The organism is Saccharopolyspora shandongensis (assembly GCF_900106995.1).
In the GTDB taxonomy this organism is placed as follows: Bacteria; Actinomycetota; Actinomycetes; order Mycobacteriales; family Pseudonocardiaceae; genus Saccharopolyspora; species Saccharopolyspora shandongensis.
Map to the genome: position 1 here is coordinate 1 of NZ_FNOK01000026.1, position 113,451 is coordinate 113,451.

The 113,451-nt window shown below is 70.8% G+C and carries 106 protein-coding genes, 1 pseudogene and 1 riboswitch (1 of these 108 only partly in view); of the genes and pseudogenes, 54 read left to right on the forward strand and 53 right to left on the reverse strand.

Going from position 1 to position 113,451, the window contains the following annotated elements:
* Window positions 1–2,640 (forward strand): SDR family NAD(P)-dependent oxidoreductase (locus tag BLW84_RS25065; protein WP_143061097.1); only part of this gene is annotated, 2,640 nt, incomplete at its 5' end.
* A 16-nt stretch (window positions 2,641–2,656) separates the two neighbouring features.
* On the forward strand, window positions 2,657–3,994 hold the full coding sequence (locus BLW84_RS25070) for an aminotransferase class III-fold pyridoxal phosphate-dependent enzyme (protein ID WP_093269606.1): 1,338 nt from the start codon (window positions 2,657–2,659) through the stop codon (window positions 3,992–3,994).
* 49 nt (window positions 3,995–4,043) lie between these two features.
* Here the strand turns inward: BLW84_RS25070 and BLW84_RS25075 are convergent, their stop codons facing one another.
* The gene (locus BLW84_RS25075) at window positions 4,044–5,279 is read right to left on the reverse strand and encodes a cytochrome P450 family protein (RefSeq protein ID WP_177226676.1); all 1,236 of its coding nucleotides are present in this window, start codon (window positions 5,277–5,279) and stop codon (window positions 4,044–4,046) included.
* A 350-nt stretch (window positions 5,280–5,629) separates the two neighbouring features.
* Here BLW84_RS25075 and BLW84_RS25080 point away from each other — a divergent pair, with 350 nt between their 5' ends.
* Complete coding sequence (locus BLW84_RS25080) at window positions 5,630–6,460, forward strand: class I SAM-dependent methyltransferase (RefSeq protein WP_093269611.1); 831 nt, start codon at window positions 5,630–5,632, stop codon at window positions 6,458–6,460.
* A gap of 7 nt (window positions 6,461–6,467) precedes the next feature.
* Here the strand turns inward: BLW84_RS25080 and BLW84_RS49955 are convergent, their stop codons facing one another.
* The 3 genes from BLW84_RS49955 to BLW84_RS25090 all read right to left on the reverse strand — a co-directional run bounded on the left by BLW84_RS49955 (window position 6,468) and on the right by BLW84_RS25090 (window position 8,701).
* On the reverse strand, window positions 6,468–6,590 hold the full coding sequence (locus BLW84_RS49955) for a hypothetical protein (RefSeq protein WP_281247440.1): 123 nt from the start codon (window positions 6,588–6,590) through the stop codon (window positions 6,468–6,470).
* A gap of 60 nt (window positions 6,591–6,650) precedes the next feature.
* Window positions 6,651–6,815: a hypothetical protein gene (locus BLW84_RS47645; RefSeq protein ID WP_177226677.1), complete on the reverse strand. Its 165-nt coding sequence runs from the start codon at window positions 6,813–6,815 to the stop codon at window positions 6,651–6,653.
* A 65-nt stretch (window positions 6,816–6,880) separates the two neighbouring features.
* Window positions 6,881–8,701 carry a xanthine dehydrogenase family protein molybdopterin-binding subunit gene (locus BLW84_RS25090; protein ID WP_093269841.1) on the reverse strand — a complete coding sequence of 607 codons (1,821 nt, stop codon included), beginning with the start codon at window positions 8,699–8,701 and terminating at the stop codon, window positions 6,881–6,883.
* A gap of 150 nt (window positions 8,702–8,851) precedes the next feature.
* Between BLW84_RS25090 and BLW84_RS25095 the strand changes: the two genes are divergently transcribed.
* The gene (locus BLW84_RS25095; protein WP_093269617.1) at window positions 8,852–9,574 is read left to right on the forward strand and encodes an SDR family oxidoreductase; all 723 of its coding nucleotides are present in this window, start codon (window positions 8,852–8,854) and stop codon (window positions 9,572–9,574) included.
* Between the two features lie 6 nt (window positions 9,575–9,580).
* Here BLW84_RS25095 and BLW84_RS25100 read toward each other — a convergent pair whose 3' ends face one another.
* Complete coding sequence (locus BLW84_RS25100) at window positions 9,581–10,531, reverse strand: aldo/keto reductase (RefSeq protein WP_245761361.1); 951 nt, start codon at window positions 10,529–10,531, stop codon at window positions 9,581–9,583.
* Between the two features lie 129 nt (window positions 10,532–10,660).
* The gene (locus BLW84_RS25105; RefSeq protein WP_093269619.1) at window positions 10,661–11,704 is read right to left on the reverse strand and encodes a YbhB/YbcL family Raf kinase inhibitor-like protein; all 1,044 of its coding nucleotides are present in this window, start codon (window positions 11,702–11,704) and stop codon (window positions 10,661–10,663) included.
* Between the two features lie 170 nt (window positions 11,705–11,874).
* On the opposite strand from BLW84_RS25105, the gene BLW84_RS25110 reads away from it, so the two are divergent.
* Both BLW84_RS25110 and BLW84_RS25115 read left to right on the forward strand, forming a co-directional pair.
* Window positions 11,875–12,537, forward strand: coding sequence for a GntR family transcriptional regulator (locus BLW84_RS25110; protein ID WP_177226685.1), 663 nt, complete (start codon window positions 11,875–11,877; stop codon window positions 12,535–12,537).
* A 267-nt stretch (window positions 12,538–12,804) separates the two neighbouring features.
* Window positions 12,805–13,863 (forward strand): 2,3-butanediol dehydrogenase, encoded by a 1,059-nt coding sequence (locus BLW84_RS25115; RefSeq protein ID WP_093269622.1) that lies wholly within the window; start codon window positions 12,805–12,807, stop codon window positions 13,861–13,863.
* A 6-nt stretch (window positions 13,864–13,869) separates the two neighbouring features.
* Here BLW84_RS25115 and BLW84_RS25120 read toward each other — a convergent pair whose 3' ends face one another.
* On the reverse strand, window positions 13,870–14,550 hold the full coding sequence (locus BLW84_RS25120; protein ID WP_093269625.1) for a DUF899 family protein: 681 nt from the start codon (window positions 14,548–14,550) through the stop codon (window positions 13,870–13,872).
* Window positions 14,551–14,828: 278 nt separating this feature from the next.
* On the opposite strand from BLW84_RS25120, the gene BLW84_RS25125 reads away from it, so the two are divergent.
* Together BLW84_RS25125 and BLW84_RS25130 are read left to right on the forward strand one after the other, a co-directional pair.
* Window positions 14,829–15,308, forward strand: a complete 480-nt coding sequence (locus BLW84_RS25125; RefSeq protein WP_245761362.1) for a GtrA family protein — start codon at window positions 14,829–14,831, stop codon at window positions 15,306–15,308.
* 27 nt (window positions 15,309–15,335) lie between these two features.
* A complete protein-coding gene (locus tag BLW84_RS25130) occupies window positions 15,336–15,731 on the forward strand; it encodes a hypothetical protein (RefSeq protein ID WP_093269630.1) in 396 nt (131 codons plus the stop codon).
* Between the two features lie 157 nt (window positions 15,732–15,888).
* On the opposite strand, the gene BLW84_RS25135 is transcribed toward BLW84_RS25130, so the two are convergent.
* The 9 genes from BLW84_RS25135 to BLW84_RS25175 all read right to left on the reverse strand — a co-directional run bounded on the left by BLW84_RS25135 (window position 15,889) and on the right by BLW84_RS25175 (window position 25,452).
* A complete protein-coding gene (locus BLW84_RS25135; RefSeq protein WP_093269633.1) occupies window positions 15,889–17,076 on the reverse strand; it encodes an MFS transporter in 1,188 nt (395 codons plus the stop codon).
* A 135-nt stretch (window positions 17,077–17,211) separates the two neighbouring features.
* Entirely contained in the window at window positions 17,212–18,345 is a 1,134-nt protein-coding gene (locus BLW84_RS25140; RefSeq protein WP_093269635.1) for an acyl-CoA dehydrogenase family protein, read from the reverse strand.
* Window positions 18,332–19,501 carry an MFS transporter gene (locus BLW84_RS25145; RefSeq protein WP_093269638.1) on the reverse strand — a complete coding sequence of 390 codons (1,170 nt, stop codon included), beginning with the start codon at window positions 19,499–19,501 and terminating at the stop codon, window positions 18,332–18,334. The genes BLW84_RS25140 and BLW84_RS25145 overlap by 14 nt, the downstream gene beginning before the upstream one ends.
* A gap of 1 nt (window position 19,502) precedes the next feature.
* Complete coding sequence (locus BLW84_RS25150; RefSeq protein ID WP_093269640.1) at window positions 19,503–20,720, reverse strand: ATP-grasp domain-containing protein; 1,218 nt, start codon at window positions 20,718–20,720, stop codon at window positions 19,503–19,505.
* Window positions 20,717–21,763, reverse strand: a complete 1,047-nt coding sequence (locus BLW84_RS25155) for a pyridoxal-phosphate dependent enzyme (protein ID WP_093269642.1) — start codon at window positions 21,761–21,763, stop codon at window positions 20,717–20,719. Before BLW84_RS25155 ends, BLW84_RS25150 begins: the two co-directional genes overlap by 4 nt.
* Window positions 21,764–21,767: 4 nt before the next feature.
* The gene (locus tag BLW84_RS25160) at window positions 21,768–22,766 is read right to left on the reverse strand and encodes an ABC transporter substrate-binding protein (RefSeq protein ID WP_093269644.1); all 999 of its coding nucleotides are present in this window, start codon (window positions 22,764–22,766) and stop codon (window positions 21,768–21,770) included.
* Window positions 22,763–23,551, reverse strand: coding sequence for an ABC transporter ATP-binding protein (locus tag BLW84_RS25165; protein WP_093269646.1), 789 nt, complete (start codon window positions 23,549–23,551; stop codon window positions 22,763–22,765). The genes BLW84_RS25160 and BLW84_RS25165 overlap by 4 nt, the downstream gene beginning before the upstream one ends.
* A complete protein-coding gene (locus tag BLW84_RS25170; RefSeq protein ID WP_093269648.1) occupies window positions 23,552–24,643 on the reverse strand; it encodes a FecCD family ABC transporter permease in 1,092 nt (363 codons plus the stop codon). It abuts the gene before it with no gap.
* 68 nt (window positions 24,644–24,711) lie between these two features.
* Window positions 24,712–25,452, reverse strand: a complete 741-nt coding sequence (locus tag BLW84_RS25175; RefSeq protein WP_093269649.1) for a class I SAM-dependent methyltransferase — start codon at window positions 25,450–25,452, stop codon at window positions 24,712–24,714.
* Window positions 25,453–25,640: 188 nt separating this feature from the next.
* Between BLW84_RS25175 and BLW84_RS25180 the strand changes: the two genes are divergently transcribed.
* The 3 genes from BLW84_RS25180 to BLW84_RS47650 are packed head-to-tail and all read left to right on the forward strand — an operon-like array spanning window position 25,641 to window position 27,160.
* The gene (locus BLW84_RS25180; protein WP_093269652.1) at window positions 25,641–26,204 is read left to right on the forward strand and encodes a sigma-70 family RNA polymerase sigma factor; all 564 of its coding nucleotides are present in this window, start codon (window positions 25,641–25,643) and stop codon (window positions 26,202–26,204) included.
* A 50-nt stretch (window positions 26,205–26,254) separates the two neighbouring features.
* A complete protein-coding gene (locus tag BLW84_RS25185) occupies window positions 26,255–26,989 on the forward strand; it encodes a zf-HC2 domain-containing protein (RefSeq protein ID WP_177226678.1) in 735 nt (244 codons plus the stop codon).
* Window positions 26,990–26,998: 9 nt separating this feature from the next.
* Window positions 26,999–27,160 carry a hypothetical protein gene (locus BLW84_RS47650; protein ID WP_177226679.1) on the forward strand — a complete coding sequence of 54 codons (162 nt, stop codon included), beginning with the start codon at window positions 26,999–27,001 and terminating at the stop codon, window positions 27,158–27,160.
* A gap of 190 nt (window positions 27,161–27,350) precedes the next feature.
* On the opposite strand, the gene BLW84_RS25190 is transcribed toward BLW84_RS47650, so the two are convergent.
* Window positions 27,351–28,439 carry a Zn-dependent alcohol dehydrogenase gene (locus BLW84_RS25190; protein WP_093269657.1) on the reverse strand — a complete coding sequence of 363 codons (1,089 nt, stop codon included), beginning with the start codon at window positions 28,437–28,439 and terminating at the stop codon, window positions 27,351–27,353.
* 259 nt (window positions 28,440–28,698) lie between these two features.
* On the opposite strand from BLW84_RS25190, the gene BLW84_RS25195 reads away from it, so the two are divergent.
* A complete protein-coding gene (locus BLW84_RS25195; protein ID WP_093269659.1) occupies window positions 28,699–29,154 on the forward strand; it encodes a PPOX class F420-dependent oxidoreductase in 456 nt (151 codons plus the stop codon).
* A 431-nt stretch (window positions 29,155–29,585) separates the two neighbouring features.
* Here BLW84_RS25195 and BLW84_RS25200 read toward each other — a convergent pair whose 3' ends face one another.
* From BLW84_RS25200 to BLW84_RS25215, 4 genes are all read right to left on the reverse strand, one after another.
* Window positions 29,586–30,614, reverse strand: coding sequence for a cation diffusion facilitator family transporter (locus BLW84_RS25200; protein WP_093269662.1), 1,029 nt, complete (start codon window positions 30,612–30,614; stop codon window positions 29,586–29,588).
* Window positions 30,615–30,764: 150 nt separating this feature from the next.
* Window positions 30,765–31,907, reverse strand: a complete 1,143-nt coding sequence (locus BLW84_RS25205) for a DUF6923 family protein (protein WP_093269664.1) — start codon at window positions 31,905–31,907, stop codon at window positions 30,765–30,767.
* Between the two features lie 20 nt (window positions 31,908–31,927).
* Complete coding sequence (locus tag BLW84_RS25210; protein WP_093269667.1) at window positions 31,928–32,695, reverse strand: bestrophin-like domain; 768 nt, start codon at window positions 32,693–32,695, stop codon at window positions 31,928–31,930.
* Window positions 32,692–32,952: a helix-turn-helix domain-containing protein gene (locus tag BLW84_RS25215; protein ID WP_093269669.1), complete on the reverse strand. Its 261-nt coding sequence runs from the start codon at window positions 32,950–32,952 to the stop codon at window positions 32,692–32,694. Before BLW84_RS25215 ends, BLW84_RS25210 begins: the two co-directional genes overlap by 4 nt.
* Window positions 32,953–33,559: 607 nt before the next feature.
* On the opposite strand from BLW84_RS25215, the gene BLW84_RS25220 reads away from it, so the two are divergent.
* The 4 genes from BLW84_RS25220 (at window position 33,560) to ispH (ending at window position 38,865) form a co-directional block, all read left to right on the forward strand.
* On the forward strand, window positions 33,560–34,972 hold the full coding sequence (locus tag BLW84_RS25220; protein WP_245761363.1) for a family 2B encapsulin nanocompartment shell protein: 1,413 nt from the start codon (window positions 33,560–33,562) through the stop codon (window positions 34,970–34,972).
* 94 nt (window positions 34,973–35,066) lie between these two features.
* Window positions 35,067–36,464: a family 2B encapsulin nanocompartment shell protein gene (locus BLW84_RS25225; protein WP_093269674.1), complete on the forward strand. Its 1,398-nt coding sequence runs from the start codon at window positions 35,067–35,069 to the stop codon at window positions 36,462–36,464.
* A 147-nt stretch (window positions 36,465–36,611) separates the two neighbouring features.
* The gene (locus tag BLW84_RS25230; protein WP_093269677.1) at window positions 36,612–37,655 is read left to right on the forward strand and encodes a family 2 encapsulin nanocompartment cargo protein polyprenyl transferase; all 1,044 of its coding nucleotides are present in this window, start codon (window positions 36,612–36,614) and stop codon (window positions 37,653–37,655) included.
* A 283-nt stretch (window positions 37,656–37,938) separates the two neighbouring features.
* Window positions 37,939–38,865 (forward strand): 4-hydroxy-3-methylbut-2-enyl diphosphate reductase, encoded by a 927-nt coding sequence (gene ispH, locus BLW84_RS25235; protein WP_093269679.1) that lies wholly within the window; start codon window positions 37,939–37,941, stop codon window positions 38,863–38,865.
* 1 nt (window position 38,866) lies between these two features.
* Here ispH and BLW84_RS25240 read toward each other — a convergent pair whose 3' ends face one another.
* Window positions 38,867–40,282, reverse strand: a complete 1,416-nt coding sequence (locus BLW84_RS25240) for a carboxylesterase/lipase family protein (protein ID WP_245761364.1) — start codon at window positions 40,280–40,282, stop codon at window positions 38,867–38,869.
* Between the two features lie 20 nt (window positions 40,283–40,302).
* The gene (locus tag BLW84_RS25245; RefSeq protein WP_093269685.1) at window positions 40,303–41,199 is read right to left on the reverse strand and encodes an MBL fold metallo-hydrolase; all 897 of its coding nucleotides are present in this window, start codon (window positions 41,197–41,199) and stop codon (window positions 40,303–40,305) included.
* Window positions 41,200–41,327: 128 nt separating this feature from the next.
* Between BLW84_RS25245 and BLW84_RS25250 the strand changes: the two genes are divergently transcribed.
* Window positions 41,328–42,176, forward strand: coding sequence for a helix-turn-helix transcriptional regulator (locus tag BLW84_RS25250; RefSeq protein ID WP_093269686.1), 849 nt, complete (start codon window positions 41,328–41,330; stop codon window positions 42,174–42,176).
* On the opposite strand, the gene BLW84_RS25255 is transcribed toward BLW84_RS25250, so the two are convergent.
* Window positions 42,173–43,498: a purine-cytosine permease family protein gene (locus BLW84_RS25255; protein WP_093269689.1), complete on the reverse strand. Its 1,326-nt coding sequence runs from the start codon at window positions 43,496–43,498 to the stop codon at window positions 42,173–42,175. The genes BLW84_RS25250 and BLW84_RS25255 overlap by 4 nt on opposite strands.
* Window positions 43,489–43,602, reverse strand: a riboswitch (TPP riboswitch). Its footprint overlaps the gene before it by 10 nt.
* A gap of 43 nt (window positions 43,603–43,645) precedes the next feature.
* Window positions 43,646–43,901 (reverse strand): annotated as a pseudogene (locus tag BLW84_RS50375) (helicase HerA-like domain-containing protein); the annotation flags it as partial.
* 180 nt (window positions 43,902–44,081) lie between these two features.
* On the opposite strand from BLW84_RS50375, the gene BLW84_RS25260 reads away from it, so the two are divergent.
* From BLW84_RS25260 to BLW84_RS25290, 7 genes are all read left to right on the forward strand, one after another.
* The gene (locus BLW84_RS25260) at window positions 44,082–44,465 is read left to right on the forward strand and encodes a VOC family protein (protein ID WP_093269691.1); all 384 of its coding nucleotides are present in this window, start codon (window positions 44,082–44,084) and stop codon (window positions 44,463–44,465) included.
* Window positions 44,466–44,649: 184 nt separating this feature from the next.
* Window positions 44,650–45,474: an ATP-dependent sacrificial sulfur transferase LarE gene (larE, locus tag BLW84_RS25265; RefSeq protein ID WP_218157457.1), complete on the forward strand. Its 825-nt coding sequence runs from the start codon at window positions 44,650–44,652 to the stop codon at window positions 45,472–45,474.
* On the forward strand, window positions 45,471–46,139 hold the full coding sequence (larB, locus tag BLW84_RS25270; protein ID WP_093269694.1) for a nickel pincer cofactor biosynthesis protein LarB: 669 nt from the start codon (window positions 45,471–45,473) through the stop codon (window positions 46,137–46,139). The genes larE and larB overlap by 4 nt, the downstream gene beginning before the upstream one ends.
* Window positions 46,136–47,284 carry a nickel pincer cofactor biosynthesis protein LarC gene (gene larC, locus BLW84_RS25275; RefSeq protein ID WP_093269696.1) on the forward strand — a complete coding sequence of 383 codons (1,149 nt, stop codon included), beginning with the start codon at window positions 46,136–46,138 and terminating at the stop codon, window positions 47,282–47,284. Before larB ends, larC begins: the two co-directional genes overlap by 4 nt.
* Before the next feature lie 118 nt (window positions 47,285–47,402).
* The gene (locus BLW84_RS25280) at window positions 47,403–47,789 is read left to right on the forward strand and encodes a YybH family protein (RefSeq protein ID WP_093269699.1); all 387 of its coding nucleotides are present in this window, start codon (window positions 47,403–47,405) and stop codon (window positions 47,787–47,789) included.
* An 82-nt stretch (window positions 47,790–47,871) separates the two neighbouring features.
* Window positions 47,872–48,738, forward strand: a complete 867-nt coding sequence (locus tag BLW84_RS25285) for a GDSL-type esterase/lipase family protein (RefSeq protein ID WP_245761365.1) — start codon at window positions 47,872–47,874, stop codon at window positions 48,736–48,738.
* Window positions 48,739–48,770: 32 nt separating this feature from the next.
* Complete coding sequence (locus BLW84_RS25290; RefSeq protein WP_093269700.1) at window positions 48,771–49,319, forward strand: GNAT family N-acetyltransferase; 549 nt, start codon at window positions 48,771–48,773, stop codon at window positions 49,317–49,319.
* 255 nt (window positions 49,320–49,574) lie between these two features.
* Here the strand turns inward: BLW84_RS25290 and BLW84_RS25295 are convergent, their stop codons facing one another.
* Both BLW84_RS25295 and BLW84_RS25300 read right to left on the reverse strand, forming a co-directional pair.
* Window positions 49,575–51,308 (reverse strand): hypothetical protein, encoded by a 1,734-nt coding sequence (locus BLW84_RS25295; RefSeq protein ID WP_245761366.1) that lies wholly within the window; start codon window positions 51,306–51,308, stop codon window positions 49,575–49,577.
* Window positions 51,308–53,131, reverse strand: a complete 1,824-nt coding sequence (locus BLW84_RS25300; RefSeq protein ID WP_093269705.1) for an alpha-L-fucosidase — start codon at window positions 53,129–53,131, stop codon at window positions 51,308–51,310. The genes BLW84_RS25295 and BLW84_RS25300 overlap by 1 nt, the downstream gene beginning before the upstream one ends.
* Window positions 53,132–53,157: 26 nt before the next feature.
* Here BLW84_RS25300 and BLW84_RS46490 point away from each other — a divergent pair, with 26 nt between their 5' ends.
* From BLW84_RS46490 to BLW84_RS25305, 3 genes are read left to right on the forward strand one after another with little or no spacing between them, the layout of a single operon-like run.
* On the forward strand, window positions 53,158–53,439 hold the full coding sequence (locus BLW84_RS46490) for a hypothetical protein (RefSeq protein WP_143061099.1): 282 nt from the start codon (window positions 53,158–53,160) through the stop codon (window positions 53,437–53,439).
* A gap of 42 nt (window positions 53,440–53,481) precedes the next feature.
* A complete protein-coding gene (locus BLW84_RS47655; RefSeq protein ID WP_177226680.1) occupies window positions 53,482–53,865 on the forward strand; it encodes an effector-associated constant component EACC1 in 384 nt (127 codons plus the stop codon).
* Between the two features lie 32 nt (window positions 53,866–53,897).
* Window positions 53,898–58,523, forward strand: coding sequence for a caspase, EACC1-associated type (locus BLW84_RS25305; protein ID WP_177226681.1), 4,626 nt, complete (start codon window positions 53,898–53,900; stop codon window positions 58,521–58,523).
* A gap of 20 nt (window positions 58,524–58,543) precedes the next feature.
* On the opposite strand, the gene BLW84_RS25310 is transcribed toward BLW84_RS25305, so the two are convergent.
* The 4 genes from BLW84_RS25310 to ligD form a co-directional block, all read right to left on the reverse strand.
* Entirely contained in the window at window positions 58,544–60,631 is a 2,088-nt protein-coding gene (locus tag BLW84_RS25310) for a xanthine dehydrogenase family protein molybdopterin-binding subunit (protein ID WP_093269710.1), read from the reverse strand.
* Complete coding sequence (locus BLW84_RS25315; RefSeq protein ID WP_093269713.1) at window positions 60,628–61,614, reverse strand: FAD binding domain-containing protein; 987 nt, start codon at window positions 61,612–61,614, stop codon at window positions 60,628–60,630. Before BLW84_RS25315 ends, BLW84_RS25310 begins: the two co-directional genes overlap by 4 nt.
* Window positions 61,611–62,102, reverse strand: a complete 492-nt coding sequence (locus BLW84_RS25320; protein ID WP_093269716.1) for a 2Fe-2S iron-sulfur cluster-binding protein — start codon at window positions 62,100–62,102, stop codon at window positions 61,611–61,613. Before BLW84_RS25320 ends, BLW84_RS25315 begins: the two co-directional genes overlap by 4 nt.
* A 75-nt stretch (window positions 62,103–62,177) precedes the next feature.
* Window positions 62,178–63,080 (reverse strand): non-homologous end-joining DNA ligase, encoded by a 903-nt coding sequence (gene ligD / locus BLW84_RS25325; protein WP_245761367.1) that lies wholly within the window; start codon window positions 63,078–63,080, stop codon window positions 62,178–62,180.
* Window positions 63,081–63,328: 248 nt separating this feature from the next.
* On the opposite strand from ligD, the gene BLW84_RS25330 reads away from it, so the two are divergent.
* From BLW84_RS25330 to BLW84_RS25345, 4 genes are all read left to right on the forward strand, one after another.
* Window positions 63,329–64,123 carry an acyl-CoA dehydrogenase family protein gene (locus tag BLW84_RS25330; protein ID WP_218157458.1) on the forward strand — a complete coding sequence of 265 codons (795 nt, stop codon included), beginning with the start codon at window positions 63,329–63,331 and terminating at the stop codon, window positions 64,121–64,123.
* 181 nt (window positions 64,124–64,304) lie between these two features.
* Window positions 64,305–64,520 (forward strand): hypothetical protein, encoded by a 216-nt coding sequence (locus BLW84_RS25335; protein WP_093269721.1) that lies wholly within the window; start codon window positions 64,305–64,307, stop codon window positions 64,518–64,520.
* 148 nt (window positions 64,521–64,668) lie between these two features.
* Window positions 64,669–66,150: a CoA transferase gene (locus tag BLW84_RS25340; protein WP_093269724.1), complete on the forward strand. Its 1,482-nt coding sequence runs from the start codon at window positions 64,669–64,671 to the stop codon at window positions 66,148–66,150.
* 326 nt (window positions 66,151–66,476) lie between these two features.
* Window positions 66,477–67,274, forward strand: coding sequence for an exodeoxyribonuclease III (locus BLW84_RS25345; protein ID WP_093269727.1), 798 nt, complete (start codon window positions 66,477–66,479; stop codon window positions 67,272–67,274).
* A gap of 30 nt (window positions 67,275–67,304) precedes the next feature.
* On the opposite strand, the gene BLW84_RS25350 is transcribed toward BLW84_RS25345, so the two are convergent.
* Window positions 67,305–67,802, reverse strand: coding sequence for an Lrp/AsnC family transcriptional regulator (locus BLW84_RS25350; RefSeq protein WP_093269729.1), 498 nt, complete (start codon window positions 67,800–67,802; stop codon window positions 67,305–67,307).
* Window positions 67,803–67,907: 105 nt separating this feature from the next.
* On the opposite strand from BLW84_RS25350, the gene BLW84_RS25355 reads away from it, so the two are divergent.
* The 3 genes from BLW84_RS25355 (at window position 67,908) to BLW84_RS25365 (ending at window position 71,425) form a co-directional block, all read left to right on the forward strand.
* Window positions 67,908–68,960, forward strand: coding sequence for a thiamine pyrophosphate-dependent enzyme (locus tag BLW84_RS25355; protein ID WP_093269732.1), 1,053 nt, complete (start codon window positions 67,908–67,910; stop codon window positions 68,958–68,960).
* A gap of 201 nt (window positions 68,961–69,161) precedes the next feature.
* Complete coding sequence (locus tag BLW84_RS25360; RefSeq protein ID WP_093269735.1) at window positions 69,162–70,190, forward strand: alpha-ketoacid dehydrogenase subunit beta; 1,029 nt, start codon at window positions 69,162–69,164, stop codon at window positions 70,188–70,190.
* Window positions 70,187–71,425 carry a dihydrolipoamide acetyltransferase family protein gene (locus BLW84_RS25365; RefSeq protein ID WP_093269738.1) on the forward strand — a complete coding sequence of 413 codons (1,239 nt, stop codon included), beginning with the start codon at window positions 70,187–70,189 and terminating at the stop codon, window positions 71,423–71,425. Before BLW84_RS25360 ends, BLW84_RS25365 begins: the two co-directional genes overlap by 4 nt.
* Before the next feature lie 109 nt (window positions 71,426–71,534).
* Here BLW84_RS25365 and BLW84_RS25370 read toward each other — a convergent pair whose 3' ends face one another.
* The 3 genes from BLW84_RS25370 to BLW84_RS25380 all read right to left on the reverse strand — a co-directional run bounded on the left by BLW84_RS25370 (window position 71,535) and on the right by BLW84_RS25380 (window position 74,054).
* On the reverse strand, window positions 71,535–72,452 hold the full coding sequence (locus BLW84_RS25370) for an NADP-dependent oxidoreductase (RefSeq protein WP_093269742.1): 918 nt from the start codon (window positions 72,450–72,452) through the stop codon (window positions 71,535–71,537).
* A 203-nt stretch (window positions 72,453–72,655) separates the two neighbouring features.
* On the reverse strand, window positions 72,656–73,318 hold the full coding sequence (locus BLW84_RS25375; RefSeq protein WP_093269745.1) for a hypothetical protein: 663 nt from the start codon (window positions 73,316–73,318) through the stop codon (window positions 72,656–72,658).
* Between the two features lie 52 nt (window positions 73,319–73,370).
* A complete protein-coding gene (locus tag BLW84_RS25380) occupies window positions 73,371–74,054 on the reverse strand; it encodes an SMI1/KNR4 family protein (RefSeq protein WP_218157459.1) in 684 nt (227 codons plus the stop codon).
* A gap of 300 nt (window positions 74,055–74,354) precedes the next feature.
* Between BLW84_RS25380 and BLW84_RS25385 the strand changes: the two genes are divergently transcribed.
* The 5 genes from BLW84_RS25385 (at window position 74,355) to BLW84_RS25405 (ending at window position 79,341) form a co-directional block, all read left to right on the forward strand.
* Window positions 74,355–75,311, forward strand: coding sequence for an ATP-binding cassette domain-containing protein (locus BLW84_RS25385; RefSeq protein WP_093269748.1), 957 nt, complete (start codon window positions 74,355–74,357; stop codon window positions 75,309–75,311).
* Window positions 75,312–75,337: 26 nt separating this feature from the next.
* Window positions 75,338–76,087: an ABC transporter permease gene (locus tag BLW84_RS25390; RefSeq protein ID WP_093269750.1), complete on the forward strand. Its 750-nt coding sequence runs from the start codon at window positions 75,338–75,340 to the stop codon at window positions 76,085–76,087.
* 47 nt (window positions 76,088–76,134) lie between these two features.
* Window positions 76,135–76,794, forward strand: a complete 660-nt coding sequence (locus tag BLW84_RS25395; RefSeq protein WP_093269752.1) for a GntR family transcriptional regulator — start codon at window positions 76,135–76,137, stop codon at window positions 76,792–76,794.
* A 325-nt stretch (window positions 76,795–77,119) separates the two neighbouring features.
* Entirely contained in the window at window positions 77,120–78,601 is a 1,482-nt protein-coding gene (locus tag BLW84_RS25400; protein ID WP_093269755.1) for an NCS1 family nucleobase:cation symporter-1, read from the forward strand.
* A gap of 23 nt (window positions 78,602–78,624) precedes the next feature.
* Window positions 78,625–79,341, forward strand: a complete 717-nt coding sequence (locus BLW84_RS25405) for an aspartate/glutamate racemase family protein (protein WP_093269758.1) — start codon at window positions 78,625–78,627, stop codon at window positions 79,339–79,341.
* Between the two features lie 28 nt (window positions 79,342–79,369).
* Here BLW84_RS25405 and BLW84_RS25410 read toward each other — a convergent pair whose 3' ends face one another.
* Entirely contained in the window at window positions 79,370–80,569 is a 1,200-nt protein-coding gene (locus BLW84_RS25410; protein ID WP_093269761.1) for a sigma-54-dependent transcriptional regulator family protein, read from the reverse strand.
* 161 nt (window positions 80,570–80,730) lie between these two features.
* Between BLW84_RS25410 and BLW84_RS25415 the strand changes: the two genes are divergently transcribed.
* On the forward strand, window positions 80,731–82,548 hold the full coding sequence (locus BLW84_RS25415) for a flavin-containing monooxygenase (protein ID WP_093269764.1): 1,818 nt from the start codon (window positions 80,731–80,733) through the stop codon (window positions 82,546–82,548).
* A 114-nt stretch (window positions 82,549–82,662) separates the two neighbouring features.
* Here the strand turns inward: BLW84_RS25415 and BLW84_RS25420 are convergent, their stop codons facing one another.
* Window positions 82,663–83,820 (reverse strand): LLM class flavin-dependent oxidoreductase, encoded by a 1,158-nt coding sequence (locus BLW84_RS25420; RefSeq protein ID WP_093269766.1) that lies wholly within the window; start codon window positions 83,818–83,820, stop codon window positions 82,663–82,665.
* Between the two features lie 213 nt (window positions 83,821–84,033).
* Here BLW84_RS25420 and BLW84_RS25425 point away from each other — a divergent pair, with 213 nt between their 5' ends.
* Window positions 84,034–85,506, forward strand: a complete 1,473-nt coding sequence (locus BLW84_RS25425) for an AMP-binding protein (protein ID WP_177226682.1) — start codon at window positions 84,034–84,036, stop codon at window positions 85,504–85,506.
* 14 nt (window positions 85,507–85,520) lie between these two features.
* Here BLW84_RS25425 and BLW84_RS25430 read toward each other — a convergent pair whose 3' ends face one another.
* Entirely contained in the window at window positions 85,521–85,949 is a 429-nt protein-coding gene (locus BLW84_RS25430; protein ID WP_093269769.1) for a pyridoxamine 5'-phosphate oxidase family protein, read from the reverse strand.
* Between the two features lie 82 nt (window positions 85,950–86,031).
* On the opposite strand from BLW84_RS25430, the gene BLW84_RS25435 reads away from it, so the two are divergent.
* Window positions 86,032–86,991, forward strand: a complete 960-nt coding sequence (locus tag BLW84_RS25435; protein ID WP_093269770.1) for an AraC family transcriptional regulator — start codon at window positions 86,032–86,034, stop codon at window positions 86,989–86,991.
* 36 nt (window positions 86,992–87,027) lie between these two features.
* On the opposite strand, the gene BLW84_RS25440 is transcribed toward BLW84_RS25435, so the two are convergent.
* On the reverse strand, window positions 87,028–88,146 hold the full coding sequence (locus BLW84_RS25440; RefSeq protein WP_093269773.1) for an NAD(P)H-dependent flavin oxidoreductase: 1,119 nt from the start codon (window positions 88,144–88,146) through the stop codon (window positions 87,028–87,030).
* A 253-nt stretch (window positions 88,147–88,399) separates the two neighbouring features.
* Between BLW84_RS25440 and BLW84_RS25445 the strand changes: the two genes are divergently transcribed.
* Together BLW84_RS25445 and BLW84_RS25450 are read left to right on the forward strand one after the other, a co-directional pair.
* Entirely contained in the window at window positions 88,400–89,845 is a 1,446-nt protein-coding gene (locus tag BLW84_RS25445) for an MFS transporter (RefSeq protein ID WP_093269776.1), read from the forward strand.
* Between the two features lie 10 nt (window positions 89,846–89,855).
* Window positions 89,856–90,443, forward strand: a complete 588-nt coding sequence (locus BLW84_RS25450; protein WP_093269778.1) for a TetR/AcrR family transcriptional regulator — start codon at window positions 89,856–89,858, stop codon at window positions 90,441–90,443.
* A gap of 21 nt (window positions 90,444–90,464) precedes the next feature.
* On the opposite strand, the gene BLW84_RS25455 is transcribed toward BLW84_RS25450, so the two are convergent.
* On the reverse strand, window positions 90,465–90,932 hold the full coding sequence (locus tag BLW84_RS25455; protein WP_093269781.1) for an SRPBCC family protein: 468 nt from the start codon (window positions 90,930–90,932) through the stop codon (window positions 90,465–90,467).
* 185 nt (window positions 90,933–91,117) lie between these two features.
* On the opposite strand from BLW84_RS25455, the gene BLW84_RS47660 reads away from it, so the two are divergent.
* Complete coding sequence (locus BLW84_RS47660; RefSeq protein WP_177226683.1) at window positions 91,118–91,486, forward strand: hypothetical protein; 369 nt, start codon at window positions 91,118–91,120, stop codon at window positions 91,484–91,486.
* Between the two features lie 117 nt (window positions 91,487–91,603).
* Here the strand turns inward: BLW84_RS47660 and BLW84_RS25465 are convergent, their stop codons facing one another.
* Window positions 91,604–91,777: a DUF397 domain-containing protein gene (locus tag BLW84_RS25465; RefSeq protein ID WP_093269783.1), complete on the reverse strand. Its 174-nt coding sequence runs from the start codon at window positions 91,775–91,777 to the stop codon at window positions 91,604–91,606.
* A gap of 3 nt (window positions 91,778–91,780) precedes the next feature.
* A complete protein-coding gene (locus BLW84_RS25470; RefSeq protein WP_093269786.1) occupies window positions 91,781–92,629 on the reverse strand; it encodes a helix-turn-helix domain-containing protein in 849 nt (282 codons plus the stop codon).
* A 128-nt stretch (window positions 92,630–92,757) separates the two neighbouring features.
* Here BLW84_RS25470 and BLW84_RS46495 point away from each other — a divergent pair, with 128 nt between their 5' ends.
* A complete protein-coding gene (locus tag BLW84_RS46495; protein ID WP_143061100.1) occupies window positions 92,758–93,291 on the forward strand; it encodes a hypothetical protein in 534 nt (177 codons plus the stop codon).
* Here BLW84_RS46495 and BLW84_RS25480 read toward each other — a convergent pair.
* Window positions 93,278–93,889: an HAD family hydrolase gene (locus tag BLW84_RS25480; RefSeq protein ID WP_093269863.1), complete on the reverse strand. Its 612-nt coding sequence runs from the start codon at window positions 93,887–93,889 to the stop codon at window positions 93,278–93,280. The two genes, BLW84_RS46495 and BLW84_RS25480, sit on opposite strands and share 14 nt — an antisense overlap.
* A 413-nt stretch (window positions 93,890–94,302) precedes the next feature.
* Between BLW84_RS25480 and BLW84_RS25485 the strand changes: the two genes are divergently transcribed.
* Window positions 94,303–95,625, forward strand: a complete 1,323-nt coding sequence (locus tag BLW84_RS25485; RefSeq protein ID WP_093269792.1) for a cytochrome P450 — start codon at window positions 94,303–94,305, stop codon at window positions 95,623–95,625.
* A gap of 13 nt (window positions 95,626–95,638) precedes the next feature.
* On the opposite strand, the gene BLW84_RS25490 is transcribed toward BLW84_RS25485, so the two are convergent.
* From BLW84_RS25490 to BLW84_RS25510, 5 genes are all read right to left on the reverse strand, one after another.
* Entirely contained in the window at window positions 95,639–96,244 is a 606-nt protein-coding gene (locus BLW84_RS25490; RefSeq protein WP_093269795.1) for a TetR/AcrR family transcriptional regulator, read from the reverse strand.
* Complete coding sequence (locus BLW84_RS25495) at window positions 96,228–97,634, reverse strand: phenylacetate--CoA ligase family protein (protein ID WP_245761368.1); 1,407 nt, start codon at window positions 97,632–97,634, stop codon at window positions 96,228–96,230. Before BLW84_RS25495 ends, BLW84_RS25490 begins: the two co-directional genes overlap by 17 nt.
* Before the next feature lie 122 nt (window positions 97,635–97,756).
* A complete protein-coding gene (locus BLW84_RS25500; protein ID WP_093269798.1) occupies window positions 97,757–98,374 on the reverse strand; it encodes a class I SAM-dependent DNA methyltransferase in 618 nt (205 codons plus the stop codon).
* 66 nt (window positions 98,375–98,440) lie between these two features.
* Window positions 98,441–99,193, reverse strand: a complete 753-nt coding sequence (locus BLW84_RS25505; protein ID WP_093269800.1) for an amino acid ABC transporter ATP-binding protein — start codon at window positions 99,191–99,193, stop codon at window positions 98,441–98,443.
* Window positions 99,193–100,110 carry an amino acid ABC transporter permease gene (locus tag BLW84_RS25510; protein ID WP_093269803.1) on the reverse strand — a complete coding sequence of 306 codons (918 nt, stop codon included), beginning with the start codon at window positions 100,108–100,110 and terminating at the stop codon, window positions 99,193–99,195. Before BLW84_RS25510 ends, BLW84_RS25505 begins: the two co-directional genes overlap by 1 nt.
* A 679-nt stretch (window positions 100,111–100,789) precedes the next feature.
* Here BLW84_RS25510 and BLW84_RS25515 point away from each other — a divergent pair.
* Entirely contained in the window at window positions 100,790–101,707 is a 918-nt protein-coding gene (locus BLW84_RS25515) for an ABC transporter substrate-binding protein (RefSeq protein WP_093269804.1), read from the forward strand.
* 161 nt (window positions 101,708–101,868) lie between these two features.
* Here BLW84_RS25515 and BLW84_RS47665 read toward each other — a convergent pair whose 3' ends face one another.
* Entirely contained in the window at window positions 101,869–102,012 is a 144-nt protein-coding gene (locus BLW84_RS47665; protein WP_177226684.1) for a hypothetical protein, read from the reverse strand.
* Window positions 102,013–102,163: 151 nt separating this feature from the next.
* On the opposite strand from BLW84_RS47665, the gene BLW84_RS25520 reads away from it, so the two are divergent.
* Complete coding sequence (locus BLW84_RS25520) at window positions 102,164–103,369, forward strand: NsdA family TPR-like regulatory protein (RefSeq protein ID WP_143061101.1); 1,206 nt, start codon at window positions 102,164–102,166, stop codon at window positions 103,367–103,369.
* A 104-nt stretch (window positions 103,370–103,473) separates the two neighbouring features.
* On the opposite strand, the gene ssuE is transcribed toward BLW84_RS25520, so the two are convergent.
* Together ssuE and BLW84_RS25530 are read right to left on the reverse strand one after the other, a co-directional pair.
* Complete coding sequence (ssuE, locus tag BLW84_RS25525; protein ID WP_093269809.1) at window positions 103,474–104,034, reverse strand: NADPH-dependent FMN reductase; 561 nt, start codon at window positions 104,032–104,034, stop codon at window positions 103,474–103,476.
* Window positions 104,035–104,325: 291 nt separating this feature from the next.
* Window positions 104,326–105,312, reverse strand: a complete 987-nt coding sequence (locus BLW84_RS25530) for a nitroreductase family protein (protein WP_093269811.1) — start codon at window positions 105,310–105,312, stop codon at window positions 104,326–104,328.
* 360 nt (window positions 105,313–105,672) lie between these two features.
* On the opposite strand from BLW84_RS25530, the gene BLW84_RS25535 reads away from it, so the two are divergent.
* The 4 genes from BLW84_RS25535 to BLW84_RS25550 all read left to right on the forward strand — a co-directional run bounded on the left by BLW84_RS25535 (window position 105,673) and on the right by BLW84_RS25550 (window position 110,488).
* Window positions 105,673–106,935: an aminotransferase family protein gene (locus BLW84_RS25535; protein ID WP_093269814.1), complete on the forward strand. Its 1,263-nt coding sequence runs from the start codon at window positions 105,673–105,675 to the stop codon at window positions 106,933–106,935.
* 456 nt (window positions 106,936–107,391) lie between these two features.
* Window positions 107,392–107,901 carry a histidine kinase gene (locus BLW84_RS25540; RefSeq protein WP_093269868.1) on the forward strand — a complete coding sequence of 170 codons (510 nt, stop codon included), beginning with the start codon at window positions 107,392–107,394 and terminating at the stop codon, window positions 107,899–107,901.
* Window positions 107,902–108,001: 100 nt separating this feature from the next.
* The gene (locus BLW84_RS25545) at window positions 108,002–109,867 is read left to right on the forward strand and encodes a transketolase (RefSeq protein WP_425441753.1); all 1,866 of its coding nucleotides are present in this window, start codon (window positions 108,002–108,004) and stop codon (window positions 109,865–109,867) included.
* A 423-nt stretch (window positions 109,868–110,290) separates the two neighbouring features.
* On the forward strand, window positions 110,291–110,488 hold the full coding sequence (locus BLW84_RS25550) for a DUF2795 domain-containing protein (protein ID WP_093269873.1): 198 nt from the start codon (window positions 110,291–110,293) through the stop codon (window positions 110,486–110,488).
* A 26-nt stretch (window positions 110,489–110,514) separates the two neighbouring features.
* Here BLW84_RS25550 and BLW84_RS25555 read toward each other — a convergent pair whose 3' ends face one another.
* Together BLW84_RS25555 and BLW84_RS25560 are read right to left on the reverse strand one after the other, a co-directional pair.
* On the reverse strand, window positions 110,515–110,793 hold the full coding sequence (locus tag BLW84_RS25555) for a DUF3040 domain-containing protein (RefSeq protein WP_093269817.1): 279 nt from the start codon (window positions 110,791–110,793) through the stop codon (window positions 110,515–110,517).
* 226 nt (window positions 110,794–111,019) lie between these two features.
* A complete protein-coding gene (locus BLW84_RS25560; protein ID WP_093269819.1) occupies window positions 111,020–112,885 on the reverse strand; it encodes a collagenase in 1,866 nt (621 codons plus the stop codon).
* Window positions 112,886–113,085: 200 nt separating this feature from the next.
* On the opposite strand from BLW84_RS25560, the gene BLW84_RS25565 reads away from it, so the two are divergent.
* A protein-coding gene (locus BLW84_RS25565) for a LysR family transcriptional regulator (protein WP_093269822.1) crosses the window boundary here: on the forward strand, window positions 113,086–113,451 show its 5' end (the start). The gene runs 591 nt beyond the window's last position; the window shows 366 of its 957 coding nt (coding positions 1–366); the start codon lies at window positions 113,086–113,088; its stop codon lies beyond the right edge, outside the window.

A 113,451-nucleotide genomic window follows, 5' to 3' on the forward strand; every position in this document is an offset into this window, starting at 1 on the left:
CTGCCCGGCGCGATGGGCCCGCTCGCGATCACCGACCACCGGCTGCTCGCCCTCCTACCGGAGGACTGGACGTTCGCCCAGGCCGCCGCCACACCCGCGGTTTTCCTGACCGCCTACCACGCACTCCACCACCTCGCGCAGGTCCAACCCGGGCAGCGCGTGCTCGTGCACGCCGCCGCCGGCGGTGTCGGCATGGCCGCCATCCAGCTGCTCCAGCACTACGGCGCCGACATCTACGCCACCGCCCACCCCAGCAAATGGGAAACCCTGCGAGAACTCGGAATCCCCGACGACCACATCGCCTCGTCCCGAACCCCGGACTTCGCCACGCAGTTCCCGCCGGTCGACGTCGTCCTGAACTCGCTCACCGGAGACCTCCTCGACGCCTCGCTCGACCTCCTCACACCCGGCGGGCACTTCATCGAACTCGGCAAGACCGACCCCCGCGACCCCGCCGAACACCCCGGACTGCGCTACCACGCCTTCGACCTCACCGAGGCCGACCCGACACACCTCCAGGCCATGCTCGGCGACCTAACCACGCTGTTCGCCAGCGGCGACCTGACCCCGTTGCCGGTGACCGCCTGGGACATCCGCCAGGCCCCGGAAGCCTTCCGCCACCTCAGCAACGCCCGCCACACCGGCAAACTCGCACTCACCATCCCGACCACGCCCGATCCACACGGCACCATCCTCATCACCGGCGGCACCGGCTCACTCGGCACCGTTCTCGCCCGCCACCTCGCCGCACAACACCCCGCACACCTCCTCCTGGCCAGCCGCCAAGGTCCAGCCGCACCGGGCGCGGCACAGCTCCGCGACGAGCTGCGATCGCTCGGGGCGAAGGTCACCATCACCGCCTGCGACACCACCGACCCCCGCCAACTCAACGACCTGATCGACGGCATCCCCGCAGAGCACCCGCTGACCGGCGTCGTCCACACCGTCGGCGCACTCCGCGACAGCGCGCTCCACGCGCTGACCGCCGGCCAACTCGCCGCCGTGCTGAAATCCAAAGTGGACTCGACATGGCACCTGCACCACGCCACCCGGAACCACGACCTGGCGTTCTTCACCGCCTACTCATCCGCCGCGGGAATCCTCGGCAACCCCGGCCAGGCCAACTACGCCACCGCCAACGCCTTCCTCGACGCCTTCGCCCAACACCGCCACGCCCGCGGCCTGCCCGCTCAGTCCCTCGCCTGGGGGCCGTGGGACACCACCAGCGGCATGACCCAGCACCTCACCCACACGGACCGGGACCGCATGGCCGCCGGCGGCGTGCTTCCCTTCGGCCCCGATGACGGCATGGCCGCCTTCGACGCGGCCCGCGACCTACCCGATCCGCACATCGTGCCGCTCCGCCTCGACGGCAAGGCCCTCCGCTCCCACGGCGATGCGCTCCCGCCGCTGTTCGGCGAGGTCATCCGGCGCCGCGCCCAGGACGGTCGCCGCAACGGGCCGGAGCGCGAAGCGCTCCTCCAGCGGCTCGCGAGCCTGCCCGAGGCCGAGCAGCACCGAACCCTGCTGGAACTCGTCTGCGCCCGCGCCGCCGTCGTCCTGGGCCACGCGGACGCCGGGGCGATCACCGCGGACCGGCCGTTCCTGGAGCTCGGTTTCGACTCCCTCACCGCGGTGGAGCTGCGCAACCGGCTCGCCACCGTCACCGGCCGCCACCTGCCGACGACGCTGGTCTTCGACCACGCCACACCCGCCGAACTGGCCGAATTCCTCCGGAATTCCCTCGAAACCCAGGAAGGCCCGGTCCCGCAGCAACACTCCGGCGAAGAGTCCAGCCCGGTCGACGACGAACTCACCCGCTCCTACCGGCAGCTCTGCGACCTGGGCCGGTTCGACGAGGGCATCGAGCTGCTGAAGATCATGTCGCGGCTGCGCCCGGCCTTCGACGCGGGAGACCCGAGCGCGGCCGTGGCGCCCGTGCGGCTCACTCGCGGCGAGACCGGGCCGGGGCTGATCTGCTTCCCGTCCCTCGTCGCGCCGACCAGCCCCTACCAATTCGCCAGGTTCGCATCGGTGTTCCGCGACCGGCGGCCGGCCCAGGTGCTGCCGACTCCCGGCTACCAGAACGACGAACCGCTGCCCGCGACGCTCGCCGCCGCCATCGAGACCCAGGCCGACAAGGTCCTCGACTGCGCCGGCGGCGAAGCCGTCGTGCTCGTCGGCTACTCGTCAGGCGGCTGGTTCGCCTACGCCGTCACCGCGCTGTTGGAACGGCGAGGCGTCGCCCCGGCGGCGCTGGTACTGCTCGACAGCCCCGCGCCGGGAGGCGGCTGCTTCGCGCAGATGGCCCGGGTCGCCCACCGGCTCGACGGCACGCTGCCGAACCTGCGCACCGACCAAGCGCAGCTGACCGCGATGGGCGCGTACCTGCGGCTGTTCGAGGACTGGACGCCCGCGCCGGTGTCCACACCGCTGCTGTTCGTCCACCCGGAACGGGAAACGCCCGACTTCCCGCGGAACCTGTCCTCCGACGCCGCACCCGATGACCGGCACGTGCTCTTCGTGCCGGGAGACCACTTCACCATGATCGACCGCCACGCCGAGCAGACCGCGTCGCTCGTGGACGGCTGGATCACCACGAATTTCGAGCACCGCGACGAGTGCTCGAAAGTCCGCTGAGAGAAAAGGATCGCCGATGACTCTGACCTCCGAATCCACCACCGCGCAGCCCGCCGACAGCCGCCTCGGCCTCGCCGCCCGCGATCACCTCATGCGGGGCTACGGCGAACCGACGGACGGGCCGGTGTCCATCATGACCCGCGGTGAGGGACCCTACGTCTGGGACGAGCAGGGGCGCCGCTACCTCGACGCGGTCGCCGGCGCGTTCGTCGTGCAAGTGGGGTACGGGCGGCCGGACCTCGCCGCCACCGCGGCGCGGCAGGCCGCCGAGCTCGCCTACTTCCCGGCGATGGAGCACGCGCCCCGCCCCGCCGTGGAGCTCGCCGAACGACTCGCCGCCGCGGCGCCCGGCGACCTCAACCGCGTGTTCTTCACCTGCGGCGGCAGCGAAGCCGTCGACAGCGCGTGGAAGCTGGCCCGCCAGTACTTCGCGCTGACCGGGAGGACCGGCAAGCACAAGGTGATCAGCCGCGAGTGGTCCTTCCACGGCAGCACCTACGCGGCCGTGGCGATGGGCGGTTTCGCGCTGCTGCACCAGATCTTCGAGCCGCGCGGGCCGGTCAGCCGCAACGTCGCCGACCCGTACGACGCCGAGGAGATCAGGGCGGCCATCGAGCAGGAGGGCCCGGAGTCGGTCGCCGCGGTGATCCTGGAGCCGCTGCCCCACCCGAGCGCCTGCGTGGTGCCGCCGGCGGGCTACTTCGCCCGCGTCCGCGAGATCTGCGACCAGTACGACGTGCTGCTGATCTCCGACGACATCGTGGACTCCTTCGGCAGGCTCGGCCACCTCTTCGGCTGCGACCGCTTCGGGTTCCAGCCCGACATCATCTGCTGTGCCAAGGGGATCACCAGCGGCTATGCGCCGCTCGGCGCGACGATCGCCTCGGACCGGCTGCTGGAACCGTTCCTGCCGGAGCACGTCATGTTCGCCCACGGCTACACCTTCAGCGGCCACCCGGTGTCGACCTCCGTGGCCATGGCGAACATGGACATCCTCGAGCAGGAGCGCGTCTACGAGCACGTGCTGCGCAAGGAAGCGGTGCTGCGCAACACGTTGGAGGGCCTGCGGAACCTGCCGGTCGTCAACGACGTGCAGGGCGCCGGGTTCCTGTTCTCCCTGGAGCTGATCAAGGACAAGGCGACGCAGGAGCCGTTCTCGCCGGAGGAGTGCGAGCAGCTCATCGACCGGCGGCTGCGCCGCGAGCTGTTCGAGGCGGGCCTGCACATCCGGTGCGGGGACCACGACAAGCCCTACATCCACCTGGCGCCGCCGCTGATCTGCGACCAGCCGGAGTTCGACGAGCTCGCGGAGGTGCTGCGGTCCGTGCTGCCCCGGCTGTCGGCCTGGATCTGAGGGCCTCGTGCGCGGTGGCGGAGCGTCCGCCACCGCGCACCGGCCGGGATCAGCTGGTCCTGAGGGGGCCCAGGCGTACCGGGAGTTCCTCCACCGCGCGCATGTAGCCGGGGCGCCACCGCAACTTCTCGACCGGCACGGCCAGTTCGAGGTTCGGGTAGCGCTGGAAGAGCGAGCCGAGGCCGATCTCCATCTCGACCTTGGCCAGGGAAGCGCCGAGGCAGTAGTGCATTCCCCGCCCGAACGCGACGTGCTGGTTCTCCGCGCGGTCGAAGTCCAGCGCGTCCGGCGAGGAGAACCGCGCGGGATCGCGGTTCGCGGCGGCCAGCGAGGCCAGCACCCAGGAACCGGCGGGGATCGTGGTGTCGTCGAGCTGGATGTCCGCCGTCGTGAAGCGGAAGACCCCCGGCGTGGACGGCCCGTCGTAGCGCAGCAGTTCATCGACGTGCGCCGCCAGCGCGGTGGGATCTTCCCGCACGACGGCGAGTTCCGCCGGGTGGTCCAGCAGGGACAGCACGCCGAGCGCCAGGGAGTGCGATGTCGTCTCGTGCCCGGCGACGAACAGCAGCAGCGCCACGCCGGCGAGCTCCCGGTCGTCCACTTCGCCACCGGCACCCGTCACGAGCGCGCTCAGCAGGTCGTCCTCGGGATTCCTGCGCTTGGCGTCGAGCAATTCCTCGAAGTAGGCGTAGAAGGAGTTGACGGCGGAAACCACCTGGGGCGCCTTTTCCGGGTCGCCGACGAATCCGAGCGCCTGGTTGGTCCACTCCCGGAACTGCACGGCGTCCTCCTCCGGAATGCCGAGCAGCGCGCACAGCACGGACACCGGGAACGCATAGCTGTAAGAGCGGACGAGGTCGACCTCGTCCGCGCCGTCCAATGCATCCAGCAGCTTGTCGGCGATGGCCCGCACCTGCGTCCGCAGCGCTTCCACGCGGCGCGCGCTGAACTCGCGCACCACCAGTTTGCGCAGCCTGGTGTGGTCGGGCGGATCCATGTTGATGAACAGTCCCTGCCGGATCGACCGGAACGCCTCGGCCACCTCCGGCGCCACCTCGTCGACGCCGCTGCGCTCCGGCGAGAGGTCGCAGCTCACGTGAGGGCTGGACAGCACGTTCACGACGTCGGGATAGTGCGTCACCACCCAGCACTCGCGCCCGTCCGGCAGGACGACCGGCTGCGCCGGACCGCTCTCCCGCCAAGCCGCGAGGCACGGGTGGGGATTGGCCAGGAACTCGTCGCTCATGGACAGTTCCGCCGGGCCGACCACGTCGCTCGTGCCCATCTTTCCTCCTGTAATCCGATGCTGGAACATTCGGTGGGAATTGCGGACGACGAACCCGATGCTAGGTGTCCCGAATTGTCCCAGCAACGGCCGAGAATCGCCGACACCCGGTATTCCACCGGTTCACCCCAGCGGATTATCGAAGCCCGCACGCGACGCGACGAAACGGCTTCGCTGATCCACTTTTACCAGGTGGTTCCACGATCAGGTCGAAGTCGTTTCCTCGGTTGCAGCACCCCATTCCGCTGCAATAGCGTGCAGTGCGGTCCCCAATTCTTCCGGCCGGTGCGGCCGGATCGCGCCGAGACATTTTCCGCAATCACCGCAGCCTCGAAGGCGAGACCCACGAGATGACCAAATCACAGCAACCATCACCGGGCCCCGGCGAAATCCACGACGAGCACGGCGACGTGTTCACCGCGCTGCTGGACGGCAGCCTCCACTTCGGACTCTGGGACGACACCACCCGCAGCATGCGGGAGGCCGCCGACAACATGACCGACCTGATGATCAACGAGCTGGCGGTCAAATCGGCGCAGTCCGTGCTCGACATCGGTTGCGGCATCGGCGAACCCGCCGTCCGCCTGGCCCGCGCCAGGAACGTCGACGTGGTGGGCATCAACGTCAGCCGCCAGCAGCTCGCGGCGGCGACCGAGCGCGCGGCGGCGGAAGGCCTGCAGGACCGGGTGCGCTTCGAGTTCGCCGACGCGCTGGACCTGCCTTTCCCGCCGGAATCCTTCGACGCGGCATGGTTCTTCGAGTCCCTGCTGCACATGCCCGACCGGCTCCGCGCGCTGTCGCAGGCCGCGCGCGTGCTGCGCCCCGGCGGCAGGCTCGCCGTCGCGGACTTCATCCGGCGCGGCCCCGACCTGGACGAGCAGACCGCCGTCGAGGAACGGCTCGCCGGGTTCCACATCTCCGCCATGCCGACGCTGGAGGACTACGCCGAGACGGTCGCGGCGGCCGGCCTCGTCATGGCGGCGGCGATCGACGTCTCCGACCGCAGCTGGCGGCAGACCCTGGCGGTGGTCCAGGAGAACATCGCCCGGCTGCAGCACACCTTCACCACCCCGTCCGGCCAGGAGGACTACTGGGCCGAAGCGCGCGAAACGCTGCCCCGGATCGCCGAGGGATCGGCGCTGGGCTACGCGGTGTTCGTCGCGGCCAAGCCGCGCGGCTGACCGGGGCTCACCGCTCGGGCGCCAGCACCTCGCCGGTGCCGGCGTCCCGCACGGTGATCGCCTCGACCCCCGGCGCGGGCAGGAGGAACCCTCCACCAGCTCGAAGTGCTCGGGCGCGATCCCGACGCACAGCGCGGAGCCGATGCAGGTATCGGTGTCCACGCGAACTTGCCGACGTCAGCGGGATCCGCTACCGGGTCACGCGATCGGCGGCGCCCGGCGACCGCTCGGCGGGCACCGACTGGCAGCTGGCCGACACCGGCCGGGCGAGGGCGCTGCTGGGGTGGTCGGCGAAGCGGTCGCTCCCCGAGACCGCCCACCAGATCTGGCTTTCCGCGACCGCGGAAGCAACCACCGAGCTCGCGCGTGCAAGGCGATCGGCATGAACGGCAAGGAAAAGATCCTCGACCTGGTTCGCGACTACCACCGGACCGCGGAGCGGGACGGCACGTTCGTCCCGGGCGAGACACCGGTCCTGTCCTCCAGTGCCGTGCTCGACGAGCAGGACCGGATGGCGCTGGTCGAGGCCGCGCTCGACCTGCGGATCGCCTCCGGCTCGATGTCCTCGACCGCGGCCTCCAGCCGGGACGCCGCCAGTTCCTTCGCCCGCCGCAACACCTGTTCGCTCGCCTCGCGCACCGCGCTGCCGCCCAGTTGCAGCGACCTCGAACCGCCGGTGCCCTCGCCGCGTGGGACCGCCGCGGTGTCGGACTGCACGAAGTCGATCGACTCCATCGGGATGCCCAGCGCGTCCGCGACGATCATCGCGAACGACGTCGCGTGCCCCTGCCCGTGCGACGAGGTGCCCACCTTGATCGTGGCGCGGCCGTCGTCGTGCACCTCGACCTCGGCGTACTCCCCGTCGCCGCCGCCGGTGATCTCCACGTAGGTGCTCACGCCGATGCCCAGCAGCAGGTGCTCCCCCGCCTCGATCCGGCGGGCCTGCTCGGCGCGCAGCCCGTCGTAGTCGGCCAGCCGCAGCGCCTCGGTAAGTGGCAGGTCGTAGTCGCCGCTGTCGTATTTCGTTCCGACGACCGTCGTGTGCGGAAAGTCTTCTGGCGCGAGGAAGTTCTGCCTGCGCAGCTCGACCGGGCCCCGGTCCAGCTCGGCCGCGGCGATGTCGATCAGGCGTTCCAGCATCGCCGTCGCCTCTGGGCGCCCGGCGCCGCGGAACGCGCCGACCGGCGTCGTGTTGGTCAGCGCGGCCACCGAGTCGTAGCTGATCGCCGGAATCCGGTAGACGCCCTGCGCCATCATCCTGGTCGTCGCGATCGCCAGCAGCCCGCCGAAACCGGCGTAGGCGCCGCAGTCGCCGATGACCCGGCAGCGCAGCCCGCTGATCGTGCCGTCGCGCTTGAGCCCCAGCTCGGCGAACTGCACCTGGGCGCGGCCGTGCGGCATCGCCTGCATGTTCTCCGAGCGCGTCTCGATCCACCGCGCCGGACGCCCCAGGCGCCGCGCGATCCCGATGACCGCGGCATGTTCGGAGGTGACGCCGCCCTTCCCGCCGAATCCGCCGCCGACGTGCGGCGCGATCACCCGGATGCGCTCGGGCGCCCACCCGAAGGTGGCGGCGATGCCGTCGCGGGCGCCGTGCGGCATCTGCGTCGAGAGGTACACCGTGATGTCGAATTCCCGTTCCGCACCACCGGGAATCGCGATGATGGCGTTGCCCTCCATCGGCACCACAGCCACCCGCTGGTTCTCGAGCCTGGCCCGCACCACGACGTCCGCGCCGTCGAGCACCCCGGCGCCGAGCGGATCCCGTTCGCCTCCCGCGACGTTCGAGCCCAGCTCCGGGAACTGTTGCGGCGCATCGGGTTCCAGCGCCCGCTCCGGGTCGGCCGCCACCGGCAGCGGCTCGTAATCGACGTCGACCAGTTCGAGTGCGTCTGCGACCGCCGCGGCGGTCTCGCCGACCAGCGCCGCGACCGGCTCGCCGGCGAAGCGCACCCGGTCGGTAGCCAGCGGCGGCCGCTCGCAGAGCGGGTTGAGCACCAGGAACGGCGGCGGGATCGGCAGTTCCAGGTCGGCCGCCGCATACGCGGCGACGATGCCGGGCGCGGCCGCGGCGGCGGTGAGGTCGATCGACCGGATGAGCGCGTGCGCCACCGGCGACCGCGCGAAACCGACGTGCAGCACGCCGTTCACGTGGTGGTTCGCGACGAAGATTCCCCTGCCGCGCAACAGTTCGGGGTCCTCGATCCGCCGGACTTCGGTTCCCAGCAACGATCCCACCATGCGGCCGAACCTATCGGCCGCGACCGCCACGCGCATCGCGGCCGACCCCGGTGCCGCCGGTAGCGTGAGCGCGATTAATGGCATGCGTCGGTGTTGTCGCCTGATCTAAGCTCCGTGTCGATCATTCCGGCGAAATCCTGGAGGAAGTCCTTGGCGAGCGATGTGCTGACCGCGGTCGTCACCGGTGCCGCGAGCGGGATCGGGCGGGCGCTGGCCGAGGCGCTCCACGCCAAGGGCGCCGACCTGGTCTTGGCCGATGTCGACGCCGACGCGCTCTCCGCGACCGCGGAGCGGCTCGGCGCTACGGGTGTGACGGCCGATGTCGCCGACCCGGCCGCGATGAACGCCCTGGCGGCGCAGGCCCCGCAGGCGCGCCTGATCTGCCTCAACGCCGGTGTCGTGGGAGCGTCGCTGGGCGCGCCGTGGGAGGTGCCGCCCGACGAGTGGGATCGCGTGTTCGGCATCAACGTCGGCGGCGTCGTCAACGGGCTGCGGGCGTTCGTGCCGGGCCTGCTCGCCTCCGGTGAGCAGGCCCACGTGCTGATCACCGCATCGCTGGCCGGCCTCACGGTCTTCCCGGGCGGCGGGGCGTACGGACCGTCGAAGCACGCCGTCGTCGCCGTCGCCCAGCACGCGGCGATGGCCCTGGCCGACACGCCGGTGCGGGTCACCATGATCTGCCCCGCGCTGGTCTCCACCGGCATGTCGCCGGAGGGGACCGAGCCGGGCCTCGTCGCGCACGAGGCGCTGCAGGCCGTCGACGACGGTGTCTTCGCCGTCGTTCCCGCCGAGTGGCAGGCGGCCGTCGTCGCGCAGGTCGAGCAGATCGCGGCCGGGCACCGGCCCACGCCACCCGCCCCGCGGTCCGCGTGACCGTCGTCAGGGCAGCGCCGCGCCGCGGGCCGTGATCCAGAGCCGGTACCACTCCTCGTGCGTGAGGTCGGGTCCCCGCTGCGCCGCGTCGCGGCAGGCGCGGATCCGTGCCGGCTTCGCGCTGCCGATGACCGGCGCGATCCCCGCCGGGTGGCGTTGCAGCCACCACAGCACGATCGTCTCCGGCGTCGTGCCCTTCTCATCCGCCAGGGCCGCGACGAGCTCCGCCGTCGCCCGCTCGGTCGGCGTTTCCTGACCGCCGGTGAACCGGCCGCGCGCGAGCGGGCCCCAGGCCTGCAGGGAGATGCCGTTCGCCCGGCAGTGCTCGATCGTGCCCAGCGGGAAGCCGATCGCCGCGGCTTCGGCGGTGTTCACCAGCACCCCGGCTTCGCACCAGTCGCGCCGGTGCAGGCTCATCTCCAGCTGGTTGGCGACCAGCGGAACGCCGAGGTGCGCCTGCAGCTGCGCGATCTGGGCCGCGCTCATGTTCGACACCCCGAAGCGCCGCACGAGGCCCTGCTCGTGCAGCGACATGAGCGCCTTGGCAACGTCCTCCGGGTCGGCCAGCGGGTCGGGCCGGTGCAGCAGAAGCACGTCGATCACGTCGGTGCGCAACCGGGCGAGGCTCTCCTCCACCCGCCGGAGGATGCTGTCCCCGCGCAGGTCGTAGATCCCGGGCCGGTCGCCCTCGGCCTGCCGGATGCCGCACTTGGTCTGCAGCACGACGCGTTCGCGCAGCCCGGGCGTGCGGGCCAGCACCTCGCCGAACGCCGCCTCGGCCTTGCCGCGCCGGTAGATGTCGGCGTGGTCGAACGTCGTGATGCCGATCTCCAGCGCCGCCTGGATCGCCGCCTCGGCCGCGTCGATGTCGGCCGCGGCGAGGGGTTCGGCGTCCCAGCTCCCGCCGAGCCCCATGCACCCGTACAGCACGCGATCCGCGCTCGTCTCCGTCGTCACCGGGCCATCCTTTCACGGAGGTCACTGCGCCAGGCCGAGGCCACGAATGTCCACAGAGGACAATGAGTCCCGGAGAGTGCGGAATGCCATCCGCGCGCGGCGCCGAATCGGCTCGTCGAGCTTCCCGCCTCAGCGGGTCCCGGCGGCGTCCGGCCGGGCGGCGGTTCGCCGGCGGACGGTGCGCTCGAGGATCCCGAGGGTGGCCTTGAGGGCGGACTCGGGGACCACCGGGAAGACGAGGCGCTCCTTCCACTCCTCGTCGATCTCCGACCAGTCGTAGTAGGAGGTGACGAGGGTGCCGCCCTCGGTCGGCTCCAGCCGGTAGCCGTAGACGTGGCGGGCATGCGGCCGGATCCGGCCTTCGACGGTCCAGGCGATCTCCTCGTCCGGGATGAGGTTGGTGATGACGACCTCGACGTCGTACTTGCCCAGCGGAAGATCCCCGAGGGCGTCCCGATCCATGTGGACCAGGAACCGGTCGCCAGGCTGCTCGACCCGCTCCCCTTCGGCGTCCATGAGCATCCCCGACGCGTCGATGTCCGCGTGGCCCTTCGGGTCGGTCAGGACCGCGAAGATGTCCCCGGCGAGGGCGGGGATGAGCCGGGAAACCTCGATCCGTTCGACGACTTCGGCCGCGCCCGGCGTTTCCGCCGTGCCGATCAGGGTGGCGCGACCGAGGGTGTGCGAGGCCATGGTGAACACCAGGAAGGCCGGCGTGCTGCCGGCCGGGACCGCGATGTCTTCGACGTCCAGCGCGTGGACGGTGATGAGGTAGCGGTGCCGACCATGCCCGGCGGGCGGGGCGCCGCCCACGAAGCGGGTGACACGAGCGTCGTTGGGCAGCTGGAACGCCGGCCCGGGAAGCCCCGATCCGGCGTCGTCGCCGGCACCCTCCGGCAACGATGTCACCGTCGCGGGGATGTTGGCGACGGCCCAGTGCCAGAACCCGGACATCGTCGGCGCGTCGGGGTCGTAGACGGTGACGGCGTAGCTCTTCGTGCCCAGCGGGGCGCCGCTCCAGGACAGCTGAGGACTGACGTCCCCGCCTCCGCGCACGCCGAAGATGCCGGACAGCTGCGCGGCCTGCAGCGGCCGCTCGTCCTGCACGCTGGTGCTGGTGACGGTGAAGCTCGGCACTTCGGGCAGGCGAGCGTAGGGGTCGTTCGCGCTCATCACGTCGTCCTCTCAGGCCTTGCCGCGGGAGCGACGGAGCCCGCAGCGTCACTCGGGTCAACACCGTCGCCTCAGATCGACGATAGCAAGAATAATCGATTTTCAACTGGATCGTCTATGCTGATGCGATGCCCCGGGCGACTCCCACCTCGACCTCGTCGGGAAAGCAGATGCTCTCCGAGCAGGTCTACGCGCACCTGCGGGACGCGATCATGCGCGGGGACTTCGCCCCCGGCGAGGCCCTGAAACCGCAGGACCTCGCCGCGGAACAGGGCGTGAGCCTGGCCGTCGTGCGCGAGGCGCTCGTGCGGGTGGTCGGCGAGGGCCTCGCCGATCGGCTGCCCAACCGCGGCTTCGCCGTCCCGGCCTTCTCCGACCGCCGCTGGCAGGAGATCGCGGAGGCCCGCCGGACCATCGAACCGCTCGTGCTGCGCATGTCCATCGAGCGCGGCGACGTCGACTGGGAGGCCCGGGTACGAGCCGCCCACCACCGCCTGAGCCGCACCCCGGTGTTCGCGCCGGAGGAGGGCGAGTACGTCAGCAGCGCGTGGTCCGAGGCGCACCGGGTCTTCCACCGCACTTTGTTGGAGGGGTGCGGCAACCCCGTCCTGCTGGAGACCTTCGACCGGTTGTGGTCCGCGAGCGAGCTGGCTCGCCGCTGGTCGGCGCAGCGCACCCCCGACCGGGACCACGTCGGCGAGCACCGCCGGCTGGAGGAGGCGGCACTGGCCCGCGACGCGGACGCCGCGGCCGAGGCACTGGCCCAGCACCTCACCCTGACCTCGGCCGGGCTGACCGGCCGCACTCACCAGGAACCCGCAGCAGAAGCCTGATCCGCCTCATCGACCTGGCCCACGAGCCCGCCGGGGCGACAGCGCCGAACCTGGCGGTTTTCCCTGGGGCAGGACGAGATGCCGGGCGCACTCCGCCGGAGCCGAGGTACGCGTCATACCGCGCGATGAAGGTCGCCATCCTTCCGTTTCCGCGCCCATGGCGGCCGACGCGCGCACCTAACGCCGCGGCCGGGCTCGGCGCCCCTTCCGCACTTCGCGCATCCTCGGGATGGCGTCCCCAATCTCCCGCAGAGCGAGGAATCCGCGATGAGAGCAGCACGCTTCCACGGCCGTGGCGACATCCGCATCGACGACGTGCCGGAACCCGCGACCCGCCCCGGCACCGTCAAGGTGGCCGTCGAGTGGTGCGGGATCTGCGGCACCGACCTGCACGAATACCTCGAAGGCCCGATCTTCGCGCCGCGCGCGGGCGCCCCGCACCCGCTCACCGGCGAAACAGTGCCCCTCACGCTCGGCCACGAATTCGCCGGCGTCGTCAGCGAGCTCGGCGACGGCGTGCGCGACCTGCGGGTAGGCGACCGCGTCGCCGTCGAGCCGTACCTGGTGTGCGGGCGGTGCGATCCCTGCCTGCAGGGCCGGTACAACGTCTGCCGCAGCCTGGGCTTCGTCGGGCTTTCCGGCGGGGGCGGCGGGTTCTCGCAGTTCGTCGTCGCCGAACGCCGCTGGATCCACCCGCTCGGCGAGCTCGGCACCGACGTCGGGGCGCTCGTCGAGCCGCTGGCGGTCGCCCACCACGCGGTGCGGCTCTCCGGCGCCCGCCCTGGGCACACCGCCGCGGTCTTCGGGGCGGGCCCCATCGGCCTGATGACCACGGCCGCACTGCGGGCGGCAGGCGTCGAGCGGGTGATCGCCGTGGAACCGGCGGAGGTGCGCAAGACGAAGGCGCAAGCCGCGGGTGCCGAGCACGTACTCGATCCGTCCACAGTGGATGTCACGGCCGCCGTGCTGGAGCTGACCGGGGGCCGCGGCGCCGACGTGACGTTCGAATGCGCCGGGGTCGACGCCGTGCTGAAGTCGGCGATCCGCGCCACGCGCGCGGGCGGCACCTGCGTGAACGTCGCGATCTGGGGCCACGAGGCCGCCGTCGCGATGAACGACCTGGTGTTCGGCGAGATCAACCTCGTCGGCAGCCTCGCCTACGCCGACGACCACCCCGCGACCATCGAGATGATCGCCGCCGGCCTGGTCGACCCGTTCCAGTTCATCACCGGCCGCATCGGCCTCGACGAGATCGTGGCGAAGGGGTTCGACGAGCTCGTCGGCAACAAGGAGGCCAACGTCAAGATCCTCGTCCGGCCGGAATGACCCGGGCTAGTAGTCCAGGGCCGCGAACCAGTCGCCCCGGCCCCGGGGCGTGAGGTCGAGGAGGTGCCAGACCGGGCTGAGCAGGTCGATGCCGCGCTGGTCGATGTCGTCGGCCAGCCGCGGGTGCGCCGAGTAGAAGTGGCGGACCGCTCCGCTGCCGTCGCGGGTGAACACCGACACCGTCGAATCCTGGTTGCCGTCCGCGTCCTCGCTGCCGAGGTCGTACTTGAACGTGCTGGCCCCGGCGCTGAGCAGGCGCAGGTTCGTCCACTGCCGGTGCCGGGCGTACGCGCGCAGGTCCGACAGGCCGGCGGCGGCCACGACCGCGAAGTCGGCGTTCTGCGCGACGTGGCGGGCGACGCCGTTGAAGCCGTCGATCCACATCGTGCACATGGGGCACGGCTCGGTCTGCCGCTTGCCGTACATCAGGTGGTAGATCACCAGGTCGCGGCCGGGCCCGGTGAACAGTTCGCCCAGCCGCACGGTCCGCACGGGCTCGTCGCCCGCATCGAGGTCCGCGGGGCCTTCCTCGAACTCGTAGTCGTCGACGACCGGCCCCGGCGGCAGCGTGCGGCGCAGGTCGGCGACCCGTTCGCGCTGGCGCATCAGCTCGATCTCGGCCTGGCGCAGTTCCTCGCGGGCGCTGGTGTACTCGGCCGGTTCCGCGGCGAGGTTGGTGTGGCGCATCGCTGACTCCCGGACCATCGGCGGTAGTTGCCCCGCCATTGTCCGCTGCTCGCGGCGAGGTGGCCAAGTGCGCTCCTGCGGCGCCAAAATCCATCCAATGTGGACATTCGCGGGATCCCGGCGGTTCGGGGATGGTGGCGGAACGGATGCCGAACGAACGCTGAACACCTGGCGAAGGGATACCGCTGATGGCATGAATCCGGCGGACAACTTTGCTCCGGCGAGATCTCATAGGTTCGGGTGCGGACCCACGACGCGATCGCCGCAGCGGGATGAGGATGGACGAGCAGACCACGACGACCAGGACGAGCACCGCCGAGCGGGTCGGCGACCTGCTCACCTCGTGGGTCGACCGGCTTCCCGCCCGGCTGCGCCGGGTGCTGTCCCGCGAACTCGTCGGGTTCCTGGTGCTGGGCGGGTTCACGTTCCTGATCGACCTCGGGATCCTGGCGGCGCTGCGCGCCTGGACCGCGCTGCCGCTGCCGGCCGCCGTGACCGTGGCGTACGTGGCCGCCTTCGGGCTGAACTTCGTGCTCAACCGCACGGTCAACTTCCGGTCGCACGCCCCGGTCGGCGGCCAGGTCCTCCGCTACGCGGTGGTGATCGCCTGCGACTACCTGCTCACGATGGGCGTGACCACGGGGGTTTCGGCGCTGGGCGTCGACTTCCGGTTGTCCCGGATGGCCGCCGGGGCGTGCGTCGCGGCGTTCACCTACACCGCATCGCGGTGGTGGGTGTTCCGGGAGAGGTCCGGCTGAACCGCGCCCCTTGGCATACTGGGCGGGGTGTCCCGCAAACTGCTGATCTTGCCGGTCGTGGCAGGACTCCTCGTCGGCGCGGTGCTGTTCGGCGCGCTGGTCTTCCTCGGCCCCTCGATCACCTTGCGCGAAGCGGTGCTGCACGAGGAATCCTCCCAGGATTCCGGCGTCACCTACGAGTACTCGGGTTCCCAGTGGGCGAGCGAGCTCTACCTGGTTCGGGTCACCCGGTTGACCGGCACCGGGTACGAGCTGCGGATCGGACCGGGCGCGGCCGACCACTACTACCCGGTGCGGCTGCGGTTCGGCTCCGATGAGCCGCGGATCCGGTCCGTCGAGTGGCGACCCGACGAGGTCGCGGTGACCTTGGACTCGGGCGACTCCGTCCACGTGCCGGCGGACAACTTCCGCAGCGTCCGCTAGAGCGCCCGCTCGCGAACTTGTTCGCGCAGTGGCACGTCTGCGCTGCCTGGCGCGGAGTGAACGGACCGATCGCCCCGATAGACGAGGCGAACAGGCCGTTCGCTTCTTCTCTCGCAAAGCACAAGCCCGCGCTGCCACGCCGCATCCGGAACAGCCGCTAGCTGGCCGGTTCCGCCCGGCGCCCCAGCGCGCGCATCGCGAGCGCCCCGAGGATCGGGCCCGGCGCGAGGACGAGGAAGGCGAAGCGCCAGCCGACGAGCTCCGAGAGCACCGGCACGAGGTTGATCGTGACCACCGTCAGCAGGAAGCCGATCGCGGTCTGCGCGGTCAGCGCCGTGCCGATGTAGCGGGAGTCGGCGACCTCGCTGAGCGCCGTGGAGAACACGCCGGAGTCCGCGATCACCGCCGCGCCCCAGATCGCGAGCAGCACCAGGAGCAGCGGCCACGACGCGCCGAACACCAGCGGGGACAGCAGGCAGCACGCGCCGCTGACGACCAGCGCCGCCCCGGCCGCGGGAGCCCGCCCGAAGCGGTCGGCGGCCCAGCCGCCGAGCAGGCAGCCGACGACACCGGCGACGCCGATGGCCGCGAACGAGACCAGGCCGACGGTCGCCTCCCCGCTCCCGGTGCTCGCGGCCACGAACGACGGCAGCCACGTCCACAGCGCGTACAGCTCCCACATGTGGCCGAAGTAGCCGAGGTTGGCCAGCCTCGGCCCGCGCTCCCGGAACATCTCGAGCGCGTACCGGGGCCGGTGGCTCGCGCCGCCGCGGGACAGGTGCGGTCCCGGCCGCACGAACGCCGCCGCCAGCACCGCCGCCCCGACTCCGATGACGGCCGCGGTGATGAGCACGCCCTGCCACGGCAGGCCGTCGAGGCCCTTGATCAGGTGCGGCAGCGCGGAGCCGACGGTGAGCGCGCCGATGAGCACGCCGAGCGCGAACCCGCGCCCGGCGGCGCCGAACCACGAGGCCATCAGCTTCATGCCGACCGGGTAGACCCCGGCGAGGAAGAAGCCCGCGCACAGCCGGCAGAGCACCGCCGGGCCGAAGCCGTCGGCGAACAGCGGGACGGCGGCGGTCGCGGCCGCCGCTCCGAGCGCGGAACAGGCGGCCACCCGCTGCGGCGGGAAGCGGTCTGGCAGGTTGAAAGCGGCGGACACGACGGCCCCGGCGACGAACCCGACCTGCACCGATGCGGTCAGCCAGACGGCCTGCACGTCGCTGATGCGCCACGCCTCGCGCAGCGCGGGCACCACGGCGGAGGCGGAGAACCACATCGCCATGGCGAGGACCTGCACGGCGGCGATCAGCCCGAGCTGGACGTACCGGTTACCACTTGCCATTCAACAGCCGCTTTCCGAAAAGCTCCCGCATTACTCGGGCGCACGACCACCACACGAGTCCGGCCCGCACCTCGTTCGCGGGCCGTCGCATACTTCCACAGCCGGGTGCCCGCGGTCACGCGGATGTGAGGCCGCTCAGCTGTAGGCGGTGGGCTCGGGCGGCTCGCCGGTGAGGTAGTGGGCGCCGAGTTCACGGGCCTTGTAGACCACCGGGTCGTGCAACGTCAGGGTACGGGCATTCCGCCAGAACCGGTCGAATCCGAAGGAGCCGGCCGTGGCCCTCGCGCCGAGGAACTCGAAGATCCCGGCCGTCGTCTCGTTGGCGGTCCTGGTGGCGACGATCTTCGCCGCGGAGATCGTCGCGGCCGCCGCGCCGCGCTGCTCCGCGGTCAGCTCGGCGCCCCGATCCGCCGCGTCCTGCAGCGCGGCCGTGCCGTGGTCGGCGAGCAGCCCGGCCGCCCGGACACCCGCGACCAGCTCGCCGTAGCCCGCCAGGACGTACGGGTCTTCTGCCGCGGCGGCCGCGCCGCTGAGCAGCCAGGGCCGGGCGCGCCGGCGGGTGTAGTCGGCGGCCTCCGCGAGCGCGCCTTCGGCGATCGCCACGCAGATCTGGGCGAGGATCGCCTGGAACGCCAGCGATGTCAGGGAGATCCGGACATCGCCGCTCGGCGGCGAGCCCAGGATGTCGGCCGCGTCGATGAGCACGTCGTCGAAGACGATGCTGCCGCTGGCCGACAGGCGTTGCCCGATGTTGTCCCAGTCGTCGGGGTGGCCGATGCCGGGCGCGCGGGCGTCCACCAGGAAGGTGCGGATCTCGCCGCTGCCGTCCGGCGCGCTCGCGACCAGGCGGTCCGCGACGGCGGCACCGGTGACGAACGTCCGCCGGCCGTTGACCAGGAATCCTCCGTCCACAGTGGTCATGCTCAGCCCGGCGTCTGCCGGGTTGGGCGGGCTGCTCACGCCCGCCCAGAACAACCCCTGCTCGGCGGTTCGCCGCCGCATCCGCGCGGCCGCCTCGGGGTTCCCGAACAGCCCGGCGCGCCACAGGTGCAGATAGTGGTACCCGAGCAGGTGCCCGATGGACGGATCGGCCGCCGCCACGATCCTGGTCACCGCGTGCGTGGTCACGTGGTCGTCCGGCGGGATGACGAGCAGCCCCGCCCCGCGGAGCAGTTCGACCTCTTCGACCGGCCGCCGGTTCGCGCGGTCCCGGTCGGCGGCGTCGGCCCGCAGCCGATCGGCGACCGCCTTCGCACTAGCCAGATCCATGACTCTCCTCGGGATTCTCTCGGCGCCGCAACACGATGAACAGCAGCGGCGGCAGGAGCACGCACTGCGTCGCCACCGCCAGCCAGAACAGGTGGGCATTACCGGCCCCTTCCAACGCGCCGTAGCCGAGGCCGCCGATGATGCCGCTGGCGAAGGCGCCGATCCCGGCCGCGAGGCGCTGTTGCCCGAACACGACCGCCGATGACCGCCCGGAACGGGCGAGGGATTCGAGGTCGTTCTTCAGGAAGAGCACTACTTCGCCGAGGCAGATGGCCAGTGCGCCGGCCAGGATCGCAGCTGCACCACCGAGTGCCAGCGCGGCCGTTCCGGTCGCCATCGCGGCGAAGCCGATCAGCATCGCCCGGGAGTACGGCAGCCGCCCGATCCGGCCGGCCAGCAACGGCTGCATCACCACCAATCCCAGCGAGTGGAGCATCAATGCGATGGCGTAGAACACTGTGGACACTCGCGGAACGGCGTAGACCGCCAGGTAGTTGTAGAAGAACATGTGCAGGTACAAGGTCAAGGCGGTGATCGCGAACGGCAGCAGCGGAATTCCGGCCAGCACCCGGTCCGGCTTCCCGGCCGGGCGGTCGGCACCCCTCTCCGCGGGTAGCAGCGCGTGCCCGATCGTCACGACGGCGAACAGCGCCGCGACCGTTGCCAACAAAGCCGCCGAGTCGTCGAGCACGAACGGCGCGGCGGCGACCGGCCCGAGCGCGATTCCGCCGTTGATCGCCGAGTTCCCGGCCGACACCAGCAGCGGACGGCGGTCCTCCTCGACGCCCTGCAGCAGGTACGCCTTGTTCGCCGGGAGGTAGAGCGCCGCGCCGCAGGAGGTCAGCACCAGCGCGGCGACGGCCGCGCCCGGCCAGCGCAACCCCACGACGAACCCGGCGAACCCGGCGGTGCGGATCACCAGCGCCAGCACCATGGTTCGTTGCAGGCCGATGCGCTCGGCGACGGCCGCGCCCACGATCGCCCCGGCGAACTGCACGAGCGAGGCGACCGCGAGGACGACGCCGACGATCCCCAGGTTCAGGCCCAGGCGCTGGTGCAGCACCACCGACATGTACGGCAGCACCGCGAACCCGCCCAGCGCGATGAAGAACGAGCTGACCAGCAGGAACCACTGACGGTTGGTGAACGAGGCCACCTCAGCGCCCGGTGACGACCGGGTGCACGCCGCCGGCGGCGCTGAGCGCGCGGTGCAGCGCGAGTTCGGCCGTCGCCGCCTCGGCCAGCACGATCCCGGTGCAGGCGCGTTGATCACCGAGGCTCTCGATGCGGTTCCCGACCGTCATCGTCGGATACCACTCCGGGCCGCCGGGAAATCCGGCCAGCCGCTCGATCCCGGCCATGCCGGTGAACGTGCCGGTCCGGTCGGGGTAGACCAGCACGAACGCCACCGCGGGGCCGGATCCCGTTGTGGCGTCGAGGAGTTCCGGTTCCTTGCCCAGGGCCATGTCGACCATCGCCTCGTAGACGTTGGTGCCCAGCGACCGGCACAACGCCTCCCCCACCATCGCGCCGCCGATCCGCCCGTTGATCTCGACCAGTTCCGGCCCCTCGGCGGTGAGCACGAACTCGACGTGCGCGAATCCGCCGCGGTGACCGACGACCGTGAGCAACCGCGACACCCACTGCTCCAGTTCGGCGCGGTCCGCGTCCGGGAATGCGACGGGGAACGCCGCGGCTTCCTCCCGCACGTGCGGGTGCCGCGACAGCTGTCTGCTGTGGACGCCCAGCAGCCGGGTCCGGCCCGCCCAGGTGAGCGTTTCCGCGCTGTACAGCGGCCCGGCGAAGAACGGCTCGGCGAGCAGCCGACCGAACAGCTTCCGGTCCGCCCCTTCGTCGACGGCGCTGCGCAGCTGGTCCTCGTCGTGCACGAGCCACACGTTGCGCGAGGAGGTGCCCGCCGAATCCTTCAGGACCGCGGGCAGGCCGACCTCCCGGCGGACGAGTTCGGCCGCCGACGAACCGTCCGGCACCGCGATGGCCGTGCCGCGACTGAGGCCGTGCCGGTGCATCAGCACCCGGACCGCGAGCTTGTCGCGGATGGTGCGCGCCGCCTCGGGATCCGGGCCCGCCAGGCCGAACCGGGCCGCGAGCTCGGCGCCCGGCAGCAGCCAGGTGTCCGTGGAGTTGATCAGGCCGTCCAGCTCGGGAAGCCGTCCGAGCTCGGCGGCGCAGGCGGCCGTGTCGCGGGTGTCGACGTCGACGACGTCCAGCGCTCCCGGATCGAGCCGCGACAGCTCGTGCCGGTAGATTTCGCGGTCGCCGGTGAGCAGGCACAGCCGCTGCCCGGCGCGGTCGGCGGCGGCCACCAGGCGCCCCAGGCCGAAGGTCAGGGCTTCCAGCGCTGCGATCGTCATTCCACCGGCTCCTGTCCGCTCCACCGCCGGCGCGCCCACTCCATCGCCGACCAGGGCGGCGCGAGGTCGTCCAGCGAGGTGATCTCCTTCGGCCGCAACCCGGCGGGATCCAGCGCCTCGCGGTGGCGGGCGAAGACCCGCTCCACGTAGCGGTGCCCGGTATCCGCGCCGATGACCAGGTGCGTGCCCTCCCGGTGCCGCGCCGACTCCCAGCCGGCGACCAGGTGCGCCGCGCCGGTCGACAGGCCCGCGAACACGGCGTGTTCGCGCAGCAGGCCGACCGCGCCGGCCATCGCGTGCCGGAAGTCGACCCAGTGCACCGAGTCGTAGAGGTGGTGCCGCACGTTGTCGAACCAGATCGCGCTGCCGATCCCGGCGATGATCGCATCGGGATCGCTGTGGCCGTCGCTGCCGAACGTGACGCTGCCGAAGGGCTGCACGCCCAGCAGCCGCACCTCCCGGCCCCGCCCGCGCAGCGACTCGACGAGGCCGCCGGACGAGGCGCCGGTGCCGACGGCGGCGACCACGGTCAGCGGCCCGTCCGGCAGCCCGTCGGTGACGAAGTCGGCGAATTCCCGGTAGCCCAGGTAGTGCACGCCGTCGTGGTACTGGCGCATCCAGTGCATGCCGGGGTGCGCCTCGAGGAGCTGCCGCACGCGCTCCACGCGCCGCCGCTGGTCGAGCCGGAGGTCCTGCGAGGGCGGCATCTGATCCACGGTCGCGCCGAGGACCTCCAGCTGCGCGCGCATCGAGGAGTCCACTGTGGTCGATGCGACGATGTGGCAGCGCAGGCCGTAGCGGTGGCAGGCCATCGCCAGCGCCAGCGCGTAGATGCCGCTCGAACTGTCCACAAGAGTCTGACCCGGTCGGATCGTCCCGCGTTCCAGGAGGGTTCGCACCGCGCCGAGCGCGGCGTAGACCTTCATGGTCTCGAACCGCGCGAGGACGACGTTGTCGCCCAACCGGATCAAGGAGGGCGTCTTGAGCGCGTCGGTGATGTGCTCGTGCACCGTCGCGGCGGCGGCTGGGGCTGTCGCGGTCAACGCCTCACCGCCCGATCGAACGCAGGTAGGCGGCCAAGTCTTCCGCCCCCTTGACGTTGCGCGGCCCGCTGACGGCGTCCCCGTAGGACAGCACGAAGTAGCGCTTCTGCTGCACCGCGGGCACCGACCGCATCGCGGGCAGCGATTCGAGGAACGCCTGCTTCTCCGCCGCGGACTGCCCCGCGTAGTCGATGATGACGATCACCTCGGGTTTCGCGGCGACGACCGCCTCCCAGCCGACCGTCGTCCAGCCCTTCCCCACGTCGGCGAGCACGTTCCGCCCGCCCGCCGCGGCGATGATGTCGGTCGGCGCCGCGTGCCGGCCCGCGGTGTAGGGCTGGTCCGCGCCCGAGTCGTAGACGAAGACCGGCACGGGTTCGCCGGCGACCGGGCGGCCCTCCTGCACCTTCGAGATGCGTGCGCGCAGCTCGGAGACGAGTTCGGCGGCCCGCTGCTCGACGCCGAAGATCCGGCCCAGGTTGTGCAGGTCCGCGTAGAGCGCCTCCAGCGGCGGCACCGGCTGCTTGTCGCCGTAGTCCCAGCACGTTTCGGTGTGCACGTAGCTGCGGATGCCCAGCTGGTCGAGCAGTTGCGGGGTGATGCCGCGCTCCTCACTGAACCCCGAGCCCCAGCCGGCCAGCACCCAGTCGGCCTGGGCGTCCACCACGATCTCCCGGGTGATCCGCGAGGTCCCAAGCCTGGGCACGCGCGCGTAGTCCGCCCGCCACGGCGAACCGGCGATCGAGGGCTCGGCCTGCGCGTTCATCACGTACCCGCGCATCCGGTCGGCCAGCCCCAGAGCGAACATCTTCTCCGTGCCGCTGACGTCGTAGGACACCGGCCGCTGCGGGCGCGGATAGGGCACCGGCACACCGCAGTTGGTGACCGTGACCGGCGCCGGGCCGTTCTGCGCGGCCGGTTCCACCGACGCGCCGCAACCGGTGGCCAGCAGCGCCGCGACCAGCGGCACGGCCAGCGACCGCCGCCTCGCGGATCGGATCATGATCGGGTCCCTTCGTAGTCGGCGCTGAGGTCGTAGAGCAGTTGCGGCGCGCCGGTGCGCGGGTGGGTCACGACGGTGACCTCCACGCCGAACACCCGGCGGATCAGTTCGGTGGTGAGGACGTCGGCCGGGCTACCGGTGGCGACCAGCGAGCCACCGGAGAGCACCGCGAGGCGATCGCAGCAGCTCGCGGCGAGGTTGAGGTCGTGCAGCGCGACGAGCACGGTGAGCCCCGAGGAGCGCAGGAACGACAGCAGTTCCACCTGGTGGCGCACGTCCAGGTGGTTGGTCGGCTCGTCGAGAACCAGCACGCGCGGCTCCTGCACCAGCGCCCGCGCGATCAGCACCCGCTGCCGCTCGCCGCCGGAGAGGCCGAGCACGCCGCGGTCGGCGAGGTGCGCGATGTCGGCCCGCTCCATCGCCTGCCGGCACAGCTCGTGCTCCCGCTCGCTGAGGGCCTGGTTGCCGCGCAGGTGCGGGGTGCGGCCGAGGGCGACGACTTCCGCCACCGTGAAGTCCAGTTCGCTGCGGCTTTCCTGGGTGAGCGCGGCGATCGACCGGGCGCTCTCGCGCGGCGCCATCCCGGCCACGTCCGCGCCGTCGAGCAGCACCGCCCCTGCGGTGGGGCGCAGCGCCCGGTAGACGCAGCGCAGCGCGGTGGACTTCCCGCTGCCGTTGGGGCCGAGCAGCCCGACGATCTCTCCACTGTGGACGTCGAGGTCGAGGCCGCCGACGAGCGTCCGGCCGGCGATCGCCACCGACACCCCGTCCAAGCGCAAATCCATCTAGCGACCTCCGAACAGGTATCCGCGGCGCCGCAGCAGGGTGATGAACACCGGCACGCCCACCAGCGCGGTGATCACGCCCAGCGGGAGTTCCTCCGGGGCGAACAGGGTGCGCGAGACGAGGTCGGCCCACACCAGGAAGCACGCCCCGGCCAGCGGCGCCACCGCCAGCACCCGGCGATGGCTGGAGCCGACGACGATCCGGACCAGGTGCGGCATCACCAGCCCGACGAACGCCACCGCGCCGCTGACCGCGACGAGCAGGCCCGTGACCGCGGAGGTCAGCAGGAACAGCCGGCGGCGCAGCGCAACCGCATCGACCCCGAGGCTCGCCGCCGTCTCGTCGCCCATCGAAAGCACGTCCAGCGAGCGGCTGTTGCGGCTCAGCACCGCGACGCACACCAGCACCGCGGCCGCCGCCAACGGCAGTGATCCCCAGTTCGCCGCGCCGAGGCTGCCCAGCAGCCAGAACAGCACCGTCCGCGCGGCGTCGCCGTTGGGCGCGAGGAACACCAGCACGCTCATCACGGCCTGGAACCCGTACGCCAGCGCGACCCCGATGAGCACCAGCCGCAGCGGAGTCATCCCACCGCGACTGCTCGCGGCGGCGTAGACCAGCATCGACGCGACCAGCGCGCCGAGACATGCCGCCACCGACAGCGCGTAGACGCCGAGGCTCGCGAACACCCCGAACACCACGACCGCCGTCGCGCCCACCGACGCTCCCGACGAGATGCCCAGCACGAACGGATCGGCCAGGGCGTTGCGCACCATCGCCTGGATCGCGACCCCGACCACGCTCAGCCCGGCGCCGACCACCACCGCCAGCAGCACCCGCGGCGTGCGGACCTGCCAGACGATGCTGTAGCCGGTCACCTCGTCGGAGCGGATCGTGCCGCCGGTCAGCGCCGCATGGAGGTAGCGCACGACCTCGTCCGGCGGCACCACCGTCGGCCCCAGCGCGATGCCCGCCAGCACCGACGCGACCAGCACCACCGACAGCACGAGCACGACCGCGAACAGCCTCGCCCGGCCGCTTCGCGCGGGCGGGCGGGATGTTTCGACCGTCGACACGTCCCGGCCCTGCTGCATTCGGCATCCTCCTGGCGACTCCGTCGTCCCGTTAGTCGGGCGGTCACCGCTCGAAGTTCCCGGGAAGATCAATCGCGCCGGATCCCGCGGACCACCAACCGCTTCGCGTGGTTGTCGTAGGGTTCCGCGCCGAAGCCGCCGAAGCACTCGACGTCCGCGAAGCCCGCCGCCTCGAACAGCGCGATCAGCTCCGCCGCGCTGTAGACGAAGCAGGTGATCGACGCGTGCTTCGCCGTTTCGCCGCGCACGAGCGTCCAGTCGGTCCGGAACCGGGTCCAGCCGTCGAAAACCGTGTCGCGCATGACGACCATGCCGTCGTCGAGCTCCACCACCTTCGGCGGCCCGACCCACCCGGCGTAGATCTCCTTGCCGAGCACGTCGACCAGCAGCTGACCGCCCGGCGCCAGCGACGCGTGCGCGTTGCGCAGCACCTGGAGGTTCTGCTCCGGGTCGTCGAAGTAGCCGAACGACGTGAACAGGTTCAGCACCACGTCGAATTCGCCGGGCCGCACGTATTCCAGCACGTCCGAGCGCTCCAGCCGGGCCTGCACGCCCGCATCCGCGCACGCCTTCTCCGCCTGCGCCAGCAGCAGCGGGCTCAGGTCGACGCCCGTCACCGGATATCCGCGGCGGGCGATCGGCACCACGAACAACCCGATCCCGCAGCACTGGTCGAGAACCCGCGCCCCGGCGGGAAAGGCGAACAGCGGCGAGTCCGCCACCACCTCGGCCGCCAATGCGGCCCGCTCGGGCGAGAACATCACCGGCGAGAACACCGACCACAACTCGTCGTCCGCGTACCAGGCCATCCCGCCGGTCCTCCTCGAATCGATGCGCGCCGTCGACACACCAGTCGGACCGGAGGCACCCGCGGTTCCCGCCGCCGGACGTGAAATTTCCCGCCGGATGGGAACATCCTGCAAGGGGTGTGTGCTCCCGGGCACACCGCGCAGGCGCCTGTACTCACAGCGTCACCGGCCCACTAGCCTGCCGAGCTATGAGTCGCTCGGAGGGCGAGGACGCCCGGCTGACAAAGCTGGCCCTGGCGGCGCGATCAGGTGATCGCGGCGCGTTGGAGAAATTCATCCGGGGTACCCAGCGCGACGTGTGGCGCTTCATCGCCCACCTCGCCGGCGTCCACCTCGCCGACGATCTCGCCCAGGAGACCTACCTGCGGACGCTCAAGAGCATCCGCAGGTTCTCCGGGCGTTCGTCGGCGCGCACCTGGTTGCTGTCCATCGCCCGACGCGTGGTCGTCGACCAGGTGCGCTACGAGCGTTCCCGGCCCCGCACCGATGCCGGCGGCGACTGGGTCGGGGCGGCCGACCGCGGCGCGGGCGAGCGAGCGGGTTTCGAAGGCATCGTGGAGCTGAACATGCTGCTGGACGAGCTCGACGACGAACGCCGCGAGGCGCTGCTGCTCACCCAGGTGCTGGGTCTGTCCTACCAGGAAACCGCCGAGGTCTGCGGCTGCCCGATCGGCACCGTGCGCTCCCGGGTCGCTCGCGCGCGGGAGCAGCTGCTCGAGAAGACCGCGCAGCAGTCGGAAGGAACCGGTTGAAGCACCAACCCGCCGGGAACTCCGGCCGCCCTCCGAGCGACAGTATGGACGTGGACTGCTACACGTACCGCGAGGCGCTGTCGGCGAGGCTGGACGGCGAGCCGCCGCCAGTGCCCGATGACCGGCTGGAGGGCCACCTCGCGGAATGCGCCGATTGCCGGTCCTGGCAGCAGCGCGCGGCGGAGCTGAACCGCGCGCTGCGAGTCGGCCCGGTCGAACCGACACCGGACCTCGCGCAGTCCGTGCTCGACGCCGCCCGCAGGATGCGCGATCCCGTCCCGCGCCGGTGGCCGCGGGTGCTGCTCGCGGCCGTCGCGCTGTGCCAGGTGGCGCTGGGCATCGCGCAGGTGCTGGGCGTGACGCACTTCGCGGACCACGGCATGGGCGACGTCATGACCGGGCACCTGCTCAACGAGAGCACGGCGTGGAACCTGGCGCTCGGCCTGGGCATGCTGTGGACGGCCTGGCGGGTTCGCGCGAGCACCGGCCTGCTGCCGGTGATGGCCGCGTTCCTGTTGGTGCTGGGCGGTTTCAGCGTCTTCGACGTCATCAACAACGCGGTCCCCGCCACCCGCCTGCTCTCGCACGGCCTGCTCGTCGTGGGCCTGGTGCTGCTGCTCGTGGTGCGCCGCGACCTGTCGCGCTGGCGCCCGCGCCCGGGAGACGCGCAGAACCCGCATCCGCGCACGACGACGACCGCCGAGCCGCCCGAGGAACACGAGCCCGGCCCAAGCGCGGAGAACCACCGCTACCTGGGCCCGACGGGCTACCGCCGAGCGGGCTGAGCGATTCTCGTGTGGCGGATCGCGCCCACTGCGAAGCGGGGCGACGTACTCCGCTCGGCCGGCGGGCTGTGCGGCGACGCCCCGGTCACCGCGATTGCCACCGGCACCGGCGCTCCGGCGGTCTACATCGGACATCGCTCCGGACGCGTCGACACCCTGGCCGTCACCTGACCGCGAAACCGCGTCCCGGAGGAGACCTGCCAGGCGCGCGGCCCGAAGTCCCAGGCGTGGGCGCGGCGTTTTCGCGCGAAAACGCCGCGCCCACGCCTGCCGGATGCCGGTTTCGCGCGAAAACGCCGCCCAGCCAGGCCAAGCCGCGGGGCTCCAAGCCCGGCGGAGGCCCTCTTCCCGCCCAGTCGCCTCAGCCGAAGGTGATGAGCTGGCGGGCGACCTCGCCCCGCTTCAGGTTCTCGTAGGCCTCGTTGATGCCGGCCAGCGCGGTCGTGCCGCTGATCATCGAGTCGAGGTCGAGCTTGCCCGACAGGTACATGTCGACGTAGCGCGGCATGTCGACGCGGAAGCGGTTCGAACCCATCGTCGAGCCCTGGATCTTGCGCTCCCGGAGGAACGAGTAGCCGTCCAGCGAGATCTTCTCCCCGAACGGGATTATGCCGATGATCGTCGCCGTGCCGCCGGGCCGGAGCATCTGGAAGCTCTGCTCGGCGGCGCTGGCCAGCCCGACCGCCTCGAAGGCGTGCTCCACGCCGCCGGAGGTCAGCTCCAGCACCGCCTGCGCGGCGTCCACATCGGACGCATCGACCACGTCGGTGGCGCCGAACTTCGTCGCCAGGCGCAGCTTTCCCGGCAGGCGGTCGACCGCGATCACCCGGCCCGCGCCGGCGATCGCCGCGCCCTGGATCGCGGCGAGCCCGATCCCGCCGCAACCGATCACCGCCACGGTCTCCCCCGGCCGCACCCCGGCGGTGTTGAACACCGCACCGAGCCCGGTGGTCACCCCGCAGCCGATCAGCGCCGCCTTGTCCAGCGGCATGTCCGGCCGGATCTTCACCGCCGCGTGCTCGTGCACCAGCATGCACTCGGCGAAGCTCGACGTGTTCAGGAACTGGTGCATCGGCTCGCCGCCGCGGCTGAGCCGCTGCGGGCCGTCGGCCGGGCGCACCACGTCCTCCTTGGTGCACAGGTTCGGCCGGCCGGTGGTGCAGTACTCGCAGTGCCCGCAGAACACCGACAGGCAGGTGATGACGTGATCGCCGGGCGCCAGGCCGGTGACGGCCGACCCGACCGCCTCGATAACCCCGGCCGACTCGTGGCCGAGCACCGCGGGCAGCGGATGCGGGTACTTGGCCTCCATGAAGTGCAGGTCGGAGTGGCACACCCCGGCCGCGGCGGTGCGGATCAGGATCTCGTTCGGGCCGGGCGAATCCAGGTCGACGTCGCTGATCACGAGCGGTCCGGGGGCGGTCTCCAGCACTGCGGCCTTGCACTGCATGGCGTCTCCTGCCGTGAACGCAGAGGGCTATTCTGGAATCTCCTTCTAACCCGGGATCGCCCGGGGTGTCAACGGCCACTCGGGTGCGACGACGGGCGAGGCCCTCGCCTGGCGGCCCCGGCCGGGCGAGGCGAGGACCCCAAAACCCTTCGCGCCTGCTCGCCTCGCCCGGTACGGCTTCCGGCCCAAGACACGCCGCATCGAAACGCGCCCTAGGCTTGGTGGTGCACCTTTGCCGCCGGATGTGGGGAGCGAACCCATGGCGATCGCCCGCGCCGATCGAGTCGACCGCGAAGCCCTGCTGGAGTTCCTGCGGCCCCGGCACCGGGGCGTCCTGGTCACCACCCGCGCCGACGGCCGCCCGCAGATGTCCCCGCTGACCTGCGGGGTGGACGCCGAGGGCCGGATCGTGGTGTCGACCTACCCGGAGCGGGCGAAGACCCGCAACGCCCGCCGCGATCCGAAGGTGTCGATCTGCGTGCTCTCCGACGAGTGGAACGGCCCGTACGTGCAGGTCGACGGCCGCGCCGAGGTGCTGGACATGCCCGAGGCGCTCGACGGGCTCGTCGAGTACTTCAGGTGCATCTCCGGCGAGCACCCGGACTGGGCGGAGTACCGCGAGGCGATGGCCCGGCAGGGAAAGTCGCTGATCCGCATCCACATCGAACGCTGGGGCCCGATCGCCACCGGCGGTTTCCCGGCCCGCCTCGCCTGACTCGGCGGACGCCGGCCGAACTGCGGCACTCCGACGTGATCGGCAGTCCGAAGGACAATTTCCCTCTCGCCGCAGTTTCAATTGAGGTTCTTCCAACCTCAATTTGCGTGGCGGTGCGGGTGGCGGAACCTCAGAGGCTCCCTGGTCTGTGGGTGCCCTGACTTATGTATGTCCAATACACGGCGTCAGGGCCGTCCTCGCCGAGGGAACCCCGAAGGGGTGGGCACCGTGAACCCGCGGCGGTGCAAGTGTCGTAGGTGGGCTATGCGCCTGCGGCGCATGCGACACCCCATCGACAGTGCAGCTTTGCGACCCGCGGCTGCGGGTTGACCAGGATGAAAAACCCTCACTGAAACTGCGGACCACCGGCATGTCGTATCCCGACAAGCCGACGGCTGTGGCCAAGTCCCCGCATCTGCCACCCGGCCCGTTCAGTGGTGGTGGGCGACCAGCTCGTGGTCGGCGCCCGCCGGGTGGGCGTGGATCGTCGCGCCGCCGAGTCGCGGCAGGGCGTGCCGCAGGCGGTGCTCGGCGTCGTGCGCGACGCGATGCGCGTCGGCGAGGCTGAGGTCCGGGGCGACGTCCAGTTCGGCCTCCGCGTGCAGCTCGTGGCCGATCCAGCGCATCCGCAGCCCGCCCACCGCGCGCACCCCGGGCGCGGCGGCCAGCGCCAGCTCCGCCCGGCCGACCAGCTCCGGATCCACCGCGTCGAGCACCCGGCCGAGGACTACCTTCGCCGAACCCCAGAGCACCGCGGCGATCGCCGCCGTGATCAGCAGCCCGATCGCCGGATCCGCCCAGCGCCAGCCCAACGCGGCGCCACCGGCCGAGCCGAGCACGGCGAGGCTGGTGAAACCGTCGGTGCGCGCGTGCAGGCCGTCGGCGACCAGGGCGGCCGAGCCGATCTCCCGGCCCACCCGGATGCGGTAGCGGGCGACCAGCTCGTTGCCCGCGAAGCCCAGCAGTCCGGCGGCCGCGAGCCAGCCCAGGTGTTCGACCTGCTGCGGGTCGACCATCCGCCGGATCGCCTCCCAGCCCGCCAGCGCCGCCGACGCCGCGATCATCGCGAGCACGACGAGTCCGGCGAGGTCTTCGGCGCGGCCGAGCCCGTAGGTGAAACGGCGGGTCGCGGCGCGCCGGGCGAGCAGGAAGGCGACCGCGATCGGCACCGCGGTCAGCGCGTCGGCGAAGTTGTGCAGGGTGTCGCCGAGCAACGCGACGGAACCGGTGAAGGCCACCAGCACGGCCTGCCCGATGGCGGTGACCAGCAGCGCCGCGAAGGAGGTCCACAGCGCCCGCATGCCCTTGCGGCTGGCCGCCAGCGGCCCGTCGACGGCATCGGCGGCGTCGTGGCTGTGCGGCGTCACCGCGTGCTTCAACCCCGCCCAAGCGCTGCGGCGTCCATGTCCGTGGCCATGCCCGTGGCCGTGGCCGTGGTGCGGAGCCTTTCCGGAATCCACGTGACCTCCCCCAGTCCGGCGAGCGCGTACCCCGAACGATAGGCCGCCGACCAGGCATGCGACAACGCTGCTACTGGGAAACAGTTGCAGGAGAAGGTCTTTTGCGGAAGCCACCCAAGTCCAAAGTGGACCTCTTTTGACGCGCCTCGCTCAGCGGAGTCGGCGCACCGCGGCGCTGCCGCCGATCAGCAGGAGCAGCGCGGCGAGGGCCCAGCGGCGCTTCTCCTCGGTGTCGTGACCGACGGTCCCGCCGCCCCGTTCCGGAGTCGCCGGCGCGTAGCCGCCCGGTTCCGGCGGCGGCAAGAGCGGCGGCGGGAGCGGAACCGTTCTGCTCGGAGAAGTCGGGCGCCGGCTGGGCGGCGCCGAAGCCGGGGACGGGGTGGGTCGTGTTGTCGATGGCGTCGTGGGTGCGGTCGTGGACGGCGGCGGGGTCGTCGTGGGCGGTAGGGGCGGCGAAGGCGGGGGCGGCGGTGGGGGCGACGGGACGCTGCCCAGACATCCGCTCGCGTCCGAGCCCAGCATCGGCGGCAGGGCGGCCAGCTTCTCCACCGAACCGTCCCGGCCGACGCGGTACAGCCCACCGGCCTCGTCGGCCGTGACGTACAGGGCCCGGTCCGGGCCGATCGTCACCGATCCGTAGGTGCTCGGCGGCAAACCCGGCGCGTCGGCCAGCTCGGTGACCCGCCCGCCGACCCGGTCCAGCCGCGCGATCGCCGCCGTGCCCCGGTGGGTCATCGACACCCCGTACAGCTCGCCGTCCACCGGATCGACGTCGAAGTCGCCGAGTCCGAACGGCCAGTGCGGCGACCGGATCGCGGTCATCGCCAGCACGCTCAGGTAGGTCGGGCGGGTCGGGTCGACGTCGACCGCGTACAGGTAGGACCCCTGCCGCACGTACCAGCGGTTCCCCTTGACCGCACCGGCCGTCGGCGCGGCGAGCGGGTGCCAGGGCGTGTCCGCGCGGCCGGCCCGCACCGGCCCGAGGTCGTGCGTCCGGCCGGACCGGTCCAGCGTCACCACGTGGGCGCCGTCAGGGAACGGACCGGACGGGCCGGACGCGGCCATGCCGTACACCAGGCCCTGCGAGCGGGCGTACCCGAGCGCGTTCAGCCGGTGGTCCAAGGCTCCGAGCCGGACGCTTTCCGCGGCGGGCAACGACACCCGGTACAGCACGGAAGTCCGGGCCGGGCCGGCGTTCCGGACCTGCAGCACCGTGCACCCGGGAGCCGCGCCCGCGGATACCACCCACGCCGTCGACGCCGCCAGCACCGCCACCGCAGAGCCGGCGGACACCGCCGCGACCCGCCACCACCTCAACTTTGACCGAGCCGCTCTAGCGCCCACATGAACGCGTCCGGGCCGATCCGCGATCCGCCGCTGAACGGGTTCTGCAGCTGGAAGATCGCGAACAGCAGCAGCGCCAGCGCACCGGCCAATGTGGACACCAGCACGATGTGCGGGAACAACCTGGTGCCACCGAAGAGGTTCGGCAGCAGCACGCACACGACGCTGCCCAGGATCAGCACCAACCACACGACCGCGACCACGCCGCGGTCGAACGCCCTGGTGACCCGCTCGTGCCGCTCCTCGTAGACCTGGCCGAGCTGCGTGATCGCCTCGGTCTTGCGGTCCTTCTCGAACTCGCCGTCGGCCGGCGCCTGCAGCACCGCCGCGCGCAGCCGGTCGAGCACCGCCCAACCCTGCCCGACCACCTGCCCGCCCTCCTGCATGACGGGCCACTCCTCGCCGACGACCGTCCGCAGGTACCGCACGCTGAGCTCGCGCGCCTCGTCGCCGGTCGGCGCGGGCAGCGAATCCACTGCCCAGGAAACCGAAACCAGGGCCTGCGCCTCGCGGTAGGCACCTTCTCGCGCGTCGGCCACGGTGTCGAACAGCGTCACCAGCACGAAGGCGAGCACCACCGCCTGCAGGCCGCTGACGATGGTGAAGACCTGCCCGGCCGCGTCGTTGTTGCTGGGGCGGCCCTCGTCCTGGCCGAGCCTGCGCACCAGGTAGCCGATCACCGCAGCGGCCACGGACGCGCCGAGCACCCAGATCAGGCCGCTGAGGTAGACGCTCATTCCGCACCTCCGGCGGCGGACTCGCCGCGCACCACGACCTTCCTGGGCTCCGGCACCAGCAGGTCGCCGACGTTGCACCCGAGCACCGAGCAGATGATCTCCAGGTCGTCCAGCTTCAGGCTGGCCGGCGTCTTGGACCACAGCCCGGACATCTTCCCGGCGGAGATGACCAGCCCGTGATCGGCCAGCCGCCGCTGCAGCTCGGTGGCCTTCCAGATGCCCCGCTGCGCCGCGACGAGCCGCAGGTTCCACTTCACGACGACATCTCCCCCCGACCTGCTCCGATCGACTGGACGCCGCACTCGCACACGATCCACTGCCTCCCAAACTCGAGCCTGGACGCCGGTAACGCCCGGCCGACGTATTTTCAGAATTCTCGAAGAAGAACCGCCGAAGATCTCGGTTTCGACGTGGACTGAACAGTACTACCGCATCACCGGAAAACAGATAACCCGATTCGTGGAATCCCGGATCACAGGATTCATCGCCCACCCGGAGCAATCACCCGGCGGAATATTCCGAATACCGCGCTCATGATTGGTGCACACGAGTCGCGGGATCGCCTAATAAAGGAACGAATGTGGCGGATGATCACGCTGCGTTCCACACAAGAGGCAATTCAGGTGATATCGGCGGTGCGACGTTTGCGCCGGATCCAGCAGACACCCGAAGCACGTTCGGGTGACTGTACGGTCGAGATCACTGGTGCTAACGTCGCCGTCGGCAACGAGAAACGATGCCGCAGAACCGGCGAGGATTCCCACCGGACCTTTTCCATTCGAACATCTCACAATTCCCCGAAAAATCACGGTGCAGCATTTCCTGCCCGCCTCTTTACGAACAGAGATGATTGGTGGTACTGGCGTGACTGTGACGGAACCGCTCAACACCGACGACGGCGATGCGCCGCAGTTGAGCCTGAGCACGGCGGCGGCCCGGAACCTGGCCACCACGACCAAGTCCGTCCCGCAGATGCAAGGAATCACCTCGCGCTGGCTGCTGCGGATGCTGCCGTGGGTGCAGGCCGCCGGCGGTGCGTACCGCGTCAACCGCCGCCTCAGCTACACCCTCGGCGACGGCCGGGTCACCTTCACCAACACCGGCGCCGAGGTACGGGTCATCCCGCAGGAATTGCGCGAACTCCCGCTGCTGCGGGGATTCGACGACGACGCGGTGCTCAGCGCGCTCGCGGATCGCTTCGTGCAGCGGGAGATCGAGCCGGGCCAGGTGATCGCCGCCGCCGGGCAGGCCGCCGACCAGGTCGTCCTCATCGCCCACGGCAAGGTCAACAAGATCGGCACCGGCGAATACGGCGACGACACCGTGCTCGGCGTGCTCGCCGACGGCGAGTACTTCGGCGCGCACGTCCTCGCCGGCGACTCGACCACCTGGCAGTCGACGTACAAGGCGGCCACCCCCTGCACCGTGCTTTTCCTGCGCCAGCAGGTGTTCCGGGACATGAACGGCAGCTCCGAGGCGCTGCGCGAGCACATCCGCAACGCGCTGTCCGCTCCGAAGGGCGCGCACAACGTGCACGGCGAGGCGGACATCGAGATCGCCTCAGGCCACTCCGGCGAGCCGACGCTGTCCGGGACCTATGTGGACTACGAGCTCGCGCCGCGCGAGTACGAACTCAGCGTCGCGCAAACGGTTCTGCGGGTGCACAGCCGAGTCGCCGACCTCTACAACCAGCCGATGAACCAGACCGAGCAGCAGCTGCGGCTGACCATCGAGGCACTGCGCGAACGGCAGGAGGAGGAGCTGATCAACAACCGCGAGTTCGGCCTGCTGCACAACGCCGACCTCCGCCAGCGCATCCACACCCGCACCGGCCCGCCCACGCCCGACGACCTCGACGAGCTCCTGACGCTCGTGTGGAAGGACCCCGGGTTCTTCCTCGCGCACCCGCGGGCCATCGCGGCCTTCGGCCGCGAGTGCAGCAAGCGCGGCATCTACCCGCAGAGCATCGACCTGGGCGGGCACCAGGTGCCGGCGTGGCGCGGCGTGCCGATCCTGCCGTGCAACAAGCTGCACGTCGGCGACACGCGCACCAGCTCCATCCTGCTGATGCGCACCGGCGAGGAGAACCAGGGCGTCATCGGCCTGCACCAGACCGGCATCCCGGACGAGTACCGACCCGGCCTGTCGGTGCGCTTCATGGGCGTCAACGAGCAGGCCGTCATCTCCTACCTGGTCAGCGCCTACTACTCCGCGGCGATCCTGGTGCCGGACGCGGTCGGAGTGCTCGAACACGTCGAACTCGGCAGGGAAAGCTGAGCGACGCACAGCCCCCGGAGCGGGTGGCCGCGACCCGCCCGCTCCGGGCCCGCCAAGGACCTTTCCGCCGAGCAGCGCAAGGAGAACTGACATCGTGACCGTGACAGAGCCGGACGTCGGCGTCGAGCAGGCCGCGCAGAGCCTCGGCACCGCGGCGGCCCGGAACCTGGCCACCACGACCAAGTCCGTCCCGCAGATGCAGGGCACCACCTCGCGCTGGCTGGTGCGGATGCTGCCGTGGGTGGACATCTCGGCGGGTACCTACCGGGTCAACCGCCGGCTGACCTACGCCGTCGGGGACGGACGGATCACCTTCACCAACACCGGCGCGAACGTGCGGGTCATCCCGCAGGAACTCGGCGAACTGCCGCTGCTGCGCGGTTTCGACGACGACTCGGTGCTGGGCGCGCTGGCCGACCGGTTCGTGCAGCAGGAGTTCGAGCCGGGCCAGGTGATCGCCACCGCCGGACAGGCCGCCGACCAGGTCGTCCTCATCGCCCACGGCAAGGTCAACAAGATCGGCACCGGCGAATACGGCGACGACACCGTGCTGGACGTGCTCGCCGACGGCGAATTCTTCGGCGCGCAGGTGCTGGCCGAGAGCCAGTCCTCGTGGCAGCACACGTACAAGGCGGTCACCCCGTGCATCGCCCTGACGCTGGACGCCCGGGCGCTGCAGGAGGTGAACAACCAGTTCGACCGGCTGCGGGCGCACATCGCCGCGATCCGCGACAATCCCGCGCCGTCGCAGAACAAGCACGGCGAGGCGGACATCGACATCTCCTCCGGCCACTCCGGAGAACCGACCCTCGCCGGGACCTACGTGGACTACGAACTCGCCCCGCGCGAGTACGAACTCAGCGTCGCGCAGGCGATCCTCCGCGTGCACAGCCGCGTCGCCGACCTCTACAACCAGCCGATGAACCAGACCGAGCAGCAACTGCGGCTGACCATCGAGGCCCTGCGCGAACGGCAGGAGCACGAGCTGATCAACAACCGCGACTTCGGCCTGCTGCACAACGCCGACCTCCGCCAGCGCATCCACACCCGCACCGGCCCGCCCACGCCCGACGACCTCGACGAACTGCTCTCCCGCCGCCGCAAGACCCGGTTCTTCCTGGCCCACCCGCGGACCATCGCGGCCTTCGGCCGGGAGTGCAACCGGCGCGGCGTCTACCCGGCGACCACCGAGGCGCAGGGCCGCCAGGTGCACGCCTGGCGGGGCGTGCCGATCCTGCCCAGCGACAAGATCCCGATCAGCGATCGCGGCACCAGCTCGATCCTGGCGCTGCGCACCGGCGAGGACGACCACGGCGTCATCGGCCTCCAGCAGACCGGCATCCCCGACCAGTACCGGCCCGGGCTCAACGTCCGGTTCATGGGCATCAACGACCAGGCGGTCATCTCCTACCTGGTCAGCGCCTACTTCTCCGCCGCGGTCCTGGTCCCCGACGCCCTCGGCGTGCTCGAGAACGTCGAAATCGCCCGCTGACACCGCTTTCCTTCCGTTTCTTTGAAGCGGCGCAGCCGCTTAACCCACGCACGCCACCGGCACCGCCGCGGGTTCTGAGGTTCCGCTACCCGCACGGCTACGCAAAAAGAGCCTGGAACACCAAAAAGTTTGTCGAAGGGAAGTCGGATGGCCACCATTCAGCAGGACGCCAACCGGGCGGGTACGGCCTACGAGGCGCTGACGCGCAGCCGCACGATGGTCGAGCCCGCGCTGCGGGCCGCGGTCGACCGGTTGCCCACCCGCATGCAGCAGATATCCGGCTACCACCTCGGCTGGCTGGACGAGGGCGGCAACCCGGTCCGCGCCGACCGAGGCAAGGCGCTGCGGCCCACGATGGTGCTGCTCTCGGCCGCCGTCGTCGGCGGCGATCCCGCGGCTGCGGTGCCCGCGGCCGTCGCGGTGGAGCTGGTGCACAACTTCTCGCTGCTGCACGACGACGTGATGGACGGCGACGTCACGCGGAGACATCGCCCGACGGCGTGGACCGTGTTCGGCAGCGGCCCGGCCATCCTCGCCGGCGACGCCCTGCTGTCGCTGGCTTCCGACGTGCTGGGCGCGTGCCGGCATCCCGAGGCCGCCGCCGCGGTCCGGACGTTGAGCACCGCCGTGCTGAACCTGATCAACGGCCAGACCGCGGACCTCGCCTTCGAGGACCGGCGCAACGTGGAACTGGCCGAGTGCCAGCGGATGGCCCGGGACAAGACCGGGGCGCTGCTGGGCTGCGCCTGCGCGCTGGGCGCGATGTTCGGCGGCGGCTCGGCCGAGCAGATCGCCCGGATGCGCAGCTACGGCGAGCGGCTGGGCCTGGCGTTCCAGCACATCGACGACCTGCTCGGCATCTGGGGTGATCCGGCGATCACCGGCAAGCCGGTGTTCGCCGATCTGCGCACCCGCAAGAAGACCCTGCCGGTGGTCTCCGCGCTGACCTCCGGTACGCCGGCCGGGCAGCGGCTGGCCGCGTTCTACCTCCGCGACCACCCGCTGTCCGGCAGTGACCTGGCCCAGGCCGCCGAGCTGATCGCGCTGGCCGGCGGGCGGACCTGGAGCCAGCACCAGGCCGACGACCTGCTCGCCTCGGCCCTCAGCGACCTCTACCGCTGCGACCCGGCGCCACGAGCGGCGGAAGAACTCGACGCCCTAGCCCACCTCGTCACCCACCGCGACCACTAGAGAGTGTTTCCAATGGGATTTGCGTAGCGGTGCGAGTGGCGGAACCTCAGGGGCCGCCTCACTCCGGGATCCCCGACTTGTGTATGTCCAATACGCGGCGCTGGGGCTGTCCTCGTGACGCGACCCCTGAGAACCCGCGGCGGTGCAAGCTGAGTCCCGCACCGCAAGCGGCTGCCGCCGCTTCGAACAGACATCGACGCCCGGTATCGAACCGCCGAACCGCCGCGCGGAGGAGCGCGGCGGTTCGGCACCGGGTTCAGCCGACCGACATTGGAGTGCAGTCATGCCGAGTCAACAGCGCACGGTGCTGCTCGCGGCGCCGCGCTCGTTCTGCGCCGGAGTCGACCGCGCCATCGAGATCGTGGAACAGGCGCTCGCGCTCCGCGGCGGCCCGATCTACGTCCGCAAGCAGATCGTGCACAACACGCACGTGGTCGCCGACCTGGAGGACCGCGGTGCGGTGTTCGTCGACGAGCTCGACGCGGTCCCCGATGGCGCCACCGTGGTCTTCTCCGCGCACGGCGTTTCCCCTGCCGTGCGGTCGGAAGCGGACCGGCGGGGACTGGCGGTCATCGACGCGACCTGCCCGCTGGTGGCGAAGGTGCACACCGAGGCGCGGCGGTTCGCCGGGCGCGGCGACACCCTCCTGCTCATCGGCCACAGTGGACATGAGGAGGTGGAGGGCACCCTCGGCGAGGCGCCCGGCCAGACGGTCCTGGTGGAGTCCGTCGAGGACGTCGCCGAGGTCGAGGTGCCGAACCCGAAGCGGGTGTCGTACCTGACGCAGACCACCCTCGCCGTCGACGAGACGGCCGGCATCGTCGCCGCGCTGCGCGACCGGTTCCCGGCGCTGCGCGGCCCGTCGTCGGAGGACATCTGCTATGCCACCACCAACCGGCAGGACGCGCTGTCGGCCATCGCCGGGGAGTGCGACCTGGTGCTGGTGGTCGGCTCGGCCAACTCGTCGAACTCGCAGCGCCTGGTGGAGCTGGCGCGCCGCCAGGGCACGCCCGCCCACCTCATCGACGACGCCGGCGACATCCAGCCGGCCTGGCTGTCCGGGGTCGCCACGATCGGCCTCACCGCGGGCGCCTCGGCCCCGCCGGGCCTGGTCGAGGACGTCATCGACCACCTCGCCCCGGCCACGGTCGTCGAGCACGAGGTGACCCGGGAGAAGGTCCGCTTCGAACTTCCCGCTCCCCTGCGCTGAGTCACTCCTGCCCGGTGAAGCGCCGGGTTTCCGATGGCGCCCAGCCGGGATCGCCGGTGCGGGCGAAGCGCACCCACGCACCGTGCATGCACGCGGCCAGCGCCTCGGGTGGCTCGGCTGGGCCGAGCAGTCCGCGGGGACCGCGCAACGCGGGAAGGTCCAGGCGGTCGAACACGTACGGCAGTTCCACCGCGTGCGTTGCGCCGAGCGATCCGTCCACTGCGGACGATCGCCAGGCGAACTCGTACGCGTAGGTCGGGCCCCGCCCTTGTGCCGCGTGCGCCTCGGCGAGCCGGCGGCTTCCCGCGCCGAACAGCGCGTCGCCCATGATCGCCGAGCGCAGCTCGCCGGGGCTCGCTCGCGGATGCCGCGCCCGGTACCGCACCACCAGCGCGGCCGGGTCGGCGTGCACCCGGGCCGCGATGTCGTGCACGTCCTCGTCGGTGGAGGTGGCCATTTTTCCTTGCGGTGCGAGGTAGAGATTGCCCTCCTCGGTGTTCGTGCCGACGATGAGCGCGACCTCGGCACCGGCGCCGGCGGCCACGGCTTCGGCGGGCTGGCGGTCCAGCACCAGGCTGAACGGGCTGAGCCCGAGCAGCGGGTCGAACCGGGTGCCGGTCCGCAGATCCAGGCCGCCGAGCGGCAGTTCGACGAAGCGTTCGTCCGGCACCCGGGCGAAGTCCGCGACGGTCGGCTCGATGCCCAGCGCGTCCGCTGCGGCGTACGTGACCCGAGCCGCCTGCTCCCGGGAGAACGCGCCCATCCCGTTGCCGCTCTGCACGATTGCGCGGTGGAACAGGCCCTCCGCGTCCGGGCTGGCGAGAACGCCGCTCGTGATCGTCGCGCCGGCGGACTGGCCGAACAGCGTGACGTTGCCCGGATCGCCGCCGAATTCGGCGATGTTGTGCCGCACCCAGCGCAGCGCGGCCACCACGTCGAGCAGTCCGCGGTTGGCCGGTGCGCCGGGCAGGTCGAGGAACCCCGGGATGCCGAGCCGGTAGTTGACGGTCACCAGCACCACGCCGTCGCGGGCGAATGCCGTTCCGTGGTGCAGCGGCGAGCGGGTGGAGCCGGCGACGAATCCGCCGCCGTGCACGAAGACCATGACCGGGCTGTTCCGGGCGTTCGGCGGCGCCCACACGCTGGCGGTCAGGTAGTCCTCGCCGGGCATCCAGCCGGGCCCGAAGTAGGGCGACATGTCGAGCACCCCGAAGCCGTCCCGGCGCGGTTGGGGCGCGGTCGGCCCGGGCCGCGTCGCGTCCCGGACGTGCCGCCACGGTTCGTGCGGCGCCGGCGCGGCGAACCGGGCGGCGCCGTTCGGTGGTGCGGCGTAGGGGATGCCGAGGAAGACGTGCGCGTTGGCGCCGGCGCGGCCGCGGACGGCGCCCCCGGTGGTGGTGACGATCGGGTCGGACACCCGTTTCTCCTGTTCTTCCGTCAGATTCGGGCGAACGGGGCCCATTCCGCGATGGCGAACCGGTCGCCCTCGCGGACGACCTCGGCGCCGCCGTGACCGCCGAGGTGCGCGGGCAGCACTAGCGCCTTCGCGTCGGCGGCCCAGCCGAGCAGCCGCCGCCGCGTGGCCCTGGCCTGGGCCGGGTCCTCGCAGAAGCAGCTGTTGGTGTCGGGTTCGACGAACTGCATGGCGGTGTGCAGCAGATCGCCGACGAACAGCGCGCGGTCGCCGCCGGATTCGAGCGTGACCACCGACGAACCGGGGGTGTGGCCGGGCGCGAGGTCCAGCCGCAGGTTCGCGTCGATCCGGTAGCCGTCCTCCCACAGCACCGCCAGACCGGCCTCGTGCACCGGCGCGACGCTGTCCTCGAAGACGTTCTGGTTGCCGCGGCCCAGGTTCGGCCGGTGGCCGTTGGCGGGGTTCCAGAACTCGAAGTCGGCCCGGGGCATGAGGTAGGTGGCGTTGGGGAACGTCGGCACCCAGCTGCGGCCGTCGAGGTAGGTGTTCCAGCCGACGTGGTCCACGTGCAGGTGCGTGTTGATCACGAGGTCCACGTCCTCCGGCCGCACCCCGGCCCTGGCGAGGTTGCCGAGGAAGTCGGTGTTCAGGTGGCTCCACACCGGCGAGTACGGCCGCTCCTTGTGGTTGCCGACGCCGGTGTCGACCAGGATCGTCCTGCCCTCGCTGCGCAGCAGCCACGTCTGGATGGCCGACACGCATTCGCCGCTGCGCGGGTCGAGGAAGTCCGGGGCGAGCCAAGGAGCGTTCCAAGCTCCTTCTGGGCTCTCCGGGAAGAAGGCGTCCGGCGGCATCTCGACCGGACCGAAGTACTCCACGACCCGGGTGATCGTGACGTCGCCCAGCACGATTTCGCGCATGTCCCCTCCGGGGTGTTCGCTGGTGTTTCGTCCACCGTGCGACCCCGGTGCGCCGACCGGCCAGACCCGCGTTCGCCTACCCCCGGCAGGGTCAGGCTCACCGGCCGAGCACGGCGGATACTGCGGGTATGGGTGTTCCTGGCTTGCTGGGCGAGTTCCTCCGGGCACGGCGCGCGCGCCTGCTCCCCGACGACGTCGGCCTGCCCGAGTACCACGAGCGGCGCCGCGTGGCGGGGTTGCGGCGGGAGGAACTAGCGCAGCTGGCCGGGGTGAGCGTGTCCTACTACACGCGCCTGGAACAGGGCCAGTCGGTCAACGCCTCCGACGCGATCCTGGACGCCATCGCCGGAGCCCTGCGGCTGGACGAGCACGAGCGCGAGCACCTCCACCAGCTCGCCGCGCAACGTCCCCGGCCGCAGCGCCGCCCGCCGCCGGAACGGCTCGACCCCTTGACCCGCGACCTGATGCGCTCGTTGGAGGGCGTGCCCGCGTTGGTCCTCGGCAGGCGGACCGACGTGCTGGCCTGGAACGCGCTGGGACACGCGCTGCTGGCCGGGCACCTCGACCGAACCGCACCGGAACGCCCGGCGGACCGGCCGAACCTGGCCCGGATGCTGTTCCTCGACCCGCACACCCGCGACCTCTACGCGGACTGGCCGCGCAAGGCGCGCGCCGTGGTCGGCAACCTCCGGCAGGTCGCGGGGCGGCACCCCGAAGACGCCCTGCTGGCCTCGCTGGTCGGCGAACTGTCCATGAAGAGCCCGGAATTCGCGGCGTTGTGGAGCGATCACCGGGTCAAACCCTGCGAGGCGGACGAGTACGAGCTGCGTCATCCGCTGGTGGGCGCGCTCGCGGTCGCACAGCAGATCCTCGTGCCGGCCCGCGCACCGGAGCAGTCCGTGGTTGTGGTCACGACCGCGGACGGCTCCGGCGCGGAGAACGCGATCAAGCTGCTCGCGATGCGTGCGCGGGATTAGCTCTCCGCGCCGCGGCGGCGGAAGGCGCCGATGATCGCGGCCGCCAGGGCGGCCACGACGAACGACGTGAGCGCGGCGCTCATCCACGCCGGGACGGTGAAGCCGATCGCGTCGCGCAGGCCGGTCCACAGCCGGCTCCACCAGCCGAGTTCGCCCGGGTTGATCACCTGGAACGCCGCGAAGCCCAGGAACCAGGCCAGCAGCATGCCCCAGCGGGACGGGGCCTGCGCGGACAGGTCGTAGCTGCGGCGGCGGCCGTGCAGGAAGTAGTCCACCGCCAGCACGCCGAACATCGGCACGAACACCGAGCCGATCAGCAGCAGGAAGTTCGAGAACTGGGCGATGTCCAGGGTCAGCGCGAGCAGCGTGATCAACGCACCGATGATCACGCACAGCACCCGGCGGTCGGCACTGGGCCGCAGGTTCTGGATGGAGACCGCGGTCGAGTAGGTGTTGGCGAAGGACTGGTCGACCTCGCGCAGCACCAGGACGCCGAAGAAGATCACCCCGAGCGGCACGGCCAGCATCGGGTCGAACACCCGGTCCGCGTCGCCGGCCACCAGCGCCAGCCCGAGCAGGCCCAGCAGGTAGCAGGCGATCTGGGTGATCGAGTAGCCCACCGTCGCGGCGCCGAACGCGCCGGTCACCGACTTCGAGTGCCGCGAGTAGTCCGAGGCGACCGGGATCCAGGACACCGCGACCGCCAGCGCGGCGTCCGCGCCGGGCCAGAAGCCCTGCCAGGAACCGGTGTTCATGTCCGGCAGCGGCTGCCGCAGCAGCTGGACGAAGAAGTACACCATCGCGATCGCCACCGCGATGCTGACGTAGCGGCGCAGCAGGCGCAGCGCGCCGAGCGGGCGCAGCGTCAGCACGGTGGTGAGCACCCCGGCCACCAGCACGTACAACCAGTGCGGGCCGCCGCCGAACAACGCCTCCGCGCCCTGCGCGATCACCAGGAGTTCGAAGGTTCCCCAGCCGACCAGCTGCAGGATGTTCAGCACCGTCGGCAGGTACGACAGCTTGGTGCCGAACAGGCCGCGCAGCAGCATCATCGCCGGGGCGCCGGTTCGCGCTCCCGGAACCGCCGCGAGGCCGACCATGATGCTGCCGATCACGGTGCCCACCACGCACGCGGTGACGGCGGCGGCGAACGACAGCTGCGGCACACCGGCCGGTGCGAGCACGGCCAGCGCGCCGCTGAAGCCGAGCAGGCTCACCCCGAGGTTGCCCCAGAACGCGCCCTGGTCGAGCACGCCGAGCGTCTTCGGTGCCGGTTCGTCCAGGGTGTGCGGAACTTCGGCACGATCGACGTCAAGCGCCATCAACAGCTCCCTACGCCGGCATTATCCGGACAGGTTCTGCGGTCGGTGGCGCAGTGGCTGCCACCCTCTCAGCCCGGTTCGCCCGAGCTCCCGCGTGGAATGAGTCGGCGACACCTTACCCCGATCAGGTGACCGATGCCAGCCGGGTCACCGGCGGCGGTTGCCGAACAGGCCGCGGGTGAGCTCCCGTCCCAGGGCGCTCGCCACCGAGCGGAAGAACGACCGCACCGCAGGGTTGTCCATCGCCCTCTCCAGGAATCCGGATTATTCGGACTTTTCCATCGTTTCCGATTTTTCCGTCTTCTCGGGCGCGACGGCGATCTTCTTCGCCAGGAGTTTCGTAGGCGGATTCGCGATCGACGGTCTGCTCGTACTTCCCGTGCAAACCGGACGACGCGGCGGCCCGCACCGCGCCCTCCGCTCCTCGCCCGCTCGACGCTATGCCGCCGGGCACCCGCCCGGGCGACTCGCCACCCGGACGAGCGATGTGTGGACGAGTCCGGCGACGGCCGTATTGACCTCGACCTAGGTATAACTCCTAGCCTCAGGAACATCGGATACCGACGAGGAAAGCGAGAACACCATGCCCGTCCAGCTCAACCACACCATCGTCGCCACGTCCGACAAGGTCGCCCACGCGCGGTTCGCCGCGGACTTGCTCGGCCTCCCTGATCCGGAGCCGTTCGGCCCGTTCATGTGCGTCCAGACGAGCAACGACGTCACGCTGGACTACCTGGAGACCGACGAGAAGATCGTCCCGCAGCACTACGCGTTCATGGTCAGCGAGGAGGAGTTCGACGAGATCTTCGGGCGGATCAAGGCGCAGGAGCTGCCGCACTGGGCCGACCCGGCCCACCAGGAGCCCGGCCAGATCAACACCCGGGACGGCGGTCGCGGCGTCTACTTCGACGACCCCGACGGCCACGTCCTGGAGATCCTCACCAAGCCCTACGGCAGCGGCCGGTAACGGTTACCCCTGGTCAAGCACGGAGAGCGCGTTGGGTCGCGGCAGCTGCCCAACGCGTTCGCGCGCGCGTGCTCCGGGGGATGGGATCTTCCGCCGAATCCGGTTAGAGTGCGGTCAGACCACCTGTCCGGACCACGGCGTTCCCGTCGCCGAGCGACCGGAGGCGGAGGAGAGGAGTGCCACCGTGAGCGTGCCCGAACTCGATCGTCTCCGGCAACGGATCGGCGCGGAGGAGGCCCTCGTGGTGGCGTTCTCCGGCGGCGTCGACTCGGCGCTGCTGGCGGCCGTGGCGCACGAGGTGCTCGGTTCGCGGATGCTCGCGGTCACCGCCGTCTCGCCCAGCCTCGCCGCGGCCGAACGACGGCAGGCCAAGGAGTTCGCGCGCGGCCGCGGCTTCGCGCACGTCGAGGTCTGCACCGACGAGGCCGACCGCCCCGAGTACGCCGCGAACGACGGAAACCGCTGCTACCACTGCAAGTCCGCGCTATTCGACGCGCTGGAGCCGCTAGCGGTCGCCATGGGCGCCGGCATCGCGCTGGGCACCAACCTGGACGATCTCGGCGACCACCGGCCCGGCCAGCAGGCCGCCGCGCAGCGCGGCGTCATCGCGCCGATGGTGGACGCCGGGCTCAGCAAGGAAGCGGTCCGGCGGGCCAGCCGGGAACTCGGACTGTCCACTGCGGACAAGCCGGCGGCGGCGTGCCTGGCCTCGCGCGTCGCCTACGGCGACCCGGTGACACCCGAGGTGCTCGGCCGCATCGAGGAGGCGGAGGCGGCGATCCACCGCCTCGGCTTCGAGGTGTGCCGCGTGCGGGCGCACGGCCAGGGCACGGTGGCCCGGCTGGAGGTCCCGGCGGCCGACATCGACCGGGCGGCGGCGCGGCGCGACGAGCTGGACCGCGCGGTGCGCGAGGCCGGTTTCCAGTTCTGCGCGCTGGATCTGGCCGGATTCCGAAGTGGACGGATGAACGTGCTGCTGCCGCTGCTGCCCGCCCGGACCGCGTCATGACCGGGTTCGCCGACCTCGGGTACGCGCGGGTCGACACCGACCGGGAATCCCGGCAAGGCCTCCCCGAGGTCGTCTACGGGCCCGGCAAGCAGCCCGGGGAGATCGCCGGAATCGTCGGCGAACTCCTCGCCCGGGGTACCGGCCCGGTGCTGGTGACCCGCGTCGAGGCCGACGTCGCCGCGGCGATCGCGGTGCCCGGCGGCACCTACCACGAGACCGCGCGGCTGCTGGTGTGGCGGCCGGCGGCGAGCGGCTCGTTCCGGGTCTGCATCGCCACCGCGGGCACCTCGGACGGGCCGGTGGCCGCCGAGGCCGAGGCGGTGGCGGCCGCGATCGGGCTGTCCACCGAGGTGGTCCGCGACGTCGGGGTGGCCGGGATCCACCGGCTGCTGGCGGCCCGCGACGAGCTCGACCGGGCCGACGCGGTGATCGTGGTCGCGGGCATGGAGGGCGCGCTGGCCAGCGCCGTCGGCGGGCTGGTGGCCTGCCCGGTGATCGCGGTGCCGACGTCCACCGGTTACGGCGCGGCCCTGGAGGGCGTGACGGCGCTGCTGGCCATGCTGACGTCCTGCGCGGCGGGCCTGACCGTGGTCAACATCGATTCCGGGTTCGGCGCCGCGATGGCCGCGCACCGGCTGGCCCAGGTGGTGGCGAAACCGCGATGATCCTCTGGCTCAACCCCGTCACCGGCGTCTCCGGGGACATGCTGCTCGGCGCTCTGCTCGGCCTCGGCGCGCCGTTGGACCGGGTGCGCTCGGCCGTGGAGTCGACCGGCCTGCCGGGCTGGCGGCTGTCCACCGAGCAGGTGCAGGTCAACGGCATCGCGGCGACGAAAGCGGTGGTGGACGTCGAGGACACCAGCACCGAACGGCACGCCGCGGAGCTGATCGCCCGAGTCCGCCAGGCCCGACCCGAACCCGTGGCGGAGCTGGCCGCCGCGGCGATCACGGCGATCGCCGAGGTGGAAGGCGCCCTGCACGGCGAGCACCCGGACGACGTGCACCTGCACGAGATCGGCGGGCTGGACACCGTGGTGGACACCGTCGGCGTCGCCGCAGCGCTGCACGCGCTGGGCATCACTGCCGTGCACTCCGCGCCGCTGGCGCTGGGCAGCGGAACGGTGCGGTGCAGCCACGGCGTGCTCCCGGCACCCGCCCCGGCGACCCTGCGACTGCTGCGCGGCGCGGCAGTCGTCGGCACCGACCTTCCGGGCGAGACGGTCACGCCGACCGGCGCAGCCCTGCTGCAGGCGATCGGCACCCGCTTCACCCCTCCCCCGGTCATGACCGTGCAGGACACCGCCTACGGCGCGGGCACGCGCCGGTTCCCCCAGCGCCCCAACGTTCTCTCGGCGACGCTCGGAGTGCCGCTGGGCGCCGAACCGGCCGAGCCGATGGTCGTCCTGGAGTGCAATGTGGACGATGTGACCGGCGAGGTGCTGGGGCACGTGATCAACCGCGCGCTGGACCGGGGTGCGGCGGACGCCTGGACGACGCCGGCGACGATGAAGAAGTCCCGCCCGGCCCAGGTGCTGCACGTGCTGTGCCGCCCGGAACTGGCATCCGAGCTGTCCGACCTGGTACTGGCGGAAACCGGCAGCCTCGGGATCCGCCGCCACGCGGTGGACCGCCGGGCCCTGCCCCGCCGGACCACCACGGTCACGGTGCAAGGCCACCAGATCCGCATCAAACACGGCCCCCACCACGCAAAACCAGAACACGAAGACGTCGCAGCGGCAGCAGCGGCCCTCGGCCGTCCCCTCCGAACAATCGCGGCCCAAGCCCTCGCGGCTCAGCGACGAGACGCCTGACTAGCACTGTTTCCGCTGGTCAGGACCCGTGTCTACTTCTTGTTGCCATAGCGACACCAAGTACACACGGGAGTTGGGCTGCTGCGCGAGGGGCCCGTCGGTGCCAAACTCCCAGGCCATGGACTGGGAGCAGGTGCGTGCGTGGGTCGCCGGGTACGAGCGGGCTTGGCGGGCTCCTGGCGTCGATGCTCTCGCCGGGGTCTTCTCGCCGGACGCGAGCTATCGGCAGGCCCCTTACCTCGAACCGGTCGTCGGGCTCGCCGCCATCGCGCGGATGTGGGAGGCCGAGCGGGTCGGGCCCGATGAGGAGTTCCAGCTGACGAGCAGCCCCGTGGCGCTCGAAGGCGACACCGCCGTCGTCCGGGTCGAGGTGCGCTACGGCGGTTCGGTGCCGCAGGAGTACCGGGACCTGTGGGTCATCCGGTTCGCCCCCGACAGGACGTGCCGGGCCTTCGAGGAGTGGCCGTTCTGGCCCGGCAAGGACTACCGCGCCACGCCAGGCTGACGCGCCGATTCTTCGCCAATCGGTCGCCGGATGGTCACCGCCGCCTCACCGCCGCAGGAAGCGGGGCCAGCACGATGATCACGTGCAGGACGCGATCACGGCGGGCCCGCGCGGCCCGCGGAGAACACGGACCCTCGCGGTGCTCGGTGACTCGGTCGCCGTGGGCATGGGCGACCCGGTGCCCGGCGGCTGGCGCGGATTCGCCCCGCTGCTGGCCGAGGCGCTCGGTGCCGCGGAGCTCGCGAACGTGGGGTCGAGCGGCGCGCGCATCGGTGCCGTGCACGACGCCCAGCTGCCCGCCGCGCTGCGGGCCGCGCCGGATGCCGCCGTGGTGATGGTCGGCATGAACGACACCATGCGCTCCGACTTCGACGCGGGCCGCCTGCGGCAGCAGCTGAACGACGTCGTGCGCGCGCTCGCCGCCGCGGGCGCGGTCGTCGTGACGATCCGCTACCACGACCACGGCCGGGTCTTCCGGCTCCCCGGGCCGCTGCGCAAGGCGCTGGCCAGGCGGATCGACGAGCTCAACCGGATCCTGGACGCCGTCGCCGCCGAACACGCCGCCGCCGTCGTGGACCTGGACCGGCTGCCGGGCGCCTACCACCCGGCGACGTGGAGCGTGGACCGGCTGCACCCCTCCGAGCTCGGGCACCGGATGCTCGCCGCCGCCTTCGCCGACCGGTTCGCCGCGGCCGGGCTGGCCGTGCCCGCAACGGTGTCGCTGGAGTGCTCCGGCGGCGCGCGGGTCAGCGGGTTCGACCACCTGCGGTGGCTGCTCGCCAAGGGCGTCCCGTGGCTGTTCGGCCGCGGCCACCACCTCCTCCGGTACTCCCTGAAGATCCTCCTGCGCGCCGCGCTGCCACCGCACAGAATCCCTCCGTCCACTGAGGACTCGAAGCGCGGCGCGAATCCGGAGAAGACACTGGGGAACGTGGCCGCGCCGGACTAGGATGCGCTTGTCCGATCTCTGAACGGAGACGCATGTTCAGCCATCCCCTCACCGAAGACGCCGCGCTGACGCCGCTCGAGCCCTGGCAGGCCGCCGAGTTCGCCGCCCACGCCGAGCGCTACCGCGACCACCTGGCACCGTGGCTGCCGTGGACCGAGGCCGTCACCGACGAGGCGTCCGCCCGGGCCTTCCTGCAGAGCTACGCCGACCGGCAGGCCGCCGACGAGGGGCGCATCTACGGGATCCGGCTGCGCGGCGATCTCGTCGGCGGGATCCTGTTCCGGATCTTCGACGTGCCTTCGGGCGTCTGCGAGCTCGGCGTGTGGATCGCGCCGGAGGCGCAGGGCCGGGGCCTGATCACGCGGGCCGCGACGCACCTGATCGGCTGGGCCATCAGCGTGCGCGGCATGAGCCGCATCGAGTGGCGCAACGACGCGGAGAACCACCGGAGCAAGGGGACGGCCCAGCGCCTGGGCATGACCCTCGACGGCGTGCTGCGCGAATCCTTCTCGTACCAGGGCCGCCGACGCGACACTGAGGTCTGGTCCCTGCTCGCCTCCGACTGGCGCTCCCGGTCGTAAGAAATGATTTCTTCAATGGGCTTGCGTGGCGGTGCGGGTAGCGGCCCCCCTTCGGGAGTTGCAGACGCCGTCTGGACTGTGGCAGCCCCGACTCAGGCATGGACCAATACGCGGCATCGGGGACTGGCCTCGCCCAGTAGCCCAGTAAGGGCGGGCACAGCCTGAGAACCCGCGGCGGTGCGAGCTGAGTCCCACACCGCATGCGGCTGACGCCGCATTCTGAAAGGACCCGTAAGCCGATCCGCGACCCGGACGTCACCGGTAGCGGTCGACGGATTGGCGCATGCCGTGATCCGGATCGGCGTCGTAGGTGCCGTCCGGGTTCCGCGGCCCGAACGACTGCGGGACGTACAGCGAAGCGCACGAGGGGCTCGTGTCGGCGAGCCGCCGGAACTCCGACCAGGCCCGGTCGTACCCGGCGATGTGCGCGCGGATGGCCGCCGTGTCGTAGTCGCCGGTCCGGTCGCCGGCGAAGCCGCGCAGCATCGCGCCCCAGCCGTGGTGGATCACCCGGTGCAGCAGCAGCCCGTACCTGCTCGAAACCCGCAGGTACTCGCGGGTTTCCGGATCCGGTGGCCGGATCTGGGCGGCCAGCCGGTCGATCCGGGACCAGATCGCCGCCGCGGTCGCCTTCTCCGCCAGCGCCGCGTCCACCAGCCCGGCGTCGAGCACGTGCTGGAAGTCCGCGGTGAGGTCCTTGTCCGAGCCGCCCAGGAACTGGTCCCGCATCCACGTCGTCCGGCCCAGCTCGAACACGGTGCTGTAATGCCCGCGCAGCACGCCGGCGGCCGAAGCCAGCGCGAGCCACCGGAAGCGATCTCTGTCCACTGCGGACAGTCCTAGCCGCCGCGCGTGCTCGTCGAAGATCGACCGCTCAGCCCGCCCGGTGTCGCGCGCCCACCGGCTCACCACGGCGAAGTTGAGGTCGCACCACAGCTCGTGCTCGATGTACGGCCCGCGCCAGCCGCCGCCGCGCGACCACGTCCAGATCCCGCGCAGGTTCGGGTTGTCCCGGATGTCGACGAGCCCGTTGGGCCCGGTCGCGCCGGCGTTCTCCTCGAACCCGTTGAGCACGCCGTCGCCGATGTAGTTCGGATGCGCGCCCTTGCCCTCGTACTCCCGCTGGCACTGCACCTCCACGACCTGCGGGTGCCTGCCGATGGCGAGCGTCGGGTTGAACGCCCTGGTGCGCCAGTAGTCGCCCTGGGTGTGCTTGACGGTGAAGATCAGGTTCGGGTGCGGCGCGACGCGGTCGGTGACGCTCAGGTAGTACGCCGGATCGGTGTGGAAGCCGTCGAACGACCACGTGCGGTAGAACAGCAGCTTGCCGCGCCTGGCGCAGACCTCCTCGCGGAGGATGTCGAGCAGCAGCAGGTGGCTCTCGGCGCCGCGGGTGATCGGGTTGTTCCCAGTGTGGTGCGGCGTGTTCGACAGGTACGTCTCGCCGGTCCGCACGACCAGCCCGTCCAGGCCCGGGAACCGGTCGAAGACCTCGGCCAGCATGATCCGGTGGATCTGCCTGGTCAACGGGCGGTCCAGGTCGATCCGCCCGTCGCCGTCGAGGATCTCCCCGGCGTGGAGCTCCACCAGGCGCTTCGGCAGCACGATGATGTCGGTGAAGTACAGCGCCCGCAGGCCCGCATCGTGAATCTGCCGGATCCGCTCGTCGATGGTCGCGGCGTTCCACTCGACCCACGCCCTGGCGTCCGAGCCCGGCGGGAAGATCCGCTCGTCGAAGCCGTCGAAGGTGATGGCGGTGTGCGGCGGCCGGAACTCGTTGACCACCTGCGCGTTGTGCCCGTGCGCGGCCAGCGTCCGCGGATCGTTGTAGGCGCTGCGCGTCGGTGGCTCACCCGGGTTCGAGTGGACCATGTCCATGAGCCAGTCCAGGCGCCGCGAGTCGCGCGCTTGCGCCATGCCGCCGGGCAGCGCCGCGCCGGCGGCCGCGAGCCCGCCGGCGAGCAGCGCGCCACGCCTGGTCAGCGGCATCATCGCTCCGGGCGGAGCTGGCGGGCCGGGATGATCTGCTGCGGCGTGTTCGGGCTGGTCCACAGCAGCTTCGCGACGCCTTCGTTGGTCTCCTTCTTCATCTCCATCCGGATCGCGTACCGGCGACCGGCTTCGAGCGGGATGGCCGCGTCGTCCACCGCCGGGCCGTGCTCGGACCAGTTGTCGATCACCGGCCGGTCGTCGATCCACAACCGGACGGCGTTGGACGAGACCGTGCGCAGCGTGTACGTCTCGGTGAAGCGCGGTTCGAGCGTGCCGGTCCAGCGGGCCGAGTAGCCGGCGGGCAGGATCGCGGGATCCGGCGAGCCGGTGTACTTCCAGTCGTAGTTCACGCCCGGGTCGACGCGGGTCGCGTCCGGTTCGCCCGGCGAGTTGCGGTGCGCCCAGAAGCGGGCGGTCAGCCCGGTCCCGTCGCCTTCGGGCGCCGGGCCCGGCGTCGCGACGTCCAGCTCGATGACGGTGGCGAGGCCGTTCGCCGGCCCGCCGGAGGGGCGGATCGTCACCGTGTCGCCGGTGCGCTCGACGTCGACCCGCTGGTCACTGCCCAGCACCCGGGCGGCCGTGACGTCGAATGCGGATTTCGCTTGCAGCGTCAGCGAACCCCCGCTGCCGGGCCAGTCGTACACCGACGCGTAGAGCTTCCCGTCGCGGCGGCTCACCGTCCCCCAGCCCGGCTGCTCGACGATGCCCGGCGCGCCCGCCGAGAGCACCGCGGCGCCCTGGCCGTCGCTGCGCAGCCACTCGCCCATCTCCCGCAGTCGCGTCACCGATTCGGCCGGTACCCGGCCGCGCGCGTCGGGGCCGACGTTGAGCAGGTAGTTGCCGGAGCGGCCCGCGGTGGTGGTGAGGTTGCGGACCAGGTCGGCCGAGGACTTCCAGTCGTGGTCCCACTTCGCGTAGCCCCAGTGCCCGTTGATGGTCATGCAGGTCTCCCACAGCTGCCCGGCGACGGGCTCGCCGGGGATCTCCTGCTCGGGCGTTCCGGTGTCGCCGTCGGTGACCCGCCGCTTGCCGACCCTGTTGTTGACGATCAGCTCCGGGTCCAGGCCGCGCACGAAGGACTCCAGGCGCTCGCCGTCCTGCGCGGTCCACGGGTTGGGCGGATTGTCGGTGCTCCACTCGCCGTCGAACCACAGCAGGGCCGGGTCGTAGTTCGAGACGAGTTCCCGCAGCTGTTCGCGCATCCGCTCCTGGTAGCGGCCGAAGGTGTCGGGGTTCGAGGCGTCCGGGTCGTGCCAGTCCCAGATCGAGTAGTAGAAGCCCAGCCGGATGCCGTACCGGTCGGTCGCCTGCTTGAGCTCGGCGAGGATGTCCCGGTTCTCGTCGAACGCCGAGTGGTCCCGCAGGTTCCACCGGTTGACCTTCGTCGGCCACATGGCGTAGCCCTCGTGGTGCTTGGCCGTGATGACCAGGTAGCGCTGCCCGGCCTCGGCGGCGGTGCGGGCGATCGCGTCGGCGTCGAACCCGGCCGGGTCGAACCGGGCGACCAGGTCCTCGTACTCCGCCCGCGGGATCGCGCATTCCCGCTGGATCCACTCCGCGTTCTGGCACGTGCTGCCGTCGGGCCGCCGGTATTCGCCCTCCAGCTGCGAGTAGCCGCCGAAGTGGATGAACATCCCGAACCGGCTGTCGCGCCACCACTGGGTCCGCTCGGCGGTGAAGGGATCGTCGATCGCGTAGTTCGTGCCCGGGCTCGCCGGAACCCGTCCGGCATTTCCCGGCACGGCCGACCCGACGAGCAGGACCGCGGCGAACAGGCCGATCACGGCGGTTCTGGCGGAACGCGCGGATGTTCCCGGCATGAAGACCTCCCCATCGAGGCGATCCGGTGATCCGCGAGCAGTCAAACAAACGCCCGAACACCCGAGCAAGACGCCCATCGGGCGACGCGATCACGGCGGAAGACGAAAAAACCCGCCAGGTTCGGCAATTCCGCGCAGCGGCACTGCTGCGCACGGCGCAGCTGTTCACGGACATGAACGAATTGGTCCACTATGGACCAATTGAGCCGAGAGGCACCCACCCGGCCAGCTCTGCGGGCGCCGCGCACTGCAAGGCATCGAGGTTTTCGCAAGATCGGCTCCACGCGCTGAACTCCGTGCCAGAATGAGCGCAAAGGCTGCCACGCGCTTTCGAGCAGACGGAGGACAGGGTGGATCTGACGATCGAAGTCGAGGCTTCTGAACGGGGACCCGAACTTCGCTCCTTGCGCCAGTGGCTCATCTCCGAGACGGAATTGCGCGGTCGGGTGCAGACCGTGCAAGCACCACCAGAGCCAGGCACCCTCGGACCGACCACCGACGCTCTGCTGGTCGCGCTCGGCCCGGGCGGAGTGGCGACCGCGGTGGCGACGGTGCTGGTCTCCTGGATTCGCCGCCGGGGCGGCGACGTGACGGCGAAGGTGACCCGGCCGGACGGGACCACCATCGAGGTCGAAGCCACGAATCTGCGCGACATGGATGTCGCCGACGTCGAGAAGTTCGCCTCCAGCGTCGCCAGATCGCTGGAAGACACCGGCGAGCAGGACGGCAAGTGACGCGACCCGGTCCCTCCGCGGACGGACCGATCGTGTCTCCGTTGACGTTGGGACTGCCCGGGACCCGTGTCCTGGTGGCCGGAACCGGCAAGCACGTATCGACGTCGCCGTTGCCGGACGTGCCGGCGGTGCCCGGCACCGTGCGGGACCTGGCGCAGGTTCTCACGGACCGCTGTGGCCTCGCCGAAGGAAACCTGCTGCGCCCGCTGATCGATCCGACGCCGAGTGCGCTGGAGAGCGCGCTGATCGACGCGGCCTCGCAGGCAACGGACGCGCTGCTCTTCTACTACGTGGGGCACGGGCTGGTCAGCGCCGGGAACGAGCTGTACCTCGCGACTCGCGATACCGATCATTTCGCGCGGGCTCTTGCGACCAAGGCACTGCCGTTCTCGGCCGTCCGCGACGCCCTGACCGACAGCCGCGCGCAGGCGGTCGTGGTGATCTTGGACTGCTGCTTCTCCGGACGGGCCCGCGGATCGTTCGGCACACCGGTGGCGGACGCGCTGGAGCTGGCCACGATGGGCGGCACCTATCTGCTGGCCTCGGCCGCTCCCGAAACCAGGGCGCTCGCCCCCGAAGGCAGAAAGCACACCGCGTTCAGCGGAGAACTCATCACGTTCCTGCGGGACGGCGATCCCACCATGCCCGCGCTGCTCACCGCGGAGGACGCGTACCGCCACCTCTCCCGCACGCTGCCCCGGCACGGATTTCCGCAACCGCACCGCCAGCTCAGCGGGCGCACCGGCGAACTGGTGCTGGCCACGAATCCCGCCGCCCCGACCGTGACCGCGCCACGGCCACCGGGCCGGACCGAGGAGAACCCGAGGACCGACCAGCCCTGCCCCTACCTCGGGCTGGACGCCTTCAGCACCGCGGACGTGCGGTACTTCTTCGGCCGCGGCGAGCTGACCGCCACCCTCATGCGTCACCTGGCCGCCAGGGCGCAGGACACGAGCCTGGCCGCGGTGGTCGGCCCATCCGGCGCGGGGAAGTCGTCGTTGCTGCACGCCGGGCTGCTGCCGGCGGTGAAACAGGGCCGGCTGCCGATTCACGGGTCGCGGACCTGGCCGTCCTCGGTGCTCACCCCCGGCGAACACCCGCTGGACACCCTCGCCGCCCGGTTCGCCCAGCTCGCCGGGACTTCCCGGGAAGCGCTGCGCGCCGAACTGGCCGCCAACCCGATGACGTTCGCCCAGATCGTGCGCGACGCGGGGCGCACCCGAGCCGATGGCACCGAGGTGCCGGACGGCCGGATCCTGCTCGTGGTGGATCAGTTCGAGGAGGTCTTCGCCTGCCCGGACGAGGACGAGCGGCGGGCGTTCATCCAGGCCCTGTGCGCGGCAGCGCAATCCGGCGAAGGCGGCACGCCGGCGCCGGCGTTGGTCGTCCTCGGCATCCGGGCCGATGCCTACTCCCGCTGTCTGGCCTACCCCGAATTGCTGCCCGCGCTCGAGGACGGTCAGCTCCTCGTCAAACCCATGTCCGAGCAGGAGTTGCGCGAGACCATCGAGAAGCCGGCCGAGGTCGCCGGTCTCCCGTTGGAAGACGGGTTGGCGGAACTCCTGCTGCAGGATCTGAGATCGGGGCAGGACGTCGCCCAGGACACCGGCGGCACGCTGCCGCTGCTGTCGTTCGCGCTGCTGGGCACCTGGCAGCGACGAGAGCCGCACACCGGCACGCTCACCTTGGCCGGGTACCGGGCCACCGGCGGAATCTGGAAAGCGGTGACTCAGCAGGCCGACGCCACCTTCGACGAGCTCGGAGACGCCGAGCAACGCGCGGCGAGAACGCTGCTGCTGCGCATGGTGCGCCTCTCCGAAGGAGTGGACGACGGCCGTCGCCCGGTCAACGTCACCGACCTCCTCCGGGAACGTCCCGGCCACGAGACCGAGGCGATGCGCCACGCCCTCGACGCGTTCGTGCAAGCCCGGCTGGTCACCGTCGACCAGGACACCGCGCAGATCACCCACGAGGCGCTGCTGCGCACCTGGCCCAGGTTGCGCAACTGGATCGACGAGGATCGCTCCGGTCTGCTCGTCCACCAACGACTCGCCGAGGCCGCCGATGCGTGGCAACGCGAAAACCGGGACCGGACAACGCTTTATCGGGGAAGCCGCCTCGCCGCAGCGCGGCAGTGGGTGGGCGATCACGAGCCCCGGGCGGGGCTCACCGCGCTCGAACGGGATTTCCTGCGCGCCAGCACCCGGGCGGGGCTGCTCAGCCGGTTGCTCGTCATCGGCGTCGTCGGCGCGCTCCTCCTGGCCGGCGTCGTCGCTGTCCAGCAGTCGTGGATCAACGCCGAACGCGACGAGGAGGCGGCATCGGTGCAGCTCGCCACCCAGGCCGATGCGATCCGCACCAGCGACCCGGCCGCCGCGTTGCAGCTGAGCCTGGCGGCCTACCGCACCGCCAAGACACCCGAGGCACGCGCCGCGATCCACGCCGCTGTCACCACTCCGTACCCCATCAGCCTGCCCGGCCACACCGGGGACGTCCTCAACGTCGCGTACAGCTCGAACGGGCGTGTTCTCGCCAGTTCGGCCACCGACCACACCGTGCGTCTCTGGGACGTTTCAGACGTCCGGCATCCCGCAGGTGGCGCGGTGCTGCCCACACCGGGTACCGCGGCCATCGCGTTCAGCCCCGACGGGCGCCTGCTCGCCGGGCACAGCCGTCGGACCCTGTTCGTGTGGGATGTGACCGATCCGCGCCATCCGGTGGAGAAGGCGCGGGTGGAATCCGCGACCGATCTTGCGATGACCGTCGCGTTCAGCCCGGACGGACGCATGCTCGCCGCCGGCAGCGACGAAGGCCGGCTCAGGTTGTGGGATCTGAGCGACATATCCCGTCCGACCCCGCAGCACACGCTGTTCGTCGACACCGAGGACGTCACGTCCGTGGCGTTCCGGCCGGACGGGGCCACCCTCGCCGCCGCCAGCACCGGCGGCACGGTCCGGCTGTGGAACCTGGCCGAAGCCCAACCCTCGGTGATCTCAACGCTGCCGGCCGAATCCGCCTCGGCCGTGGTGTTCAGCCCGGAGGGACGGTGGCTGATCGCCGGCGGCGTCTTCGGCCGGATGGAGTCGTGGGACGTCACCGATCCCCGGAACCCGGTTTCCAAGAGCTTGGGGCTGCACTCCACCGGCGACTGGATCTCCGCCGGCGACTTGACCTCCACCCTCGGCCCGAAGTGGGACAAGGGCGACGTCCTGTCCATCGCGTTCAGCCCGAACGGAGAACATTTCGCCGCCAGCAGCAGCTCGGGCACCGTCCAGCGATACGAATTCACCGACACCGGGTTGACCGATCCGCTGATGACAAGCCTGAACAGCTTCCGCAGCGGTAGCCCGGCCAGGGCGGTGGCATTTTCGCCCGACAATCACCAGATCGTCGCGGGGCGCGACCGCGGTGTGGTCCAGATCTGGACCACACCCAGCGCGCCGCCCTTACCCACACGCCTTTCCACCTACCAGTTTACCGGCACGCCCGGCTCGGTGTTCGGCGGCGGTGGCAACGTGTTGATCGGCTTCCACGAGGACGGCGCCCAGCTCTGGGACATCACCGACCGCCGCCGCCCGACGGTCGCCGCCGTGCTCCCGCAGCCCTGGCAATCCGGCGGCTTCCTCTCCGACGGCCGCACGCTCATCGCATTCGCCGGTGACAGGTCGTCGGTCGCCCTGTGGGATGTCGGCGATCCTCGCCATCCGGTCATCAGGTCGACGATCGCCAAGCCCGGCCCGGAAACCGGGAACCTACGCGTGGCAGTCGGCTTGGAGAACCACGTCCTCGCCATGCACAACGATGCGGACGACGCGATCCACCTGTTCGACATCGCCGCCCCCGATCGGCCGGTGGAGGCGGCACGTGTCGCGAGTGCCAGCGGGGTGAAGGGGTTCGACCTCAGCAGCGGAGGACGCCGCTTGGTCGTCTTCGACGACCTCTACAGGATCCGGCTCTGGGATCTGACCGATCTCCGACTGCCCATCGGCGGAGACGCGGTGGGGAGCGACGACCCGGATGATGGAGACTTCGACACCACCGGGTTCAAGCAGTCATTCGTCTCGAACGACCGGCTTTACGGCCTGGTGCCCGACCGCGAGGTCACATTGTGGCAGCTGACCGGTTCCGGCAACGCCGAAAGACGAGGCGAGTTGCCTCCGGCGAGCGCCATGTCCGTGAGCCGCGAAGGTGCCGTCGTGATCACCGCGTCCACCATGTCGCGGACCATCGAGCTGTGGGATGTCGGCGACCTCGGACATCCGTCCGTTCTGAGCAGCATCCCGATCGAGGACGAAGATGAATCGGTGTCGAGCACCCTGACCAGCGACGATGACCGATTCTTGGCAGTGGCGATGCGAACCGACCGAAGTTCCTCGTTCTTCGGCCGCACCGTGCGGCTCTGGGACGTGGCCGATCCAGCCGCCGTCGCCGAACACTTCACCATTCCCGCCGAAACCATCGCCCTGGAGTTCGGTCCGGACGACCACACGCTCGCCGTGGACACCGATAATCCCGAAATCGGACAGGGCGTTGTGCTGCTGGAGCTGGACTCGGACCGGCTGTACGAGGACCTCTGCTCCTACAACGTCCCCGCGATGAACGCGGAGCAGTGGGCGCGTCACGTCCCGAATCGCCCCTACCGGTCCGCCTGCGCCTGAACCCGCGTCCGGGCACGGGTTCAGGACAGGAACCTGTCCAGGGTGATGGGCAGGTCCCGGACGCGGATGCCGGTGGCGTGGTGGGCGGCGTTGGCGATCGCCGCCGCCGTTCCCACGATGCCCAGCTCGCCGATCCCCTTGGCGCCCAACGGGTTCACGTACGGGTCGTGCTCGTCGATCCAGTCCGCCTCGATCTCGCCGATGTCGGCGTTGACCGGGATGTGGTACCCCGCGAAGTCGTGGTTGACCACGTGCCCGAACCGGGGGTCGACCACGCTGTGCTCGTGCAACGCCATGGACAGCCCCATGGTCATCCCGCCCAGCAGCTGCGAGCGCCCGGTCTTGGCGTTGATCATCCGGCCGACCGCGAAGATCCCCAGCAGCCGGGGCACCCGGATCTCCCCGGTCGCGGTGTGCACCCGTACCTCGACGAACTGCGCGCCGAAGCTGTGCATGGACAACTGCCCGGCGTACGGGTTGTCCGGCAGCGCCCCGGTGACCTCCACACCCTCGTCCGGGACCGGTTCCCCGGCAGGCAGCTCGGCGCGCAGCCGGCGGGCCGCGTCCACGATGGCCGAACCCCAGCACAGGATTCCGGTCGACCCGCCCGCGCCGGTGGCGTAGGGCAGGTCGGTGTCGCCGATGCTCAGCACCACCTCGGACATCCCGACGCCCAGCGCGTCGGCCGCGATCTGGGTGAGCGCGGTCCACGCCCCGGTGCCGATGTCGGCGGCCCCGATGAGCACCCGGTAGTGGCCGTCCGGCCGGGCCTGGATGGTGGCCCGCGAGCCCGGCATGCTGAACACCGGGTACGTCGAGGCGGCCACCCCGGTGCCGACCAGCCACGGCCCGTCGCGGTGCGCGCGCGGCGCCGGATCGCGCTCCGCCCAGCCGAACCGCCGCGCGCCCTCGCGCAGGCAGGCGACCAGGTTCCGGCTGGAGAACGGCCGGCCGGACTCGGGATCGGTGTCCGGCTCGTTGCGGATGCGGAACTCGACGGGATCCAGGCCGCAGGCGATCGCCATCTCGTCCATGGCGACCTCCAGGCCGAACATGCCCGGCGCTTCGCCGGGCGCGCGCATCCACGACGGCACCGGCACGTCGAGCTCGGCGAGCCGGTGCGTGGTGCGGCGGTTCGGTGCGGCGTACATGACGCGCGTGGGCACCGCGGTCTGCTCGGCGAACTCCTTGATCCGGGAGGTCTGCTCGACCACGTCGTGGCTGATCGCGCTCAGCACGCCGGCGGCGTCGCAGCCGAGCCGGATCCGCTGGATGGTGCCGGTGCGGTAGCCGACCACCGAGAACATCTGCTGACGGGTCAGGACGAGCTTGGCCGGTCGCGGGGCGACGAGCTGAGCGGCCATCGCGGCCAGCACCACGTGCGCGTGCGGAAGCCCCTTGGAACCGAAGCCGCCGCCGGTGTGCGGGCACACCACGTGGATCCGGTGCGGTTCCATGCCGAACAGCGTCGCGATCGTGTCGCGCACCCAGTGCACGCCCTGCGTGGAGTCGTAGAGGGTGAGCTCGTCGTCGGTCCACATCGCGATGGTGGCGTGCGGTTCCAGCGGGTTGTTGTGCTCCTGCGGCGTGGTGTAGGTGGCGTCGACGACCACCGCCGCGGCGGCCAGCGCGCCGTCCACGTCGCCGTCGTCGGTGTCGGTCGGGAAGCCGCCGTTGACCTCGCCGGGCTTGACCAGGTCGGCGCGGGCGGGGTGGAGGGAAACGTCGTGGGTGCGGGTCTCGTAGCTCGGCCGCACCAGGTTCGCCGCCCGCCGGGCGGCCTCCACCGTCTCGGCGAGCACCGCGCCGATGAACTGCCCGCGGAAGGCGACCTCGGGAGACTGCAGGATCGCCAGTTCGGCGTCCTGGGTCGAGGCCAGCCGCGGCGCGTTCTCGTGGGTGAGCACGCCCAGCACGCCGGGTTCGCGCATCGCCGCCGCGGTGTCGATGCCGGTGATCCGCCCCAGCGCGATGTTCGCCTGCAGCGGGAACACGTGCACCGGCCGCTGGACCGGGTGCTCCGCCGCATACAGCGCGGCGCCCCGGACCTTCTCGTCGCCTTCGATGCGGTCGACGGGCGCGCCGATCAGGCTGGTCGTGGCGGTCATCGCCGCACCTCCGCGAGCTCGGCGAGGACGTCGACGATCATGTTGCGCGTCAACGGGATCTTGAACTCGTTGCCGGGCAGCGGCCGCGCGTCGGCGAGCTCCGCATCGGCGGCCTCCCGGAACTTCTCCTCGGTCGCGGCGGCGCCGCGCAGCACCATCTCGGCCCGCGTCGCCCGCCACGGCTTGTGGGCGACGCCGCCCAGCGCCAGCCGGACGTCCCGCAGCTCGCCGTCGGCGACGTCCACAGCTGCGGCCACCGACACCAGCGCGAACGCGTAGGACGCGCGGTCTCTGGCCTTGCGGTACCGGGAGTTCACCGCGAAGCCCAGCGACGGGATGTCGATCGAGGTGATCAGTTCGCCGTGCTCCAGGACGGTGTCCCGCTCCGGCTCGTCGTCGGGCAGCCGGTGCAGCCCGACCAGCGGGATCGCCCGCTGCCCGTGCGGCCCCTGGGTGTTCACCACCGCGTCGAGCGCGACCATCGCCACCGCCATGTCGGACGGGTGCGTGGCGACGCACGCATCGGACGTGCCGAGGATCGCGTGATCGCGGTGGAAGCCCTCCCGCGCCGGGCAACCCGTCCCGGGCTCCCGCTTGTTGCACGGCGTCGTCACGTCCTGGAAGTAGACGCATCTGGTGCGCTGCAACAGGTTCCCGCCCGTGGTCGCGAGGTTGCGCAGCTGGCCGGACGCGCCCGCCAGCACCGCCTGCGAGAGCATCGGGAAGCGCTCGCGGATCACCGGATCGGCCGCCAGCGCGGTGTTGGTGACCGCGGCGCCGATGCGCACGAACTCGGGGTGCTGCTCGATCCGGCCGGAGGTCAGCCGCCGGACGTCCACCAGCACGTCCGGCTGCTCGACCTCCAGCTTCATGAGGTCCACCAGGTTGGTGCCGCCGGCCAGGAACGCGGCGGTGGGCGTCGCGGCGAGGGTGTCCACGGCGGTGGCGACGTCGGCGGCGCGCTGGTAGCGGAACGGCTTCATCGCTGCGCCACCTCCGCGATGGCCGGGACGATGTTGGCGTACGCGCCGCAGCGGCACAGGTTGCCGCTCATCCGCTCGCGGATCTCATCGGCCAGCCCGGCGCCGTCCGCGGTGACCGCGCTCGGCTCGCCGTCGCGCATCTCGCACAGCACGCCGACGGCGGAACAAACCTGGCCGGGCGTGCAGTACCCGCACTGGAACGCGTCGTGCTCGATGAACGCCCGCTGCACCGGGTGCAGGTCGGCGCCGACGAGGCCGTCGGCGGTGCGGAACTCGGCACCGTCGAAGGCCACCGCGAGCATCAGGCAGCTGTTGACCCTGCGGTCGCCCATCAGCAGGGTGCACGCACCGCACTGGCCGTGGTCGCAACCCTTCTTCGCGCTGGTGATCCCGAGTCCTTCCCGCAGGGCGTCGAGCACGGTCGTGCGCGTGTCGACGGTGAACCGGTGTTCGGTCCCGTCCACGACGAGGGTGATTTCGGCTTCCACGGTCCCTCCCCTCGAACGAACCTGTTCGACAGGCGTACCCGGGAGGCCGCCGGGTCACGCACGCGCAGGCGAGCGTCAACCGGGTTTGCCGGGATGCGGAAAGTCGCTCCCGGATCGCGCATCTTCCAGATCCGCCCAGGGGTCGTCCTTCTGCGCCAGCCGCCGCGCCATGTTCGCCAGGCCGTAGGACTGCGGCGTCACGCGGCCGAGCTCGTCGAGGTCGAACGGGGTCGCGGCCGGTGCTCCGGGGCGGGCGCGCAGCGAGTAGGGCGCGATCATCGTCTGGCCGTAGGCGTTGCGGTTGGTGTCCAGGAAGATCCGGTCGCCTCGCTTGTCCTTGCGCTGCTCGACGGTGAGCCGGTCCGGCTCGTCGCGCGCCATCGCCTCGGCGAGCTCCCGGATGGCGGCCCGGACCTCGTCGAATCCCCGATCGCCGCGCAGCGGGGCGGCGATGTGGAATCCCCTGCCGCCGGTGGCCTGCACGTGCGGCGACAGCCCGGCGTCCCGGAACCGCTCGCACCCCAGCCGCACCACGTCGCGGAGTTCGGACAGCTCCACCCCGTCCGGCGGATCCAGGTCCAGCACGGCGAGCACCGGGAGATCCAGATCATCCACAGTGGACAGTCCGATGTGGAACTCCAGGCACGCCTGACCGGCCAGGTAGAGCAGGGTCGCCGCATCGTCGACGACGACGTGGTGCACCGCGCCCGGCGCGCCTCGCTGCGGCACGGCCGCCACCCGCACCCAATCCGGGAAGTGGTTCGACGCCTCCTTCTGGAAGAACCCGGCGGAACCGATGCCGTCCGGGAAACGGCGCAGCGTCATCGGTTTGCCGCGCGCGTGCGCGACCAGGACCGCCGCCACCGACCGGAAGTACTCGGCCACGTCCCGCTTCCGGTAACCGTCATCGGGGTACAGGACCTTGTCCGGGTTGGAGAGCTCGATCCGCCGCCCCTCCACCTCGACCCGCGCGGTCACGGGCGATCACCGCGGAGCGTTCGCGGTAGGTCGGGGGGCTTCCTCTTGGACATGCCGTCGGCGTACCCGGCGCGCGGCCGGTTTCAACCGGCACCCGGCTGCTCCGGGGGCGGGCGGGGTCGGCAGGAAGTGGGTGAGGTGAACGGACCGTTCGTCCCGCCTACCGAGGCGAACGGTCCGTTCACTCCTCACTCCGAACCCGATGCGACGGTCGTCTTCGACGCGGCCGAGGCCCGGGCGCTGTGCGCGTGCACTGCCAGGGGTTCTCCGAGCCCGGCGCGGGGTCGGACCTCGCGAGCCTGCGCACCACGGGCGTCGTCGACGGCGACGAGCTGGTCGTCCACGGGCACAAGATCTGGACCTCCGGCGCGACCGAGGCGAACACGATGTTCCTGCTCTGCCGCACGGACCCGGACGCCGAGCGGCACCGCGGCCTGACCTACGTGCTGGTGCCGATGTCCGGCAACGGCATCGAGGTCCGACCGATCCGGCAGATGGCCGGCGGGCACGGCTACGGCGAGGAGTTCATCGACGGCGCCCGCGCCCCGCTGTCCAACGTGATCGGTGGGCTCGGCGACGGCTGGCGCGTGGCGATGACCACGCTCGGCGCCGAACGGGCCGGCGAGATCACCACGCAGTACCCCGGTTACCGCGCGGAGTTCGACCGGTTGGTGGCGCGGCTGCGCGACCTCGGCAGGCTGGCCGACCCGCTGGTGCGCGACGAGCTCGCCCGGCTGCTGATCCGCGTCGAGCTGATGCGCTTCACCGGCCGCCGCGTCGCCGACGAGCTGCGCGCCGGGAACCCGGCTCGGGAACTGCTGGCGATCGACAAGGTCAACTGGTCGGAGCTGCACTGCGACCTCGGTGCCGCCGTGATGTCCCTGCAGGGGCTCGGCGGCCTGGTCCGCCCGGACGGCGACGGCTACCCGGTCGACGAGTTCCGGCGCGCCTTCCTGGAGAGCCGCGGGCGGCGGATCGCGCGCGGCACCAACCAGATCCAGCGCAACATCATCGCCGAACGCGTTCTCGGCCTGCCGAAGTGACCGCACGGCGACCCGGAACCGAGCCGGCCCGGTTGCGGGTCGATACGGCCGTTCGCGGGATGTCCGTTCGCTGGGCAGCGGCCTCTCGTTGAGACGATCGGGTGAAGTGTGGAACTCCGGGCCGCAGCATTTGGTCCTATGGGGCGAGAAACCGACTGGGGCCGAGCCCGGGAGAAGACCTATGCAGCAGCACGTGTACGCCGAACTGATCGGCGGCCCCGAAGACGGCCGCTCGTTCATCATCCCCGCGCCGGACACGGACTTACCCCTCGGCCAGTTCACCTTCCCGTCCCCGCGAGACGGCGAAGCGCCGTGCGCCCGCTACGACCGGCACGACCGGCGCGCGGACGGCGTGTGGCGCTACCAGTACGCGGGCGAGCACAACATCCTCCGCTGACGCCACCCCAGTCCTCAGTGGATCCTCCTCCTGGTCACGCCACGTGACCACTGCGGTCACGCCGCGTTCGCGAATCAGTCCAGCCGCGAGCGCGGCGAATCGTTAGCCTGCACAAGGAATTCCGCGCGGCACCAGTCCAGGAGGAACCGTGTCCCTCACCGAGCGAATCAGCAAGGCGATCGCAGCGCCCGCCACCGACGACGCCTTCGATCCGAACGCCGAGCTCGCCGACCTGCTGGCCGGCGTCGGGCTGGACCCGGCGGACTCCGGTGGGCGCGTCTCCTTCCTCGGCGCCGACCCGGTGGTGCCGAGCCCGCTGCGGCTGGGCGGGGCCGCGGGCATCGCGCTGGCCGCCAAGTCGGTCGTGATGGCCAAGATCTGGCAGCTGCGCGGCGGGCGCGGCCAGGACATCTCGGTGGACCTGCGCACGGCCCCGCACCGGCTGTGCCCGTTCTACGACCGCCGGTGGGAGCTGCTCAACGGCTATCCCGGCGCGAGCCCGGCGAACCCGAGCAACGCGCTGGGCTTCGCCTTCTACCGCACCGCCGACGACCGGTGGGTCATGCCGCTCAACCCGTACCCGAAGCTCAAGATGGGGGCGCAGAAGCTGCTGGGCGTGCCGGACGACGCTGCGGCGGTGGGCCGAGCCATCGCCGGCTGGCGGGCCCGCGACCTGGAGGAGGCCGGCGAGGCCGCAGGCGTGGTCATGCCGATGCTGCGCAGTCCGGCGGAGCTGCTCGCCGAGGTCCAGTACCGCGACTTCTTCGCCGACATGCCGCTGATCGAGATCACCAAGATCGGCGAGAGCGACCCCGAACCGTTCCGCCCCGGCAGCGCGCCGCTGGACGGCGTCCGCGCGCTGGGCATGGGGCACGTGATCGCCGGGGCCGGCGTCGGACGCGCGCTGGCGCTGCACGGCGCGGACGCGCTCAACATCTGGCGCCCCGGCGAACTCGAGCACGACACCACCTACATCACCGCCAACGTCGGCGTCCGATCGGCCACAGTGGACCCGTACCGGCCGGAGGGCGCCGCGCTGATCCGGCGGCTGCTCGCCGGCGCCGACGTGTTCTACGCCAACCGCCGGCCCGGCTACCTGGAATCGATCGGGCTGTCGCCGGAGAAAGCGGCCGCCACCCGGCCGGGCATCATCCACGCCACCGCGATGCTCAACGGCAGCGCCGGGCCGTGGGCACAGCGGGTCGGCTTCGACCAGTCCGCGGGCAGCCTGGTGGGCATGATGAACCTCGAAGGCGACGGCGAGACGCCGGCGCTGCCGCCGATCCTGGTGGTCAACGACTACATCGTGTCGTGGCTGCTCGCGCTCGGCGTCGGCCAGGCGCTCGTCCGCCGCGCCACCGAGGGCGGCAGCTATCGCGTGCACGTCTCCCTGACCCGGGCCGCCTTGTGGATCCTGAGCATGGGCATCTTCGACCGCGACTACGCCCACGCCGTCGCGGGCACCGGCGAGGAGCACGCCTACCTGGATCCGGAGACCTTCACCGCCGACACGCCCCTCGGCCGCTACCAGGGCGTCACCGACCAGGTCCGCATGTCGGAAACCCCGGGGGCCTACCGGCACGTCCTCCTCCCCCGCGGTGCCGGCCGCCCCGAGTGGCTCCCCCGCTGACCGCGACCCGTGCGCACTTCGTGCTGCTAAAGAGGTTGTTTGGATGTCGTGGTGTTGAGGTGTGGTAACGCGGGGTTTTGTCTTTGAAGCGGCGCAGCCGCTTAGCCCACCCTCGCAGCTTGCACCGCCGCGGGTTCTCAGGCGTCTTCTCGCGAGGACAGCCCCGGCGTGGTGAATTGGCATTCATGAGTCGGGGATCCCACAGCGAGAAGGCGACAGCAACTCCCGCAGGGGGGCCGCTACCTGCACCGCCACGCAAAACGAGCCTGGAAACAGCCGGGGTGCCCCTCGCCGCCGGTGACGGGGTGGTGTGACAGGGTTCGGGCATGCGGATCGCTACCTGGAACGTCAACTCCGTCGGCGCCCGGTTGCCCAAGCTGATCGACTGGCTGGGCAAGGCCGAACCGGACGTCCTGTGCGTCCAGGAGCTCAAGTGCGCCGCCGACGCCTTCCCCGTCGACGAGGTCGGCGAGCTCGGCTACGAGGTCGCCGCGCACGGCACCGGGCGCTGGAACGGCGTGGCGGTGCTGTCCAAGGTCGGCATCGACGAGGTGCGCCGCGGGCTGCTCGACGAGCCGGGCTTCCAGGCCGACGGCGCGATGTTCGAGACCCAGGAACCCAGGGCGATCGGCGCGACGTGCGGCGGCGTGCGGATGTGGTCGGTGTACGTCCCGAACGGCCGTGAGGTCGGGCACCCGCACTACGCCTACAAGCTGCGGTGGCTCGACGCGCTGCGCGCCACGGCCATCGAGGAGCTGGCCGCCGACCGGCCGTTCGCCGTGCTCGGCGACTTCAACATCGCCCCGACCGACGCCGACGTCTGGGACATCGCGGCCTTCGAGGGCAGCACCCACGTCACCGAGGACGAGCGCAAGGCGCTCGCCGCGCTCGCGGAGACCGGCCTCGCCGAGGTCTACCCGCGGGCGCTGAAGTACGACGTCCCGTTCACCTACTGGGACTACCGCCAGCTGCGCTTCCCGAACAACCAGGGCATGCGCATCGACCTGGTCTACGGCAACGAGCGCTTCACCGGTGCGGTCGCGGACTCCTACGTGGATCGCGAGGCCCGCAAGGGCAAGGGCACCTCCGACCACACCCCGGTGGTCGTCGACCTCGACCTCTGACGCGCGCCGCCGCCAGGCGGCGGCGCGCTCTCACCGCTCGGGTTCGAACTCGTCGAAGATCAGCCAGGTGTGGCAGTTCCGGACCCCGGGCAGCGACTGGATGTGGTCGAAGACCAGGTTCCGCAGCGACAGGTTGTCCTCGGTCCGGACCCGCACCACGAAGTCGAAGTCCCCGGCCACCAGCGCCACGTGCTCGACGCCGCTGGTCGCGGCCAGCCGCCGGGACACCTCGGGCCAGGCGCCCTGCTCGATGGACAGGCCGATGAGGGCCGCCGTGCCCCGGCCCACCTTGACCGGGTCGACCCGCGCGTGGAAACCCGTGATCACCCCGCTGGAGATCAGCCGCTCCACGCGGCTGTGCGCGTTGGTGCGGGAGATGCTCACTCGCTCCGCCAGCGTGCGGACAGACATCCGCCCGTCCCGGCCCAGCTCCTCGACGATCCGCGCGTCGATCTCGTCCAGCGCCGGTGCCGATCGTCCGGACCGGCCGCCCCGCGAATCGATCCCGATGGACGTTTGGTCGACCATGTTGCTTCCTCGATGCCGTTCGTTCCGATTATCCCGCCATGACTTGTATCACGTGAGCGACTTGGCCGACCATCTCAAGCCAGTCGTCCTGAGGAGGTTTCGGTCGTGGAATGGCTTCCGTCGAGCAGCCCGGTGCGGCTGCTGGAACAGCCCGATCCGAAGTACCCGATGCCGGAGCCCGCCCGGCTGCTGGCCGCGTACCGGGCGATGGTGCTCGGCCGCCGGTTCGATGCGCAGGCCACCACGCTCACCAAGCAGGGACGGCTGGCGGTGTACCCGTCGTCCCGCGGCCAGGAGGCCTGCCAGGTCGGCGCGGTGCTGAGCATCGGCGCCGACGACTGGCTGTTCCCGACCTACCGGGATTCGGTCTCGCTGGTGGCGCGCGGCATCGACCCGGTCGAGGTGCTGACGCTGCTGCGCGGGGATTGGCACTGCGGGTACGACGTCCCGGCGACCCGCACCGCGGCGCAGTGCACGCCGCTGGCCACCCAGACGCTCCACGCGGTCGGGCTGGCCCACGGCGAGGCCCGCAAGGGCAACGACACCGTGGCCATGGCGCTGCTCGGCGACGGCGCCACGAGCGAGGGCGACTTCCACGAGGCGCTCAACTTCGCCGCCGTCTTCCGCGCGCCGGTGGTCTTCTTCATGCAGAACAACGGGTACGCCATCAGCGTCCCGCTCGCCAAGCAGTCGGTCGCACCTTCGTTGGCGCACAAGGGAATCGGCTACGGGATGCGCAGCGAGCAGGTCGACGGCAACGACGCCGCGGCGGTTCTGTCCGTTTTGGACAGTGCGGTGGCGCACGCCCGCGCCGGGAACGGCCCGTTCCTCGTCGAGGCGCACACCTACCGGATGGAAGCGCACACCAACGCCGACGACGCGACGCGCTACCGGCCGCCCGGCGAGGTCGAGCACTGGCAGCAGCGGGACCCGATCGGCCTCCTGGAGCGCCACCTGCGCGCCGGCGGCCACCTCGACGACGCGGCGGTGGAGCGAATCGCCGCGGAGGCCGAGGAGTTCGCCGCCGGGGTGCGGACCCGCATGCAGCAGGAGCCCGCGGTCGATCCCGAGGACCTCTTCCGGCACGTCTACGCCGAACCGACACCGCAGTTGACGGAGCAGCTCGCCCAGCTCCGGGCCGAACAGGAGGCGCTGTAAGCAGTGATTCCAAATGGGCTTGCCCGGCGGTGCAGGTAGCGGAACCTCAGACGCCGCCTGGACTCCGGGATCCCCGACTTATGTATGACCAATACACGGCGCTGGGGCTGTCCTCGCCAGACGACGCCTGAGAACCCGCGGCGGTGCGAGCTGAGTCCCACACCGCATGCGGCTGACGCCGCATCCTGAAAGGACCTCTAAATGGCACCGACGACCATGGCGCAGGCGCTCAACGCGGCGCTGCGCGACGCCATCGCCGAGGACGAGCGCGTGGTGGTCTTCGGCGAGGACGTCGGGCTGCTCGGCGGCGTCTTCCGGATCACCGACGGCCTGCAGGCCGAGTTCGGCGAGGACCGCTGCTTCGACACGCCGCTGGCCGAATCGGGCATCGCCGGGTTCGCGGTGGGCATGGCGATGGCCGGCTTCCGCCCGGTGGTGGAGATGCAGTTCGACGCCTTCGCCTTCCCCGCGTTCGAGCAGGTCGTCTCGCACATCGCGAAGATGCGCAACCGGACGCGCGGCGCGGTCGGCATGCCGATCGTCATCCGGGTGCCCTTCGCGGGCGGCATCGGCGGTGTGGAGCACCACTGCGACTCCAGCGAGGCCTACTACGCGCACACCCCGGGCCTCAAGGTCGTCGCGCCGGCGACCCCTGCGGACGCCTACTCGATGCTGCGCGAGGCCATCGACGATCCCGATCCGGTGGTGTTCCTGGAGGCGAAGAAGCTCTACTGGTCCAAACAGGACATCGAGCTGCCCGCGAAGGCGGAGCCCATCGGGCGCGCCGCGATCCGCCGGCCGGGCCGCGACGCGACGCTGATCGCCTACGGCCCCGGCGTGCCGCTGGCCATGGAAGCAGCCACGGCGGCCGAGGAGGAGGGCTGGGACGTCCAGGTCGTGGACGCGCGCAGCCTGGTGCCCTTCGACGACGAGACGATCATCGAGGCCGTCCGCAGCACCGGGCGTTGCGTGGTGCTCCAGGAGGCTCCCGGATTCGCCGGTGTGGCAGCGGAAATCACCGCGCGCGTGCAGGAGCGCTGCTTCCACTCGCTGGCCGCGCCGGTGCTGCGCGTCGCGGGCTTCGACGTGCCGTACCCGCCGCCGAAGCTGGAGCACGTGCACCTGCCCGGCGTCGACCGGATCCTCGACGCGCTGGACCGACTGCAGTGGGACGACCAACCGGACGCGAAGTGGCTCGACGGAGCCTGCAACCAGGAGGACGCCGCATGACGCGCTCGGCGGAGTTCGCGCTGCCCGACCTCGGAGAGGGCCTGACCGAGGCGGAAATCGTCCGCTGGCACGTGGCGGTCGGCGACCGGGTGGAGGCGGACCAGGTCGTCGTCGAGGTGGAGACCGCCAAGGCGGTCGTCGACGTGCCCTGCCCGCACGCGGGCGTGGTCGTGACGCTGCACGGCGCCGCGGGCGACGTGCTGGCCGTGGGCGCGCCACTGACGACGATCGCGTGCGAGGACTCGCCGCACGAACAGCACCGCACCGAGGAGCGGGCCGGTTCGGGCAACGTGCTCGTCGGCTACGGAACCGGCGGAACGGCCACCCGCCGACGCCGCCGGGCACACACCTCGTCGCGCACGCTGCGAACCGCGGAACCGCAGAACGCGCCCGCTCCCAACGGTGCGCCGCGCGTGCTCTCGCCGATCGTGCGCCGGCTCGCCAAGCAGCACGGCGTCGATCTGTCCAATGTGGTCGGAACCGGGCCGAGCGGAGTCATCCTGCGCCGCGACGTGGATTCCGCGGCACGTCCCGAGCCGCCCCAGCGGGACGGCGAGATCCGCACGCCGCTGCGCGGCCTCCGCGGCGCCGTCGCGGACAAGCTGGCCCGCAGCCGCCGGGAGATCCCGGACGCCAGCACGTGGGTGGACGTGGACGCGACCCGCCTGCTGGAGGCCCGCGCGCTGCTCAAGGAGCGCGCGGACATCAGCCTTCTTTCGCTGATCGCCCGCTTCTGCGTGGCGGGCCTGCGGCGGTTCCCGGAGCTCAACGCCTCGGTGGACACCGAACGCGGCGAGATCGTCCAGTTCGGGCACATCAACCTCGGCTTCGCCGCGCAAACACCACGTGGCCTGATGGTCCCGGTGGTCCGCGACGCCCACGAGATGAGCACGGCGCAGCTCTCCGAAGCGATCGCGCACCGCACCGGCCTGGCCCGCGCGGGAGACCTCGAACCCAAGCACCTCACGGGCGGCACGTTCACGCTCAACAACTACGGCGTGTTCGGCGTGGACGGCTCCACCCCGATCATCAACCACCCGGAGGCGGCGATCCTGGGCATCGGCAGGATCATCGACAAACCCTGGGCCCACCGGGGAGAGCTGGCCCTCCGGAAGGTGACCCAGCTGTCCCTGACGTTCGACCACCGGGTCTGCGACGGAGCAACGGCAGGAGGCTTCCTCCGCTACATCGCGGACTGCACCGAAAACCCGATCACGGCCCTCGCCGATCTCTGACCACCCGGAGGTGTCCGGATTCCGCCCAGAACCGGTCGGCGTCGGGTCGGGTGCCGATCTCGTCAGCAGGGTGTCGGCATGACGGCGCTGTTGGCCTATTCCAGGGCGCTCAGGGGCGCACGCGAATGACGGTCTTGCCCTTGCGCCGCTCGGTCGGGTTGAGCGCGGGGACGGCGTCGTCGAGGATCGCGACGGTTCCGATGTGCGTGCGAAGGCGCCCGTCCCGCACCCGGTCGACGATCTCCACCAGCTGACTCGGAACGGACTCGACGACGAAGTCGACCGCGAGGCCGTCGACAGGGCGAGCCTCAGCAGGCCCGACCACCGACACCAGCGTCCCGCCAGGCCGGATGATGCTCGCCGAGCGCCTTTGGATGTCACCGCCGATGACATCCAAGACCAGGTCGACCCCGCCGATGTCTTCGAGATCGTCGTTGTCGAGGTCGAGGAACTCGTTCGCGCCGAAGTCGCGCGCCGCCTGGCGGTCCGCCGCCCGCCCGGTACCGATGACGTAGGCGCCGAACTCCCGGGCGAGCTGCGTCACCACAGATCCGACCGCGCCGGCGGCGCCGTGTGCGAGGACGCTCCGCCCCGCCTGAAGACGACCGTGCTGGAACAGGCCTTGCCATGCGGTCAGGCCGGAGATCGGCAGGCTCGCACCCACCGTGAAGTCGACGTTCCCCGGCAGCGGCGCAAGGTTGCGCGCCTCCACGGCCGCGTACTCGGCCAGGGTCCCATCGCGGTGCCAGTCCGTGATCCCGAACACCCGCTGGCCCAGCGAGAGTCCCGTCGTGCCGTAGCCGAGGGAGGTGACCACTCCGGCGAACTCGTGGCCGATGATCGCCGGGGCTCGATCGTGACCGGAGCGATCGACCCACGTCGAGGGCCACTCCCACTCCGCGGGGACGAAGCCCGACGCATGGACTTCAACGACGACGTCGTTGATCGCCGGCGTCGGCTCAGGCCGCTCCGCGAGTGTGATCCCGGCTGCTTCCGCGGCCTGATCCGTCGCGACGATTGCCTTCATCGGTACCTCCGGATATCTCGTGCTCGTCTGCTCCATGCGCCGGTCTGCGACTGTGCGTGGTCCTCGTCGAGCTCCGGTCGGGCTCGACCCGTTTCAGGGGTCCATTCGTCCGTGGTGACGGACCTCGTAGCCGTTCTGCTGTGGGCTAGTCAGCCCACTTCATGCAGTTGACAGGGTCGCCGATTCCGGCCGCGCAGGCCCGGTCAGGATTCCGGGGATTCGGCTGTGGCGTGGTCGTAGTAGCCGAGGACTCCGCGGGCTCCGTGGAGGGCGAAGTCCGCTTCCGGGGTTGCCGGTTTTCCCGCCGTTTCGATGATTTCGCGCATCGTCACGTTCACCAGGTCGTCGAGCGATCGCCAGCGCGCCGCCGGGTCCGCGCTCTCCCGCGCTTCCTGGGCGAAGTCCTCCTCGCTGCGGCGCAGTCCCTCGCGCAGTTGCCGGATCAGCTTCATGAACGTGCCGTGGCCGCGCCCGGGCACCAGGTCGTCGGCTCGGGACGACAGCAGGCCCGCCATGTAGGTGATGTCCTCGACGTGGTCGCCGAGCCACTTGCGGCGGCGGTAGATGCCGCCCAGCTCCGGCCACCGCTTGCGGGCCGCCTGCCGGGACCGGCCGGTGACCGTGCTCAGGTCCGCGAGGCTCGCGCCGAGCCACACCGTTTCCGCCGCCGCGGCGGCGGTGTTGCGCCCCGCCGCTTCGGCCATCAGCTCCTCCGCCTCAAGCGCCGCGCGGAGTTTGCTCAACGCGACCACCCGGCGTTCCTGCTCGTCGCCGAAGTCGCTGCCCTTCGGGCCCGGGTCGATCGCCTCGACCGGCACCGCGTCCGCCATCTGCCGCACCAACCGCTCGGCCTCTTCCGCCGACATATCCAACCTCCTTGTAAACCTTGGGTTCACAGTATCAGTGTGAACCCAAGGTTTACAACCGGGCGGACTCAGTCGTCGGCAGCGTCGTCCCGGCGAACCACTCCATGAGCCGTCGGCTGGCGTGGAACAGTTCGGCGAAGCTCGCGAACTCCTTCAGCTCGCCGTACTTGGGCTCGAACAGGTAGGCCGCCCACTCGCCCTCCGGGCCGACCTCGGCAGGATCGAGGAACCAGAAGTCCTCGCCTTCCGCGACGTCCAGCGACCGCCGGAACAGCACCGCGTACTCGTCGTCCGGATCCTCGCCGTAGAGGTCGATGAGGTTCGCGCCCCCGCCGGTGTCGCGCATCCAGGGAATGCGTTCGCACGACCAGATGAGCTCGATCCACCCGCCCACGCCGTTCCACCCGTCGCTGGCCAGCAGGAAGGCGCGATAGCTCGGCGGGAACCGGACGCCGAGCCGCTTCTCGGCCGCCAGCACGGTTTCCTCGGCGGCCGGCTCGTTCCCCATCCAGTTCTGCCCGGAGTCGAGCTCGTCGTCCTCGGCGGCCCGCAGGTACAGCTCGTTGTACTCGCGCAGGTAGCCGCGCCACTCCTGTGGCGTGGTCAATGCGGGAGCGCTCTCGTCGATGTCGCCCATCTGCTCCTCCAGCACCGGTTCAACATCAGGTCCGGCCAGGAAATCGTGCAGAACGATCCGCGCGGGCCGGGACTTGAGCAGCACTGCACGTTCAGGCATCCGCACGGGCCCCATGAGGCTCCGGGACTCGCAGCAGAGCCGTAAACCTCGGGTTTACACCATAATTCGTCCGGGAAATTCCGAAAATGGCCGCCGACCTGCGAATTCGGCCGCACGCAGAACCCTGACCGAGCGCACCAGACACGGCGTTCTCACAGGTCAGAGCAAACATGAAAGTAATGTTCACGTTTGACCGCCGGGCTCGCCGCGCGCCAAGATCGGTCATCTCACCCGAAACCCCCGAACCGGGGTTTCTTCGTCATGCCCATTTCCAGGGAAAACGAGCAGAAGGAGCCATCGATGATCCACGCCCGCGGCCTGACCCGCCGGTTCACCGTCAAACGCCGGCCCGTCGACGCCGTGCGCGGCCTGGACCTCGACGTCGAGCCCGGCCAGCTGGTCGCCTTCCTCGGGCCCAACGGCGCCGGCAAGTCGACCAGCCTGCGGATGCTCACCACGCTGCTACCGCCCACGTCCGGAACGGCCACCGTCGCGGGGCACGACATCATCACCGCCCCCGCCGCGGTGCGCGCCCGCATCGGTTACGTCGGCCAGCGGAGCAGCGCCGGCGAGAACTTCCGCGCCCGCGACGAGCTGATCACCCAGGGCCGCAGCTACGGCCTGACCCGCCAGGACGCCCGGCGCCGCGCCGACGAGGTCCTCGACCTGCTCGACCTGACCCCGCTGGCGGCCCGCAAGCCGGGCACGCTCTCCGGCGGGCAACGCCGCCGCCTCGACATCGCGATGGGCCTGGTCAACCGCCCGGCACTGCTGTTCCTGGACGAGCCGTCCACCGGCCTCGACCCGCTCAGCCGGGCCAACATCTGGGAGCACGTGCTGCGGCTGCGCGAAGAACACCGCACGACGCTGCTGTTCACCACGCACTACCTCGACGAGGCCGACAGCATGGCCGAGCGGGTGGTGATCGTCGACCACGGCCGGGTCATCGCCGACGGCACGGCCGAACAGCTCAAGGCCGACCTCGCCGGCGACCGCATCACCATCACCGTTTCCCGCCCGGACGCGGCACCGGCGGCCGAGACCGCGGCCCGGCTCGCCTCCCCCGACGCCGTCACCGTCGACGGCCAGGCGGTCCAGATCCGGGTGCCCCGCGCCGACACCGCGCTGCCGGAATACCTGCGCGCCTTCGAGGAGACCGGGATCAAGGCGATCGCCGCCGAAGCCGCGCGCCCCACCTTGGACGACGTCTTCCTCGCGCTCACCGGCCGAAGCCTCCGCGAAGGCGACGAATCCTGAAACCCCACCGAGAAGAGGACCGATCGATGCAGTTCTTCCGCGACACCGCAACGGTTTTCGCCCGGGAGTTCACCCCGGCGCTGCGCGAGCCGATGGTGATCCTGTTCAACATGGCGCAGCCGGTGCTGTTCCTGTTCCTGTTCGGACCGCTGCTGGCCGGCACCTCCGGGTTCGAGGCCGCGCCGTGGCAGTGGTTCGTGCCGGGCATCCTGGTGATGATGTGCCTGTTCGGCCCGATGATGGCCGGCTACAACCTGCTGGTCGAGCTCGGTACCGGCTCGATGGAGCGGATGCTGGTGACGCCGCTGAACCGCTCGGCGATGCTCGTGGGCCGGACGCTGCGGGAATTCGCCCTGCTGCTGGTGCAGGCGGTGCTGCTCATCGCCCTGTCCGTGCCGCTGGGCTTCCAGCTGCACGCCGCCGGGGTGGTAGCCGGGCTGGCCCTGCTGCTGGTGTTCGGCGTCGGGCTCGGCTCGCTGTCGTTCGTGCTGGCGATCGCCGCGCACCCGGGCGGCGAGCTGTTCTACGCGATCACGCAGCTCTTGCTGTTCCCATTGCTGCTGCTGTCCGGGGTGCTGCTGCCGATGGACTTCGGCCCGGCGTGGCTGCAGGTCATCGCGCAGTTCAACCCGGTATCGCACATCGCCGACGCCGAGCGGGCGCTGTTCTCCGGGCAGCTCGCGGACCCGTCGGTGCCGTACGGGATCATCGCGGCGGGCATCATCGCCGCCGCCGGCCTGTGGCTGGGAACGCGTGCCATGAAGCGCGGCATCTGAACCCGCCTCGCCTAGGCTGGGGGCAGCGCGACCTAGGAGGAGGAGCCGTGTCGGTCACCGGTAAGCAAACCGCGGATACCCGCGTCCCCCTGCGCGATCAGGTGCGCCGGGAGCTGCAGGACCGCATCGCCGATGGCCGGCTGCGCCCCGGCGACCGGATCTTCGAGCAGGAACTCGCCGCCGAGCTCGGGATCTCCCGGGTTCCGGTGCGCGAGGCGATCCGGATGCTGCAGAGCGAAGGATTCGTCGACGTGCTGCCGCGTCGCCGGGGCGTGTTCGTCCGCGGCCTGGACCGCCAGCAGGTCAAGGAGCTGTTCGAGGTCCGCGAGGCGCTGGAGGTCTACGCCGCCCGGCTGGCCGCCGAGCGCGCCGAGGCCGAAGAGGTGGCGCGGCTGACCGACCTGGCCCGCAAGGCGCGCGAGGCGCACGAGGCCGGTGATGTCAACGAGATGTCCGACGCCAACGCCAACTTCCACGACACGCTGGTCGGGCTCGCGGGCAACGACCTGTTGGCGTCGATGCTGGAGCCGCTGCACAGCCGGCTGGCCTGGCTGTTCCGGATGAACCTCGAACCCGAGCGGGTCTGCACCGAGCACGAGGCGCTCCAGGCCGCGATCGCCGCGGGCGACGCGGACCGCGCCGCGGAGGTCGCGAAGCAGCACGTGCTGTCCAGCCGTCAGATGGTCCTGGAACGCATGCTCTTCTGACCCACTGCTCCGGCAGACGGCGACGAGCCCTCGACGTTCCTCTCCGGAACATGCCGCAACGGCGTCCGCCCCGCGCCGACCTCGCTGTTGGAGATTCCCGGACACCGGATCCCTTGTGCCACAACGGCACGGGGGATCCGGTGTGTTTGCCGGGAAAGCCGCGCTCGGCAAAAATTTCGGTATACGAACGACCCCGAACAACTCTTGACCGGCGGATCAGCCGGGCCTACCTTACGTATACATATTCTTATACTTCCACATCGTGGAATAAATAGGAAATTCAAGGTAGCCGAATGTTTCAATGTGGAAACCCGGGAGCAGCCTTATGACCGCGACGGACAACCGAACTGCCACGGATCCGCCCGGCTCCGCCAGCACCACCCTGTACAGCTATGACCTCGCCCCGACGAAGAAGGAGGGGCGCCGCTGGGGCGCCTACAACGTCTTCACGCTCTGGGCCAACGACGTGCACAGCCTCGGCAACTACGCGTTCGCCATCGGCCTGTTCGCGCTGGGCCTGAGCGTATGGGGCATTCTACTGGCCTTCGTGCTGGCCTCGGTGTTGTTGTTCCTGCTCCTGACGCTGTCCGGCTACATGGGGCACAAGACCGGCGTGCCCTTCCCGGTCATGAGCCGCATCGCGTTCGGCACCAAGGGCGCGCGGATCCCGGCCGCCGTCCGCGGCATCGTCGCCATCGCCTGGTTCGGCATCCAGACCTACCTGGCGTCCGCCGTGCTGAACGCCCTCCTGGTGGCCATGTTCCCCAGGCTGCAGGTCCTGGAGACCTCGTCCGCGCTGGGGCTTTCGACGCTCGGCTGGATCACCTTCCTCGCGCTCTGGGCCATCCAGGTCCTCATCGTCAGCTACGGCATGCACGTGATCCGCAAGTACATGGCGATCGCCGCGCCGACCACCCTGATCACGATGTGCGCGCTGGCGATCTGGATGTTCGTCCGCGCCGGCGGTTCCATCTCGATCTCCACCTCGCAGCCGCTCACCGGCGGGGCGATGTGGCTGCAGATCCTGCAGGGCGCCGCGCTCTGGGTAGTGATCTACGGGACCTTCGTGCTGAACTTCTGCGACTTCACGCGCTCGGCCAAGAGCCGGAAGTCGATCATCGGCGGGAACCTGATCGGGATCCCGGTGAACATGCTCTTCTTCGCCGGCATCGTCGTCGTCCTCAGCGGCGCGCAGTTCAAGCTGGACGGCCGGGTGATCACCAGCCCGACCGACATCGTGCAGACGATCCCCAACCTGATCCTGCTCGCGAGCGCCTCGATCGCGCTGATCATCCTGACCATCGCGGTGAACCTGATGGCCAACTTCGTGGCGCCGATCTACGTGCTCGTGAACCTCTTCCCGCAGAAGCTGAACTTCCGCCGGGCCGGGTTGGTCAGCGCGGCCATCGGCCTCGTCATCCTGCCGTGGAACCTCTACGACAACCCCGTCGTGGTGAACTACTTCCTCGGCGGCCTCGGCGCGCTGCTCGGGCCGATCTTCGGCGTGATCATGGCGGACTACTGGCTGCTGCGGAAGGCCCGCGTCAACGTCCCGGACCTCTACACCGACAACCCGGACGGCGAGTACCACTACCGCAACGGCTACAACCCCAAGGCGGTCTGGGCGTTCGTGCCCGCCGCCGCGATCTCGGTCATCGTGGCGCTGGTGCCCGTCTTCGAGGTCGTCGCCGGGTTCTCCTGGTTCGTCGGGGCGATCCTCGGCGCGGCCATCTACGCCGTCATCGGCGACCGCAAGCCGGAATTCCGCGACGTCGACGGCGAAGCCATCGCCGTGGCCGCCGAGTGAACAGCTGATCAATGAGGGGAAACATGAGGATCGTCGTCGCCAACGTCAACACGACCGAGGCGGTCACCGAGGCAATCCGGCAGCAGGCCGTGAAAGTCGCCTCCGACACCACCGAGATCATCGCGGTGACACCGGATTTCGGGGCCGGCTCGGTGGAGGGCAACTTCGAGAGCTACCTGGCGGCGGTGGCGGTGATGGACCGCGTCAGCCGGCTCGAAGAACCCTTCGACGCGGTGGTGCTGGCGGGCTTCGGCGAGCACGGCAAGGAAGGGCTCGCGGAGCTGTTCGACGTGCCGGTCGTCGACATCACCGAGGCCGCCGCGCACACGGCGTGCCTGATCGGCCGCCGCTACGCGGTGGTCACCTCGCTGCGCCGCACGCTCGGCCAGATCCACGACCGCCTCCAGCTGACCGGCCTGACGGGCCGGTGCGCAGCGTTGCGCGCCGCCGAGATCCCGGTGCTGGAGCTGGAGGCCGACGAGGACCGGGCCGCGACGCGCATCGTCGAGGAGGCGCGGCTGGCGGTGGAGGACGACGGCGCCGACGTGATCCTGCTCGGCTGCGCCGGAATGGCGGGCCTCGCGGAGCGGGTCGAGGAGGAGGTCGGCGTCCCGGTCGTCGACGGGGTCGCCGCGGCGGTGAGCCTGGCGGAGGCGCTGGTGAACCAGAACCTCAGCACCTCCAAGCGCGCCTACCCCACGCCGCAGCCCAAGCCCCTCAAGGGCTGGCCGCTGGGATGAACTACCGGCGGTCCACCGCGCCCCGGGATCACGACGGGCCCGGCGCGCGGTGGACCGCCAACCTGACTCCGTCGGCCAACCGGTAGGGCCTGGTCTCCACCAGGGTTCCGTGCAGGCGGCGCAGTCGCGACACCTCCGCGCGGACGGTGACGAGGTGCTCGGTGTCCCCGAACAGGGCCCGGCTGAGCGCCTGCGCGGTGAGGCCGGCAGGGCCGGCGGAGTGCAGGAGCGCGAAGATCTCGGCGTGCCGCTTGGTCAGCGGGCGGTGCCATTCGGCGTCTCCGGAGCGCAGGCGCAGCACCGGCGAGCCGGACAGGTCGAGGTCGAGCAGCACCGTCCGCCCGCGATCCGACGGCCGGATCAGCCAGCCGTCCGCCAGCCGCTCGGGAATGCAGGCCCCGACGCCGGGAACCGCGATGACCTGGCCGTCGGCCGGCGCGGCGATCCGGTCCCCCACCGCGATGCCCGAACTGTGCGCGACCCAGCCGTCGTCGTCGACCAGCAGGGCCGGCCCGGCGGCCGCGGCCAGCAGCGGCTCGGCCGACCGCCGCAGCCGTTCCAGGCCCTGCCGGTGGCCGCGCCAGAGCTGGGACTCGGCGAGCCGCCGAGCCGTCTCGACCAGGGCGCCGATCGCCGGATGCAGGGTCAGGGCGGGCCCGCTGACGTCGACGACGCCCAGCAGCGCACCGGTGCGCGGGTCGTGGATCGGCGCGGCGGTGCAGTACCACGGATGCTGGCCCTGCTCGAAGTGCTCGCCCGCGAGCAGCTCGACCGGCGCGGCCTCGGCCAGCGCGGTGCCGATCGCGTTGGTGCCCACGTTCGCCTCGGTCCACTGGGCGCCCGCGCGGAAACCGAGGTCCTCGGCCCGGCGCAGGACCGGCGACGCGCCCTCCTGCCAGAGGATGACGCCATCGGCGTCGGTGACCACCAGCAGCAGCGGCGAGGCGTCGGACACCGCCCCGATCACCTGCCTGAGTTCGCCGATGACGTTCCGCAGCGGCGATCCGTGCCGCCGCCGCGCGAGTTCCTCCTCAGCCAGGGCGGCGCGGACGTTGCGCCCGTCGGCGGTGAGGCCGAGCCCGAGCACGCGCGACCAGGAGCGGGAGACGAGGGCGCGAGGCCGCAGGTTCGGCCGAGTTCCGGAGATGACGGCGTCGTGCATCCGCACCAAGTCGCGGGCGTAGTCGGGCAGGTGCCGACCCGGCGGGACAGCGTGCGGAACGCTCACCGGTCCACCTCCCGCGACATCGCTCTCACGGCGATGATATGTGGCACCGGTCACTGCACGCGATAGCCGAGCCGGAATGCAATTCCCTGCAACCCTTGCCGACCACTTCCCGAGGGCGTGTGATCTGCGTTACTCGACAACTGGGATGACAGGGAGTTGGGATGACGCAGACGATCGACCCGGTGGCAGGGCCCGGCTCCCCGCAGGAGCGCGTCGATGCCTGGCTGAATCGTTTCGAGTCCGCGCTCGCGGCCGGCGACGCCCGGCAGGCCGCCGCGATGTTCGCGGCCGACAGCTACTGGCGGGACCTGGTGTCGTTCACCTGGAATCTCAAGACCGTCGAGGGGCGCGAGGGCATCGCGCACATGCTGGAGTCCTGCCTCGCCGACACCGCGCCCTCCGGATTCCGCACCACGGAGGCCCCGGTCGAGTCGGCGGGCGTCGTCGAGGCGTGGATCGAGTTCGAGACGGCCGGCGGCCGCGGGAAGGGCCATCTCCGGCTGACCGACGAGGGCGGCTGGACGCTGCTCACCAGCCTGCGCGAGCTCAAGGGGTTCGAGGAGCCGCAACGCGAACGGCGTCCGAAGGGCGCCCACCACGGGACGATCAGGGGACGTCGTTCCTGGGCCGAAGAACGCGACCGCGAGGAGACCGAGCTCGGGCGCGAGGAGCAGCCCTACGTCGTCGTCATCGGCGGCGGGCAGGGCGGCATCGCGCTGGGCGCGCGGCTCCGCCAGCTCGGCGTGCCCGCTCTCGTCCTCGAACGCAACGCCCGCGCCGGGGATTCGTGGCGCAAGCGCTACAAGAGCCTCTGCCTGCACGACCCGGTCTGGTACGACCACCTGCCGTACCTGCCCTTCCCCGACAACTGGCCGGTCTTCGCGCCCAAGGACAAGATCGCCGACTGGCTGGAGATGTACACGCAGGTGATGGAGGTTCCGTACTGGACGAGCTCCGAGGTCACCTCCGCCGGTTGGGACGACGAGGCCGAGCGGTGGACGGTGGTGGTCGACCGCGACGGCGAGGCGATCACCCTCACGCCCCGGCAACTCGTCTTCGCCACCGGGATGTCCGGCAAGCCGAACATCCCGTCGTTCCCGGGGATGGAGCTCTTCCAGGGCGATCAGCACCATTCCTCGCAGCACCCCGGCCCCGACGCCTACGCGGGCAAGCGGGCGGTCGTGATCGGCTCCAACAACTCCGCCCACGACATCTGCGCCGCGCTGTGGGAGCACGGCGCCGAGGTCACCATGGTGCAGCGCTCCTCCACGCACATCGTCAGGTCCGAATCGCTGATGGACATCGCCATGGGCGACCTCTACTCCGAGCGCGCGGTGAGCTCGGGGATGACCACCGACAAGGCCGACATGGTCTTCGCATCGCTGCCGTACCGGATCATGCACGAGTTCCAGATCCCGGTGTACAAGCAGATCCGGGAGCGTGACGCGGACTTCTACGACCGGCTGGAGAAGGCCGGGTTCCTGCTCGACTGGGGCGACGACGAATCCGGGCTGTTCATGAAGTACCTCCGCCGCGGCTCCGGCTACTACATCGACGTCGGCGCCTCCGAGCTGGTCGCCGACGGCGAGATCGCCCTCGCCCACGGCAAGGTCGACCACCTCACCGCCGACGGCGTCGTGCTCGCCGACGGCACCGAGCTGCCTGCCGACGTGGTCGTCTACGCGACCGGGTACGGCTCGATGAACGGCTGGGTGGCGGACCTGGCCGGCCAGGAGATGGCGGACCGGGTGGGCAAGTGCTGGGGCCTGGGTTCGGGCACGACGAAGGATCCCGGGCCGTGGGAAGGCGAGCAGCGCAACATGTGGAAACCCACGCAGCAGCAGGGCCTGTGGTTCCACGGCGGGAACCTGCACCAGTCCCGGCACTACTCCCTCTACCTCGCCCTGCAGCTCAAGGCCCGGTACGAGGGCATCCCGACCCCGGTCTACGGCCTGCAGGAGGTGCACCACCGGTCCTGACCGTCCGATGTTCCCGCCGGTCACGGGGCCGTGCGTACTTTGTGCTGCTATGGCGACACAAAGTACGCACGGCCCCGGATCCACCGGAACGCCGCCGCCAGAAGCGGCCCGTCGCTACGCGCGTTCGGCTTCGTACTTCTTGGCCATGTGGGCCACCGCGTCGTGCTGGGCCTGGGCGTGGCCTTCCCGCGTCGCACTCGCCCGCGCCTTCGCGTCCAATGTGGACTGGGCTTGGCCCTGGAAGGCGGGCAGCACGTGCTGGGCGATCAGTTCGTAGGAGCGCTTCGTCGCCGCCGGGTTCGCCCACTCGTGTGCCATCAGCAGCATCGCGCCGAACCCGCCGGACTGGCCCACCAAGCGCTGCACCTGCTCCGCCGCGTCCTCCGGGGTGCCGATCACGCCGACGCCCGAATCGCGGATGAACGCGATCATCTCCCCGACGTCGCCGCCCGACACGTGCATCTGCGGGAAGGCCGCGATCTTCTGGAAGTACTCGAACCAGTCCGCGATCCCGTGCTCGACGTCCCGGTACGCCTGCTCCCGGGTCTCGGCGACGTGCATCAGGCCGACCAGCCGCCACGCCTCGCGATCCACCTCGGTGCCGAACGCCTCGGCTCGCTCGGTCGCGATGCCCCAGTGGTGCCCCAGGGCGTCGAAGCTCTCGGCGGTCAGCGTCGCGCCGATAGACAGCAGCCCGATGCCGTGCCGCCCGGCCAGCCGGGGACCGGTCGGAGACGCCACCGCGGCCACCGCCACGTCGAACAGCGGATCCGAGTAGGGCCGCAGCTGCAGGCGCGCGTCGACGAGGTTGTGCGTCCGGGTCCGCGCGGTGACCGCTTCGCCGCGCAGCAGGCGCAGCACGATGTCGAGGTTCTCGTCGAGCAGCTCGCGGGTCTCGGTCGGGTTGAGGCCGATCATCGCCGAATCCGTGGGCAGCGAGCCGGGCCCGACGCCGAGCATGACCCGGCCGCGCGTGAGGTGGTCCAGCAGCACCATGCGGTCCGCCACCCACAGCGGGTTGTGGTACGCCAGCGAGATCACGCCGGTGCCGAGCCTGATGTGCCGGGTCCGCTCGGCCGCGGCGGCGATGAAGATCTCCGGCGAGGCGATCAGCTCGCTGCCCGCCGAGTGGTGTTCGCCGATCCACGCCTCGTCGTAGCCGAGCGCGTCGAGGTGCTGGATGAGTTCGAGGTCGCGGTGCAGTGCCAGGGTGGGGTTCTGGCCCGCGGTGTGGAAGGGGGCCAGGAAAACGCCGAAACGCAGCTTGCTCACGCCTACCTCCTGGATAGCCCGGAATGCCTTCCCCAGTGCACTAAAGTCGGCTGACGTCTGCAATCGCCCGACCGGACCGGCCGAAATAGCCTGCGCCTATCGGTTCGTTAGGCCTGCCGTACTTGTCGTACCCACCGGTCGGTGATTCATTCGGTGCGCAAAGCCGGTTTTCCGCTGTCCGCCTGTCCGAAGTGGACGACAAGGAGCTCGAGAGTGCCCGCAGCCGACCGGCCCGTCGCCGGTACCCCGTTCCCCGTCCGGCTGGCCGAACTCGCTGCCGCCGAACCCGACCGCGCCGCGCTGACCTGCGAGGACACCACGCTCACCCGGGCGGAGCTGGAATCGGAGTCGAACCGGCTGGCCCGCGACCTGCTGGCGCGCGGGGTGCGGCAGGGCGACTTCGTCAGCATCGTGCTGCCCAACGGGGTGCCGTTCGTGCTCGCCGAGATCGCGGCCTGGAAGGTCGGCGCGGTGCCCCAGCCGCTGAGCCCCAAGCTCCCGGCCGGCGAACTGGCGGAGATCATCGCGCTGGCCGAACCCGCGCTGGTGATCGGCGATGTGGAACCGGAGCTGACCGGCGGGCGCCCGGTGCTGCCCGCGCGATTCCGCTCCGCCCAGCAGGACGACGGCCCGCTGCCGGTGGCGGTCTCGCCCGCGTGGAAGGCGCCGACCTCCGGCGGCAGCACCGGCCGGCCCAAGGTGATCGTCGCGGGGCGGCCCGCGCTGGTGGAGGACGTGGAACCGTCCGCGGACAGCTTCGGCATCGAACCCGGCGGCGTCGCGCTGGTGCCGTCGCCGGTGTCGCACAACGCGCCGAACATGTCGGTGGCCATGGGATTGCTGCGCGGCAACCACGTGATCCTGATGCGCCGCTTCGACGCCGCCGAGACGCTGCGGCTGATCGGCGAGCACCGGGTGACCTGGCTGTACGTGGTGTCGACGATCCTGGCCCGGATCGCGAAGCTGCCCGCGGAGGTGCGCGACGCCGCCGACATGTCGAGCCTGCGCGCCGTCTTCCACACGGCGGCGCCGGTGCCGGTGTGGCTGAAGCGGCAGTGGATCGACTGGGTCGGGCCGATCCTGCGCGAGCTGTACGCGGGCACCGAGGCGCAGGCCGCCACGTTCATCACCAGCGAGGAATGGCTGGCGCACCCGGGCTCGGTGGGCCGGGTGCTGCGCGGCGAGATGCAGGTGCGCGACGCCGGAGGCCGGGTCCTGCCGCCGGGCCGGGAGGGCAAGGTGTGGATGCGCACGGCGGCGGACGTCGATCCGACGTACCGGTTGCTGGGCGGTCGGGCGCAGGTCGACGGGGAAGGCTGGGAATCCCTCGGCGACATCGGCTGGTTCGACGAGGACGGGTACCTCTACCTCGGCGACCGGGAGACGGACATGATCCTGGTGGGCGGCGCGAACGTGTACCCGGCGGAGCTGGAAGCGGCGCTGGCGCTGCACGACGCGGTGGTGGACAGCTGCGTGATCGGCCTGCCCGACGACGATCTCGGCAACGTCCCGCACGCGATCGTCCACCCGCGCCGCCCGGTGACCGAGGAGTCGTTGCTGGAACACCTCCGCGCCCGGGTCGCGCCCTACCGCCTGCCCCGGAGCTTCGAGTTCGTCTCGGACCCGCTGCGGGACGAGGCGGGCAAGATCCGCCGCTCGCGCCTCCGAGCCGAACGCCTCCCCTGATCCCGGCGGCGAACTCAGTTCAGGAAGCGGCGCACGGTTTCCGGGTGGATGACGAGGCGAACCTGGTCCGCGGCCAGTATCCCGGCGAGTTCGTCGGCGCGGGCCGAGTCGTCGAGGTCCCAGTAGCGAGCGGCCAGGCGGGCGGCCAGGTCGTGCGCCCCGCCGGGTTCCACCGTGGTGCGGCCGGCGACCGACAGCCAGCGCTCGCGTTCACCCACCGGGGCGGCGACGACGATCGAGGCGCGGGGGTCGCGGCGCAGGCGCCGCGCCTTGAGCGTGTCCGGGCCCGTGAACAGCTGGATCGTGCCCTCCGCAGTGGCCTCGAACCACACCGGTCGGGGCTGCGGCGGGAGCGGCGCCCCGGCCACGGACAAGAACCCGTGCAGGGGGCGTCGGAGGAATTCGAGGTCCTGGGCGGTCAGCGAACCGGCGTCGGTGCTCATGCCGCCGATTGAACACGGCCGGCTCGGACGATCCCATGGGCGAGAAGCCGGATCGCCTGCGTATTCGTCTAGCCTCGGCGACGTGGACGTGTTCGGTGACCTGATCCGCGGGGTGCGGGCCCACGGCTCGTTGTTCGGCAGTTCGACCCTGTCTCCGCCCTGGGCACTGCACTTCGTGGACGGCGCGCCGCTGACCCTGTGCACCGTCCTCACCGGAGCGGGCTGGATCGTGCCGGAGCACGGTCCACCCGAGCCGCTTCGCGCCCGCGAGACGATCGTCGTGCGCGGCCCTGCGACGTTCACCTTCGTCGACGAGGTCGGCACCCGGGCCGAACCGATCGCGTGCGGGGAGCACTGCGCGACGCCCGAGCACGGCGGGACCCGGCACCGGCTCGGCTGGAACGACGGCGGCGGGAACGCCGGTGACACGATCCTGATCGTCGGCGCTTATCCGGTGCGCGGCGAGATCAGCCGCCGACTGCTGGACGCGCTGCCCGTCCTGTTGCGCGTGGACGCCGGAGGCACGGCCGACGCCGTGCTGGACCACGTCGCCGCCGAGGTCGCCGTCGACACACCGGGCCAGCAGGTAGTGCTCGACCGGCTGCTGGACTGGATGCTGGTCTGCACGCTGCGCGAGTGGTTCGACCGGCCCGGCAGCGAGGCCCCGGCCTGGTGGTCCGCCCAGCGGGACCCGGTGGTCGGCGACGCGCTGCGCCTGCTGCACGCCGAACCGGCGGCACCGTGGACGGTCACCGCGCTGGCCGAGCGCACCGGGGTGTCGCGTTCGACGCTGGCCAAGCGGTTCGCCGACCTGGTCGGCGAACCGCCGCTCACCTACCTCACCCGCTGGCGCATGACGCTCGCGGCAGACCTGCTGGTTGAGCAGGAGTCCGCGACCATCTCGGACATCGCCCGCACCGTGGGTTACGCCGACCCGTTCGGGTTCAGCGCGGCGTTCAAACGGGTCCGCGGCACCAACCCGAGCGAGTTCCGGCGCACCGCGGCCACCGCCTGCGGAACCGCGCTGGCCGCAAACCGGTGAAGAGCGCGATCCCCATCAACCCGCCTGACCGATCGCCTAGTCACGCGACGGCGCGAGGCGGGTCAGGACCTCCTCGCAGTCTTCGACGATCTCCCGGGTGATGTCCGCCGCCGGTCGGAGTTCCCGGAACGTGCCGACGACCTGGCCGATGAAGAAGGATGCCAGCGCCTTCGCTCCGTCGTTGCCCGCTTCGGCCGCCTGGTTGATGCGTCGCCACGCCTGGTCGACCAGCATCGGTTGCAGCGGCATCGGCAGCGGCGTCGGGCTGCCCGGGCTCGCCCACTCCTCGTGCCACGCGCTGCGCAGCTGGCGGGCCGGTTTCCCGGTGCGGGTCGGCGAGCGCAGCGTGTCGCCGCTGGTCGCCGCCAGGAACTTGGCCTTCACCGCGGGCGAGGTGATGTCCTCGTGGCTGGACAGCCACACCGAGCCGCACCAGACGCCGGCTGCGCCCAGCGCCAGCGATGCCGCCATCTGCCGCCCGGTGGCGATGCCGCCGGCCGCCAGCACCGGCACGTCGCCCGCGAGGTCCACGACCTCCGGCACCAGCACCATGGTCGCGATCGTCCCGGTGTGCCCGCCGGCCTCGGTGCCCTGCGCGACGAGCAGGTCGACGCCCATGTCCAGCTGTCGCTGGGCGTGCTTCGGCGAGCCGATCAGCGCCGCGATCGGCACCCCGTCGGCCTTGCCGCGCTCCAGCATCGCCGGCGGCGGGGTGCCGAGCGCGTTCGCGACCAGGGCGACCCCGTGCGAGAAGGCGACGTCGAGCAGCGGCTGCACGATCTCCGGGCCGACGCTGGCGGCGAACCGGTCGCCCGCCGATGCCGTGTCGGCCGGCGGGATGTCGTACTTCGCCAGCAGCGAGTCGACGAAGTCGTAGTGCTCCTGCGGGATCTGGGCGCGCAGGCTGGCCAGGTAGTCCGCGGGGTCTCCGGTGGCCGTCCTGGTGGGCACCAGCACGTCGACGCCGTAGGGGCGGCCGTCCACTTGCTCCTCGATCCAGGTGAGCTGCGCGTCGAGCTCTTCCGGGGTGTAGCCGGTCGCGGCGAGCACGCCGATGCCGCCGGCGTTGGTCACGGCCGCGACCACACCGGGTGACCGGTTGAATCCCACCAGCGGACTTTCGATGCCCAGCAGTTCGGTCAACGCGGTGCGCATGCGCGCTCCTTCCCATCGCCGGGGCGACATTGCGCCGGACAGCCGCATGATGCCTACCGCCGCCGCAGAGCACCAGGACGCATTTCGCCGACGTCGCCGCAATCCCCCACCCAGGTCTATCCACAGTGGACGAACTCCTGGGCGAAACATCCCGAATCGCGCTGAATCGAGACCGACGACTCCTTGCGGCACGAGGTGAACACGAGTTTACTTGCATGGTGAACACAAGTTCACGCCGATAGCGAGGAGCCCGATGAGCCTGGCCACGCCCACCGCACGACGAAGTTCGAGGCTCGTCATCGGAGTCCTCGCCTCGTGCGGTATCGCGGTGTCGTTGATGCAGACCCTGGTCGTACCGCTGCTCCCGGAATTCCCCAGGCTCCTCGACACGACGCGGTCCAACGCGGGCTGGCTGGTCACCGCGCCGCTGGTGGCGGGCGCGGTGTGCGCGCCCGTCCTCGGCCGCCTCGGCGACATGTACGGCAAGCGCCGGATGCTGCTGATCTCGCTGGCCACGATGGCGGTGGGCAGCGCGATCGGCGCGGTCAGCGACGACTTCACCGCCGTCCTCGTCGGGCGGGTGCTGCAAGGTGCCGCGGTCGGCGTGGTGCCGCTGGGGATCAGCATCATGCGCGACGAGTTACCGGAGGACCGGGTCGGTTCCGGGGTGGCGTTGATGAGCGCGACGCTGGGCATCGGCGGCGCGGTGGGGCTGCCGGTGACCGGTGTGGTGGCCGAGAACCTCAACTGGCACTGGCTGTTCGCGGGCGCGGCCGCGTTCGCGATCGCCGAGATCGCGCTGATCCTCTGGATCGTCCCGGAGTCGCCGCTGCGCACCGGCGGCCGGTTCGACTTCCTCGGCGCGGTGGGGCTCTCGGCGGCGCTGACGTGCCTGCTGCTGGCGATCTCCAAGGGCAACGAATGGGGCTGGACCAGCGGGGTCATCGTCGGCCTGCTCGTCGCGTCGGCGGCGTTGTTCCTGGTGTGGGGCGTGTACGAACTGCGCGTCGATGCGCCGCTGGTGGACCTGCGGGTGTCGGCGCGGCCGGCGGTGCTGCTGACCAACATCGCCTCGGTGCTGGTCGGCATGGCGATGTTCGCCGGGTTCCTCGTGGGCTCGCAGATCATGCAGGCCCCGGAGGACACCGGCTACGGCTTCGGCATGTCGCTGGTGCTGACCGGCCTGGTGCTGCTGCCGATCGGCGCCGCGATGGGCGTGTTCTCGCCGGTGTCCGCGCGGATCTCCCGGCGGCGCGGCCCGCGCACCACGCTGATCCTGGGCGGCACGGTGCTGATGGTGGGCAACCTCGCGGGATCCTTCCTGCACTCGCCGCTGCCGCTGGTGGTGTTCAACCTGACCGTGGGCGCGATCGGCGGCGCGTTGTCCTACGGCGCCCTGCCGACGCTGATCATGCAGGCGGTTCCGCCGACCGAAACCGCCGCCGCGAACAGCTTGAACAGCCTGGCCCGCTCGATCGGCACGTCCAGTTGCAGCGCCATCGTCGTCGCGCTGACGACCGGGTCGGTGGTGCAGATCGCCGGCGTGAACTACCCGTCGACGCTCTCGTACTCGTGGGTGTTCCTGGTGGCGGGCGCGGCGGCGCTGGCGGCCGCGCTGATCGCCGCGGCGACGCCGGGAACCCGCCGGTACACGCCTGTTACCGCGCAGGTGGCGACCGCGACGGGGCGGTCGCGCTAGCCTGAACGGCATGTCCAGCACGGCAACGGCCCCAGCGGTCGGCGAGGACCAGCGGCGCGACGCGTGCGCCACCCGCGAAGCCATCCTCAAGGCGGCGCGGCGCCGCTTCTCGTCGTGCGGCTACGCCGACGTGACGTTGCGCGACATCGCGGCGGACGCCGAGGTCAGCGCGGCGCTGGTGATGAAGTACTTCGGCAGCAAGGAAAGCCTGTTCGCGGAGGCCTCGGGCTTCGAGCAGGACGCCGAGCGCCTGCTCGACTGCGAACTCCCGCGGCTCGGCGAGCACCTGGTCCGGACGCTGCTGGACTATCACGACCGGACGCAGGGCGACCCGCTGGTGCGGGCGGTCTTCACGTCGTCGCGACCGGCCGGGGCCCAGTTCCGCGCGAACTTCGAACGCCAGCTGGTGAGCCGGCTCGCCAAGCGTCTGACCGGCCCGAAGGCCCGCCTCCGGGCGGAGCTGGTCTGCAGCCACCTGATGGGCCTCGGCGCGGCCCGGCTGGTCCTGAAGACCAAGGCGATCAGCGCAGAACCGAAGGAAGACCTGATCGCGATCACGGCCCCGCTGCTGCAGAACTGGATCGACGGCCCGCTGTAGCGGACGATCGCGCGGCTTCGGTCAGCCCGCCGCTTCGACGTACGACGCCAGGCTCGCGAGCGAGGAGGCGATCCCGGTCTCGTGGGCCGCTTGATCGATACCGGGCGGCACGTCCGCGGCGGTGACGGTCACCTCGGTCCCGTCGCCGGCGGCGGCGAGGTGCCAGGTCATCGTCATGGTGCCTGCGAACGACGGATCGTCGGCCTCGAACACCGCCCGCTGCACCACGCGCTCGTTCGGCACCAGGTCGGCGAACCCGATGTCGACGACGTCCGTCGCGTCCGAGGTCTTGCCGGGGCTACCGCTGGGATCGAGGTAGGTGAGGACCATCCGGAACCCGCCACCGGGCCGGGGATCCCACCGCTCGATCCGGCCGCGCATGCCCTCCGGCGGCAACCAGGCTTCGAGGGCCTCCCGATTGAGGAGGGCCCCGTACACCACCTCCGGTGGCGCCGCGATCACCCGGCCAACGCGGTCAGTTCTCGCCATGGGCGGATTCTAAGCGACCAAGTCGGATTTCATCGCCAATTGTTTCCTCCGCACACGCCGACAACACCGAATTCTCGCTAGGCACAACCAGAATCGGGAAACCGCGCCTCCGCGGCCGTTCCTCATTCGCTAGCCCGGCGCAACAGTGGCGCGAGGGTCTCGCGGAGTTGGGCGGGGTTTTGGTGGTGCAATGCTCTCATGCCCAGGCCCCGGGCCGCTTCGACGTTCTGGAGGGTGTCGTCGACGAACAGGCAGCGGGCTTCCGGGACACCTGCTCGGGCCGCCGCGAAGCGGAGGCCTCGGGCTTCGAGCAGGACGCCGAGCGCCTGCTCGACTGCGAACTCCCACGGCTCGGCGAACACCTGGTCCGGACACTGCTGGACTACCACGACCGACCCCAGGGCGACCCGCTGGCGCGAGCGGTCGTCACGTCGTCGCGACCGGCCGGGGCCGGGCTGGTCCTGACGACCAAAGCGATCAGCGCAGAACCGAAGGAAGACCTGATCGCGATCACGGCCCCGCTGCCGCAGAACTGGATCAACGGCCTCCTGTAACGGCCGATCGCTCCGCCACGGCCGACGTTTCCCCAGCTCATGGCTCGTGAGCGCTTTGGACTGCCATAGCGATCCAAAGCGCTCACGAGCCGGACCGGCCAAACCCGCACCACTACGTCAACGCTCGAAACGCCCGGTCTTGGCGGCATGGATTAACGAGCCGACATCGACCCTCAGCCAAGGGCCGTTGGGGTCCTTCGAATCCCGCACCAAGCCTCGCGGCCTCGACAGCTCGACGCAGTTCCCGTTCGGCCCTGTGTAACTGGACTTCTGCCAGGAGTAGCTGGACACGGCTCACCTTTCCCATTTCGCTTTCGCTTTTAGGACGAACTCGGCGGAATCTTTCCGATCCATCGCCAAGCTTTCAATCTGCTGAACCGCGCTGCGGTACTCGTTCACATCGTGCTCCGCCGGGATGAATGCACCCGAGCTGTAGTGCTCGAAGTGAACAACCGGGGAGATGTCGTCGAACTCGTAGAGCACGAACGGCCCCAGCAAGCCGGGATGCCAACCGACGCGCAGCGGCATTATTCGGACGGCAACATTGCTCCTACCCGCCAGCTCAAGGAGCTGGTCCAGTTGCTCCAGCATGACCTCGCGCGGCCCGATCGGCTCGAACAGTGCCGCCTCACCGATGAAGGCGTTGAAACTCACCGGGTCGATCCGCCGCACGATGACCTCGCGTCGGCTGGCGCTCAACATCACCCGGAGCTCGGTGTCCGCATCCGACAAGCCACTCGACTTCTTGATCGCCCGGCTGTAGTCCAGTGTTTGGAGCAGGCCGGGGATCAGCATCGGAGCCCACTCGACAATCGCCGATGCCGCTCGCTCGCATTCGACGGCACCGGCCAGTTGCTGGGGAATGCCATTCAGGCCGACAGTGAGCCAGTTCGGCTCGTGCACGTTGCGAGCCAGGTCGAGGACGCGGTCCCGCTCCCCTGCCGTCACGCGCAGCGTCGCAAGGATCGCGGCGACCGTTTCTATCTTCGGAACCCGTTTGCCAGTCTCCCAGTTCGAGATCTCGACGTGGGTGTAGTCGAGCATGCGCCCCAGTTCTCGGACTCCGATACCCGAGGCCAGCCGAGCTTCCCGCAACGCCGACGACAGCGCCCTGGCGCGTGGCATACCTGCGGTAGCAGACATGAAACACATCCTATCGATAGTTCTCAGCTTGGTGATCACCCAATTTGAGGAGTGGTGGAGCTGTAGCGCTACCAAGCACTGTGGTTCCTGTCAGCGATCCAGTGACAAGACCAGCTCGGGGAGGAACCTTGGTAAGCAGGAAAATAGTCGCAGCGCAGGGCAGCGAGCCATTGCTCGACACGCCGGAAACGACGTCGACGCACCACTTCCAGCACTGGTTCGGGCTCGTACCGGAGTGGTGCAGATTTTCCCACATCCGTTGTGACACAAGCGATTTCCACGTCACCTCGTGGTGCGGGCAGAGGTTCCAGATCGACGAAGTGGAGGAATGTTCGCGGCCGGGCACTGTAACGCCCGGTCTAGCTCCGGCGGTCCGGGAATGCACGGACTGCGAGGTGCAATTCGCCTTCCGGAACACCGCGGAACCGCCGGTTCGCGTCGAACCCTCCGACATACCGGCACGGATCGACACCCCGAGCCAGATGCTGTCGGCGGTACACCTGCTGCGGGACGGCCTGGACGGCGAGGCCCGGCAGATTCCGCTCGGAAACCTGGATACCGACCGTCTCGGTCACCTTGCCGGTCAAGTAGAGATCTTCGCCCGTGCCCTGCGTCGTTTCTGTTGGCTGGCTGGGACAGGCGAGCGCCTCAACCGCTCATGAGCGCCGCCCGGAGTTGGGCGGGGTTTTGGTGGTGCAATTCTCTCATGCCCAGGCCCCGGGCCGCTTCGACGTTCTGGAGGGTGTCGTCGACGAACAGGCAGCGGGCTTCCGGGACACCCGCTCGGGCCGCCGCGAATCGGTAGATGCCCGGGTCGGGTTTGGCGATTCCCACCCGGGCACTGTTGACCACCTCGTCCAGGAGATCCGCTATCCCGAGCCGGTCCAGGTCCGATTCCAGCCTGGTGGTCGCGTTCGACACCAGGATCACCGGGACGTGTTCTCGCGCCGCCGCGAGCAGTTCCGCGACTTCGTCGACGACTTCGCCCGCATGGGCGGACCACTCCGCGACGAGCGCACGCGCCGCCTCCGGCGTTGCGCACGCTTCGGCGAGGTCGGCGGCGATCGCCGCGCGCCATTGTTCGTCCGTCTGTGCCCCGGTGATCGCGGGGTTCAGGCGGTCCGGCGCGAACGCCGTCTTCGCCAGCGTCCCCCGCGGCAGGCCATTCGCGCGGTCCAGTCCGGACATTATTTCCGGATCCCACCAGCGAAGAACGCCGTCGAAGTCGCAGAGGATCGCATCGAACTCCGTCTCGGGCATGGAGCCCATGCTGCCACGAGCGGACGGTCCACGGCGGCCGCACCGGTGCGGTCGGCCCGGCAACAGCCCGCGCGAGCCCGGGATTCGGCCGCACTGTCGCCATCGGACAGACCTCCCTCCTGGGTCGATCGCGGCGCTCTCGTCCCTGATTCCCTGCTATTCCCAGACTTTCGGCCACAAGCAGGTTAGGCCGTTCAGTCGTTGGATTTCAACGGTTGATTGCGCAAACTTCGTCAACAGGTAACCCCTAATCAAGGAGGCGAAATGACGAGCTACGTCCGGCACATCGCGGCGCGACTGGTCGGCAAGACCCGGATGGGTGGCTTCTACACCTACTGGATCATCGCCAACTGACAGCGCGGCGGGGTGGGGGCCCGCTCCTCACCTCCACCCCGCAATCCGGAGGGAAACCGTTGACCAGCACCAGAAGCAGCACGGCTCGGCCGCCCGGCCCGAAGGGTCGCCTACTGGTCGGGAACACGCTCGACTACGACCGCGACCGGATGGCGTTCCTCCGCCGCTGCCACCAGGAGTACGGCGACGTCTTCTCCTTCGACGACCGCACGATCGTGGTGCTCGCGCCGGATCTGGTGCACGACATGCTCGCCCGGACCAACGAGGACTTCCACAGCGAGAGCACGCCGATCGCGACGCGGATCGATCCGGAGCGCGCGGCGACGGACGCGCAGGTGTGGATGACCGCCAGGCGGAAGGGCTGGCACGGGCTCAGCCGCACGGTCTCCCATGCCCATTCGGCCCGGCTGCACCCGCTGTTCCGGCGGACGCTCGACGAAACCGGTGGGCGCCGGGTAGAAGTCCTCGACGTGATGGAGCAATTCGCCGGCCGCGCCACGGCGGACTTCTGCCTGGGCGCCGACTCCGGCGGCGTGCCGGAGGTCCTCACCGAGAACGTCAAGGCGATCGAGCCGCTCGGCGGCAGTTCGCAGCTGTTCCCGGCCTGGTGGCCGTCCAAGCGCATCCGGCGATTCCTCCGGGCGCGGGAGAGCACGCTGGTCGTCATCACCGAGAAGATCCGGCAGCGCCAGGCGAGTTCGCCGGCACGGCCCGAGCAGCCGCAGGACCTGCTCGACGTGCTGCTCGCCGCGCGAGATCCCGAGCTCAGCGAGCTCCAGGTCCAGCGGTTGCTCCGCGGCATCATGCTGGCCGCGTACGGGGTGCCGGCTTCGGCGCTGACGTGGCTGGTGCGGGTGCTGGCGACCGAACCCGAACTGCGGCGCCGGGTGTCCGAAGAGGCCGAGGCCTGGCCGCACGAGGAGGCGCCGCCGCTGTCCGCATTGCCGCAGACCGAGGCGGTGATCAAGGAAGTCCTGCGGTTGTGGCCGCCCACCTGGCTGATCGGGCGGACCGCCCGGCGGGAGACCGAGCTCGGCGAGTGGCGGCTGCGGCCGAACGACCAGGTGATGTTCAGCCCGTACCTGATCCACCGGGATCCGCGCTGGTGGTCCGATCCGGACCGGCTGGCGCCGGAGCGGTGGCTCGACGCGCAGGCGTCCCCGCACCGCCACACCTACATCCCGTTCGGCGCCGGACCCCGGGTCTGCGTCGGCACCCAGCTCGGCATGATCCAGATGGCGCTGGCGGCCTTCTGGTTGGTGCGCGAGTACGAGGTGACCACAGAGGACGGTGCCTGCCCGCCGAAGTTCCAGGAACTCCTGCAGCCGCAGGGATTCACCGCTCGTTTCATCCCGCGCAGGGCCGGTGCTGGGTCGGCGTGAGCGAAAATCCGCTTCACAGCGGCAGTCCCGCCTCCAAGTGAGCCAGGCCCCGGTCCAACGCCTCCAGCGCGTCCAGGTCCGGATCCTCCGCCCAGCGCAGCCACACCTCCAGCAGCACGCCGAACACCGCTCCGGTGAAGCTGCGGACCGCCGCGTCCGCGGGATCGCGACCGGCCCGTTCGGCCACCAGCCCGGCGAGCATGCGCTGGGTCTGCTTGATGTTGCCCAGGCTCGCCGCCCAGAGTTCCGGGACGGTGAGCACGAGTTCCTGGAGCTGCCGCCGCCGCGCGACTTCGTCGCCGGAGAGCCCGCCGAAGGCCGAACCGATCGCCCCGCGGACGGCCTGCAGCGGAGTCAGCTCCGCGGGTTGGGCGCGGAACGCCTCGACCACCTCCGGGGCGTAGCCGTCGGAGACGACCAGTTCCTCCTTCGTCGGGAAGTAGCGGAAAACGGTGCTGGGCGAGACCTCCGCGGCCTCGGCGATCTGCTCGACGGTGGTCGCCTCGTAGCCCTGGGCGGCGAACAACCGCAACGCCTGCCGCTGGATCGCGGAGCGTGTCCTGGCCTTCTTCTTCGCCCGCAGTCCGGGGGCCGGGTTCGGTTCAGGGCTTGCCGTCATGGCTCGATTCTCCTTGCTGCGCCGGGTCGAACGGGATCGCGGTGCGGAACTTGCCGCCCCGGCCCTGCCGCGGCGGCTCCGCGGCGCGTTGCAGGTCGACGCCCCCCAAGCCCCGGTCGGCGAGGGCGCGGGCCACTCCGTCGAGCACGGCGCGCCAGACCTCCTCGGCATCGGCGCCCGCGGCGCAGGTGAGCCTGATCCGCAGCGCCATCGGCCCGGTCTGCTCGGCCTGGAACAGGCCGACCCCCGGCACCCGGTCGATCAGCGTGTTCAGCACCATCGACGGGATCTCGACCGTTTCCCCGCCCGGCGCGAGGAAGGTGAGGCTGTTGGCCACTCGGCCGCGCACCCGGAACGCGGGCCGTGGGTCGCCGCACGGGCAGGCGTCCGGCCGCTGCAGGACGCTGTCGCCCAGGTCGTAGCGCAGGATCGGCTGGATCCGGTTGGCCAGGTTGCTCACCAGCACGGTGTGCGAGAGCTCGCCGGGCGCGACCGGCCGGTGGTCGGCGTCGACGGGTTCCAGCACCGCCCAGTCGCTGTTGACGTGGTACCAGCCGTGCGCGCAGCCATCGGTCAGGAACGGGCATTCGGTGGCCCCGTAGGTGTCGCGGATGCGCGCTCCGAAGGCCGCGGCCATCCGCTCCCGCTCCCCCGGCGCGACCGCTTCGCCTGCCGTCTCCACCAGCACCGGATCGATGTGCAGGCGCTCTTCGCGCTGCTCGCGGGCCAGCAGGGAGAGGACGCTGGCGTAGCCGATGACGATCGCGGGCCGGAAGCCGTTCAACCCGGCCACCAGCTCCGCCATCGACGCGTGCGCGGAGAACACCCGCACGAGCCGGCGGGTGACCGGGTTGGCGAACAGCCGCTCGGACCCGGCCGCCACCAGGAAGTGGCCCCCGGTGGCCACGACCAGCGCCATCCGGCCACCGCGCGCCACCGCCCCGGCCAGCCCGGCCGCGCCCAGCCAGGAACCCCGCATCCGCGACGCGAGCGCGACGTTGACCGCCAGCGCCCGCTGGTCGACCACGAAGATGCCCGGCGCGCCGGTCGTCCCCGACGTCGTGATCAGCGTGTACCGCCCGGCGAACGGCCGCCCGGCCGAGCCGGGGTCGGCCACGAACTCCTGTGCCGCCGACCATGTCACCGAGCGGTCGGTGACCCAGTCGTCGAACTCCGCCATCAGTGCCTTCTTGCCGGTCACCGGCAGCAGCGCCGGGTCGGTGACCCGGTCGGGCAGGCCCCGGTAGAGCCGCCGGTAGAAGGGCGAGTTCGCCCTGGCGTAGGCGACCTGCGCGGCCAACCTGGCTCGCCCGCGCTCGGCCATGGCCGCCGAACCGAGCCGGCGCAGCCGGTCCGCCTCCCGCAGCCGCCCCAGCATGCTCTCGCGCACGACCACTCCCTCCTGAGAATGTTGACATCCTACTCTCATTTGAAATTTGACTGTCAACTTTTTTCGGGCACGAAGAAGGGCACCCCCGGCAGATTCGGAGGTGCCCTTGAACGGGTTTCGCGCTAGCGGACTTCGAGGACCGGGATCCGGCAGCGGACGTCCTCGCCCCGCACCGACTCCCACTCGTCCGCCTCCCGGAGGCGGATCCGGCCGTCGGTGGCCAGGCCGTTGATGTGCTCGCCCACCTTCCGGGACTCCCAGACGTGCGCCACCGTCGCCACGACCAGGCCGCCCGGGCGGACCACCCGGACCAGCTCGTTCAAGACCTCCGGGCCGACGTGGCCGTCGGTGATCGTGCCGACGCAGATCGCCGCGCCGTAGGTGTCGTCGGGGATGTCCAGGCGCCGCGTCAGGTCTGCCTTGGCCAGGTCGCGGTAGATGCCGCGGGCCCGGGCCTTCTCGAGCATGCCCTGCGACAGGTCGATCCCGTCGATCACCGCGACCGACCGCTGCGCCAGCTCCGCGCCGACCAGGCCGGTGCCGCAGCCCGCGTCCAGCACCGGCCCCGGGTCGCCGGCCAGGTGCACCAGGCGGTTCGCGGCGTTCGCGGGCGCCACGTAGTCCATGCCCTGGACCATGTCCGCGTCGTACTCCGCCGCCCACTCGTCGTAGACCGCTTCGGCTTCTTCCTTGCTCTTGAGGTCGTAAGCGCGCTGCAGCTTCGGACTGCGCCCAGTCATCATCGACTCCCTTCGCCCGGAGCCACCCACCCTGCCACGATCCGATTCCGGGAAATACGACGGAGATCACAGCACGCGTTGCAGGAAGTCCCTGGTCCTGGGCTGCCCGGGGTCGTCCAGGACCTTGCCCGGCGGCCCGGTTTCCAGCACCTCGCCGCCGTCCAGGAACACGACGGTGTCGGCGACCTCCCGGGCGAAACCGATCTCGTGCGTCACCACGACCATCGTCTGACCGGCCGCGGCCAGGTCGCGCATCACCGCCAGCACCTCCCCCACCAGCTCCGGATCCAGGGCGCTGGTCGGTTCGTCGAACAGCAGGAGCTTCGGTTCCATCGCCAGCGCGCGGGCGATGGCGATGCGCTGCTGCTGGCCGCCGGAGAGCTGCCGCGGGTAGGCGTCCTCGCGATCCGCCAGGCCGACGCGGCGCAGCTTCTCCCGCGCCCGCACCAAGGCGTCCTTCTTGGACAGACCGAGCACGCCGACCGGCGCCTCGATCAGGTTCTCCAGGACCGTCAGGTGCCCGAACAGGTTGAATCCCTGGAACACCATGCCGATCCCCGCGCGCTGGCGGGCGATCGCGCGGTCGCCGAGCTCGTGCAGCTTGCCCGCCGACTCGCGGTAGCCGATCAGCACGCCGTCCACCTCGATGCTCCCGGCGTCCACCTTCTCCAGGTGGTTGATGCAGCGCAGCAGCGTGCTCTTGCCCGAGCCGGACGGGCCGATCACGCAGGTCACCTCGCCCTGCCGCACCGCCAGATCCACGTCGCGCAGCACCGGCGTGGCGCCGAAGCTCTTGTGCAAACCGGTAATCCGCAGCATCACCGGGCTCCCTTCAGCGCGGCGCGCAGCCGCTGCAGCGGTGTCGGCGGCAGCTCGCGGTGGGCACCGCGGGCGTAGTGGCGTTCGACGTAGTACTGGCCCGCGGTCAGGATCGACGTGATCACGAGGTACCAGACGGTCGCCACCAGCAGCAGCGGGATCACCAGGTAGTTCCGGTTGTAGATCAGCTGCACCGAGTAGAGCAGGTCGTGCACTGCGATGACGCTGACGATCGAGGTGCCCTTCAACGTGCCGATGAGCATGTTGCCCGCCGGCGGGATGATCGCGCGCATCGCCTGCGGGAGCACGATCCGGCGCAGCACCCGCATCCGCGTCATGCCCAGCGCCTGCGCGGCCTCGGTCTGGCCCGCGTCGACCGACAGGATGCCGGCGCGCACCACTTCCCCGGCGAACGCGGCCTCGTGCAGCACCAGGCCGATCACCGCCGTCGTGGTGCCGCCGAGCAGGTTCACGGTGTCCACTGTGAACCACGGGCCGAAGCTCAGCGTCGGGTACAGCGCGCCGATGTTGAACCAGAACAGGAGTTGGACCAGCAGCGGGATGGACCGGAACAGCCAGGTGTAGGTCCAGCTCAGCCAGTTCAGGACGGCGTTGCCGGACAGCCGCATGACGGCCAGCACGGCGCCCAGCGCGAAGCCGAGGACCATGGTGACGGCGGTCAGCCACAGCGTGAGCCAAAGGCCGTTCAGCACGGCCGGGAGCGTGAAGTAGGCGGCGACGACGGGCCACTGGAAGTTCGGGTTCGTGGCCATCGAATGCACCACGAGCGCGAACACGACCAGCGCCGCGACGGCGGCGATCCACCTGCCGGGATGCCGCGCGGGCACCACAGGTGGCGGGGCGACGGTGGCGGGCCCGGTTTCGGGCACCGCCTGCAGATGCGTTGATCGGGTCATCGGGACTTCCCTGTCGTGCGGCGAATCCGCGGAGATCAGCGCGTCGATTTCCCGCGGAAATCGCGCTGCTTGGACGAAAAGGAGAGGAACGCCTCGCAGGAAACGGCCGCCGAACGACGTCGGCGGGGACCACCACCGCCTGACACGCTAGCCGTCCCGGCCGCGGGGTCAAGGCCGTCCCACAGGTTGATCGTCGTTGACACCCATCCGGCATCCGGCGATTCTCGTTGCGTGACCAGGCAACTGCGTTTGGTGAAACGCGCCCACATCGACCTCGCCCTGGTGTGGTCGGCCGCTTGTCGCGGCTGACGTCATCCCTCCTTCGCGCCACCAGCCGCTGCAGAACGCTATTTCCAGACTCATCTTGCGTGGCGGTGCGGGTAGCGGCCCCCTGCGGGAGTTACAGACGCCGCCTGGCTGTGGGAGCCCCGACTTACGTATGTCCAATACGCGGCATCGGGGACTGGCCTCGCCCAGTAGCCCAGAAGGCGGGCACAGTCTGAGAACCCGCGGCGGTGCGAGTTGCGAGGGTGGGCTAAGCGGCTGCGCCGCTTCAAACACACAAAGCCCGCGCTACCACACCCGACTGCACCACATCCAAAACAGCCGCTGCAGCTGACCACCTCGCACGGGCCACCACCACCTCGCCCGATCGCTGCACTCGAAGGGTTCACACCGAATGCTGCCCCGTTTCAGAACGATCGTCGTGATGCTGACCGCGGCCGGGTTGCTCGCCGGCTGCGCGCCCGGCGCGATCCCGACCGAAGCCGCGCCCGGTCTCGATGCGACCGCCGACGTGATCTCCGCTGTTCCCAAGGACGAAGCGATCGCGGCGCTGCTGCCGCCGGACGTCAGGCAGGCCGGGGTGCTGACCTTCGGCAGCTCGCTCGACGGCAGCCCGCCCGGCGCGTTCTACCTGGCCGACAACCGGACCGCCGTCGGCGTGGACATAGACGTCGCCGAAGCCGTCGCCCGCGTGCTCGGCGTGCGGATCGACCGGCAGGACGCCGCGTTCGACACCATCCTGCCCGCGCTGGGCAGCGGCAAGTTCCAGGTCGGCACCGGCAACTTCGGGGTCACCGAGGAGCGCAAGAAGACCGTCGACTTCGTGACCTACCTCAACGACGGCCAGGGCCTCGCGGTCCGCCAGGACAGCGATCTCACCCCGGTCACCGACGTCACGCAGCTGTGCGGGCACACCATCGGCACCGGCGCGGGCACGACGTTCGAGACGACGCTCAACGCCCACCAGCACCGCTGCGGCGAGCTGGGCCGGCCGGCCTACCAGGTGCTGGTCTTCAAGGAGATGAGCGCGCAGTACTCCGCCCTGCAGCAGGGCAAGGTCGACGTGCTGATGAGCACGATCAACGGGCTGCGCTACACGGTCAGCCAGCAGCCGAACCTGCGGTTCCTCAACGAGTTCCGGCGCCTGAACGTCGGATTCGCGCTGCCGAAGAACTCGCCGCTGGCACCCGCGTTGCAGCCAGCGGTGAACAAGCTGATCGAGGACGGCACCTACGAGCGGATCGTGCGCAAGTGGGGCGTCGAGGACTCGGCGATCAGCACCTCCGAGACCAACCCGCCGGAACTGCGCTGAGCCGGAGACGCGATGAAAAGGGCGCTGTTAGACCGTGGAGGCCGTTGAGTCCACAATGGACAAGGGCGTCAGCACCACGCCCGGACGAGCCACGCGGTCAGTCCCGGACGACGATCCGGGTGCCGCTCTCGGCCGGTGCGGCCACGTGGCCGCGCCGGCTTCTACAGCCGTTCCTCCCGACGCCGCGCCTCCGCCTTCAGCGCCTGCTTCTCCCGGTGTCCCGGCAGCCACCACACGATGAAAAGCGGAACGAAGATCACCGACCAGGCCAGCAGCCCGAGCAACATCGCCAGTGCCTCATGCATGCCTCGAACATCGACACCAGACCGCGCCAGGCCTAGGGCATTCGGGTTGGGCAGGTTGGGGCAGATCGGGGCGCCTGGCAGCATCAACAGCATGGCCCGCGCCCGCAACGATCGACTCCGCGCAGCCCGTGAGGCGACCCCCTCCCCACGGATGCCAGGGGAACCGTCGTCCCGTGCTGAGCTCGCCGAAGCCGTCAACGCCTGGGTTGCTCAGCACACCCGACGAGCCGGAGCCCTCGACGCGCACTACATAGCTCGGTTGGAACGCGGCGCGGTGCGCTGCCCCGGACGGGACTACCGCGCCGGGTTCCGGGCCGTGCTGGGTGCCGCTGACGACGCCGAACTCGGGTTCTCCACCAGCACCCCACCCACCGGAAAGGCTCTGCGAGCGTCAGAGGATCACCCCGAACCGACCCAATCCGGGGTGATCCTCCCGATGGCCGATCAGGACGCACCCGCAACAAGTGACTACCTCGACGAAATGCGCCGGACGATCTCCCACCTCGTCGCCCTCGACGGCGTGCACGGGGGAGCCGAAGTCGCCCCGATCGCCCTGCGGTGCTTCCGGCGGGCGCAGGGCATTCTCGGCGAAGGCCGCTGCGTACCGGCGATCGAACGGGACCTCGAAGCCGTCACTGCCGAGCTCGGCGAACTCTCCGGATGGCTGCTGTTCGATGCCGAGCGGCACGACGAGGCGCGGGCGGTCAACGCCGAAGCGCTCGAACTCGCCCACATCGCAGGCGACACGTCAATGCAGTGGTTCATCCTCACTAACCAGGCACTAGCCAGCGTGCACGTCGGCCGTGCCCGCGAAGCACTGCGGATCTCGACCCGCATGAGCGGCCGGGCCGAACTACCCGGCCAGGTCCGGGCACTGTTCGACGTTCGCACCGCCCGCGCCCTGGCCGCGCTCGGCGACGAGACCGAAGCCCTGCGGGTATTCGATCGTGCCCGTTCCGCATTCACCGACGGCACCACCGGCCGCGATCCGGGCTGGTCATGGTGGTTCGACGAACGCGAACTCGCCGGACACGAGGGGATGGTGTACGCCAGCCTCGGCAACTACGACAAGGCACTCCCGCGCCTGGCGGCCGCCGTCGAACGATCCGAAGGACGCGAACACTTCCGGTGGGCGCTCTACATTCACCGGGCGAACCTGCTCAGGGCATCCCTGCTCGCCGGATCATGGTCCGAAGCCGAACGGGTCGCCGCCGACGTGGCTTCGATGGTCGGCGAGATCGCATCGGCACGGACAGAAGTCATTCTCCGCCGGACCGCGGCGCCACCAGAGCAACGCCCAGCGTTGCCATCCACCCTTGGCGACGCACTCGACCACATCGCACGGCGAGTCTCATAACGTGCGCCCGTTCGGCGTTGTGGCTGCCCGTGAGCCCGCCCAGTGCGTCTCGGGAATCATGCCGACAACAGGGAAAAGATGGAGGCGCCCTTTACCTCGTGCCGTTAGGCCGTGCGGCCGAGGACGGTCGAGTGCGGGACGCCGTCCAGCGCTTTGGTGAACTGCTCGATGACGTCGGCCAGCGGTTCGGCGCTGTCCGGGTGGACGCTGAGCTGGTCGTCGACCACCGAGATGTGCTTGTCCAGCAAGAAGAAGCTCTGCACCGCGTGGCGGGCGCCCAGCGAGTGCACCACCGGGCGCAGCGCGTAGTCGATGGCCAGGACGTGGGCGACCGTGCCGCCGGTCGCCAGCGGCAGCACCGCCTTGCCGGCGAAGCCGAACTGCGGCAACAGGTCGAGGAAGGCCTTCAGCAGGCCGGAATACGCCGCCTTGTAGGTCGGGGTGGCCAGCACGACGCCGTCGGCCTCGGCGACCTTGCCGATGGCTTCGGCGATCGCCGGGGCCCGGGTGTCGGCGCCGAGCAGCGCATCCGCGGGCAGGGTGCGGACGCGCAGGTGTTCGGCGCTGCGGCCGGACGCCGCGATGCGCTGGGCGATGTGCTCGCCGATCCGTTCGGTCTTCGAGGTGCGCGACGGGCTGCCGGAGATGATGAGGACGCTGGACACACGTGCTCCCTGGGTCCGAGATTTCAGTCCGATGTGGACTGCCTGCTGATCCGGACCTCCGCCGCGATGCGGAGCCCGGGCTGGCGGAGCGCTAGGAACGACACGCTTGGGCCGACACGCGGCGGAAATCCACGTGCCGCCGCTTCGTGAGCACCGGGAACATCACGAATCAATCGCAACAGAGCACCACCGGCATGTCAATGCGGTATCCGCCCGTCCCACCAGCCGGACGCGGGGCGGCGCACCGGGCGGGATTCACCCGCCGGATGGCTTAGTGAACACAGTGGACGGTCAGTCGGCGAACAGGTCCGGCAGCGGGCGGCGGCCGGCTCGCGGCACCGGGATCGCCAGCGGGTAGCCGATCCGCATCAGCAGCTGCGGCATCCCGCCGAGGCCGAGCTCGACGCTCAGCCCGGCGCGGACCTCCGACAGCCGCAGCGGTTGCGTCATCACCGACGCGACCAGGCCCAGCCGCGTCGCCTCCAGCCAGGCCCGCTCCGCGGCCTCCCCGGCCAGCAGCTGGTCCCGGGGGCCGTCGGTGATCGTGCTGAAGACCAGCACCGATTCCTGCGCCAGCGACCGGGCGATCTGCTCCTGGTCGGGCAGGCGGGTGGCGCCGGTCGCCAGCCCGGTCGCGGACACGCCGCGCGTGGGCAGCGCCTCCGCCGGCAGCCCCTCGTCCGAGACCGGCCCGATCCAGGCGCCCAGCTCGCGCTGGTAGGTCTTGTCGGCGTGATTGGCGCGCGCGGCATAGGCCAGCAGGCGCGCCAGCGCGTGCTCCTCGGCGGGCCCGTCCACCCAGGTGGCCTGCGTGGTCGCCGCGGTCGCCACGGCGGTGCGCGCCAGGTGCGGGACCGGGCGCGTGTTGAAGGCGCGCCGGAAGCTCACCCGGCGGCCGATGGCTCGGCGGCGCTCCCGGTCGATCGCGGTCGTCGGCCGCCGGCGCGTGCCGATCACCATCGCCTCGCCTTCGTCGGCGTGCCACTGGACGTCGGTCGCCCAGCCCAGCCCGCGCATCGCGATCGCGAGGTTGGCGACCGCCGCGCCGCACGACAGCCGCCGGTCGCGGCCGTCCGGGTCGTGGTGGGCGAGCTCCGCCGTCGAGCGCAGCCGCAGCACGGCGGCGCGCCCCTGCACTCGCAGCGACCAGGGCTGCGTGTTGTGCACGGAGGGCGCCCGGCGCACCGCCTCGGCCAGCACCGCTACCTCCTCCGGCGTCCACGGCCGCTCGTCGGCGGAATCGGATGACTGGCGGCGGAGCATCGGGAGCCAGCTCATGACCGGTCCGCCTCTCCGCGATTCACAGTGGTGGTTGCGTTCAGCCCGATTTCCCGTTGCGTGGTTTCTCGTGGCTGGTTCGCGTCACGGTCCCCTGGGGTGCGGTCGAGGAGGACTGAGGTTGACACAGGGCTACTCATGCGGCGAGCACCTTCACGGGTCGGCAAAAACCACGACACTGCCGTCAGCGGCGGGCCGCCAGCAGAGGAGAAGGTCCCGGCTGTGACCGGTCCCGCAATCACAGCGCGTGATCATCGGTGGCGATCTGGCCAACTCGATCGGCGAATTTCGGCGTTTTGGCACTGGCGTACCGGCGGGTGGTACGACCAAGCTGGGGGCGCGATACCGAAGGAGGACTGCATGTCGACAGCACCGCGCGACACCGCGTTGTGGCACCCGTTCGCGGACATGTTCCAGGTCAAGAGCAGCCAGTTCTGCGTCAGCAAGGCCGACGGGGTCTGGATCTACGACCAGGAGGGCCGCCGCTACCTCGACGGCACCGCGAGTCTGTGGTACGCGAACGTGGGCCACGGCCGCACCGAGATCGTCGAGGCCGCCGCCGCGCAGATGCGCGAGCTGGAGTCCTACTTCGTGTTCAACGACTTCACCAACCCGCCTGCCGAGGCGCTCGCCGACCGGCTCTCGCAGCTCGCCCCGATGGACGGCGCGAAGATCTTCCTCACCACCGGCGGCGGCGAGTCGATCGACACCGCCGCCAAGCTGGCCCGGCAGTACTGGGCGCAGCGCGGGCAGCCGCAGCGCACCCACATCCTCAGCCGCGGCAACGCCTACCACGGCACCAACGGCATGGGCACCAGCATCGGCGGGATCGAGGTGAACCAGGCCGGGTTCGGCCAGCTCGTGCCGGAGGTCGGCCGGGTCGCCCACGACGACGCCGAGGGTCTGCGGGAGGCCATCGACCAGCTCGGCGCCGACCGGGTGGCGGCGTTCTTCGCCGAGCCGGTGATGGGCGCCGGCGGGCTGTACCCGCCGGAGCCGGGCTACCTGGAGGCGGTCGCCAAGATCTGCGCCGAGCACGACATCCTGTTCGTCGCCGACGCGGTGATCTGCGGGTTCGGCCGGGTCGGCACCTGGTTCGGCGTCGAGCGGTGGGGCCTGCAGCCCGACATGATCACCTTCGCCAAGGGCGTGACCAGCGGATACCTGCCGCTGGGCGGCGTGGTGATCGCCGAGCGGGTGGCCGAGCCGTTCTGGAACCACCCGGGCCGCCCGTTCCGGCACGGCGCGACCTACTCCGGGCACCCCACGGTGGCCGCCGCGGCCCTGGCCAACCTGGACATCCTGGAGCGGGAGAAGCTGCTGCAGCGGGCCGACGAGCTGGAGCGCCCGCTGCACGACGCGCTGCAGCAGCTGGCCGACCACCCCGCCGTCGCCGAGGTGCGCGGCGGCACCGGCCTGCTCGGCGCCGTCGAGCTGGCGCCGGAGGTGCTGGCCGCCGACCCCGGCGCCGTGGGCCGCGCGCAGACCGCGATCCGCGATCTCGGCGTGATCGTGCGCCCGCTGGGCAAGGCGCTGGCGGTGTCGCCGCCGCTGATCATCAGCGAGTCCGAGATCGACCTGATCGGCAAGGCGATGCAGGAGGGCCTGGACGCCCTCGTGTGACCCGATCGGGGTGCCCGCCGACCAGCGGGCACCCCGCCGGGCACCGGGCTCGGGCACTGCCGTTGTGGAACCGATACGTACCGGTCTGTACCAACCGCGATTCGTGCCGTACGTTTCTGGCCAGACCACTGTGCCCGGCCCGCCCGGTGCCGACGCGTTCGGCGCTCGACACCGGAATTCGCTGCGCTGGAACGGGGTTCCCCGGAGATCGTCCACAACAGACAGTCAAGGGATGGCGAACAGATGCACCGAGCCACCTGAGGCACCGCACCGGGCGGGGCCAAGCTGTCGCCGCGTGGTGCGCACGCCGGAGAGATCGAAAAGCCAGCCCGAAACCGAGCCGCGAGCGGTGACGCCCGTAGTTCCGCCCCTGAAGTCAAGCCACCCGCTCGTGTTGGCAAGATAAGGCTCACGGGTGAAGGCGCGCAGCGGACGCGGATGGAGGACGACAACCAGGTGAACACTCAGACCTCCCAAGTCGACGACCTACGGCTCATCGCGCTGCCCAGCGCGGTGAACTGCGCCGAGATGTTCGTCCGGTTCACCCTCGCCGAGTGGTCCCTGCGGGAGCTGATCGGCGAGACCTCGCAGCTCACCACGGCGCTGGTGACAGCGGCGGTCGACAGCGCGAACCCCGAGACCCCCGGTTTCATCACCGTCCGCCTGCGGCTCAGCGGCGAGAGCCTCGTCGCCGAGGTCGAGGACGAGCTGGCGAGCGTCCCGCCGGCGCTGGCGCCCGGATTCGCGGGCGGCCGCTGCGGCGCGACGACCCTGCGCAGCGGCGGCACCCTCGTGTGGTGCGAGCTGCCGCTGCCGGGTGGTGTCTCGGCGAACGCGGTGCCGCTGCCGCGCCGCTCCCGCAGCAGGCGCGCCCAGGCCGAGCACCAGACCGACGAAACGGCCGAGATCGACCCCGAGGTGATCAAGCGCCTCCTCACCGGCCTCAGCAACACCGACCTGACCTGACAGGCCGGGCAGGTACCGGCACGGATCGCAGTTTCAATTGAAACTGCGATCCCCCGACGCCCCCTCACTCGCGGTTTCGATCGAAACCGCGGACCTGCTGATGCTGGTTTCGGTGGAGGTGCGTGCGGGCATCTCCCCTGGCATGGACCATCTGAGCTTCCGAATCGAGTTGGCGCAGCAGCTGCGGGTCGACTCCGTGCGGGCCAGCAGCGCCGCCGGTTCCGGGCACCCCACGTCGTCCATGTCTGCCGCCGACCTGATGGCCGGGCTGCTGGACGGGCACCTGCGGCTGGACTTCGACCACCCCGAAGACCCGCGCAACGACCACCTGATCTTCTCCAAGGGTCACGCGTCCCCGCTGTACTACTCGTGCCTGAAGACGGTCGGCGCGATCGACGACGCCGAGCTGCTCACCTTCCGCGAGTTCGGCAGCCGCCTGGAGGGCCATCCGACGCCGGTGCTGCCCTGGGTCGACGTCGCGACCGGCTCGCTCGGCCAGGGCCTCCCGATCGGCGTGGGTCTGGCGCTGACGGCGCAGCGGCTCGACCGGCTGCCGTACCGGGTGTGGGTGCTCTGCGGCGACAGCGAGATGGCCGAGGGATCGATCTGGGAAGCTCTGGAGCACGCCGGGCACGAGCAGCTCGACAACCTCATCGCGCTGATCGACGTCAACCGGCTCGGCCAGACCGGGCAGACGATGCACGGCTGGGATCTCGACGCCTACGCCGCCCGGGCGTACGCCGCCGGGTGGCGGGTGCTGCAGATCGACGGCCACGACCCGGAGCAGGTGGAGGCCGCGCTGAAGGACGCCGAGTCCGGCGACGGGCGGCCGGTCGCCGTGCTGGCGGCCACCAAGAAGGGCAAGGGCGTCGCCGAGGTCGAGGACCGGCCGGGCTTCCACGGCAAGCCGCTGGTGCACCCGGACGAGGCGATCCGCGAGCTCGGCGGCATCCGCGACCTGCGGGTGACCTGTGCGAAGCCGACCGGCGACGAGACGCCGCACGTCTTCGAGGCGCCCGGCGGCGGGCTGCCCGCGTTCGAGCCCGGCGCCGCGGTCGCCACCCGCAAGGCCTACGGCGAGGCACTGCGCGCGCTCGGCGACCGCCGCGGTGACCTCGTGGCGCTCGACGGCGAGGTGTCGAACTCGACCTTCTCCGAGCTGTTCCGCGACGCCCACCCGGCCCGCTACTTCGAGATGTACATCGCCGAGCAGCAGCTGGTCGCCGCGGCGATCGGCATGCAGGTGCGCGGGTGGGTGCCGTTCGCCTCGACGTTCGCCGCGTTCCTCAGCCGCGCCTACGACTTCATCCGGATGGCCGCGGTGAGCCGGGCGAACCTGCGCCTGATGGGCTCGCACGCCGGTGTGTCGATCGGCGAGGACGGGCCGTCGCAGATGGCGCTGGAGGACCTCGCCGAGTTCCGCGCGGTGCACGGCAGCGCGGTGCTCTACCCGTGCGACGGGAACCAGACCGTGCAGCTGGTCGCCGAGATGGCCGACCGCGACGGCATCAGCTACCTGCGGACGACCCGCGGCGCCACGCCGGTGATCTACGAGCCCGGCGAGGAGTTCCCGGTCGGCGGCTCGCGGATGGTGCGCGACGGCGACGACGTCACGCTCGTCGGCGCGGGCATCACCCTGCACGAGGCGCTCAAGGCGGCGGAAACGCTTGCGCGGGAGGACATCCAGGCCCGCGTCATCGACCTGTACTCGATCAAGCCGGTGGACGTCGACGCGCTGCGGCGGGCCGCCGCGGAGACCGGCGGGCTGGTCACCGCCGAGGACCACTGGCCGGAAGGCGGCCTCGGCGAGGCCGTGCTCAGCGCCCTCGCGGGCACCGGGGCGCCGGTGCGCGTGCTGGCGGTGCGCGGCATGCCGGGCTCCGGCACGCCGGCCGAGCTGCTGGGCCAGGCGGGCATCGACGCACCGGCCATCGCCCTCGCGGCCCGCGAAATGGTCGCCGTCTGACCACTGTGGACTCTCCGGACATGCGGCCAGCAGCCCGGTCGTCGCCGCGCCGGCGGCGATCACGGCCGCCATGCTGCGCGCGGTGGTGATCCGCGACAACCGCCCGTAGCCCATCCGGCCGCGCCGGTCAGCGCCGGGACGATCTGGCACGCAGAGAATCAGCAGCGCCACCGACCAGCCGGTGTCCGCGCTGATCGCCGGTGCCAGCACCGGGAAGGCGCCCAGCTCGTGATCTCCGTGCCGCACAGGACGACCAGGACCCGGCGCCGCGCGGCTTCGCCGAGCCCGCTCATCTCTGCGTCCCGCGGCTTTCCAGCGTCCCCGCCAGCCCCATCCGCGCCGTCATCACCGTGCCGCGTGTGCGTGCCGCATGGGAGGGGTAGCCGGATGTCGACCCAACCGGCTCGACGGGCGGTGGGAACGATGCCCGTACCCGATCGCGGAGAACTCCTCAGGTTCCTCTGCCATGTGCGTTTCCCGGCCACCAAGCAGGAGATCTACCAGCAGTGCGTCGCGCTGGGCGCCCCGGCGGCGCACCTGGAACGCCTCCGAAGCCTGCCCGACGGCGTCTTCGTCGAGCCCGACACCGTGCTGCAGGCGCTTCCCCACCCGGCTCCGTAAATCATCCATACAGGACAAATCGGCGGTCACTCCCGGAGTTTCCGCCTGGCATGCCACCAAACGCCGAACGCGACGGCGGCGGTGCTGATGACCAACGCGATCGCGGTCAGCACCAGCCCGCTCACCAGGCAGAGCACCGCCAGCAGCGCGACGAGGACGAGCACCAGGAACACCAGGAGCCGGCGCATGCCACCCCAGCTCCGGCCGCCGTCGAACCGGGCGAACTTCTCCGCCAGCCGAGGATCGCCGGACACCAGCTCGGATTCGATCTCGGCGAGCCTGTCCCGCTCGTGCCTGCTCAACATGACGAGCTCCTAGCTACGTTCCCTTCGACCCCAACGAGGTACCCGCCCCCCACCTGCCTCAAGCCCTTCAAGCCTGGCACGCCGGAGTTCACCGCCCTACGCGGCAGCCGGGTGATTTTCGGGCACGCACAGCGACGACGCCGATCACTGATCGTTGCCATTCGACGCGCGCAGGCGCGCGGCCGGCTCCACGCCGACCGCGCGCCCGCGGCTGGATCGCTATCGGTCAGGGCGTCGAGCAGGCGCCTGCGGCGCACTCGTTCAGCCAGTTCGACCAGTCCTGGTCGTAGCTCGTGCCGATGGTGCGGGTGAGGAAGTCGCGCGCGCCGTTCCAGTCACCCTGGCGGTAGTAGTTGAGCACGGTGCCGAGCTCGGCGCGGTGCCGGTCGAACATGTACCGGACCGCGAGATATCCCCACCGGTAGGTCCGGTTGGTGTCGCCGTTGTTGTAGGTGGTGTCCCACAACTCGCTCAGCCGGTAGGTCTGCTTGCCGGCCTCGTCGATCGCCTCCTGGTACGGCTGGTTGCGGTAGGAGTAGGAGATGTACTCGCCGACGCCCTCGATCCACCACACCGTGGGCGTGCTGGTCGACGCCGCGAAGTCGCCGTGCATGTTGAAGCGCCCGTCGAGGTAGTGCGTGTACTCGTGGTTGAGGTTCCAGATCTCGAAGGTGGGCCGCTGCCACTCGGCCTCGTAGGCGATGAACCGCGGCAGGTTGCCCGGCTTCGCGGGGTCGCCTTCGAGGTACATGCCGCCGTTGTTGGTGCTGATCCCGAAGATCACGCCCGCGTAGGTCTGGTAGTCGGCGCTGGAGTCGAACGCGACCACCTCGATGGTCGTGTTGTTGTCGTCCGCCACCGGCTGGCCGCCGTCCTGGACCTTGTCGTGGAAGAACGCGTCCTGGCCGTTGAGGCTGGTACAGCTGGCCGCAAGTTCCTCGGCCGACATCTGCTGAGCGCGGATGCTGATGCTCGGCGAGCAGGTGTGCTTGACGGTCAGGACCGCGTCGGTCAGCCGCTGCTGCAGGTCGCAGGTGCCGTATTCGCCGCAGTTCTGCTTGTCGTAGTAGTCGGTCATCTGGGCGACGCTCACCCACAGCGGCGCGGTCGGGCCGGTCATCTGACTGCGGCCGAGCAGGTCCTTGAGCAACGGCCGGACCTTGTCGCGCAGCGCCTCGTGCTGCACGAAGCGCCCGAGCTCGAGGCCCGCGTTGGCGGTCAGGAAGCGGTTTTTGGTGCCGAGCAGGTCGAGGTGCTGCGTCGCGAAGGTGTGCACGGTGTCCACCACGCTCGGGTCGGCGTGGACCGCGTCGACGAAGTCCGGGAACTGGTGCCCGCGGAACAGCACGGTGTAGACGCTGTTGACCGCGTTGACCATCCAATAGAACTGGTCGTAGGACGAGTCGTAGGCGGTGAGCAGCCGCTTGACGACCTCCAGGTAGCGGCCGTTCTCGGTGGAACTGTCGATCAGAATGACCGATTCGGAGAGTACCTGGCCGCTCTCGTCGCTGACCGTTCCGGACTTCGGGTTGCCGAAGAACGCGTCCAGCCCGCCCTGGATCGCCGCCTTGAGCGCCGGCCCGTACTCACCCACGCTTCCCGGGTCGCCCCACTGGACGTAGTACCCGGCGCGCAGGAAGAGCACCAGCTGCAGGGTGTTCGTGCTGTTGTCGCCGGGATAGGCGGCGGCGTTGTCCCGGAGCGCATTGGCGACCGTGACCATCTGCTCTTCCCGGAACGCCCCGTGGGCGTCACCGCCGGTAAGGCGGAACAGCGTGTTGATGCAGTCGGGGGTGGCAGACTGGATCTGACGGACGAGTTCACTTCCGGTATTGCCGGTGAACTGTGACGGATCGCAGTCCGGCGCCTGCACCTCAGCCTGCGCCGAAGGGCGCGGCCGGAACGGGAAGTCCTGCACTTCAAAGTACTTGCGCCGCTGGGCGGAGTCGTCCGCGGGCAGCGGCGGGCGGTCCTTGGCCTCCAGCGTGCGGACCGGGCTCTTTTCCGTTGGCGCGGTGGGCTTTTCGGCCGGGCCCGGCGCCGACTGCGCGACGGCGGGCGAAATCAGGGCCAAGACCAGGCTGAGCAGCATGATCCAAAGCGCGGCAGGGCGCCGGCTCCGGGCGGCATGAGGCGGTCTTTTCGGCACGTTCGACCTCCTAGCGAGGAAGATTTCGGCAAGGGGGCGGAGCGGGGATACCGGTCTCCCGACTCCTGGAACGTGCGCACGTTGCGAGAATTCTGGCATCAGAAGGACACCTGGCCCCATAAGCGGCGATATAAAGTTCCGCTATGACGATCGAGATCCGGCAGCTCCGGATGATCTGCGCGATCGCGGAGGCGGGCAGTATCACGCGCGCCGCGGCCAGGATGGAACTCACCCAGCCTGCACTGAGCAACCAGCTGCACGCGATCGAACGGATGCTGGGCGATGCGCTGTTCGTCCGGAGCAGGACCGGCGTCGTGCCGACGGAATTCGGCCGGCGGACCCTCGATCGCGCCCGGATCGTGCTGTCGGAGGTCGATTCCCTGTTCGGCGGTGCGGGCAGTCCGCAGGCGTCGACCGAGCCGCTGCGCCTGGGATGTGCCCACATAGCGTGCATTTCGAGCATCGTGGACCGGGTTCAGGCCGCCCCGCTGGGACGTTCGGTGATGCTG

Excerpts from the sequence above, each read along its gene's own strand:
- BLW84_RS25280 (WP_093269699.1), top strand. The coding sequence starts at position 47,403 with ATGGACTGGGAGCAGGTGCGTGCGTGGGTCGCCGGGTACGAGCGGGCT.
- BLW84_RS25295 (WP_245761366.1), bottom strand. The coding sequence starts at position 51,308 with ATGCCGCTGACCAGGCGTGGCGCGCTGCTCGCCGGCGGGCTCGCGGCC.
- BLW84_RS25335 (WP_093269721.1), top strand. The coding sequence starts at position 64,305 with ATGCAGCAGCACGTGTACGCCGAACTGATCGGCGGCCCCGAAGACGGC.
- BLW84_RS25560 (WP_093269819.1), bottom strand. The coding sequence starts at position 112,885 with ATGCTGCTCAGCCTGGTCTTGGCCCTGATTTCGCCCGCCGTCGCGCAG.
- BLW84_RS25375 (WP_093269745.1), bottom strand. The coding sequence starts at position 73,318 with ATGTCGGCGGAAGAGGCCGAGCGGTTGGTGCGGCAGATGGCGGACGCG.
- BLW84_RS25545 (WP_425441753.1), top strand. The coding sequence starts at position 108,002 with ATGCTGGTTTCGGTGGAGGTGCGTGCGGGCATCTCCCCTGGCATGGAC.
- BLW84_RS47665 (WP_177226684.1), bottom strand. The coding sequence starts at position 102,012 with ATGCATGAGGCACTGGCGATGTTGCTCGGGCTGCTGGCCTGGTCGGTG.
- BLW84_RS25520 (WP_143061101.1), top strand. The coding sequence starts at position 102,164 with ATGCCAGGGGAACCGTCGTCCCGTGCTGAGCTCGCCGAAGCCGTCAAC.
- BLW84_RS25480 (WP_093269863.1), bottom strand. The coding sequence starts at position 93,889 with ATGCCCGAGACGGAGTTCGATGCGATCCTCTGCGACTTCGACGGCGTT.
- BLW84_RS25105 (WP_093269619.1), bottom strand. The coding sequence starts at position 11,704 with ATGAGCGCGAACGACCCCTACGCTCGCCTGCCCGAAGTGCCGAGCTTC.
- BLW84_RS25430 (WP_093269769.1), bottom strand. The coding sequence starts at position 85,949 with ATGAGCACCGACGCCGGTTCGCTGACCGCCCAGGACCTCGAATTCCTC.
- BLW84_RS25090 (WP_093269841.1), bottom strand. The coding sequence starts at position 8,701 with ATGGTGGGATCGTTGCTGGGAACCGAAGTCCGGCGGATCGAGGACCCC.
- BLW84_RS25250 (WP_093269686.1), top strand. The coding sequence starts at position 41,328 with ATGGGTGTTCCTGGCTTGCTGGGCGAGTTCCTCCGGGCACGGCGCGCG.
- BLW84_RS25170 (WP_093269648.1), bottom strand. The coding sequence starts at position 24,643 with ATGCAGCAGGGCCGGGACGTGTCGACGGTCGAAACATCCCGCCCGCCC.
- larB (WP_093269694.1), top strand. The coding sequence starts at position 45,471 with ATGACCGGGTTCGCCGACCTCGGGTACGCGCGGGTCGACACCGACCGG.
- BLW84_RS25500 (WP_093269798.1), bottom strand. The coding sequence starts at position 98,374 with ATGACTGGGCGCAGTCCGAAGCTGCAGCGCGCTTACGACCTCAAGAGC.
- BLW84_RS25135 (WP_093269633.1), bottom strand. The coding sequence starts at position 17,076 with ATGGCAAGTGGTAACCGGTACGTCCAGCTCGGGCTGATCGCCGCCGTG.
- BLW84_RS25290 (WP_093269700.1), top strand. The coding sequence starts at position 48,771 with ATGTTCAGCCATCCCCTCACCGAAGACGCCGCGCTGACGCCGCTCGAG.
- BLW84_RS25070 (WP_093269606.1), top strand. The coding sequence starts at position 2,657 with ATGACTCTGACCTCCGAATCCACCACCGCGCAGCCCGCCGACAGCCGC.
- BLW84_RS25080 (WP_093269611.1), top strand. The coding sequence starts at position 5,630 with ATGACCAAATCACAGCAACCATCACCGGGCCCCGGCGAAATCCACGAC.
- BLW84_RS25390 (WP_093269750.1), top strand. The coding sequence starts at position 75,338 with ATGCAGTTCTTCCGCGACACCGCAACGGTTTTCGCCCGGGAGTTCACC.
- BLW84_RS25360 (WP_093269735.1), top strand. The coding sequence starts at position 69,162 with ATGGCACCGACGACCATGGCGCAGGCGCTCAACGCGGCGCTGCGCGAC.
- BLW84_RS25350 (WP_093269729.1), bottom strand. The coding sequence starts at position 67,802 with ATGGTCGACCAAACGTCCATCGGGATCGATTCGCGGGGCGGCCGGTCC.
- BLW84_RS25245 (WP_093269685.1), bottom strand. The coding sequence starts at position 41,199 with ATGCGCGAAATCGTGCTGGGCGACGTCACGATCACCCGGGTCGTGGAG.
- BLW84_RS25120 (WP_093269625.1), bottom strand. The coding sequence starts at position 14,550 with ATGCGCCACACCAACCTCGCCGCGGAACCGGCCGAGTACACCAGCGCC.
- BLW84_RS25450 (WP_093269778.1), top strand. The coding sequence starts at position 89,856 with ATGTCCAGCACGGCAACGGCCCCAGCGGTCGGCGAGGACCAGCGGCGC.
- BLW84_RS25190 (WP_093269657.1), bottom strand. The coding sequence starts at position 28,439 with ATGCAGTGCAAGGCCGCAGTGCTGGAGACCGCCCCCGGACCGCTCGTG.
- BLW84_RS25470 (WP_093269786.1), bottom strand. The coding sequence starts at position 92,629 with ATGTCTGCTACCGCAGGTATGCCACGCGCCAGGGCGCTGTCGTCGGCG.
- BLW84_RS25445 (WP_093269776.1), top strand. The coding sequence starts at position 88,400 with ATGAGCCTGGCCACGCCCACCGCACGACGAAGTTCGAGGCTCGTCATC.
- BLW84_RS25365 (WP_093269738.1), top strand. The coding sequence starts at position 70,187 with ATGACGCGCTCGGCGGAGTTCGCGCTGCCCGACCTCGGAGAGGGCCTG.
- BLW84_RS25515 (WP_093269804.1), top strand. The coding sequence starts at position 100,790 with ATGCTGCCCCGTTTCAGAACGATCGTCGTGATGCTGACCGCGGCCGGG.
- BLW84_RS25195 (WP_093269659.1), top strand. The coding sequence starts at position 28,699 with ATGGCGATCGCCCGCGCCGATCGAGTCGACCGCGAAGCCCTGCTGGAG.
- BLW84_RS25230 (WP_093269677.1), top strand. The coding sequence starts at position 36,612 with ATGGCCACCATTCAGCAGGACGCCAACCGGGCGGGTACGGCCTACGAG.
- BLW84_RS25505 (WP_093269800.1), bottom strand. The coding sequence starts at position 99,193 with ATGCTGCGGATTACCGGTTTGCACAAGAGCTTCGGCGCCACGCCGGTG.
- BLW84_RS25385 (WP_093269748.1), top strand. The coding sequence starts at position 74,355 with ATGATCCACGCCCGCGGCCTGACCCGCCGGTTCACCGTCAAACGCCGG.
- BLW84_RS25125 (WP_245761362.1), top strand. The coding sequence starts at position 14,829 with ATGGACGAGCAGACCACGACGACCAGGACGAGCACCGCCGAGCGGGTC.
- larC (WP_093269696.1), top strand. The coding sequence starts at position 46,136 with ATGATCCTCTGGCTCAACCCCGTCACCGGCGTCTCCGGGGACATGCTG.
- ispH (WP_093269679.1), top strand. The coding sequence starts at position 37,939 with ATGCCGAGTCAACAGCGCACGGTGCTGCTCGCGGCGCCGCGCTCGTTC.
- BLW84_RS25140 (WP_093269635.1), bottom strand. The coding sequence starts at position 18,345 with ATGGATCTGGCTAGTGCGAAGGCGGTCGCCGATCGGCTGCGGGCCGAC.
- BLW84_RS25115 (WP_093269622.1), top strand. The coding sequence starts at position 12,805 with ATGAGAGCAGCACGCTTCCACGGCCGTGGCGACATCCGCATCGACGAC.
- BLW84_RS25490 (WP_093269795.1), bottom strand. The coding sequence starts at position 96,244 with ATGACGGCAAGCCCTGAACCGAACCCGGCCCCCGGACTGCGGGCGAAG.
- BLW84_RS25345 (WP_093269727.1), top strand. The coding sequence starts at position 66,477 with ATGCGGATCGCTACCTGGAACGTCAACTCCGTCGGCGCCCGGTTGCCC.
- BLW84_RS25550 (WP_093269873.1), top strand. The coding sequence starts at position 110,291 with ATGCCCGTACCCGATCGCGGAGAACTCCTCAGGTTCCTCTGCCATGTG.
- BLW84_RS25300 (WP_093269705.1), bottom strand. The coding sequence starts at position 53,131 with ATGCCGGGAACATCCGCGCGTTCCGCCAGAACCGCCGTGATCGGCCTG.
- BLW84_RS25405 (WP_093269758.1), top strand. The coding sequence starts at position 78,625 with ATGAGGATCGTCGTCGCCAACGTCAACACGACCGAGGCGGTCACCGAG.
- BLW84_RS25150 (WP_093269640.1), bottom strand. The coding sequence starts at position 20,720 with ATGACGATCGCAGCGCTGGAAGCCCTGACCTTCGGCCTGGGGCGCCTG.
- BLW84_RS25260 (WP_093269691.1), top strand. The coding sequence starts at position 44,082 with ATGCCCGTCCAGCTCAACCACACCATCGTCGCCACGTCCGACAAGGTC.
- BLW84_RS25160 (WP_093269644.1), bottom strand. The coding sequence starts at position 22,766 with ATGATCCGATCCGCGAGGCGGCGGTCGCTGGCCGTGCCGCTGGTCGCG.
- BLW84_RS25510 (WP_093269803.1), bottom strand. The coding sequence starts at position 100,110 with ATGACCCGATCAACGCATCTGCAGGCGGTGCCCGAAACCGGGCCCGCC.
- BLW84_RS25165 (WP_093269646.1), bottom strand. The coding sequence starts at position 23,551 with ATGGATTTGCGCTTGGACGGGGTGTCGGTGGCGATCGCCGGCCGGACG.
- BLW84_RS25075 (WP_177226676.1), bottom strand. The coding sequence starts at position 5,279 with ATGGGCACGAGCGACGTGGTCGGCCCGGCGGAACTGTCCATGAGCGAC.
- BLW84_RS25415 (WP_093269764.1), top strand. The coding sequence starts at position 80,731 with ATGACGCAGACGATCGACCCGGTGGCAGGGCCCGGCTCCCCGCAGGAG.
- BLW84_RS25315 (WP_093269713.1), bottom strand. The coding sequence starts at position 61,614 with ATGAAGCCGTTCCGCTACCAGCGCGCCGCCGACGTCGCCACCGCCGTG.
- BLW84_RS25310 (WP_093269710.1), bottom strand. The coding sequence starts at position 60,631 with ATGACCGCCACGACCAGCCTGATCGGCGCGCCCGTCGACCGCATCGAA.
- BLW84_RS25400 (WP_093269755.1), top strand. The coding sequence starts at position 77,120 with ATGACCGCGACGGACAACCGAACTGCCACGGATCCGCCCGGCTCCGCC.
- BLW84_RS25110 (WP_177226685.1), top strand. The coding sequence starts at position 11,875 with ATGCTCTCCGAGCAGGTCTACGCGCACCTGCGGGACGCGATCATGCGC.
- BLW84_RS25175 (WP_093269649.1), bottom strand. The coding sequence starts at position 25,452 with ATGGCCTGGTACGCGGACGACGAGTTGTGGTCGGTGTTCTCGCCGGTG.
- BLW84_RS25440 (WP_093269773.1), bottom strand. The coding sequence starts at position 88,146 with ATGCGCACCGCGTTGACCGAACTGCTGGGCATCGAAAGTCCGCTGGTG.
- BLW84_RS25455 (WP_093269781.1), bottom strand. The coding sequence starts at position 90,932 with ATGGCGAGAACTGACCGCGTTGGCCGGGTGATCGCGGCGCCACCGGAG.
- BLW84_RS25530 (WP_093269811.1), bottom strand. The coding sequence starts at position 105,312 with ATGAGCTGGCTCCCGATGCTCCGCCGCCAGTCATCCGATTCCGCCGAC.
- BLW84_RS25555 (WP_093269817.1), bottom strand. The coding sequence starts at position 110,793 with ATGTTGAGCAGGCACGAGCGGGACAGGCTCGCCGAGATCGAATCCGAG.
- BLW84_RS25535 (WP_093269814.1), top strand. The coding sequence starts at position 105,673 with ATGTCGACAGCACCGCGCGACACCGCGTTGTGGCACCCGTTCGCGGAC.
- BLW84_RS25255 (WP_093269689.1), bottom strand. The coding sequence starts at position 43,498 with ATGGCGCTTGACGTCGATCGTGCCGAAGTTCCGCACACCCTGGACGAA.
- BLW84_RS25210 (WP_093269667.1), bottom strand. The coding sequence starts at position 32,695 with ATGAGCGTCTACCTCAGCGGCCTGATCTGGGTGCTCGGCGCGTCCGTG.
- BLW84_RS25380 (WP_218157459.1), bottom strand. The coding sequence starts at position 74,054 with ATGCCTGAACGTGCAGTGCTGCTCAAGTCCCGGCCCGCGCGGATCGTT.
- BLW84_RS25370 (WP_093269742.1), bottom strand. The coding sequence starts at position 72,452 with ATGAAGGCAATCGTCGCGACGGATCAGGCCGCGGAAGCAGCCGGGATC.
- BLW84_RS25180 (WP_093269652.1), top strand. The coding sequence starts at position 25,641 with ATGAGTCGCTCGGAGGGCGAGGACGCCCGGCTGACAAAGCTGGCCCTG.